Here is a 112,229-nt window from a genome sequence, read left to right on the forward strand (position 1 = left end):
GTCCAGCTCTCGCTTGATCGTCGAAGCCGGCCGACCCAGCTGCCGGCCTATCTCACGCAGCGACGCGCCCTGCCGGCGCAGGTCTGCGATCCGCTCGCGCTCAACGAGAGTCAAGAACCGCGGATGCAGGGTCGCCTCCAACGCTGTCACCGGTGGCGGCTGGTTCCCATCGACGTAACTGATCACACCCGCTTTGTAGTCCACCCGACGCCCGTCCGGGTGCAGGCGCGAGCCGTTGATCTTGCGGATGCCCTTGTCCCAGTCCTCGGCCGTCCGCTCATGGACACCGACTCGCAGAGCAGCGTCCCGCCGACGAACCCCTAACGCGCGCAGCCGGTCATACTCAGCCCGTCCCGGATGAGCGGCCCGTCCCGGCTTGCCGCGACCGCGCACACCCGCCCTCCGCGCCCACCCGAACGCAGTATGCCGATTCACACCGACCACGCGCGCCGCCGCTGTGACACCGCCCTCCTCACGATCCAGCGCCTCGAAGAACCGAACCTTCAACTCCTCAGAAACCACGATCCCCGCAACCCCCTGAAACTCAGGGTGTTGCGGGGATCGCTAGAACCCGCCCTTTGGGTTCCGGCCCATCGCCGTCTTGCGCGGTACTCCGCGTCGGCGGCATCCACTACGGTCACGGTATGGCCGTGATCGACCCCGGAGGTCAGCCGCTGCGTGCGGCGCGGTGCGCGGGGCGCGCGCGCGCCGCCGGGGCACGGGCGTCCGACCACACACGGGCGCGCGCGGCGCTGCTCAACCAGCTGCTGCTGGCATCGGTCGTGTTCCTGCTGGCGGTCATGGTCGCACTCGGGCCCTTCCTCGGCGACGTGACGGTCTTCTTCTTCGGCGCGGTGGCGATTCTCGTCCTGACCGCAGCGACGTTCGTGATCCCGTGGAATCGCCTCGCCCCTGGGTGGGTCGCCGCCGTCCCCGCGCTGGACTTCTCCGCGATCGGCTTCATCCAGCTCTCGGCGCCGCAGTCGCTGCTGGGGCTCCTGTGGATCTTCCCGGTGACGTGGCTGGCGTCCGGGTTCGGCCTCCTCGGCCTGTACGGGGCGATCGTCGCGATCACGGCGACGCTGGGCGTGCTGCTCCCGTTCGCAGATTCCGAACTGAGCTATCCGACGATCCTCCTGCCGCTCGTGCTGCTGGCCATAGCGGCGACGAGCTATCTGACGGCGCGGCGGTCGGAGGCGCAGCGCATCCTCCTGGCCAAGCAGGCCCAGCTGCTCACGGGGGTCCTCGAGCGCACCCGGCGCCAGGAGGAGGAGCTCACCGAGGTGCTGGACGCCGTGGACTTCGGGGTGATCCGCATCGGCCCGGACGGCGAGGTCGCCGTGACGAACGAGGCGCATGGGCGACTGCAGCGCGCCCTCGGCGTCGACGACCGTGCGGGTGCCGACGGCGACGAGGTGGCGGCGTTCCTCGACGACGGCGTGACGCGCCTGCGTCCGGAGGAGCTGCCGCTGGAACGCGCGCTGCGCGGCGAGGCGTTCGACGGGCAGGTGGTGTGGTTCGGCGAGCCCGTCGGTGCGCGCCGAGCGCTGAACATCACCGCGCGCCGGCTCAGCGACCCGATCGGCGCCGATGCCGGCGCCGTCGTGGTCTCGCGCGACGTGACCACCGAGCTGACCGCGCTGCAGGCGCGCGACGATCTGGTGGCCTCCGTCTCGCACGAGCTGCGCACGCCGCTCACCTCCATCCTCGGCTACCTCGACCTCGCCCTGGACGACGAGGGCGTTCCCGAGCCGGTGCGTGCGCGCCTAGAGATCGCCGAACGCAACGCCGAGCGGCTGCTGGGCATCGTGGGCGACCTGCTCGCCGCGTCGAGCTCGTCGCCCTCGTCGGTCGAGCTGGCCATCGCGCCGCGGCTGATCGAGGTCGACGAGATCGCGCGGTCCGCGGCCGAGGCGATGCTCCCGCGCGCTGCCACCAGGGCCATCACGCTCGACGTGAACGGGCTCGAGCCGGCATCGGCGTGGGCGGACCCGCTGCGCCTGCGACAGGTCGTCGACAATCTCCTCTCCAACGCGATCACCTACAACCGGGACGGCGGCTCCATCTTCCTCGGCACCACGACCGACGGGTCGGCGACGTGGATCCTGGTCCGCGACACGGGCACAGGGATCGACGAGGCGGAGCGGGCGCGGCTGTTCCAGCGCTACTACCGTGCCGGTGCGCGTCGGGGCACGGGGAGCGGCCTGGGCCTGGCGATCAGCCGCGACATCGTCAGAGCGCACGGCGGCGACATAGGCCTGCACAGTTCCCCCGGCGTGGGCACGACCTTCGTCGTGAAGCTCCCCGCGCTCGAGCCCGATCCCCCCGCAGCCGAGGAGGCCCCATGACCCTCGACCTCTACAGCGTGACGGTCGTCGCCGCGCTCGTCGTCAACACGAGCGGGGTGCTGTTCATCGTCGAGACGATCATCCGCCGCGACGAGGGCGCGGGGCGGATCTGGTCGATCGCGTTCCTCGCGGCGATGCTCACCACGATCGCGTACGTGCTGTGGTCGCAGATGCCCGGGGTCCAGTGGCCGATCGCGGTCGGCAACGCCGCGTTCGTGGCCGGCACGGGCGGCGTGTGGCTGGGGATTCGGGTGTTCAACGGCAGGCGCATGGCCGCGGCATCCGTCATCGTCGGCCTCGCCGTCGTCGCAGCGGCGGTGGCCGTCTTCGTCGACCCGCGCACCGATGACTGGGCGGGTGCGATGTGGATGTTCGTCGCGCTCATCGCGTTCGCGGGGCTGGGCGCGGCCGAGTGCCTGCGCGGCGCGCTGCTTCAGAGCCGCACCGCGTGGGTGCTCGCGCTCGTCCTCGGGTTCCAGGCGCTGTACTACCTCGCCCGCACGGGCGCGTTTCTGATCTCGGGCCCCGAGAGTGCGATCTTCACCGACTACTTCGGAACGGTGAACACCGCGTTCCTGACCGTCGTCCTCACGATCGTCGCCGTGGTGGTGGCCTCCGTGCTGCGGGCCTCGCGGGCGCCGGTGCGTGGGTTCGCCCGCGCTGCGGATGCCGCGGACGATGATCTGGGCATTCTCTCGCTCGACGCCTTCGAGCACGCGACGGCCGCTGTGTGCGGGCGTGCCGCACCCCGCGGAGAGCTCGTCGGCCTGATCGCGGTGCGGATCGAGGACCTCGAGCAGATCTCCACCGCATTCGGCAGCGACGTGGCGCTGTCGGTCACCGAGGTGTGGCGCGAGGGCGTGCGCGCGCATGTCCCGTCGGACGCGATCGTCGGCGAGGACGGACCGACGGGGCTGCTCGTCTCGCTCGTCACCGAGTCACCGGCGACCGCGCGCCGCTCGGCGGCTGCGATCTATCGAGGACTCTTCGACGATCTGGGTCGGGTCGGCGGCGGCGTGCTTCCGGTGCTGGGCGTCGGTATGGCGCTCACCGACACCGTGGGCTACCGCGTGGGCGATCTGACGACCACGGCGAGGGCTGCGGCCCGTCGCGCCGCGGCGAGCGTCGAGACGTCGGTGCTGGTCAGCGACGGGCTCTGATCGCAGCACGGATGCCTCGACCCTCCTGCCTCACGCGGTGAGGCGATAGCCGACGCCGCGCACGGTCTCGATCCATTGCGGGTTCGCGGGCGATTCGCCGAGCTTGCGGCGCAGATTCGCGACGTGCACCTCGATCGCACGGGCGTCGCTGTCGCTGACGTACTCGATGCCGGTGCTCCGCTCGCCGCGGAGCATGAGCGCGAGATCGCCCTTCCCGCGCACCCGGCGCCCGGCTTCGAGCAGGTCTGCGAGGATGTCGAACTCGCTGCGGGTCAGGTCGAGATCCACGCCGTCGACCGACACGATGCGCGTGTCGCGGCTGAGGCGGAGTCCCTTGTGCTCGAGCCAGATGCCGTTCGCGCCGTTCGCCGCGGCAGACAGCACCGGGGCAGCCTCGGGCTGCCGATCGCTGGGGTCCTGCAGCGCGCCGTCGATGCGATGGCGGGGACGGCGCAGCATCGCGTCGACGCGCGCGCGCAGCTCACGGGGGCGGAAGGGTTTGGCGATGTAGTCGTCCGCACCGGCCTCGAGGCCCTGCAGTGCGTCGATCTCCTCGGTGCGCGCGCTCAGGATGACGATGTACGTCGAACTGATGGTTCTGATGCGTTTGGCCGTCTCGAAGCCGTCCATGCCGGGCATGTTGATGTCGAGCGTGGTCACGAGCGGCTGATGCAGACGCACGAGCTCGAGTCCGTCGACGCCGGTCGCCGCTCCGTACACCTCGAAGCCGGCCTGACCGAGGACAGCGCCGAGCAGAGACCGGATGTCGGTCTCATCCTCGATCACGACGGCGACGCGTGGCTGATCCATCGAAGCTCCCAGCGGGGCGGAAGCCTGCGACTGCGACTCCCGGGCCTCGGTCAGGATATCCCAGAACGCAACTTCGAACGGGCGTGAGCCGCTGGCCATGTCACAGCCGAATCGGGGTCGGCGCGAGCTGGACGACGCCGTGCCCGCCGACACGAACGGCCGCGCGGGCCGGGGACCGGCTGCGTCCGGCGATGGAGCGACACGAGCGGAGAGCCGCGTGAGTCGGCGACGCAATCTCGGTGCGCCACACGGTCATCTCACGACCTCCCCAGACTCCGCTCGTGTCGAGGTCCATCTCCCTCTCAGGCGACACCCACGGTATCGGCTCGTCCTCAGGCACGCCTCAGGCGCGGCTCAGGAGTGTCCAAATGTTGCGGCCGGGCGGTGGGCAGCCGGATGCTGCCGGCCGTGGCATCCTCTTAGGCATGCCCCTCGTCGCACTCACCGGAGGCATCGCCTCGGGAAAGTCCACCATCGCCGCGCGACTCGTCGAACACGGCGCGATCGTCGTGGACGCCGACGCGATCGTGCGCGATGTGCAGCAGCCCGGATCGGCTGTGCTCGCGGCGATCGCCGACGCGTTCGGCGGCGACGTCATCCGCGCCGACGGCTCTCTCGATCGGGCGGCGCTCGCCGGGCGCGTGTTCGGCGATGCCGACGCGGTCGCGCGGCTGAACGCGATCGTGCACCCCGCCGTGCGCGTGGAGTCGCAGCGCCGTATGGACGCGGCGTTCGCGGCCGACCCCGCGGCGGTCGTCGTCTACGACGTGCCGCTGCTGGTCGAGGCCCGCGCGGACGACCCGTGGGAGCTTGTCGTGGTCGCCCACGCCCCCGCCGAGGTGCGCGCGCGGCGCCTGGTCGAGCTGCGCGGGATGAGCGAGACCGATGCCGCCGCCCGCCTGGCCTCGCAGGTGTCGGACGACGCGCGCCTGCGCATCGCGGACGTCGTCATCGACACCTCGGGCACCCTCGCTCAGACCGAGCGACAGGTCGACCTGCTGTGGGAACGGCTGAAGCGCGGGGACGCCGGGCGCCGCACCGGGTGAGCGCAGAGCGAACGCCCGCCCCGGTGTCGGAGGCCCGGCATAGTCTGAAGTGATGCAGACCACGCGATCCGTGCGGCCGTTCGAGGTCGTCAGCGAATACCAGCCCAGCGGCGATCAGCCGCAGGCGATCGCCGAGCTCGCGGCGCGCATCAACGCCGGCGAGACCGATGTCGTGCTGCTCGGCGCGACGGGCACCGGCAAGTCGGCGACGACGGCTTGGCTCGTCGAGGCGGTGCAGCGGCCCACGCTGGTGCTCGCGCACAACAAGACTCTCGCGGCGCAGCTTGCGAACGAGTTCCGTGAGCTCATGCCCAACAACGCCGTGGAGTATTTCGTCTCGTACTACGACTACTACCAGCCCGAGGCGTACGTCCCGCAGACCGACACTTTCATCGAGAAGGACTCGTCGATCAACGCCGAGGTCGAGCGCCTGCGGCACTCGACGACGAACTCGCTGCTGAGCCGGCGCGACGTCGTGGTGGTCAGCACGGTGTCGTGCATCTACGGACTGGGCTCGCCCGAGGAGTACCTGCGCGCGATGGTGGCGTTGCAGGTCGGCGAGCTGTACGACCGCAACGCGCTCATCCGCAAGTTCATCGCGATGCAGTACAACCGCAACGACGTCGACTTCTCGCGCGGCAACTTCCGCGTGCGCGGCGACACGATCGAGATCATCCCGGTGTACGAGGAGTTCGCGATCCGCATCGAGATGTTCGGCGACGAGATCGAGGCGCTGTACATGCTCCACCCGCTGACGGGCGATGTCGTGCAGCGCCTCGAGGCGGTGCCGATCTTTCCTGCCACTCACTACGCGGCCGGCACCGAGACCGTCCAGCGAGCTATCGGCACGATCGAAGACGAGCTGGCCGAACGCCTGAAAGAGCTCGAGTCGCAGAACAAGCTGCTCGAGGCTCAGCGACTGCGCATGCGCACGACGTTCGATCTCGAGATGCTGCAGCAGCTGGGGTTCTGCTCGGGCATCGAGAACTACTCGCGGCACCTCGACGGCCGCTCGCCGGGCGAGCCGCCGCACACCCTGCTGGACTTCTTTCCCGACGACTTCCTCATGGTCATCGACGAGTCGCATGCCACCGTCCCGCAGATCGGGGCGATGTACGAGGGGGATGCCTCGCGCAAGCGCACGCTCGTCGAGCACGGCTTCCGCCTGCCGAGCGCACTCGACAACCGCCCGCTGCGATGGGACGAGTTCAAGGACCGCGTCGGCCAGACGGTGTACCTCTCGGCAACTCCGGGCCGCTATGAGATGGGGATCGCCGACGGCGTCGTCGAGCAGATCATCCGTCCGACCGGGCTCATCGACCCGCAGATCGTCGTGAAGCCCTCGAAGGGGCAGATCGACGACCTGCTCGAGCAGATCCGCGTGCGCGCGGGGCGCGATGAGCGCGTGCTGGTCACCACGCTGACGAAGAAGATGGCCGAGGAGCTCACCGACTTCCTGGGCGAGCACGGTGTGCGGGTGCGGTACCTGCACTCCGATGTCGACACGCTGCGCCGCGTGGAGCTTCTGACGGAGCTGCGCGCCGGCGTCTACGACGTGCTGGTGGGCATCAACCTGCTGCGAGAAGGTCTCGACCTGCCCGAGGTGTCGCTGGTGGCGATCCTCGACGCCGACAAAGAGGGGTTCCTGCGGTCGGGCACCTCGCTCATCCAGACGATCGGCCGCGCCGCGCGCAACGTGTCGGGTGAGGTGCATATGTACGCCGACACCGTCACCGACTCGATGCGCAACGCGATCGAAGAGACCAACCGCCGTCGCGAGAAGCAGGTCGCCTACAACCTCGAGCACGGGATCGACCCGCAGCCGCTTCGCAAGAAGATCGCCGACATCACCGAGGTGCTCGCGCGCGAGGCATCCGACACCGACCGGATGCTGCGGGGCAAGGCCGCTGCGAAGACGAAGTCCGGCAAGGGCAGGTCCTCGACGCCTCAGCTGCGGCGTGAGGGCATCGCGGCCGAGGGCGCCGAGCAGCTCGAGGCGACGATCGCCGATCTCAGCGACCAGATGCTGGCTGCCGCCGGCGAGCTCAAGTTCGAGCTGGCCGCCCGCCTGCGCGACGAGGTCCAGGACCTCAAGCGCGAGCTTCGGGCGATGGAGCGCGCTGGCCACGCGTGACGCCGCGGCACTCGGGGAGTTGTCGGCCCTCTGCCCGCAGGGTCGGGCAGGAGCACGAGGCCGTCTTCGTCAGATTCTCGCGCCACCCGCGGCTCGACCGCGTCGATGGAGCGGTTGCGCCCGTGGCCGACGGGACCGCGAGTGAGCTCCCGCGGACGCTCCTGGTTTCAGGAGCCGCCCTGCCTTCGTGCGGATGCCGGTGCCGGGCGCGGGCCGCGCTCGAGCGGTCACGGGCAGTGCATGAGCGGCTTCGGGCCTGACCGGTCGAACGTGTGGTTCGCAATCGGCGCGCCGCACAGCGGACAGCCGCGCTCGGCCCGCTCGGCCGGGGTCGGTGGGGGAGTCGTCTCGTAGGGGCCGACCGCTGCGGGGCCGGCCAGGCGGATGAGCTTGGAGTTGAACCACGCGTACCACCCGCCGGCTTCGCGCGCCCGCTGGCGCAGGGGGATCTTGTCGTGGGGGGTGGCATCCGATGCTGGCATAGCAATTAGTGTACTAATCATTTGGGCACGATACGATGGTGACCGTGTCAGAACCCACACCCGACGACCTGCTGAAGCTCGACAACCAGGTCTGCTTCGCGCTCGTGACCGCGGCGCGCAACGTCGTGGCGATCTACCGTCCGGTGCTCGAGCCGCTGGGCCTCACGCACCCGCAGTATCTCGTGATGCTCGCGCTGTGGGAGCAGTCGCCGCGTTCGCTCGGCGAACTCGCCGACGAACTCGCGATGGAGCCGGCGACGCTCTCGCCGCTCGTCAAGCGCCTCGAGGCGCAGGGCCGCGTCTCGCGCTCGCGCCGACCCGACGACGAGCGCGTTCTCGAGATCGCGCTGACGCGCGAGGGCCGGGCGTTGCGTCGGCAGGCGCTCGATGTTCCCCAGCGCATCATGGAGCGGGTGGGGATGGATGCCGCGCAGCTGGCTGCGCTCCGCGACTCTCTGGCGCCCTTCGCCGGGCGCCGACCCCGCTGATCCGAGCAATCGGCCGACGGCGCTTCACTCTGCTTTCGCGGTCTCGACCGCGATTTCCGATCGCGTCGCGGCGTCGCGGAGGGCCGCCAGCCGACGGAACGGAATCGAGGCGGCGATCATGAGCAGTGCCAGGAGCGATGCCACCAGCAGCATCACCCACCAGCCGCGCGCGGTCGTCACGGCGAGCCTTCTCCCGCCGATGAGCGGGACCGTCGCCGCTGTGCTCGCGATCACGAGGATCGCGAGCACAGCGCAGACCATCCGGCGCCACGTCGGACGCCCGCCCAGCGCATAGCCGCCCGCGAGCCCGCCCAGCGCGACACCGATCGCGCCGCCGCCAAGTCCCGAGGTGAGAAGCGCCCACAGCTGGCCCGGCAGCAGCATCGGGAACACCGCGAACGCGAGGACGGCCACCGCGCACCAGCGCAGACCGATGCGGCCCCGCCGTTCTCGCCCGTCCAGCGTCGTCGCCGCGCCGAGGGCCGCCCCCGCGATCACCCCGGGCAGGAGGATTCCCACGAACGTCCCGGCCCAGTCCACGTTCGTGGCCGTCCAGTTGATCTCGGCCATGTAGGCGCGCAGGCTCGCCGCCCACGCGAGGCCGCCGATCGCTCCGACCGCGACGCGCGCACCGATGCGTGCCGCGATGTCGGCGCTCATGACGCCGACCTTCCAACAGCGGCGTCCGCCGTGGCACGCCGGGGCGCGGCATCCGCACCCGCCCACCGCAGCATCGCCCAGCCGAGTGCGGCGAACAGCAAGAGCCAGAGGCCGATCACGATGCGCCCGAGGAGGAAGCTCGCGAACAACGCCGGCAGCATGGGCACGAAGACCCAGACCCCCATGGCGAGAGCGATCCAGCGCGACGGGCCCGTCAGCACACGAGCACGCGCGGCAGCCACCCCGAGCAGCACGAGGGTGATCCCGCTCAGAAGGCTCAGCGTCCCATAGCCCGCGTCGATCCAGGCGAGCTGTTCCGAGGGAATGGGATGCCCGTTGCCGACGATGACGACGAGCTCCCACACGCCGAGCAGAGCCATCACGACGACCGCCGACCAGCCCGAGAGGTCGGCGAAGCGCCCACGGCCGGCCAAGCCTGCCCGCCAGAACGCCCAGAGCGCGAACGCCGTCAGCAGATGGTGGGCGGCGAACACCGCTTGGACGACGACGAAGGCCGCAGGCGACAGAGGATAGTTGAACACATCGGGTGGGACAGCCGGCGGGACGGCGAGGAGGAATGCGGCCCCCAGCGCCCCGGTGATCCCCGCGACGGCGGCGGCCCAGCCGCCGATCCGAGCCACGCGTCGAGCTTGCATGACATCTCCCTTCCTGCTGAGGCCGACGATAGGATGATCGCCATCCCGCGGGCATCCGTGGTTCCACGCAATTCCGGGGAGAAGCGATGCCTGGGACGCCGCACGATCGGTCCGGGGATGCGGCCTGGCATTCTCGGTCCGCTGCAGCACAGGCCCGTCGGCTGCTGGATCGGGCGCGCAGCGAAGCACGGAGCGGTTCGCTCACCGACGCGTGGCGGGCATGCCTCGCGGCCGCCGATCTGGCGCGGCAGCTGGGCGACGCCGAGCTGCTGGCCGAGGCCGCCACCGCCGTGTCGGATCCCTCCATCATGTGGAAAGCGGCAGGTGACCGCCAAGGGCTGTGCCTCGAGGCTCTCGGCATGCTCGGACCGCCCCCGGACGACGGCGACGAGCCGGCGAGCCGACGGGAGTGGCGCGCGCTCGTGCGCACCCACTTGGAGGGACTGTCGACCGGGTGGGCCGATGGAGTCGTGCCGTCGGCGCATCGGATCGATCGGGTCGAGGCCGAGCGGCGATTCGCAGGACTGCAGACGGCGTACCTTCACGCGCTCGGGGTGGAAGGGCTTCCGCAGCGGCTGGCGCTCGCGCACGACGCCATCGGCCTCGGGCGCGCGGCATCGGACGACCACATCCTCGCGTGGGGCTGGCACTGGCGCGCAGACGCCCTCGAGCAACTGGGGCTGCGTGTGGACTTCAATCACGCGATCGGCGAACTCGCAGCCGTGGTCGAGCGCACCGACTCGCGCATCTGGTCGTGGCGGATGGCGGCGATCCGGGCGAGCATCGCGCTTTTGGAGGACCGCCTCGTCGACGTCGCGCCCCTCGCCGAGGCTGCCCGAGAGTCGGGACGCAGCGCGGGCGTCGAGGACGCAGAACTGTTCGACCTCATCCTGCGCGGCGCCCTCGCCCGCCGCACGCGCGAGGGACTCGAAGGGATCGAGGAGGAAGTGCGGATCCTGATCGCCGACGCTCCGTTCTTCGCGCAGGGGTGGCGTGCCGAGATCCTGCTGGCACTGGGGCGACTGGACGAGGCGTTCTCGATCTTCCGTGCGCTGATGCGCCATCTCGACGAGATCCCGGCCACGGTCCATGAGTGGCTCGTCGGGCACGTCGCTCTCGCCGACCTCGCGGTGGCGGCCGCCGATCGCGAGAGCTCGGCGCGGCTGCGTGCCGTGCTGCTGCCGGCGTCCCACCTGCACGCGACCGGCCCCGCCACGACGCCGTACGGCGGCCCGGTGGCGCTGGCGCTTGCCAAACTCAGTGCGCTCGTCGGCGATGACGTCGCGGCGCAGCGCTTCGCCGCCGACGCTGTGGCCCGGGCCGAAGCGATGGGTGCGCCGTGGTACGCGGCATCCGCCCGCCAATTCGCCCTGCCACGTCCGGCGAGCCCGCTCGCGCCGCTGTCGGCGCGTGAAGCAGAGGTCGCGCGTCTCGTCGCGGACGGCCGGACGAACCGCGAGATCGCTACGACGCTGTTTCTGTCGGAGCGCACGGTGGAGCAGCACGTGCGCAGCATCCTGCACAAGCTGGCCCTGCCGAACCGGGCGGCCGTCGCCGCGTGGGTGGCGCGATCGTCCGTCTCGCCCTGAGGAGGGCGGTCGCGGCGTGCGCTCCCAGCGAAGACCCGAGCTCGTGTCGGAACCCCCGCCTAGACTTGACGGGTGCCCATCTCTCCCGTCGTCATGCCCGCGAATCCCGGTGGGACCAGCCTCTCTCCGTCCGGTGGAAAGCTCAGCGTGCGCGGTGCGCGCGTGCACAATCTCAAGAACGTCGACCTCGACATCCCGCGCGACTCCCTCGTCGTCTTCACCGGTCTTTCGGGCTCGGGCAAGTCGAGCCTCGCGTTCGACACGATCTTCGCCGAGGGGCAGCGCCGCTACGTCGAGTCGCTGAGCGCTTATGCCCGCCAGTTCCTCGGCCAGGTCGATCGGCCCGACGTCGACTTCATCGAGGGCTTGAGCCCGGCGGTCAGCATCGACCAGAAGTCGACCAACCGCAACCCCCGCTCGACGGTCGGCACCATCACCGAGATCCACGACTACATGCGCCTGCTGTGGGCGCGCATCGGCGTGCCGCACTGCCCGGTGTGCGGCGAGAAGATCCAGCGCCAGACCGTGCAGCAGATCGCCGACCAACTCGCCGAACTGCCTGATCGCACCCGCTACCAGATCGTCGCCCCCGTGGTCACGCAGAAGAAGGGCGAGTTCGTCGACCTGTTCCGCGAGCTGGGCGCGAAGGGCTACGCGCGCGCCATCGTCGACGGCGAGCTCATCCAGCTGGCCGAGCCGCCCACGCTGAAGAAGAGCTACAAGCACGACATCGCGGTCGTCGTCGACCGGCTGGTGGCCGGTGACGGCATCCTGGATCGCGTCACCGACTCGGTCGAGACTGCCTTGGGCCTGGCCGGCGGCATCGTCCAGGTCAACTTCATCGACGAAGAAGGCGACGCGGCCTGGCAGTCGTTCTCAGAGAAGCTCGCGTGCCCCAACGGGCACCCGCTGCAGCTGACCGAGATCGAGCCGCGCACCTTCTCGTTCAACGCTCCGTTCGGCGCGTGCCCCGCGTGCTCCGGGCTCGGCACCCGCATGTCGGTGGACGTCGACCTCATGCTCGCCGATGACGCGCTGTCCATCCGCGAGGGCGTCGTCCTGCCGTGGACGACGCAGGGCAAAGGCCTCTTCCAGTACTACGAGCGCCTGCTCGAAGGCCTCGCCGCCGACCTGGGCTTCTCGCTCGACACGCCGTGGCGCATGCTGCCGGCCGACGTGCGCGAGGCGGTGCTCCACGGCGAGAACTACAAGGTCACCGTGCGGTGGAAGAACCGGTACGGCCGTGAGATGCGCTACTCATCGGGCTTCGAGGGCGTCGTGCCCTACATCGAGCGGCAGTACGTGCAGGCCGAGACCGACACGCAGCGCCAGCGCTGGGCCGACTACCTGCGCGAGGTGCCCTGCCCGGTGTGCGACGGCGCGCGCCTCAAGCCCGAGGTGCTGGCCGTGCTCGTGCACGGCTATTCGATCGCGGATGCCTCGCGCCTGAGCCTCTCCGACGCCCGCGACTTCTTCGCCGACCTCGTGCTCACCGAGCGCGAGGCGACGATCGGCGCGCAGGTGCTGCGCGAGATCCGTGTGCGGCTGGACTTCCTCATCCAAGTGGGCCTCAACTACCTGAACCTGAGCCGGTCGGCAGGCTCGCTCTCGGGCGGCGAGGCGCAGCGCATCCGACTCGCGACCCAGATCGGGTCCGGGCTGACGGGCGTGCTGTACGTGCTCGACGAGCCGTCGATCGGGCTCCACCAGCGCGACAACCGGCGCCTGATCGAGACGCTCGTGACCCTTCGCGACCTCGGCAACACGCTCATCGTGGTCGAGCACGACGAAGAGACCATCCACGCGGCGGACTGGATCGTCGACATCGGCCCGCGCGCGGGCGTCGACGGGGGAGAGGTCGTGCACTCCGGGCCGCTGGCGTCCCTGCTCGAGGACGAGCACTCGATCACGGGCGACTACCTGGCCGGCCGGCGCGAGATCCCGACGCCTGAGACGCGCCGGCGCATCGACAAGAGCCGACGGCTCTCGGTCGTGGGCGCACGCGAGAACAACCTGAAAGACGTCACGGTCGACTTCCCGCTCGGCGTGCTGACCGCCGTGACCGGCGTCAGCGGCTCGGGCAAGTCGTCTCTGGTCAACGACATCCTGTACGAGGTGCTCGCGTCTCGCCTCAACGGCGCCCGCACGGTGCCCGGCAAGCACACGCGCGTCACGGGCCTCGACAACCTCGACAAGGTCGTCCACGTCGACCAGGCGCCCATCGGGCGCACGCCGCGCTCGAACCCGGCGACCTACACGGGCGTGTTCGACCGCATCCGCACGCTCTTCAGCGAGACGCCCGAGGCGAAGGTGCGCGGCTACCAGCCGGGCCGCTTCAGCTTCAACGTCAAGGGCGGTCGGTGCGAGGCGTGCGCGGGCGACGGCACGATCAAGATCGAGATGAACTTCCTGCCCGACGTGTACGTCGACTGCGAGGTGTGCCACGGCAAGCGGTACAACCGCGACACCCTGGCCGTGCACTACAAGGGCAAGAACATCGCCGAGGTGCTCGAGATGCCGATCGCCGAGGCGGCGGAGTTCTTCGAGCCGATCCAGGCGATCCACCGCTACCTCAAGACCCTCGTCGACGTCGGGCTCGGGTACGTGCGGCTCGGCCAGTCCGCCACGACGCTCTCGGGTGGCGAGGCGCAGCGCGTCAAGCTCGCCACAGAGTTGCAGCGCCGGTCGAACGGCCGCTCGATCTACGTGCTCGACGAGCCGACGACCGGCCTGCACTTCGAGGACGTCCGGCGGCTCCTCGAGGTGCTGAACGGCCTGGTCGACAAGGGAAACACGGTGATCGTGATCGAGCACAACCTCGACGTGATCAAGTCCGCGGACTGGATCATCGACCTCGGTCCCGAAGGGGGCTCGGGCGGCGGCGAGGTCATCGCGACGGGCACGCCCGAGCAGGTCGCGCGAGCCTCGGCGAGCCATACCGGCGCGTTCCTGGCCGAGGTGCTCGGCACGGCGGACCAGCGTCGCAAGGCGGGCTGAACCCGGGCATGGCGGACCAGCTTCCGTACAAGCCCAAGCAGGGCGAGATCCCCACGAACCCCGGCGTCTACCGCTTCCGCGACCGCGACGGGCGGGTGCTGTACGTGGGCAAGGCGAAGAACCTGCGGGCGCGTCTGTCGAACTACTTCGCGCCGCTGCACACGCTGCACGAGCGCACGCGGCGGATGGTCACCACCGCGGCATCCGTCGAGTGGACCGTCGTCGCGACCGACGTCGACTCGCTCCAGCTCGAGTACATGTGGATCAAGGAGTTCGATCCGCCGTTCAACGTCCGCTACAAGGACGACAAGTCCTATCCCTTCATGGCGATCACCCTCGCCGACGAGGCCCCGCGGGTCATCGTCACGCGCAACCGCCGCATCAAGGGGGCGAAGTACTTCGGGCCGTACCCGAAGGTCTGGGCGGTTCACGACACGATCGACCTGATGATCAAGGTTTTCCCGATCCGCACGTGCAGCGACGCGTCGTACAAGAAGGCCATGGCGACGGGGCGGCCGTGCTTCCCCGGGCAGATCGGCCGGTGCGGCGGGCCGTGCTCCATGAAGGTGACGATCGAGGAGCACCGGGCGATCGTCGACGACTTCGTGGCGTTCATGTCCGGCAGCGACCAGCGCTTCAGCCGCGCTCTCACCCAGCGCATGCGCGAGGCCTCGGCGGCGATGGACTACGAGTCCGCGGCCGTGTACCGCGACCGTCTGCAGGCGATCGACGCGGTGCTCAGCAAGAGCGCGCTGGTGCTCGCCCCCGACACCGATGCCGACCTGTTCGGCATCGCCGAGGACGAGCTCGCCGCGGCGGTGCAGCACTTCGTCATCCGCGGCGGCCGCGTGCGCGGCGTGCGGGCCACGACCATCGACAAAGAGCTCGACATCTCGGGCGCCGAACTCGTCGACCAGATCCTGCAGCGCACCTATGGTGAGGCATCCGCCGCCGACGTCCCGCGGCAGATCCTGGTGCCTGTCCTGCCCGACGACACGGCCGACCTCGAGGCGTGGCTGCGCGAGCGGCGAGGGCGCGGCGTGACGCTGCAGGTCGCCCAGCGCGGTCGCAAGGCCGAGCTGATGAAGACGGCGAGCCTCAACGCGCAGCAGGCGCTCATGCTGCACAAGACCCGCCGCTCCGGCGACTACGTCGCACGCACGCAGGCGCTCACCGACCTGCAGCAGTCGCTGGGGCTGGCCGAGGCGCCGCTGCGCATCGAGTGCTTCGACGTCTCGCACCTGAGCGGAACGAACGTGGTCGCCTCGATGGTCGTGTTCGAGGACGGCCTGCCCCGCAAGGACCAGTACCGCTCGTTCTCGGTGGCCGAGACGACCGACGACACCGACTCGCTCTATCAGGTGCTCACGCGTCGGCTGGCATACGTCGACCGCGCCGATGACAGCGCGGTTCCGGATGCCGCGACCCCTGTGGACGCGACCGCCGACGCCACCGTGGTCACCGAGCGCCGGCGCCCGCGCTTCGCGTATCGCCCGCAGCTGCTCGTCGTCGACGGAGGCGGGCCCCAGGTCGCCGCCGCGGCCCGGGCGCTCGAGGACGCCGGGCAGACCGAGATCGCCCTGTGCGGCATCGCGAAGCGGCTCGAGGAGGTCTGGCTGCCAGGTGAGGACTACCCGGTCATCCTGCCGCGCACGAGCGAGGCGCTGTACCTGCTGCAGCGGCTGCGCGACGAGGCGCACCGCTTCGCGATCACCCACCAGCGAAAACGCCGGCGGCGCGACATCCAGACGGTGCTCGCCGAGGTCCCGGGACTCGGAGACGCGCGCATCAAGGCGCTGCTGCGGCACTTCGGATCCGTGGCGGCGCTGCGCCAGGCGTCGGTCGAGCAGATCGAGGAGCTGCCCGGGATCGGGCCGAAGCTGGCGGCATCCGTGCACGCGCATCTGTCCACTCGCTAGGGTGAGACCGGGGTGGTGCTCATGGCAGATGAGGGGAACCGCGATCCGGCGGAGATGCTGATCGTGACGGGAATGTCTGGCGCCGGGCGCTCGACGGCCGCCAATGCGCTGGAGGATCTCGACTGGTACGTCGTCGACAACCTCCCGCCGCAGATGCTCAAGCCGCTCATCGACCTCACCGAACTCGGCGGCGCCGGGCTCCCGCGGGTGGCGGTCGTCATCGACGTGCGGGGTCGCGACCTGTTCGCCCAGCTGCCCGAGGCCATCAAGGCGCTTCGCGAACGGCGGCCGCTGCGCGTGCTGTTCCTCGACGCGAGCGACGACGTGCTCGTGCGCAGGTTCGAGGCCGTCCGCAGGCCGCATCCGCTGCAGGACGAGGGCACGCTGGTCGACGGGATCCGGCTCGAGCGTCGACGTCTCGCAGCGATCCGCGAGGTCGCCGATGTGATCATCGACACCTCGAAGCTGAACATCCACCAGCTCGCGACACGGGTGACCGAGACGTTCGCGGATGTCGGGGCCGCGCGTCACTCGCTGACGATCATGAGTTTCGGGTTCAAGTACGGGCTGCCGCCCGACGCCGATCTGGTGGCCGACATGCGCTTCCTGCCCAACCCCTTCTGGGTCGACGCCCTGCGACCCTTCACGGGCGAAGACGAGGTCGTCAAGGAGTTCGTGCTGGCTCAGGCCGGTGCGCAGGAGTTCCTGGACGCCTACGCCGCCGCGCTCACCCCCGTGATCGACGGGTACCAGCGCGAGAACAAGCGGCATTCCGTGGTGGCGATCGGGTGCACGGGAGGCCGGCACCGATCGGTCGTGGCCGCGCAGGAACTGGCCGCGCGGCTGTCGGGCATCCCGGGCGTGGCGGTCCGAGTGAAGCACCGCGACCTCGGTCACGAGTAGGCTGGACGCTCGTTCCCGAAAGCTCGAGCGAGGAGAGATGTGTCGCTGACTGCTGACGTGAAGGCCGAGTTGATCGCCTTCCGAGACCCGCGACCCTCCGCCCGAGTGGCGGAGCTGACGTCGCTGCTGCGCTTCTCGGGAGGGTTGCACTCGATAGCCAATCGTGTCGCGGTCGAGGCCGAGCTCGATTCGGACGTGCTCGCCCGCCGCGTCGCGCGCGACCTCATGGAGCTGTACGGCGTGCGGCCTGAGCTCGTGCACGTGCAGGGGTCGGGAGCCCGCAACGGCAGCCACTACGCCGTCCGTGTGATCGAGGGCGGCGAGACGCTCGCTCGCCAGACGGGGCTGCTCGATCAGCGCCGCAGGCCCGTCCGCGGCCTTCCGAACAAGCTCACGACCGGTTCGCGCGGTGATCTGGCGGCGATCTGGCGTGGGGCGTTCCTCGCCGCCGGCGGGCTCACCGAGCCGGGGCGCTCGGCCTCGCTCGATATCGCGTGCCCGGCTCCCGAGGCGGCGATGGCACTGGTCGGCGCCGCCCACCGGCTCGGCATCCACGCGAAGGCGCGGGAAGTGCGCGGCGTGCCCCGAGTGGTCGTGCGCGAGGGCGAGGCGATCCGACTCGCGCTGGCCGACATGGGCGCGCGCCGTGCCGCCGACGAGTGGGACCAGCTGCGGCAGCGGCGCGAGGTGCGTGCGGGCGTGAACCGGCTGGTCAACTTCGACGACGCGAACCTCAGACGCTCGGCGCAGGCCGCCGTGGCCGCGTGCGCGCGCGTGGAGCGGGCCCTCGAGATCCTCGCCGACGATGTGCCCGATCACCTGCGCCAGGCGGGGGAGCTGCGCCTCGCGCACCGCGATGCGAGCCTCGACGAGCTGGGTCATCACGCCGACCCTCCGCTCACGAAGGACGCGGTGGCGGGCCGCATCCGCCGCCTGCTGGCGATGGCCGACAAGAAGGCCGAGACCGACGGCATCCCGAGCACCGAAGCGGCTGTGCCCGCGGGCATCGACGACTGACGCGGGTCGACGGATGCCTCGTCCGAGGCGCCCGCGTCGCGCCCGCGCGCATCGTCTCGTCGTGCGACGAAACCCCCGCCCATGGACGCGCGGGCGTCACTAGGATGAGTGCCGTCCCCTCGTCACGCCGAGGTTCCGGCGCGACGCCGAATGGAAGAAGACAAGATGGCGAACTACACGCTTCCCGACCTGCCGTACGACTACGCCGCCCTCGAGCCGCACATCAGTGCGACGATCATGCAGCTGCACCATGACAAGCACCACCAGGCGTACGTCACCGGTGCGAACACTGCCCTCGAGCAGCTCGCCGAGGCGCGCGACAGCGGCAACCTCGCGAACGTCAACAAGCTCGAGAAGGACCTCGCCTTCAACCTGGGCGGGCACACCAACCACTCGATCTTCTGGACGAACCTCTCGCCGGACGGCGGCGACAAGCCCACGGGCGACCTCGAGGCCGCCATCGGCGACCACTTCGGCTCGTTCGACAAGTTCCAGGCGCACTTCACCGCCGCCGCCCTGGGCGTGCAGGGCTCGGGCTGGGCGGGGCTGTTCTGGGACTCGATCGGCGAGAACCTGATCATCCAGCAGTTCTTCGACCAGCAGTCGCAGTTCGCCGCCGGCAGCGTGCCGCTGCTGCTGCTGGACGTGTGGGAGCACGCGTACTACCTGGACTACAAGAACGTCCGCGCCGATTACGTCAAGGCGTTCTGGAACATCGCGAACTGGGACAACGTTCAGACGCGTTTCGCGACGGCCCGTGAGAAGACCTCGGGCCTGCTGGTACTGTCATAGCGACGTGGGCGACCCGGTCGGGAATCGCCTGACCGGGTCGCCGTTGGCCCGCCTGAAACCGCACCAAAACAGCGCATTCGCGCACGACACAATCAGGAGAGAATCCGTGGCTGTCAAGATCGGAATCAATGGCTTCGGCCGAATCGGACGCAACTTCCTGCGCGCGGCGCTGGAGCAGGGCGCGGACCTCGACATCGTGGCGGTGAACGACCTCACCGACAACAAGACGCTCGCCCACCTGCTCAAGTACGACTCCGTCGGCGGACGACTGCGTGAAGAGGTCTCATACACCGGCGACTCGATCACCGTCGGCGATCACACGATCAAGGTCTTCGAGGAGCGCGACCCCGCGGCCCTCCCGTGGGGAGACCTCGGTGTGGACATCGTCATCGAATCGACCGGCCGGTTCACCAACGCGGCCGACGCCGGCAAGCACATCCAGGGCGGCGCCAAGAAGGTCCTCATCTCGGCGCCCGGCACCGACGTCGACGGCACGTTCGTGATGGGCGTGAACGACGGCGACTACGACCCGGCCACCCAGCACATCATCTCCAACGCCTCGTGCACCACGAACTGCCTGGCGCCTCTCGCGAAGGTCTTCAACGACGCGTTCGGCATCGAGCGCGGCTTCATGATGACCGCGCACGCGTACACCGCCGACCAGAACCTGCAGGACGGCCCCCACAAGGACCTCCACCGCGCTCGTGCGGCCGCGCTCAACATCGTTCCGGCCTCCACCGGTGCGGCGAAGGCCATCGGCCTCGTGCTGCCCGAGCTCAACGGCAAGCTGAGCGGCTCGTCGTACCGTGTGCCGATCCCCACCGGCTCGATCGTCGACCTCACGATCATCACGCCGACCGAGGGACTCACCAAAGACACGATCAACGCGGCGTACGAGGCGGCTGCCGCCAGCGGCGCGCTGGCGGGCTACCTGAAGTACAACACCGACCCGATCGTGTCCTCCGACATCGTCCTGGACCCGCACTCGTCGATCTTCGACGCCGGGCAGACCAACGTGAGCGGCAACCTCGTGAAGGTCTCGGCCTGGTACGACAACGAGTGGGGCTACTCGAACCGCCTCGTCGACCTCACCGAGCTGGTCGCCGGCAAGCTCTGACGATCATGGCTCTGCGCACCCTCGATTCGCTGGGTTCGCTCGCAGGCAAGCGCGTCATCGTCCGTGTCGACTTCAACGTCCCCCTGAAGGACGGCGTCATCACGGACGATGGCCGCGTGCGCGCGGCACTGCCCACGCTGAACCATCTGATCAACGAGGGCGCACGACTCGTCGTGTGCTCGCACCTCGGTCGTCCGGACGGCGAGCCCAACCCGAAGTACAGCCTCGAACCGGTCGCCCAGCGGCTGTCCGAGCTGCTCGGCAAGCCCGTCGCTTTCGCGCTCGACACGGTGGGTCCGTCTGCCAACGACGCGGCGGCGGCCCTCGCCGACGGCGACGTGGTCGTCATCGAGAACCTCCGCTTCAACCCGGGTGAGACGGCGAAAGACGATGCGACCCGCCGCGCCTTCGCCGACCAGCTCGCCGCACTCGGCGACGTGCTCGTCTCTGACGGCTTCGGGGTCGTGCACCGCAAGCAGGCGAGCGTATACGAGCTCGCCGAGCTGCTGCCTTCCGCGGCGGGCTTCCTGGTCGAGAAGGAGGTCGACGTGCTCGACCGCCTGACCGAGAACCCCGAGCGCCCGTATGCCGTGGTGCTGGGCGGCTCGAAGGTCAGCGACAAGCTGGGGGTCATCGAGCACCTGCTCCCGCGCGTCGACAAGCTGCTCGTCGGCGGCGGCATGATGTTCACCTTCCTCGCCGCCGAGGGGCACAAGGTCGGATCGAGCCTGCTCGAACAGGATCAGCTCGACACGGTTCGCGGCTACATCGCCACCGCCAAGGAGCGCGGCGTCGAGCTCGTGCTCCCTGTCGACACGGTCGTGGCCGCGTCGTTCTCGGCCGACGCCGAGCACGTCGTCGCGCCGGCATCGGGTATCGAGGACACGCCGTTCGGGGCATCCGGTCTCGGTCTGGACATCGGACCCGAGACGGCGACGATCTTCGCCGATGTCGTGCGCTCCAGCCGCACCGTCTTCTGGAATGGGCCGATGGGTGTGTTCGAGCTGGCACCGTTCGCGGCGGGTACGAAGGCGGTCGCCCAGGCGCTGACCGAGGTCTCGGGCCTGTCCGTCGTCGGCGGTGGCGACTCCGCCGCTGCCGTGCGGCAGCTCGGGTTCGCCGACAGCGCCTTCGGCCACATCTCAACGGGCGGCGGGGCGAGCCTCGAGTTCCTCGAGGGCAAGCGTCTACCCGGCCTGGAGATCCTCGGATGGGGGCAGCGATGAGCCGTACCCCGTTCATCGCGGGCAACTGGAAGATGAACCTCGACCACCTTCAGGCGGTCGCGTTCGTTCAGAAGCTCTACTGGACGCTCAAAGACGCCAAGCACGAGGACGGCTCCGTCGAGGTCGGCGTGTTCCCGCCGTTCACCGACATCCGCACCGTGCAGACGCTGATCGACGCCGACAAGATCCCCTTCTCGCTCGGCGCACAGGACCTCTCGCAGCACGACTCGGGTGCGTACACAGGCGAGATCTCCGGGGCGTTCTTGTCGAAGCTGCAGTGCGGCTACGTGATCATCGGGCACTCGGAGCGACGTCAGTACCACGCCGAGGGCGACGAGATCGTCGCGTCGAAGGTGCAGGCTGCGCTGCGGCACGGCCTCGTGCCGGTGATCTGCGTCGGCGAGACGGCGGACGACCTCGCGCGGTTCGGCGCGAGCGCTGTGCCGGTCGGTCAGCTGAAGATCGCCCTCGACGGGCTCAAGCCGGACGCCGACGTCGTCGTGGCGTACGAGCCGGTGTGGGCGATCGGGTCCGGCCAGGCCGCGACCCCCGAGCAGGCGCAGGACGTCTGTGCCAAGCTGCGCGAGGTCGTCGCCGACAAGCTCGGGACCGAGGCCGCCGCGCGCACGCGCATCCTCTACGGCGGCTCCGTGAAGTCGGGCAACATCGCGAGCTTCATGCGCGAGCCCGACGTCGACGGCGCCCTGGTCGGCGGCGCGAGCCTGGTGGTCGACGAGTTCGCCGCGATCATCCGCTATCAGAAGCACGTCGGGGTCTGACCGACCCGCCTTCGCCTGGATGCCCCGCAGCCGCCCCTGCGCGCTTGCGGGGCATCCAGGCGATAGGGAGTGCAACACGTATACTTGACCCCTGTGCGATCGGCACTCGATCGACGCGAAAGGCTTGGACGACTGTGCCCATTCTCGAGTTCATTCTGCAGGTGATCCTCGGCATCACGAGCATCCTGCTGACCCTCCTGATCCTGCTCCACAAGGGTCGAGGCGGCGGTCTCTCCGACATGTTCGGCGGCGGCATGACGTCGGCGCTCGGCTCGTCCGGTCTCGCCGAGCGGAACCTGAACCGCTTCACGATCGTGCTGTCGCTGGTGTGGTTCGCCGCGATCGTGGCGCTCGGCCTGATCACGAAGTTCCAGGCGATCTGATGGCCAGCGGAGGAAACGCGATTCGCGGCACGCGCGTCGGCGCAGGGCCGATGGGGGAGCAGGACCACGGCTTCCACGCCGAACGCATCGCGATCTCATACTGGGACGCCCTCGGCAACGAGACCGTGCGCTACTTCGCCGCCGGGATTCCCGAAGAAGAGATCCCCGAGACCATCGACTCGCCGCACTCGGGGCTGCCCGCGGGGCGCGACAAAGACAACCCGCCCGCTCTCGCGAAGACCGAGCCGTACAAGACGCACCTGGCCTATGTGAAGGAGCGCCGCACCGAAGAAGAGGCCGACGCGCTGCTCGACGACGCGCTGAAGCAGCTGCGCGAGCGCCGCGGGCTCGACTGACCGAGTGACAGACTCATACGAAGAGCGGATGCCTCGGCATCCGCTCTTCGTCATTCCCTGCTTGTCTCGCCCTCAGTACTCCGCGTCGATCAACTCGGGCGGAACGTCGGCGGCGGCGGATTCGTCGACGAAGAAAACGGTGCGCTTGCGGCCTTTCGCCCCGGCGGCGGGGACGCTGCTGTAACTCGCGCCGGCGAGGGCGAGGCCCAGTGCCGACGCCTTATCGGGGCCGACCAGCACCATCCACAGGCGCTTGGACGCGTTGAGGACGGGACGGGTCAGGGTTACCCGCTCGGGCGGAGGCTTCGGCGAGTCGCGCACGGCCAGCGCGGTGCGGTCCGTGACGAGAATCTCGGCGCGATCGGGAAAGAGCGAGGCGATGTGCCCGTCCGGTCCGACGCCGAGGAACGAGATGTCGAACGACGGGAAGGGCCCGTCGTCGCTCGGGAAGAGCGCCAGTTCGCGCGCGTACTGCTCGGCCGCGGCATCCAGATCGATGCCGTCGTCGCTCGCGGCGATCGCGTGGATGTTGCCCGCGGGGATGTCGAGCTGGTCCAGCAGCGCCTCGCGCGCCTGAAGCTCGTTGCGCTCAGGATCGTCGCGGGGGACGAAGCGCTCGTCGCTCCACCAGAAGTGGACGTTCGACCAGTTCACGCGATCCCGCTTGGGGTGGGCGGCGATCGCCTTGAGCACCGCGGAACCCATCGACCCACCCGTGAGGGACACATGGATCGGCCGGGAGGGATCGCTGCGGCGGATGCAGCGATGCAGAAACCGCGTCGCGACGGATTCGGCGAGGCTCGCGGGATCGGAGCCGATCACGACGCGCTTCTCGCTGGAGTATTCAGCCATGCATCTCCTGGGCCGACGGAGGTCCGAGAAGTTCCAGGCCCTCGCTGATGACACGACCATACAGGAGGTCGGGGTCGAGGCGGCGGAGCTCCTCGGCGAGACACTCGCGCAGGCTCCGGCGCGGGAATGCGAGCTCGTGGCTCGGCTGCCCCGGCTGGGTGAGGATCGCGACTCCCGGCGAAGGTCGCTCGAGGAGGACGTCCCCGGACGCGCGCACCAGCAGGACCGACTTGATCCCGTGCGACCACTCGGACGGCTCGAGGTAGCCCCATTCGACCGGGACGTCCAGCGCGAGCCGCAGCCACGCGGCCAGCAGAGAGGTCGACGGCGAGTCGCCCGCGCCCAGTACGCGTGCACGGAGCACCGCTTCGTACGGGGGCTGATCGAGAATCGCGGCCAGCTGCTCGCGCCAGCGCGTGAGACGGGTCCACGCCAGGTCGGTGTCGCCGGGTGCGTAGGACTGGCCGAGTCCCGCGACCCATGCGGACGGGTTCGGCTTGGTCGCGGCATCCGTGATCCGCCGCTGGGCGATGCGGCCGATAGCGGTGTCGGACGGAACCGGGGGAGTCTGGTTGGGCCACCACACGACGACGGGGGCGTCGGGAAGGAGGAGCCCCGTCACGAGGCTCTCGAGATTCGACGCCGCCGCGCCCACCGCGTGCAGCGTCACGACCTCGCTCGCCCCCGCGTCGCCGCCGACACGGATCTGCGCATCGAGCCGTGGCTCGGACCCGTCGGTGTCGTCGACGACGAGCACGATCACCCGCATGGGATGCTCGCGCGACGCGTCGTTCGCAGCCTCGATGACCTCTTCCATGTCACCCTCGCGGGTCACGATGAGCAGCGTCAGCACCCGGCCGAGAGCGACGGCGCCGCCCTCTTCACGCACGCTGACCAGCGCCCGCGAGATCTTGCTGACGGTCGTGTCGGGCAAATCGACGATCACGGGCGCCTCCAGGTTCTGCCATCGCGGGCGAGCATCGCGGCCGCAGACGCGGGGCCCCACGAGCCGGGGGAGTACTGTTCGAGCGGGCCGCCTTGGGACTGCCAGAACTCCTCGATCGGATCGAGGATCTTCCACGAAAGCTCCACTTCTTCGTGGCGGGGGAACAGCGGCGGATCGCCGAGCAGCACGTCGAGGATGAGCCGCTCGTAGGCCTCGGGGCTGGCCTCGGTGAAGGCGTGGCCGTAGCCGAAGTCCATCGTCACGTCACGCACCTGGGCGCTGGCTCCCGGCACCTTCGACCCGAACCGAATGGTGACGCCCTCGTCTGGCTGAACGCGAATGACGAGCGCGTTCTGCCCGAGCCCCGAGGTCTGGTTGCGTGAGAACAGCAGCTCGGGCGCGGTCTTGAAGACGACCGCGATCTCGGTGACGCGGCGGCCGAGGCGCTTGCCCGTGCGGAGGTAGAACGGCACTCCCGACCAGCGGCGGGTGTTCACCTCGAGGGTGATCGCCGCATACGTCTCGGTGGTGGACTGCGGGCTCATGCCGTCCTCTTCGAGGAAGCCGAGCACCTTCTCGCCGCCCTGCCATCCGCCCGCGTACTGGCCGCGCGATGTCGATCGGGCGAGGTCCTTGGGAACGGTCACCGCCGCGAGGACCTTCTCCTTCTCGGCGCGCAGCTGCGTGGCGTCGAAGCTGATGGGCTCCTCCATCGCGGTGAGCGCCATGAGCTGCAGCAGGTGGTTCTGGATGACGTCGCGTGCGGCGCCGACGCCGTCGTAGTACCCCGCCCGGCCGCCCACGCCGATATCCTCGGCCATGGTGATCTGCACGTGGTCGACGTAGTTGCGGTTCCAGATCGGCTCGTAGAGCTCGTTCGCGAAGCGCAGCGCCAGGATGTTCTGAACCGTCTCTTTGCCGAGGTAGTGGTCGATGCGGAAGATCGAGTCCGTCGGGAACGCCGATCGCAGCACGTCGTTGAGGGCGCGGGCCGACGCGAGGTCATGGCCGAACGGCTTCTCGATGACCACGCGACGCCAGCGGTCGGGCTGGTCAGCGGTGTCGTCGACGAGCCCCGAAGACTTCAGCTGCTCCGCGACGATCGGGAAGTCCTTCGGCGGTATCGACAGGTAATACGCGTGGTTGCCCATCGTCCCGCGCTCGACGTCGAGTCGCTCGACGGTCTCGCGCAGGCGCCGGAACGCCGCCGCGTCGCCGAACTCGCCCGACACGAACCGGATGCCCTGCAGCAGCTGCTGCCACGTCTCGTCGCGGAACTCGGTGCGGGCGTACTGCCGGACGGCGTCGTGCACGACCTGAGCGAAATCCTCGTCGTCCCAGTCCCGGCGCGCGAACCCGACCAGCGCGAAACCCGGGGGCAGCAGCCCCCGATTGGCCAGGTCGTACACCGCCGGCATGAGCTTCTTGCGCGAGAGATCGCCCGTCACACCGAAGATCACAAGGGCGCTGGGCCCTGCGATCCGGTTGAGGCGGCGATCCAGCGGGTCGCGCAGCGGGTTGTGCGCGCGCGAGATCTCTACGGACATTCGCCCCGGTCCCTATTGGGCGGCTTCGAAGAGCGAAAGGACCTCGACCTGAGGGTCCGTCAGGGTGAGGGTGACGACGGGTCGCCCGTGCTGCGCGATCACACTCGCGTCGCCCGCGGCCTGCGCCTCGATGAGCTGCCCGAACGTGAACGGACGGTCGGGGATCTCGAGGTCGACATCGGTGCGCTCGGTGATCTGCAGGAACACACCCTGCGCCGGGCCGCCCTTGTGATACTGGCCGGTGGAGTGCAGGAACCGGGGTCCCCACCCGAAGGTGGTCGGCCTGCCCGAGTCCGCCGCGATCAGCTCGCGGAGCCCGTGCAGCTGCGGCAGCTCGAGACGGTTGACATACGCCTGGATGGCGACGTAGCCGTCCTCGGGCAGCCGCGCCCACAAAGCTTCGAGCACGCCGGCGATGGTTCCGGATGCCGCCAGCTCAGGGTCGGTGACCCGCACCTCGACGCCGTCGAGCACGAAAGCCGGCGCCGGCGGCTCGGGTCGCGCGTCGAGCAGCCCGCGCGTGGCGCTCTTGGCCGACTCGACGTCGGGCTGGTCGAACGGGTTGATGCCGAGCATGCGGCCCGCGATCGCGGTGGCGTACTCCCACACGATGAACTGCGCTGCGAGCGAGCCGCTGATCAGCACCTCGCCGGCGTGGCGCTCGAAGAGCCGGAAGTGATCCGCGTCGTCCACGATGCGCACCAGCTGAAGGTCGGCCGGAGTCGTCTCCACCTCGGGCGAGACGGGAAGCAGCACGACCGGGAGGATGCCGGTGCCCTCCTTGCCCGTCGACTCGGCCACGAGCTGCTCGATCCAGTCCGGGAGCCCGACGATGTGGGTGCCGTCGGTGATGAGGCCGATCTTGTCCTTGCGGGGATCTCCGCCCGCGATGGCCGCGGCGAGGACGAGCGCCGGGTTCTCGGGGCTGTCGATCGCGACCTCGAGGAGCGTGGCATCCGCTTCGTCGAGGAGTTCCCCGATGTCGACGCCGGCAAGTCCGGACGGGACGAGCCCGAAGGCGGTGAGGGCCGAGTAGCGACCGCCGACCGTGGGGTCGGCGTTGAAGACGGTGTAGCCGTCGGCACGCGCCGCCTCATCCAGCGGTGAGCCCGGGTCGGTGACGACGACGATGCGCTCGAGGGGGTCGATGCCGAGGTCGCGGAACGCGGCTTCGAACGCGCGCTTCGCCGAGTCGGTTTCGACCGTAGAGCCCGACTTCGACGACACGACCAGCACCGTCTGAGCCAGTCCGCCCGACTCGGGGTCACCGTCGATCGCGGCGAGCACCTGCCCGGGGGCGGTGGAGTCGAGGATCACGAGCGGCACGCCCGCGGTCTGCGAGATGACCTCGGGCGCGAGCGAGGAGCCGCCCATGCCCGCGAGCACCACCCGCGTGACGCCCTTCGCGTTCAGCTCGGCCCGCAGCGCCTCGATCTCGGCCACCAGCGGACGCGACACGCTCACGGCCTGCACCCAGCCGAGGCGCTGGGATGCCTCATCTTCGGCCGCAGGACCCCACAGCGTCGCGTCGCCCGCGGTGATCCCCGAGGCGACGAGGTCGGCGACGAGGCCCGGGACGGTCGCGTCGACGACGGACTTCACGTGCCCGCTGACGTGGATCTCGAAGCTCATCGCGCTTCCTCCAGTGCAGCCTGGAGCGCGGTGCGCACGGTCTCCTGCAGCTCGTGCCATGAGGTGATGAACTTCTCGACGCCCTCGTCCTCGAGCACCTGCGTGACGTCGGCGAAGTCGACGCCCACCGCGGCGAGCTCGTCGAACACCGCGTGCGCATCGGCGTAGTTGCCCGTGATCGTGTCCCCCGTGACGACCGCGTGGTCGAACGTCGCCTCGAGGGTCTTCTCGGGCATCGTATTCACGGTGCCCTGTGCGACGAGCTCGGTGACGTAGAGCGTGTCGGGCAGCGCCGGGTCCTTGACGCCGGTGGAGGCCCACAGCGGCCGCTGCACGTTGGCGCCGGCATCCGTCAGCCCCCTCGCACGGTCGGTGGCGAACTCTCGCTCGAAGAGTTCGTACGCCAGGCGCGCGTTGGCCACACCGGCACGGGATTTCAGCGCGGTCGCCGCGTCGGTGCCGACGACGCCGAGGCGCTTGTCGACCTCGGTATCGACGCGCGAGACGAAGAACGAGGCGACCGAGTGGATCTTCGACACGTCGTGGCCGTTGTGCGTGGCCTTCTCGATGCCGGCGAGGTAGGCGTCGATGACCTCGGCGTAGCGCTCGAGGCTGAAGATGAGCGTCACGTTCACCGAGATGCCTTCGGCCAGGACCGCCGTGATCGCGGGCAGGCCCGCCTTGGTCGCCGGGATCTTGATGTGCACGTTCGGCCGGGCCACCTCGGCCCACAGCTGCTTGGCCTGCTCGATGGTCGCCTCGGTGTCGTGCGCGAGGTCGGGCGACACCTCGATCGAAACGCGGCCGTCGACGCCGTTCGTCGCGTCGTAGACGGGTCGCAGGATGTCGGCCGCATCGCGGACGTCGTCGGTGGTGAGCGAGAAGATCGCGTCATCGGCCGATGCGCCCTTGCGGGCGAGGTCTGCGAGGGGCTCGTCGTAGCCGTGGCCGCCGCCGATCGCGGCGGCGAAGATGGTCGGGTTGGTGGTGACGCCCGAGACCGTGCGATCCGTGATCAGCGCGGCAAGGCTGCCGGAAGAGATACGGCTGCGTGAGAGGTCGTCCAGCCAGATGCTGACGCCCTGAGCGGCGAGCTGCTCGGTGGGGGTGCTCATGCGTTCTCCTTGAGGGTCTCACGTGCCGCTTCGACGACGGCGTCGGCGGTGATGCCGAACTTCTGGAAGAGGGTCTTGTAGTCGGCGGAGGCGCCGAAGTGGTCGATGGCGACCGAGCGACCGGAGTCGCCCACGATCCCGCGCCAGGTCAGGGCGGAGCCGGCCTCGACCGACACTCGCGCTTTCACTGCGGCGGGAAGGACGAACTCGCGGTATTCGTCGGACTGCTCCGCGAACCACTCCAGCGACGGCGCCGACACGACGCGGGCGTTGACGCCCTCGGCCGCCAGCGTCTCGCGGGCGGCGACGGCCAGCTGCACCTCGGAGCCCGTGGCGATGAGGATCACGTCCGGCGTGCCGTTCGGGGCCTCGGCGAGGACGTACGCGCCCTTGGCGGCCTCGTTCGCAGAGGCGAAGGTGTCGCCGGATGCCGCGCCCTCGCCGCGTGCGAAGACGGGGATGTTCTGACGGGTCAGGGCGATGCCCGCCGGACCGCCGTTGCGGCGGAGCAGCTCGAGCCACGCCACGGCGGTCTCGTTCGCGTCGGCCGGGCGGACCACGGCGAAGTTCGGGATCGCGCGGAGCGTCGCGAGCTGCTCGATCGGCTGGTGCGTGGGCCCGTCCTCGCCGAGCGCGACCGAGTCGTGCGTCCACACGAAGATCGACGGGATGTCCATCAGCGCCGCCAGGCGCACCGCGGGGCGCATGTAGTCGCTGAAGATGAGGAACGTGCCGCCGAACGGACGCGTCGGTCCGTGCAGCTTGATGCCGTTGACGATCGCGCCCATCGCGTGCTCGCGGATGCCGAAGTGCAGCACACGGCCGTAGGGGTCACCCGACCACTCGTGCGTCGACCACTGCGCGGGGATGAACGACTTGGCGTCCTTGATCGTGGTGAGGTTCGACTCCGCCAGGTCGGCCGATCCGCCCCACAGCTCGGGCAGCACCGCGGCCAGGGCGTTGATCACGAGGCCGGAGGCGGCGCGGGTCGAGACATCCTTGCCGGCTTCGAAGGCGGGGAGCACGGAGGCCGCGTCCGCGGGAAGCTCGTGCGCCTCGAGGCGGTCCAGCAGCGCCTTGCGCTCGGGGTTGGCCACGGCCCACGCGTCGAACGACTGCTGCCAGGCCGCCCGCGCCTCGGCGGCGCGGTCCTTCAGCGCGCGCGTGTGCGCGATCACGTCGTCGGCGACCGCGAACGACTGCTGCGGGTCGAACCCGAGCACCTTCTTGGTCGCCGCGAGCTCGTCGGCGCCGAGCGCCGAGCCGTGGATCTTGCCGGTGTTCTGCTTGCCGGGCGAAGGCCAGCCGATGATCGTGCGCAGAATGATGAGCGACGGCTTGTCGGTCTCGCCCTTCGCTGCCTCGATCGCCGCGTACAGCTCGGCGACGTCCTCGACGTATTGGCCGGACTTCTTCCAGTCGACGACCTGCACCTGCCAGCCGTACGCCTCGTAGCGCTTGGCGACGTCTTCGGTGAACGCGACGTTGGTGTCGTCCTCGATGGAGATCTGGTTCGAGTCGTAGATCGCGATCAGGTTGCCCAGGCCCTGGTGGCTGGCGAGCGAGGATGCCTCGCTCGTGACGCCCTCCTGCAGGTCGCCGTCACCCGCGATCACGTAGATGAAGTGGTCGAACGGCGACGTGCCTGCGGCGGCCTCGGGATCGAACAGGCCGCGCTCGTAGCGGGCCGCGTACGCGAACCCGACCGCGGAGGCGAGCCCCTGGCCCAGCGGACCCGTCGTGATCTCGACGCCCTTGGTGTGCCCGTACTCGGGGTGACCCGGGGTGAGCGAGCCCCACGTGCGGAGGGCCTTGAGGTCGTCCAGCTCCAGCCCGAACCCGCCCAGATACAGCTGCACGTACTGCGTCAGCGACGAATGCCCCGCCGACAGGATGAACCGATCGCGGCCCAGCCAGTCGGTGTCGGCCGGGTCGTGGCGCAGCACTCGCTGGTACAGCAGGTACGCGGCCGGCGCGAGGCTCATCGCAGTGCCGGGGTGGCCGTTGCCGACCTTCTCCACCGCATCCGCCGCCAGCACGCGAGCGGTATCCACCGCGCGCCGATCGATCTCATCCCAACGCAGTTCCGACACCCGGTCGCCTTTCTTGTGGATTCGCGCCCATGATCGGCCGCCTCTTGAAAACCTTTTCATCGCGATGAAGAAGGGAAATCCGGCCGGGGCGCACGTATGGACTCAGCATACCGAAGCCGCATGCCGAGGCGCAGATGCGAGCCGTTCGTGTGACGCAGTCTTGCGCGCGCCCTCACGCCGGACGTGTCACCCGCGCGGCGGACGCGTCACGAACCGCTCACCGCGCCGACCGCCCGTCCGTGAGCACGCGAGCGGCCGTGGACGACCGGGGTGTCGTAGACTGTGTCGGGCTCTCATACGGCGATTGCGGGGACGATGGACAACACGACGACGGTCGGGGTCACGGCTTCCGGCGCAACCCGCACGACCCGCCAGCGCCTCGGCCGCACGATCCGCGCCTATGTCGCGCTCACCAAGCCGCGCGTGCTCGAACTGCTGCTGGTGACGACCGTCCCCGTGATGATCCTCGCCCAAGGGGGCCTCCCGAACCTGTGGCTCGTGCTGGCCACCGTCATCGGCGGGTCCCTCAGCGCCGGATCGGCCGCCGCGTTCAACATGTACATCGACCGCGACATCGACGCGCACATGCAGCGCACCGAGAACCGACCGCTCGTGACCGGCGAGGTGTCGCCGCGCGGCGCGCTGGTCTTCGCGTGGACGCTCGCCGTCGTGTCGACGGCGTGGCTGCTCGTCACGACGAACTGGCTCGCAGCGACGCTCTCCGCCGCCGCGATCTTCTTCTACGTGGTCGTCTACACGATCATCCTCAAGCGCCGCACCGAGCAGAACATCGTGTGGGGCGGCATCGCCGGCTGCTTCCCGGTCATCATCGGGTGGACCGCCGTCACCGGCTCGCTCGCGTGGCCGCCCATCATCCTCTTCGTGCTCGTCTTCCTCTGGACGCCGCCGCACTACTGGCCGCTGTCGATGAAGTACAAGAAGGACTACGACGACGCCGACGTGCCCATGCTCGGCGCGACCCGCAACGGGTCGCAGGTCGGTCTGCAGGTCATCCTGTACGCGTGGGCCACCGTCGCGTGCTCGCTGCTTCTCATCCCCGTCGCGGGCACGGGCCTCGTCTACACCGTGTCGGCCGTCGTCTTCGGTGGATGGTTCATCTACGAGTCGCACCGCCTCTACAACCGCGCGGTGCGCGGCACCGAGGCACGGCCGATGCGCGTCTTCCACGCGTCGATCACGTACCTGACGCTGCTGTTCGTGGCGATCGCGGTCGACCCGCTCCTTCCGTTCTGACCCGGGTTCCGCCGCCTGAGCGGTGGTTGTGCGCACTGCGCTGTGGATAAGTGGCGGGGGTGCGCGGGAGCGTCGCTTAACGTTGACGGGTGATTCTTCGAGCGTTGGCGGCTGCTGTCGGGGTGGTTGCGACGATGGTCGTGATGAGCGGATGCTCCGCCCCGACGCCATCGCCGACGGCGGTGTTCGCCAGTGAGGACGAGGCGTTCGCGGCTGCGGAGGAGACGTATCGGGCGTACAACGACGCAGTCAACGCTCGATGGGCGAATCCCGGTTCTGCTCCGGATTCCGCGTCATTCCTCGTTGACGAGGCGCTCGAGGACGACCTCACCAGCAATCGGGAGTTCGAGTCCGCCGGACTGAGCATCGTGGGTGAGAACTGGATTCTCTCCATCGAACCCGTGTCGTCCGATCTCCAGGATGGAACCGTCGTCATCGACACCTGTCTCGACGTGACCCCCTCGCGGATCGTAAACGCCGCCGGAACCGACGTCACGCCAGCTGATCGCCCTGAGCATGTCGTTCTCCGGGTTGACCTCGTGCAGATTGGCGACCGTTTGCTGATCCGTCGAAGTGCAGTCGCACCGGAAATCGCTACATGCTGACTGCGCTGCTTCTGGCAGGCGGGCTGTTTCTTCCCGCGCTCGCCGACCGTGATAGCCAGGACTGCACGCGAATCGAGGCGACGAGCGGTCTATGCTCGCAGGCGACCAACAGTGGAGACGGGGTCGACGCGGAGGCTTGGTGGCGTCAGCTGGCCGAAGGAGGCGCTCCCAACGCCACAGGAGTCAATCCTCCCGACCGCACTCCCGAGATCATCTACAGGCCGGAGACTGGCCGCCCGTGCGACACCGACAGCGGCATCTGCCTCTCGAAAGGTCTCCCGGCCGCGCCCGGTGACCCCGGGTTCCCGGCGGTGACACTCGCCGACATCGCGTCGTTTCGACCGATCGCGCCGCAGCTTGCGGGGGAGCCGGCTGGGTTCGGGGTGGTGGGGCTGCCGACGAACTTCGTGGGTGCGGCATCCGATCATGAGGTTTCGGGCACTCTGCTCGGTTACCCCGTCACGGTGCGGTTCGTGCCGGTGGCGTACGTGTTCGGGTACGGCGACGGCACGACGCAGCGCGCGGCATCGGGGGGCACGAGTTGGACGCAGTCCGGCGCGGCGCAGTTCACTCCCACGGCGACCAGCCACACCTACCGGGCGCGCGGCACGTTCACCAGCACCGTCGCGGTGGAGTTCGAGCCGTATGTTGACTTCGGGGCGGGTTGGTGGCGGGTCGACGGCGTGGTCACCGCGGTCTCGGCGGGATACCCGGTTCAGGTGCTCGAGGCGCGCACCGCGCTCGTCGAGCACACCTGCACCGAAGACCCCCACGCCGCAGGCTGCTGACCCGAAACGACGACGAGGCACCGCGCAGGCGCGCGATGCCTCGTCGGTCCAGTCGATGGGAGGTGGACCCGCTCTTTCCGTTCTGACCCGGGTACCGCAGCGCCGGCGCGAGGGCGAGGTGGTGCGGTGCTGTGGATAAGTGACGGGCGCGTTCGGGTCGTCGCTTAACGTTGACGGGTGATTATTCGAGCGCTGACGGCAGTTGTCGGGGTGGTTGCGACGATGGTCGTGATGAGCGGATGCTCCGCCCCCGCGCCATCGCCGACCCCCACGCCGACGGCGGTGTTCGCCAGCGAGGACGAGGCATTCGCGGCCGCAGAGGAGACGTACCGAGCGTATATCGATGCGGTGAATGCGCGCCGCACGGACCCCAACTCTTCCCCGGCCCCGTCATCGTTTCTGATCGGCGATGCACTCGCAGATTCTCTCGCCGTGGATCGTGATCTCGAGGCCTCGGGAATACGCGCGGTCGGCGACACCGGCATTGAACGAATTGATCGAAATGACGCTGCTCCTACGCACGGCCGTGTGGTGATCGGCGTCTGCTTGAACTCTCAAGCGGTGCGAGCAGTAAATGAACCCGGTCAGGACGTTACCCCCGACGAACGGCCGGACTTTGCGCTACTTCGTGCATCGCTCATTCAAGTCGATGACCGGCTGCTGATCGAACAAAGTGTGACATCGCGAGCTGATGGATGTTGAAGGCCCTCATTGTTGCGATGCTCCTTGTCGGGCCTGGCACAGGAAACGTCGTGCCCGCGGACCCCCTGTGCACCCCAGCGCTGGCCGCCACAGTTGGATGCCCGGATGCTTCGACGGATGGCAACGCGGTATACACAGCGAGCGAGATTGCCGAACTCGGAGCTGATGAGTCGGCTCCCAGTGGCGAGTCGATCCAGGCTCCAGGACCGGCAATCATCTACCACCCCGACACGGGAATGCCCTGCGATGCTCCGACCGGGGTCTGTGTAAGGCCGGGTCTCCCGGCCGCGCCCGGTGACCCCGGGTTTCCAGCGGTAACACTCGCGGACCTCGCGTCGTTCCGGCCGGCCGCGCCGCAGCTTGCGGGGGAGCCGGCTGGGTTCGGGGTGGTGGGGTTGCCGACGAATTTCGTGGGTGCGGCATCCGATCATGAGGTTTCGGGCACTCTGCTTGGTTACCCCGTCACGGTGCGCTTCGTGCCGGTGGCGTACGTGTTCGGGTACGGCGACGGCACGACGCAGCGCGCGGCGACCGGCGGCACGACCTGGACGCACACCGGGGCGGCGCAGTTCACTCCCACGGCGACCAGCCACACCTACCGGGCGCGTGGCACATTCACCAGCACCGTCGCGGTCGAGTTCGAGCCGTATGTCGATTTCGGGGCGGGTTGGTGGCGGGTCGACGGCGTGGTCACCGCGGTCTCGGCGGGATACCCGGTTCAGGTGCTCGAGGCGCGCACCGCGCTCGTCGAGCACACCTGCACCGAAGACCCCCACGCCGCAGGCTGCTGACCCGAAACGACGACGAGGCACCGCGCAGGCGCGCGATGCCTCGTCGGGGAAAGGGCAGGTCAGCGACCGGCGACGGGCGCGGGGGCGTCGTCCTCGGTCGATGCGGCAACGGGCTCCGACGCGACCGCGTCGGTCGGGACGGTCTCGACGAGCGGCTCGGCCCCGACGGGCTCGGCCGTCTCGGCTGTCCAGTCGATGGGCTCGACGACCTCGACCGGCGCCTTCGGGCGCAGGGTCGAGAGGGCCGCGACAGCGAGAGCGAGCAGGATGCCGCCGATGCCGGCGGCGACGAGCACCGAGCCGAACAGGGCGACCGACTGGCCGACGTAGACGTCGACGCCCGTGGCGCTGCCGTCAGTCAGGGTCGTGGTCATCGTGCCCAGAGTGCCGTTGACGAGGAAAGCGCCGACGCCGGCCACAGCGAGCGAGATGACGACCAGACCCCAGAACGGGATGCTGCTGACAAGACGGGGACGGGTTGGCATAAGTGGTTCTCTCCTCGAGACACGGCCCGGGCGGCCGTGGCAACCCAGCATCTCAGGAAAGTCCGTGTGCGCGCACAGCGGAACCTATGCGTCCGCTGTGCGCGCACACGTTACGCGAGGACCGGAGCCTGCTCGACCGGCACCGGCGCCGGAGCCCGCAGTCGCATGACGGCCACCGTCATCGTCGCCGCCGTCAGCGCCGCGAGCACCATATGCACGCCCACCGCAAGCTCAGGAAGGCCGTTGCGCGCCTGGTACAGGCCGACCGCGATCTGCACGAGCTCGATCGCGAGAAGGGTTGTCATCCAGCCGCGGGGCGGAAGCCGCAGCACCCACGCCGCGATGGCGAGCACAAGGGTGAGTCCGAACAGAATGTAGCCCGGCCACGCGTGGACGTGCTCGAGCAGCTCCGCGTCGAAGCCGTTGCGACCGACCGCGGCATCGCCCGAGTGCGGGCCGGCGCCCGTCGTGAGCACGCCGAATGCGATCGAGACCGCCAGCACGAGCGTCGTCACGTGCGTCGTGATCGAGTACCAGAGCGGCACGGCGCGCTCACGCGGACCCGACTGCGCGCCGAGGCGCACCAAGAGGGCGGCCGTGACGCACACAAGCAGGAGCGAGACGACGTAGTGGAAGCCCACGATGAACGGGTTCAGACCCGTGCGCACCGTGATGCCGCCGACGACGGCCTGCGCGACGATGCCGCCCATCACGATCCACGCGAGCACGAACAGGTCTCGGCGCGCCTTGCGCAGTCGCCACACGATGACGAGGAGGACGAGCGCGAGGATGCCCAGCAGCGGGCTCATCATGCGGTTGCCGAACTCGATGAGCGAGTGATAGCCGAGTTCCTGCGTCGGCACGAGCGACTCGGGCGTGCAGGTCGGCCAGGTGGGGCATCCGAGACCGGAGCCGGTCAGTCGCACTGCGCCGCCGGTCCCGATGATGAGCACGTTGCCGATGAAGTTCAGCCACGCGAAGACGCGAAGCGCCGTGCCGATGCGGGGCGCCGGTGCGCCTGAGCTGTGCGCGAGCATGCTCGTGCCTCCTAGGTGCGGCTCTGCGGCGACCGGTTCGCGCAGAGGCGCGCGCCCGCGTCGGAGGGGAGCCTGTAGAATCGAGGGGTCGGATGCGTGCGCGTGAGCGCGACGCACCACAGACAGTTTAGGCGCGACGGACAGCGCCACTTGAGAGGGCCCACCAGCGGTGCTCACACCTCCGGTCGATCGATCGGAGGCGGACGGGTGCCGGGGCGGATGACACCGTTGAGGCCCAGAAATGAGTGTGACGATGTCGGATGTGCTGATCGACCGCCCCGAGCTCGAGGGGCTGGGTGTCTACGAGTTCGGCTGGCACGACGCTGACGCCGCCGGTGCGAGTGCGCGGCGCGGTCTCAGCGACCTGGTCGTGCGCGACATCTCGGCGCTGAAGGCCGAGCCCGAGTGGATGCTCAAGACCCGCCTCAAGGGCCTGCAGCTGTTCGAGCGCAAGCCGATGCCGACGTGGGGTGCCGACCTCAGCGACATCGACTTCGACAACATCAAGTACTTCGTGCGCTCCACCGAGAAGCAGGCGCAGTCGTGGGAGGACCTCCCCGAAGACATTCGCAACACGTACGAGAAGCTGGGCATCCCCGAGGCGGAGCGTCAGCGCCTGGTCGCCGGTGTCGCCGCGCAGTACGAGTCCGAGGTGGTCTACCACCAGATCAACGAGCAGCTCGAGGCGCGGGGTGTCATCTTCATGGACACCGACACCGCGCTCAAGGAGCACCCCGAGTTCTTCGAGGAGTACTTCGGGACCGTCATCCCCGCCGGGGACAACAAGTTCGCCGCCCTCAACACGGCCGTCTGGTCGGGCGGGTCGTTCGTCTACGTGCCTCCGGGAGTGCACGTCGAGATCCCGCTGCAGGCGTACTTCCGCATCAACACCGAGAACATGGGCCAGTTCGAGCGGACCCTCATCATCGCCGACGAAGACTCGTACGTGCACTACATCGAGGGCTGCACCGCCCCGATCTACAAGTCCGACTCGCTGCACTCGGCCGTGGTCGAGATCATCGTCAAGAAGAACGCCCGCGTGCGCTATACGACGATCCAGAACTGGTCGAACAACGTCTACAACCTCGTCACCAAGCGCGCTACGGCCGCCGAGGGCGCGACGATGGAGTGGATCGACGGCAACATCGGCTCCAAGGTCACGATGAAGTACCCGTCGATCTTCCTGATGGGCGAGCACGCGAAGGGCGAGACCCTCTCCGTCGCCTTCGCCGGTCCCGGCCAGCACCAGGATGCCGGCGCGAAGATGATCCACATGGCGCCGTACACACAGTCCTCGATCGTGTCGAAGTCGATCGCCCGTGGCGGCGGTCGCGCCGGCTACCGCGGCGAGGTGCGGGTGGACGCCAACGCGCACCACTCCGCGAACACCGTGCGCTGCGACGCGCTGCTTGTCGACACCATCTCGCGCTCCGACACGTACCCGGCGATCGACATCCGCGTCGACGACGTGCAGCTCGGGCACGAGGCGACCGTGTCGAAGGTCAGCGAGGAGCAGCTGTTCTACCTGATGAGCCGCGGCCTTCCCGAAGACGAGGCCATGGCCATGATCGTGCGCGGCTTCATCGAGCCGATCGCGCGGGAGCTGCCGATGGAGTACGCGCTCGAACTCAACAAGCTCATTGAGATGGGCATGGAAGGATCCGTGGGCTAAGTGAGCAGCGTTACCGAGGCTCCCGTGACCGTTCCCGGCGCGAAGGGCCACACCGACGGTGCGGGCGCCTTCGTGCCGGTGCAGACCCGTTCCGAGCGTCCGCGCTCGTACGCGCCCGGCGACTTCGAGCGCCCCACGGGCCGCGAGGTGAACTGGAAGCACACCCCCGTCGACCGACTGTCGCGCCTGTTCGATGACGTCGAGGGCGATGAGGGCGGCGTCTCGATCGCCGTCTCCGGCCCGGTGGCCGGTGCGGCGCTCGGCATCGGCACCGCGCCGCGCGGGGAAGTCTTCACCCCCGAAGACCTTCCGAGCGCGATCGCGTGGAGCCGTGCCGCCGAGGCGCTCTACGTCTCGATCCCGGCCGCCGCCGAGCTCGACGAGCCCGTCGTGATCGAGTCGGTCGGGGGCGGGGTCGACCTCCTCGCGCATGCCCACCTCGTGATCGAGGCGCAGCCGCAGAGCAAGGCGACCGTCGTGCTGCGGCACATCGGGGTGGCCCAGTTCGCGCAGAACGTCGAGATCGTGGTGCGCGAGGGCGCTCAGCTCGAGGTCGTCACGGTGCAGCAGTGGGACGACGACGCGGTCCATGCCGCATCGCACCAGGCCCGCATCGGTCGCGACGCGACGCTCCGCCACGTCGTCGTGAGCTTCGGCGGCTCCGTCGTGCGGGTGAACCCCGACGTCGAGCTCGCCGGAACGGGCTCGCGCGCCGAGCTCTACGGTCTCAGCTACTCCGACGCCGGGCAGCACCTCGAGAGCCAGGTGTACCTCCACCACAAGGGCGCCGAGACGACCGGCGACGTGCTCTACAAGGGCGCGCTGCAGGGTGCCCTCGCCCGCAGCGTGTGGATCGGCGACGTGCTGATCGGGCCGGATGCCGTGGGCACAGACTCGTACGAGGCGAACCGCAACCTCGTCCTCACCGAAGGGGCGCGCGCCGACTCGATCCCGAACCTCGAGATCGAAACCGGCGACATCCGCGGGGCCGGCCACGCGAGCGCGACCGGCCGCTTCGACGACGAACAGCTGTTCTATCTGCAGGCGCGCGGCATCCCCGAAGACGACGCTCGCCGCATGGTCGTGCTCGGGTTCCTGTCCGAGATCGTCCAGAAGGTGCGCGTACCCGCTCTCGAGGCCGAGCTGTTCGCGGCGATCGAGGCCGAGCTCGCGCTCGAGGTCGGCCGATGAGCGCGCAGCGCGTATGCGCACTGAGTGAGCTCGAGCAGGACACCGCACATCGTGTCGAGGTCGACGGCATCGCGATTGCCGTCGTGCTCGACTCCAACGGCGAGGTGCACGCGATCGGCGACGTGTGCACACACGGCGACATCTCGCTGTCCGAAGGCTTCGTCGACGGCGAGACGCTCGAATGCTGGGCCCACGGCTCCGCGTTCTCGCTGCGCACGGGCAAGCCCCTCAACCTCCCCGCCTACGAGCCCGTCCCTGTGTTCGAGGTCACGATCGACGGCGATGACGTGCTCATCGACCCTGCCGTCACGCTCGAAGTGAACTGAAGAAGGTACTCAAAACATGTCTGTCCTCGAGATCCGCGACCTGCACGTGACGGTCGAGACGGATGCCGGCACCACGCCCATCCTGAACGGCCTGTCCCTCACCCTCCGCAGCGGTGAGACCCACGCGATCATGGGCCCCAACGGGTCCGGCAAGTCCACGCTGGCGTACACGATCGCCGGTCATCCCAAGTACACCGTCACCGGCGGGTCGATCACGCTCGACGGCGAAGATGTCCTCGCCATGAGCGTCGACGAGCGCGCTCGCGCGGGGCTGTTCCTCGCGATGCAGTACCCCGTCGAGATCCCCGGCGTGACCGTCACCAACTTCCTGCGCACCGCCAAGACCGCTGTCGACGGCGAGGCACCCTCGATCCGCACCTGGACCAAAGAGGTCAAGGAGTCGATGAAGAACCTGCGCATGGACCCCAAGTTCGCGCAGCGCAACGTCAACGAGGGCTTCTCGGGCGGTGAGAAGAAGCGTCACGAGATCCTGCAGCTCGAGCTGCTGAAGCCGCAGATCGCGGTGCTCGACGAGACCGACTCGGGCCTGGACGTCGACGCGCTGAAGATCGTGTCGGAGGGCGTCAACCGCGCCAAGGAGGCCACCGGCCTGGGCGTGCTGCTCATCACGCACTACACCCGAATCCTCCGCTACATCCGTCCCGACTTCGTTCACGTGATGGTCGCCGGCCGCATCGTCGAAGAAGGCGGCGCCGAGCTCGCCGACCGCCTCGAGGACGAGGGCTACGACCGCTTCGTGCCCGACGGCGCCGAAGAGCCCGCCGTCGCCGCCGAGGCGTAGGGTTGCCTGCATGACCGCCACCCTCAGTCCGGAGAAGTACGACGAGGTCACCGAGGCGCTCAAGGACGTCATGGACCCAGAGCTCGGGGTGAACATCGTCGACCTCGGCCTCATCTACGACCTCGCGTGGGATGACGAGAACGACGCCCTCGTCATCCACATGACGCTGACCTCCGCAGGCTGCCCGCTCACCGACGTGCTCGAGGAGCAGACCGCCGAGGCCCTCGATGATGTCGTCGAGCGGTTCCGCATCAACTGGGTGTGGATGCCGCCGTGGGGCCCGGAGCGGATCACCGACGACGGCCGCGACATGATGCGCGCTCTCGGCTTCGCGATCTGACGCACGTCTTCATCGGGTGCCTCGGCGCGCCGCAGCGCGGGCGCGGGCTGTCGGATGCACCCGCGCGGGGTGAGAATGGGCCGATGATGCCTTCGCTGGAGCGGGCGCAGGATCGGGCCCGCGCCTCCGCCCGCTCCAGCGCGCTCGCGCGGGTTGCTGCACTGGTGGGACTGATCGCCACGGCGATCAGCGCCGCGGGATCGTGGATCCCTTCGCTGTGGGGCGACGAGGCGGCCAGCGTGCTGTCGGCGCAGCGACCGCTCGGGTCGCTGATGAACATGCTCATCCACGTCGATGCAGTGCACGGGCTGTACTACCTCGGCCTGCACTCCTGGGTGGACGTGTTCGGTGCGAGCCCGTTCGCGGTGCGGTTCCCATCGGCGATCGCGGCGGGAGTGACGGCGGCCGCCGTCGCGTGGCTGTGCGGAAGGTTCGGCTCGACGGCCTTCGGGCTGCTCGGAGGGCTGATCACGGCGGTGCTTCCGCGCATGACGTATGCGGGGGAGGAGGCCCGCGGGTACGCGTTCGCGGCGGCGATCGCGACGGCCCTGTGCGTGATCGTCGTTGAGATCATGCGCCGGGAGGAGGCCTCGCGCCGGTGGTGGATCGCCTATGCCGCGGTGCTTGCCCTGGGCCTGTACATCTTCCTCTTCCTGGGGCTCATGGTGATCGTGATCGGCCTGGTTCTGCGTGCCGACCGGCAGGGCCGAAGGCTGCTGCGCACCTGGGCGGTGTGGACGGGGTGGGCGTTCGTCGCGGCGCTTCCGGTGCTCACCCTCGCCGTGATCGAGCGGAACCAGATCGCGTTCCTCGCGAAGACGGATCGTGCCACCGCATCCGGGATCCTCGTGAGGATGTGGTTCGAGACGGTGCCGTTCGCGATCCTCGCGTGGGCGCTCATCCTGGTCGCGATCGCGGGGGCCGTGCGGCGGTGGCGGGCGGCCCGGCGACTCGTGGAGCCCGAAACGCTGGCGCTCGCCTGGATGGTCGTGCCGATGGGGGCGGTGCTCGCGGTGAACCCGTTCGTCGGCACCTTCACGCCGCGCTACGGCACGCTCGCCGCGCCCGCGGCCGCGATCCTGATGGCCTGCGGCGTGCGCGAGATCGCACGCTGCCGCTTGGCGGGCGCCAGCATCCTCGCCGCCGTCGTCGTGCTCGCCGTACCGGTCTGGGCCGGGCAGCGCACGCCGTGGGCGAAGAACGACTCCGATTGGAACGACCTCGCCGCCGCCATCCACGCGGGCGCACGGCAAGGCGACGCGATCGTGTTCGACGAGTCGGTCCGGCCGTCGCTGCGCCCCCGATTGGCTCTGGACACCAACCCGGCGCCGTTCGCCGCCGTCTCGGACGTCACGCTGGCCATCCCGTACACCGATAACGACCTCTGGGACTCCACGGCGTACAGCGTCCCGGAGGCGGCGGCGCTGGGACGCTTCGACGGGGTCGATCGCGTCTGGGTCGTGGCGAACGCGCGGCGCGGCTCGTCGAAGCCGTACGGCATTGCCGACCTCGAAGCGCTCGGATTCCGGCAGGCCTCCGAGGAGCACCTGCACAGCAGCGTCGTCTCATTGTTCACGCGCTGAGACCAGTGGGTCGCACAACGGCCGGGCCGGCGGTCGTCGGTGTCGACTGCGAGACCGGCCTGCGCGGGCGCATCGGAGCAGACGCGGCATGAGGGGCGATCCTTTTGCCTGGCCCCTACTCGCCCCCCGACCGATCGAACCGGTGAGGCTGGATCGCGCGATAGGTCGCACGCAGCAGCGCGCTCGTCTCGTCGTAGCTGCCCTGCAGCAGCCGGACGACGAGGAAGTCGACGAGCGCCATCTGCGCGATGCGGCTCGACATCGCGCCCGAGCGAAACCTCGTCTCACGTGCCGCGGTGGTGAGCACGAGGTCGGCGAGCTCGCCGATCGGCGACCGCGGATAGTTGGTGATCGCGAGCGTTGTCGCCCCCTGCGCAGCCGCGAGCTCGAGCATCTGGTGCGTCTCGACGGTCTGCCCGGTGTGCGAGATGCCGATCGCGAGGCAGTCGGGCCCGCTCAGCGCGAACGAGGCGAGTGCGAGGTGGGGATCGCTGAAGCAGAAGCACATCAGGCCGATGCGGTGCAGCTTCTGGTGCAGGTCCTGCGCGATGAGTCCGCTGGAGCCAGCTCCGAACACATCGATGCGCTTCGCGTCACGGACGGCCGCGACGGCTTGGTCGAGCACGTCGAGGTCGAGCGTGCGCGCTGTCTCCTCGATCGTCCGCGCCTCCTGATACGCCACCTTCGCGACGACCTCGAGCGCGCTGTCGGCGGGGTCGATATCGGCGTCGGCGACGCGGAAGCTCTCGCGCGCGGCCTCTTCGCGGCTGTTGGCCGCGGCGATCGCGACGCGGAAGTCGCGGAATCCCGCGAACCCGACCGCATGGCAGAAGCGCGCGACACTGCCGACCGAGGTGCCGTAGCGTTCGGCCAGCTCGGTGATCGTCGAGTCGACGACGACCGATGGGTCGGCCAGCACCGCCTTCGCGATGCGCTGCTCGGACTTGCTCAGCTGCGGAACCGCCTGGCGCAGCGCGATGAACACATCGCCGTTCATGAGGCCTCTCCCCACAGCTTGTCCGCCATGCGCGAGACCGCTGTGCGCATGGCTGTCATGTCGGCGCCGTCGCGTGACGGATGCACGCGATTCGAGAGGAATACTATCGACTGTTCCCCGCCGGGTTCGGTCATGAGACTCGTGCCGGTGAACCCGGTGTGGCCGATGCGCTGGATGCGGGAGCCCGCCGCCATCCAGGGCTCGTCGACACGCGGGCCCAGCGCCTGTCCGTAGGCGGGTCCGGCAACGAGCGGTGTCGTCATGCCCTCGATCACGTGTTCGGACAGCACTCGCTTTGCCGCCGTGTACACCGCCGAGGCGTAGCATCTCGGCGAACCGCAGCAGGTCGCCGGCCGTCGAGAACATCCCCGCGTTCCCGGCGACACCGCCGAGGGCTGCCGCCGCCTCGTCGTGCACCTCGCCATGTACGACGCCTCGTCCGGGTTGCGCCTCGGTCGCCGCGATCGCGGTGCGGGGTGCAGCGGGCCGGAAGCTCGTCGACCGCATCCCGAGCGGGGCGGTCACCTGCCGTGCGATGACCGTGTCGAGCGTCTGTCCGGTCAGCGCCTCGATGAGAAGCCCCGCCCACAGGTATCCGATGCAGGAGTAGCGGTGGGTTTGTCCCGGTGGATCGACCGGCCGTGTGCTCCGGAACCGCGACAACGCCTCGTCGGTCGAGGAGCCGGCATCCGCTCGCCAGTTCGGGGCGAAGCCTGCCGTATGGGTCAGCAGATGCCGCACGCTCACGCGGCGCGCATCGCCGTCCTGGAACTCGGGGAGAGCGTCCGCGACGAGCAGCGAATCATCCAGCCCTCGTTCGTCGAGTTCGGCAAGCAGGGCGGCGGCAGTGAAGAGCTTCGTGATCGAGGCGATGTCGAAGAGCGTGTCGGGCGTGACCGGCGCGGGCACCGGCCAGCCGTCCGCGCCGCCGACGTGAGCTGAGGCGCCCACTGCTGCCGTTTGGACCACGTCACCGCCGGAGGCGACGACGACGACCGCGCCCGAGCCGCTCAGCCGCCCCGACGCCAGCGCCTGCGTGAGCAGATCGTGCATCGCATCCACACCGCCATCGTCGCATGGAAACCGGGCAATGTGGAAAAAATCTCCGTAACACTTGCCAGTAGCGATAATTGCGTCCATAATTGTCCGCAGGCGACGACGCCGTCGCGGCCCGACTCGCACGATCCATCGAGAGAGCTCTGCCCCATGACGACACCCAGTTCGCACACCGACCCGGCACTCGACCCGGTCCTGATGGGTGACGAGTTCGTCCCCCCGACCGAGCGCCGCTTGCCCGATTCGCTCGAGCTCGACGCGATGGGAAGCCTGGGTGTGCTCGAACTGCTCAACGCGCAGGACCGCAACGCCACCGAGGCCGTCGCCGCAGTGCTCCCCGACCTCGCGCACCTGGTCGAGATCGCCGCCGAACGTGTGCGCCGCGGAGGATCCGTCCACTACTTCGGCGCCGGCACGTCCGGCCGGCTCGCGTTCCTCGACGCGGCCGAGCTTCTGCCGACGTTCAATCTCGAACCCGACGTCATCGTCGCTCACCTCGCCGGAGACGACCGTGCGCTCGTGCAGGCCGTCGAGGACGCCGAGGACTCGGTCGACAACGGCCGGGCTGCCGCATCCGCTCTCACCGCCGACGATGTTGCGATCGGTCTGACCGCCTCGGGCAGTACACCGTATGTCGGCGGCGCGCTCGCCGAGGCGCGCGCGCGGGGTGCCTATGCCGCGCTCGTTGCGAACAACCCCCAGCCGGGGCTGGCCCATCTCGCCGACCTGACGATCGTCGTCGACACCGGAGCCGAAGTGATCACCGGCTCCACGCGCCTCAAAGCCGGAACGACGCAGAAGCTCGTGCTCAACGGCTTCTCGACGGCGCTGATGGTCGCTCTGGGCCGCACCTGGTCGAACCTCATGGTCTCGGTCGTCGCGACGAACGAGAAGCTGCGCCGACGCGTCGTGCGCATCCTCATGCAGGCGACCGGGCTCGACGAGGAGGCGAGTCGAACACTGCTCGACGCCTGCGAAGGCGAACTCAAGACAGCGATCGTCGCGTCGCTGGCCGATGTCGAGCCTGCGCGCGCACGAATCCTCCTGGCCGCCGCGAACGGCTCCGTCCTGGACGCACTCGCGGTCCGCTGACGAAAACCGAAGACCCGAACACCCATCCCTCATCATCACCAAAGGAGAGAACATGAGGCGACGTATCCTCACCCTCGCCGCCGCGGCGGCGGGATCGGCGCTGCTGCTCGCAGCGTGCGCCCCCAGCGATTCGAGCGGGCAGGCGGCCCAGAGCGATGAAGAAGTGACGCTGAAGGTGTGGTCCTGGCGCACCGAGGACATCGAGAAGTACAACCGCATCTTCGATGTCTACGAGAAGGTCCACCCCGGCGTGACCGTCGAGTTCGAGGCGTTCCAGAACACCGAGTACAACCAGATCCTCACCACCGGCCTCGCCGGCAGCGACGGGCCGGATGTGCCGATGGTGCGCGCGTACGGCCAGTTGCAGCCGAACATCGAGGCCGGCCAGCTCGAGCCCATCGACGGCATCGTGGAGGGACTCGACGACATCGCGCCGAGCGTGCTGGCGGGCGCTCAGGGCCGCGAGGACGGCAAGCTCTATGCCGTGCCGCTTGCAACCCAGACGCTCCAGGTCTTCTACAACAAGGCGATCTTCGAAGAGAACGACCTGGACGTGCCCACCACGTGGGACGAGTTCATCGACGTGAACGAGACGCTGCTCGCGGCGGGCGTGACGCCGATGGCGCTCGGCGCCAAGGACGCCTGGATGCTGCCGATCTTCTCCGACATCGTCGGCTCGGCGCGCTACGGAGGGTCGGACTTCGAGTCCGACATCCTCGACGGATCGAAGACGTTCGAGGACGCGGACTACGTCGCGTCGCTGCAGATCGTCGACGATATGCAGAAGTACCTCACTCCGAACGCCGTCGGCGTCAGCTACACCGAAAGCCAGATCCAGTTCACGTCCGGTCAGGCCGCGCAGTTCCCCGGCGGTTCGTTCGAGATCGCGACCTTCCGCTCTCAGGCGCCCGACCTCGACTTCGGCTCGTACCAGGTGCCGCTGCCCGATGGGTCCGTGTCGGAGAATCCGGTCAGCCCCGCCTACGCGGACGGCAACTTCGCCGTCAACTCGAAGTCGCCGAACAAGGAGGCCGCCTTCGAGCTGCTCAACTGGTTCGCGACGCCCGAGTTCGGACAACTCGTCGCCGACGAACTGAACCAGTTCTCGCCGATCCCCGGCGTGACCTACAGCGACGAGGTCATGGAGGAGGCGTGGGACAACTTCCAGAAGGGGCAGGCCCCGTACCTGCTGCTGGTGAACTTCCGCTACGGCGAGCCGCAGGGCACCGCGGTGCTCGGCGAGCAGGTTCAGAAGATGTTCCTCGGAGAGAGCGACCCCGCGGGTGTCGCGAAGGCGCTGCAGGACGGCGTCTCGCAGTGGTTCACCCCGGGCTCCTGAGCATCGGCTGATCCTGAGGAAGGTGCGAAGACCATGTCCACGACAACTCCCACGCGGCGGCGATTCCGCGCGACGAGCATCACGCTTCCACGGCGCGTGGGCATGGTCTTCGTCCTCCCGGCACTGCTGCTGTTCTCGATCTTCATCCTCTACCCGCTGCTGACAGCGCTGAGCTATTCGTTCTTCTCGTGGTCGGGCATCGTGCGCGACGGGTTCTCGGGACTGAACAACTACGTCACGCTGTTCACGCAGCTGCCGTACAGCACGCAGATCCCGAACGCCTTCGTCCACAACCTGCTGCTCTTCGTCGGTGCGATGGTGTTCCAGAACACGATCGGCCTCGGCCTCGCGGTGCTCCTGCACCGCATCGCACGCCTCAAGCGCTTCTTCCAGACCGTATACACGCTCCCGTACCTGGTCTCACCGCTCGTCGTCGGCTACCTGTGGTCGCTCATGCTGTCGCCGCTGTTCGGCCCGGTGAACCAGGTGCTTCGCTCGATCGGCCTGGAGGCTCTCGCCCAGCCCTGGCTCGGCAACCCGAGCACGGCGATCTGGGTGGTCGTGCTGGTCACCGCGTGGCAGTGGATAGGGTTTCCGGTGCTGCTCTACGGCGCCGCGCTCGGCGGCATCCCCGAAGAGCTCGAGGAGGCGGCATCCCTCGACGGCGCGGGAACGTGGCAGCGTTTCCGCTCGATCACCCTCCCGCTGCTGCTGCCGGCGATCGGGACAGTCACTGTGCTCACCTTCATCGGCGCGATGGAGGCCTTCCCGATCCCCTACGCCCTCGGCGGCTCGCAAGGCAACCCGGCCGGCGCCACCGACGTGCTGAGCCTGCTCTTCTACCGCACCGCATTCGAGTCCGGATCATCGAACGCGATCGGCACGTCGTCGGCGATCGCGACCCTCCTGTTCCTGTTCATCTTCGGCGTCGCGATCCTCATGACGTGGCTCATGCGCCGTGCCGAACGGAGGCTCTACTGATGGCAATCGCACAGACCGCGCTCTCGGACTCCGAGTCGCGCACCGAACAGCCGGCACCCGAGCGCTTCGCGCAACCCGCCAAACTACGCAGAGTGACGTTCGGAGGCATCGCGACAGGCTCGTTCCTCTGGCTCTACGCCCTGGTGTCGATCGCGCCGCTGCTGGTCATGGTGAGCAACTCCCTGCGCACGACGCAGGACATGGCGCTCAACCCGCTCGGGCTGCCTCTTCCGCCGAACTTCACGAGCTACCAGAAGGCGTGGGTGACGGCATCCTTCGAGACCTACTTCTTCAACTCGGTCTTCGTGACGGTCGCATCGGTCGTGCTCTCGACCGCGGTGTCGCTGCTGGCGGCCTACGCGTTCGCCCGCACCAAGTCGCGGATCTTCATGACACTCGAGGCGCTGTTCCTCTCGGGGCTCATGCTTCCGGTGTACCTCGCGATCCTGCCGCTGTTCTTCCTGCTCGACAGCCTCGGCATGGTCAGCAACCGGTGGAGCCTGATCCTCGTGTACTCGGCGCTCGGCATTCCCTTCTCCACCTTCGTGCTCGCCAGCTTCTTCCGTCAGTTGCCGATCGAGCTCGACGAGGCGGCCCGCCTGGACGGCGCAGGGCCGTTCACAACGTTCCTGCGCGTTCATCTGCCGCTCGTTCGGCCCGCTATCGCCACGGTCGTCGTGTTCCGCTTCGTGCCGGTGTGGAACGACTTCTTCTATCCGCTCATCCTCATCCGCGACCAGGACGCGTACACGCTTCCGGTCGGCATCACGCGGTTCTTCGGCGAGTACCAGACCGACTGGGCGACGCTGTTCGCGGGCCTGACGCTCGCGACCATCCCGCTGGTCGTGCTGTTCCTGTTCGCGACGAAGCAGATCGTGTCGGGCCTCACCGCGGGGATGAGCAAGTAGGCGTGGCCAGGGTTCTCGGCATCGACCTGGGCGGCACGGGCAGCCGCGTGGTCCTGGCGCCGGCCGAACCTTCGGACGGGGGGTCGCGGATGCTGCACGGGGAGCGCGCCGCGGTGACCGGCTCGGGAAGCACCGTGCCCGATGTCGCCGGTGCGGCCGTCCGGGCTGCTCTGGATGAGTGGCCCGACGCCCGCGACGACCTCGCCGCGATCGCAGTCGGCGCCACCGGACTTGCGACCCTCGTGCCCGAGCCCGATGCGATGCGCACTGCGATCGCGGCGACGGCGGGGATCGCGGAGGCCGCCGTGACCGTGGCCGGAGACCTCGTGACGACCCACCTCGGGGCGCTCGGCGGACAAGCCGGCGCGGTGGTGGCGGTGGGAACCGGTTCGATCGCGCTCGGCACCGACTTCGCGAGCACCTGGCAGCGTGTCGACGGCTGGGGTCACCTCGTCGGCGATCGTGGTGCCGGCGTGTGGATCGGCATCCAGGCACTCCAGGTCGCCGCCGCCGCGCACGATGGGCGCTCGTCGCACGGTGCGGCTCTGCTCGGCGCCGCCCGCAAGCGGTTCGGCGCGACCGAGACGTGGCCGTCGCAGCTGTACACCCAGCAGGATCGCGCGGGTGTGCTCGCGTCGTTCGCGCCCGAAGTGGCCGCTCTCGCCGCTGATGGCGACGCGGCAGCCGTCGAAATCATGTCGACGGCCGGCGCACACGTCGCCACCACCCTCGCGGCGGCCCTCGTGTCCGGCGTGCCTGCGGTCGCATCGTACGCCGGCGGCGTCTTCGAGGCCGGCGGGGTGTTCACAGAGTCGTTCGAACGGTCCTTCCGAGAGCTCCGCCCCGATGCCGAGTTGCGCGCGCCGCAGGGCGCACCCGTCGACGGCGTCGTGACACTGGCGCGCATGACGGCCCGAGCCCAGCTGCACCGCCGGCCCGGGTTCGTCTGGTGCGCCCAGAGCGCCACATGACTGCCGCGCTCCGTTCCCGGGCCGCCGTCGCCGCGGGCGACCGTTCGTCAGGTCAACGCGCGCCTGCTGCGGCACGAGCCGGGTTGATGGTTCTTCGGACATTCGGTGGGGGTCATGTGGTGAGGCCGACGGCGGCGAGTGTCGCGCGTCAGAGGAGGCGAGGCATCCGTCTGCCTCGCTAGGCTGGGAAGGGTGAGCGTCACCCCCCTTGAAGCACTGCCCATCGAACTCCTCCGCCAGCGGAGCAGCACGAAATGGCGCAGCTACGAGGAAGACGTGATCCCGATGTTCGTCGCCGAGATGGACTACCCCCTCGCTCCGGCGATCACCCGTTCGCTCGCGCGCGCGGTCGAGCTCGGCGACACCGGCTACACGCCCCCCGATCCCGGAATCCGCGAGGCGTTCGCCGGGTTCGCCAGCCGTCGCCTCGGCTGGGACGTCGATCCCGCCGCGGTCTTCTGGACCGGCGACGTCATGATGGGCGTCGTCGAGATCCTGCGTCGCGTCATCAGGCCGGGCGACAGCGTCGTGGTGATGCCGCCCGTGTACCCGCCGTTCTTCGACACCGTGGAGGAGGCGGGGGGCGTCGCGCTGCGCGTCCCGCTCGACAAGACGGATGCCGGGTGGGCGATCGATCTCGTCGGCGTCGAGGCGGCCCTGGCCGGTGGCGCCCGCGCCGTGCTGCTGTGCAACCCCCACAACCCCACCGGCACCGCCCACCACGCTGAGACCCTGGCACAGCTCGCCGACGTCGCCGCTCGATTCGGCGCCGCCGTCATCAGCGATGAGATCCACGGGCCGCTCGCTCACGCCGGCCACCCGTTCACCCCGTTCCTCTCGGTGTCAGACACGGCGCGCGCGATCGGCTACGCGGTCACCAGCGCCAGCAAGACCTACAACCTCGCGGGCCTCAAGTGCGCCGTGATGGTGGGCGGCAGTGCGCCCCAGATCGAGCTGCTCGGCGGCCTCCCGTCCGAGGTGGAGTGGCGCACCGGCCTGTTCGGCGCCCTCGCGAACGTGGCCGCGTTCTCGCCCGAGAGCGACGCCTGGCTCGAGGCGCTCCTCAGAGCCCTCGACCACAACCGCAGGCTGCTGGCGGAGCTGCTCGCCGAGCACCTGCCCGAAGCGGTCTACCTCGTGCCTGATGCAGGATTCCTGGCGTGGGTGGACGTCTCGGCGTACGGGTGGGGCGACAACCCCTCGCCGCGCATCCGACGCGATGCGAAGGTCGCGCTCCACCACGGGCCGCTGTTCGGCGAGGAGGGAATCGGGCACGTGCGGATCAACTTCGCGTGCGCTCCCGAAACCCTGCGCGAGGCCGTCACCCGGATCGGCGCGCTGGCCGCGTCGTGACCACCCCGTCGTCCGCGGCCACCGGCGTGTGGAGTCCGCGGTACGTGTGGGTGACCGCGGGCGCGGTCGCCATGGTGTTCCTCGCCGCGATGCAGGCGCTCGCGGTCACCACCGTGATGCCGGTGGTCAGCGCCGAGCTCGACGGCGCGGCCCTGTATGCGATCTCGTTCTCGGGGACCCTCGCGACGAGCGTGATCGGCATGGTCGCGGTCGGCGCGTGGAGCGACCGCTCCGGGCCGGTGTGGCCGCTGACCGCCTCGGTGGTGCTGTTCGTCGGCGGGCTCGTGCTCGCCGGCTTCGCCTCCGACATGGGCGTGCTCGTCGTCGGACGCCTCGTCCAGGGGCTCGGCACCGGTGGCCAGGTGGTCGCGCTCTACGTGGTCGTCGCGCGGGTGTACCCGTCGACGCTCCACGGTCGCGTGTTCGCCGCCTTCTCGGCCGCGTGGGTGGTGCCGTCGCTGGTCGGCCCGTTCCTCGCCGGAGCGGTGGCGGAATACCTGCACTGGCGCTGGGTATTCCTCGGCGTCGCGGTGCTCACCATCGTGGCGTTCGTGATGGTCGCGACCCGCCTGTGGGGCACGCCGCTCGAGACGGAGCATCCGTCCACGGCCCGCATCGCACCGCGATTGGTGTGCGCGGTGATCGTCGCGCTCGGCGCGCTCGCGCTGAGCCTCGCCGGAGAGCTCGATGCCTTCGCGCTGCCGGTGGCCGCGGCATCGGTCATCGTCATCGCGTTCGCCGTCAGGCCCCTGCTGCCTCGGCGCACCCTGCACGCCGGACGGGGGCTTCCGAGCGTGATCCTCATGCGCGGCGTCATCGCCGGGGCCCTGTTCGGCGCCGAGATCTACGTGCCGTACCTGCTCATCGACGACTACGGGTTCTCGCCCGTGTGGGCGGGCCTGGGCCTGACCGCCGCCGCCGTCATGTGGGCCGCCGCGGCAGACGTGCAGGGACGCGTCGGCGACCGCCTCGGCAACACGCGCATCACGCTGATCGGCGCCTCTCAGCTGCTGGCAGCGATGGTCATCGTCGGGCTGTCGGCGCTCCTGGGGTTTCCGGCGTGGGTCATCATCGTCGGCTGGGCCTTCGCCGGCAGCGGCATGGGCCTCATGTATCCGCGGCTGACCGTGCTCACCCTCGCGTACTCGACGGCGCAGAACCAGGGCTTCAACTCATCCGCCCTGTCGATCTCGGACTCCGTCGGCGCCGCCACCACGATCGCCGCGATGGGGCTCGCCTTCACCGCCCTCACGGGGACGGATGCCGGATTCCCCGCCGTGTTCGCGATCGGGGCGCTGCTGGCAGTGCTCGCCCTGGTGCCGGGGCTGCGCATGGGGCACGCGCACGAGGCGTCGCCGGTGCGATGACCCGAGCGGATCAGACCTCGGCCTTGCCGAGGCGCCAGTAGCCCATGAACGCGACTGCGCGCCGGTCGACGCCCCTGTCTGTCACGAGGTGACGGCGCAGTGCCTTGATGGCGCTGGCCTCTCCCGCCAGCCACGCGTAGAGCCGCGCGCTCTTGAGCGCGGCGCCGCCCTTCGCTGTGCGCGGCACCTCCCACAGGATGTCGGTGTCGATGTCGATCTCTTCGACGTCGGCGCCGCGACCGGCCGGTGCCAGGCGGGCCGCGGCATCCGTCACCGACGCGACCAGGTGCGCGTGACGCTCGGCGCCCCGCGCGTGCAGGCGATAGTCGAAGCCGGGATGCCGCGGCAGATACGCCGTGTCGGCTTCGTGCGGCACCTCGAGCACGACGGTGCCGCGCGCATCGCGCGGAAGCTGCTCGAGAATCGCCGCGATCGCGGGCGCCGCGGTTTCGTCGCCGGCCAGCAGGATGTCGTCGACCTGCGCCGGCGGGACGAAGTCGATGCCGTAGCTGACCCCGGTGTGCGCGGTGGTCGGAGCGAAGATCAGCACCTCGTCGCCGAGCTCGGCGCGGGCGATCCACTCGGAGGCGGGGCCGGACACCTCGTGCGCCACCATGTCGACGTCCACCTCGCGGGCGTCGTTTCGCACATACCGGGTCGTGTAGGTGCGAAACGGCGGACGCGCCGACTCGGGAAGCTCGCGCCACGCGGTGTACCAGTCCTCGCCCGTGGGCATGGCGTCCAGGCCCGCATCGGCCGTGGGGAAGACGATCTTGATGCGCTGGTCCAGGCCCGGGTCGCCGTACTCCGCGAGGTCGTCGGCGCCGAACGTGAACCGGCGGAAGCTCGGGGTGAGATCGGTGATCGCGGTCACGCGGACCCGGAAGAAGCGGTGGGTGTCAGCGGTCGGTGCCATCGGCGACTCCTGTCGGGTGAGAGGCGGACTGCGCGGCGTCGGGGGCCACGACGTGGTGGCGTCCGCGGGGAAGGACGATCGGGGAGCCCGACACCGGGTCGGGCACGACGAGCGCGTCGAGGTCGAACACCTCGCGGATGAGGTCGGCGGTCAGGACCTCCTGCGGGGCGCCGCTGGCCACGACCCGTCCATCGCGCAGCGCGAACAGGTGGTCGGCGTAGCGGGCTGCCATGTTCATGTCGTGCAGCACCATCACGATCGTCGTGCCGCGGTCGCGGTTGAGGTCGGTCAACAGGTCCAGCACCTCGACCTGGTGCGCGACGTCGAGGAAGGTGGTGGGCTCGTCGAGCAGCAGGATGTCGGTCTCTTGCGCGAGGGCCATCGCGATCCACACGCGCTGGCGCTGGCCACCCGACAGCTCGTCCACGGACCGGTCGGCGAGGTCTGCGGTCCCGGTCGCTTCGAGCGACTGGGCGACGATCTCGTAGTCGCGCGGGCTCCACCGCGCGAGCATCTTCTGATGCGGATGCCGCCCCCGGCCGACCAGGTCTGCCACCGCGATCCCCTCCGGCGCGATCGGGCTCTGCGGCAGGAGGCCGAGCGTGCGGGCGACCTCCTTCGTGTGGCGCGCGTGGAGGTCCTTGCCGTCGAGCACGACGCGCCCGGCGCGGGCCGGGATGAGGCGCGCGAGCGCGCGCAGGAGCGTCGACTTGCCGCATCCGTTCGCCCCGACGATCGCGGTGATGCGGCCGGGAGGGATCTGCAGGTCGAGGCCCTCGATGATCGTGCGGTCGCCGTAGGCGAGCGTCAGCGCCTCGGCCGACAGGGAGTGGGTCGCGGTCATAGCGAGCCTCCGGAGCGGTTCGTCCTGATGAGCAGGTAGATGAGGTAGGGGGCGCCGAGGACGCCGGTGATGACACCGACCGGATAGCGCGCGTCGAACGCGAACTGGCCGACGAGGTCTGCGACCAGGACCAGGAGCGCCCCGACGAATCCGGACGGCACCAGGAGCGAGCCGCCAGGCCCCACGATGCGTGCGGCGATCGGGCCGGCCATGAAGGCCACGAACGCGATCGGTCCGGTCGCTGCCGTGGCGAAGGCGAGCAGGGCGACGGCGGCGAGGATCGCAGCCACGCGCGTGCCGGTGACTCGCACCCCCAGGCCTGCGGCCGAGTCGTCGCCCAGGCGCAGCACGCCGAGCCCGCGCGACTGCGAGAGCAACACCGGCACGAGCAGCGCGCACGCGACGGCCAGCGGGAGCACCGTCTGCCAGCTTGCGGCGTTGAGGCTTCCGGTGAGCCAGCGCATGGCCGCCTGCAGATCCCACGCGGCGGCGTTGGACAGCAGGTACGTGACCCCGGCGTCGAGCATCGCGGCCACCCCGATGCCGATCAGAATGAGCCGCGTTCCCGCGAAGCCGCCCTTGTTCGAGAGCAGGTAGATCGCGATGGCCGTCAGCACCGCGCCGGCGAGGGCGAGAAGCGACACCGTCGCCTGACTCGCCGACAGCACGACGATGCCGAACACGGCCGCGGCGCCCGCGCCCGAGGTGATGCCGATGATGTCGGGGGAGGCGAGCGGGTTGCGCAGCATCGTCTGGAACGTCACGCCCGCGATGCCGAAGGAGAACCCGGCGAGCACGCCCAGCACCGCGCGCGGCAGCCGCAGCTCGCCGATCGTGAACGACGCGCCGGGCACCGTGTCGCCGAGCAGCACCGCGATCACATCCGCCGGAGCGTAGAAGGTGCGTCCGACCATGAGCGACAGCGCGAAGACGACGAGGATCGCCGCGCCCAGCGAGGCTGTGACCATCACGCGGCGTCGCGCGCGCCGACGGCGCCCGGCCGCGACGGCCCGCACCGCGGGGGACGCCGCGGAGGCGGCCTTCGGTCTCGAGTGGATCATCATGCTCACAGCTCGCGCACCTTCTGGCGACGCACGATCCAGATGAACACCGGCGCGCCCACGAGCGCTGTGATGACGCCGACCTCGACTTCGTCGGGGCGCGCGATCACGCGGCCGACGACGTCCGAAGCCACCAGCAGGCACGCGCCGACCACGGCCGTGAACGGCAGCAGCCAGCGGTGATCGGTGCCCACGAGCAGACGGCACAGGTGCGGGACGACGAGCCCGACGAACGCGATCGGGCCGGCGACGGCGGTCGCCGCGCCGCACAGGATGACCGCGCCGATGAACGAGATGAGCCGCGTGCGTGCGACGTTCTCGCCGAGGCCCGCCGCGAGGTCGTCGCCGAGGGCGAGGGAGTTCATGCCCCGTGCGCACGCGAGGCACACCACCACGCCGAGCACGATGAAGGGGAGCGCGACGCCGATGCGGTCCCACGTGGTGCCCCCGACGCCGCCGATCTGCCAGAAGCGGAACGACTCCATGATGTCGACGCGCGGCAGCAGGATCGCGCTCACGAGGGAGGCGAACGCGGCGGAGCTGGCGGCGCCGGCGAGGGCGAGCTTGAGCGGCGTCGCCCCGCCGCGGCCGAGCGAGCCGACCGTGTAGACGAACGCCGCGGCGCCCGCCGAGCCGATCGTGGCGACCACGATCACCGCGTACGGCTGCGACAATCCGAAGAACGCGATTCCGATGACGACCGCGAGTGCAGCACCCCCCGAGACTCCGAGGATCGCGGGGTCGGCGAGCGGGTTGCGTGTGACGGCCTGGATCGAGGCGCCCGACAGGGCGAGGGCGACGCCGACCAGGATCGCGAGCACGGTGCGCGGCAGACGCGCGACGACTGCGGACTGGGCGACGCCGCTCGTGTCGCCTGCCAGTCCCGCGAGGATGTCGCCGAACGACACTTCGCGCACGCCGAAGGCGACCGATGCCGCACACAGCGCCGCAAGCAGCACGAGCCCCGCGCCCAGCCACGCCAGACGCACCGCTGCCGGGCGTCGCAGGGTTGCGGCATCCGGCAGCGGCGTGCGGGTCTGGGCAGTGCTCAACCGAGGGGGTCCCGGGTCAGCCGAGCGCGCCGGCGAGCAGAGCGAAGTAGTCGTGGATGCCCCACCCGATCGACAGCGGGGACGGGTTGGCCGATGCCGCGAGCGGGGTCGATTCCTCGAGGATCGCGATGTGGCCCGCGGCGATCGCGGGGATCTTCGACAGCAGCGGGTCGGCCTGCAGCTGCGGGATGATCGAGCCGGCCGCGTCGCCGTACGTCACGAACAGGTCGACGTCCTCGAAGCGGTCGGCCTGCTCGGCGCTGACCGACGTGTAGAACTGGTCGGTGCCCTCGGACTCCTCGGTGACGATCGCCGGCATCGGGATGCCGAGGCTCTTGAGGAACCCGGGGCGGGTGTCGAGCGTCGTGTAGAAGCCGATCTGGCTGAAGTCCGAGGGGTCGATGTAGGAGAACAGCACCGACGAGTCCTTCAGCTCGGGAAAGTCCGCCAGCGCCGTGTCGATCTGACCGTGCAGCTCGTCGATAAGGGCGTCTCCCTCCGCGGCGAGGCCGATGGCCTTCGAATTGAGGCGGATCATGTCCTCGAGCGAGGTGCCCCATGCGACTTCGGGGTAGGCCACGACCGGCGCGATCTTCGAGAGGGTGTCGTACTCCTCCTGCGTGAGGCCCGAGTACGCGGCGAGGATCACGTCGGGCTGTGTGTCGGCGACGGCCTCGAAGTCGATGCCGTCGGTCTCGTCGAACAGCACCGGGGTCTCGGCGCCGAGCTCTTCGAGCTTGTCCTCGACCCACGGCAGCACGCCGTCGCCGTCGTCGTCGCCCCAGTCGACGCCCGCCATGCCCACCGGCACCACGCCCAGCGCGAGCGGGACCTCCTGGTTCGACCACGCCACGGTGGCGACGCGCTCGGGCTTGGACTCGATGACGGTCTGGCCGAAGGCGTGCTCGATCGTGACGGGAAAGCCGTCGCTCACGGCAGCATCGGCACCGGCGGAGCCGGCATCCGTCGAAGTCGAGCAGGCCGCGAGGGCCAGGGTTGCGATCGCCGCCAGGACAGTGGCGGCGACAGCGGATCGGAGTCGGGGCACGACAGAACCTCCAAGTAGAAGTAAGGACAGGCTTACTTTACCTACGCGGAGGAGGCGCCGCGAATCCGATTGCCGCCCCCGACGCCAGAGGCCCCGGCGCGAGCCGGGGCCTCTGGACAGCGAATCGGGAGCGGATCGACCCTTTCGTCAGGACTTCTTCGTCGCATCCGCCCGGCGCACGAGCGCCCACGCGCCGGGGATCGCGAGCGCCGCGATGGCGGCCTTCACCAGGCCGCCCACGATGAACGGAAGCAGGCCGAACTCGAGGACCTGCCCGAACGAGAGCCCCGCGCCGCCGAAGACATTCAGGATGAGCGCCATGTAGGGGATGCCGAAGAGGAACGGCACCACGCTCGCCGCGGCGAACCCGAGGAACGCGAGCCAGGGCTTGCGGTCCCACGCGCGCTCGGCGAACCAGCCGGCGACGAACGCCGACACGATGAAGCCGATCACGAAGCCGAAGCTGGGCTTGGCGACGGCGGCGATCGACCCGGTGAAGCCGGCGAAGACCGGCAGGCCGGCGAGCCCGACGAGCAGGTACGTTGTCAGGGCGGCAGCGCCGCGCCACGCGCCGAGGGCGGCGCCGACGACGATCACACCGAGGGTCTGGCCGGTGATCGGCACGGGCCACAGCGGGATCTCGATCTGGGCGAGCAGCGCGACCAGCGCGGCGCCGGCGGCGACGAGACCGGCGTCCACGGCGAAGGCGCGCGCACGCGACGACGGACGGGCGATGACGTCGGCGAGCACGCGGCGGGTGCTCGGGGAGGCGGTGGCGACAGCAGACATGTGACCCCTTCGGCAGTGGTGTCCGCGTCCGGTGCGACGCGGCATTCCTTCCAGCCTAGAGGCCGACAGGGAGGCGATCATGGGCGGTTTCGACAAAAGACGGGCCCTCCGATCGTGCGGACGGCAAGCGTCCAGCGGCCCCACGGTAGGCTGAGGGAGGCCGATCGGCCGCCTTCCACCCCCGCTAGAACGGACGTCCGCTGTGCTCGCCGTGCATGACCTCGAGATCCGCGTGGGCGCCCGCGTGCTCATGTCCGACGTGTCGTTCCGCGTCTCCGACGGCGACAAGATCGGGCTGGTCGGCCGCAACGGCGCCGGCAAGACGACACTCACGAAGGTGCTCGCGGGAGATCTCATCCCCGCGGACGGCAAGGTCGACCGCTCCGGCGAACTCGGCTACCTGCCCCAGGACCCGCGCTCCGGCGACCCCGAGATGCTCGCGCGCACACGCATCCTCGACGCGCGCGGCCTCGGAACCCTCGCGATCGGCATGCATGAGGCATCCCTCGCGATGGCCTCCGACGACGCCGATGCCGCAGCCCGCGCCATGCGCAAGTATGCCAACCTCACCGAGCGCTTCGAAGCCCTCGGCGGCTACGCGGCCGAGGCCGAGGCCGCCTCGATCGCGCACAACCTGTCGCTGCCCGATCGCATCCTCGACCAGCCCCTTAAGACGCTCTCGGGCGGCCAGCGCCGCCGCATCGAGCTGGCGCGCATCCTCTTCTCGGACGCGCAGACGATGATCCTCGACGAGCCCACGAACCACCTCGACGCCGACAGCGTGGTGTGGCTGCGCGAGTTCTTGAAGAACTACAAGGGCGGGCTGATCGTGATCAGCCACGACGTCGAGCTCGTCGGCGAGACGGTCAACCGCGTCTTCTACCTCGACGCGAACCGCCAGGTCATCGACGTCTACAACATGAACTGGAAGAATTACCTGCGCCAGCGGGTGGCCGACGAGGAGCGCCGCAAGAAGGAGCGCGCCAACGTCGAGAAGAAGGCGAGCGTCCTGCAGCAGCAGGCGGCGCGGTTCGGCGCGAAGGCCTCGAAGGCCGCCGCGGCCCACCAGATGGTCGCTCGCGCCGAGAAGATGCTCGCCGGACTCGACGAGGTGCGGCAGGAGGAGCGCGTCGCGAAACTGCGGTTCCCCAAGCCCGCGCCGTGCGGGAAGACCCCGCTCATGGCCTCGGGGCTGTCGAAGTCGTACGGCTCGCTCGAGATCTTCACCGACGTCGACCTCGCGATCGACCGCGGGTCGAAGGTCGTCGTGCTCGGCCTCAACGGCGCCGGCAAGACGACGCTGCTGCGCATGCTCGCCGGCGTCGACAAGCCCGACACCGGCGTGATCGAGCCCGGCCACGGCCTCAAGATCGGCTACTACGCGCAGGAGCACGAGAACCTCGACGTGTCGCGCTCGGTGCTCGAGAACATGATGTCGGCCGCCCCTGACATCAACGCCACCGAGGCCCGCAAGGTGCTCGGATCGTTCCTGTTCACCGGCGACGACGTGCTCAAGCCCGCGGGCGTGCTTTCGGGCGGTGAGAAGACGCGCCTGTCGCTTGCCACCCTCGTCGTCTCGAGCGCGAACATGCTGCTCCTGGACGAGCCGACGAACAACCTCGACCCCGCCTCGCGCGAAGAGATCCTCGGCGCCCTCGCCCACTACGAGGGCGCGGTGGTGCTCGTCTCGCACGACGAGGGCGCCGTGCGGGCGCTCAACCCCGAACGCGTGCTCATCCTCCCCGACGGCGTCGAAGACATCTGGGGTCGCGACTACATCGACCTGATCACGCTGGCGTGATCAGCAAGTCCGGTGGTCGAGCAGCCGCGGCGTGAGCGGTCGCGCGCGGGGCGTCAGCGCCCTGCGGTGTCGAGCAGCGCGTCCTCGTCCTCGGCGTCGCGGTCGCGGTGGCGCCGGCGCGGCAAGGGCGCGGGGGCGGGTTTCTCGTCCTCGGCGGGCGCGACGGCTGCGGCATCCGTCGACTCGTCCTCGGTGCGCGCGGCGGCCTCGGCCTCTTCGGCGTCTTCGCGGCGGCGCGCGCGCTCGGTGCGGATGATGTAGCCGATGAAGACGAAGCCCATCACGGCGAAGAGGATCCACTGGATCGCGTACGACAGGTGGGGACCGGGGTCGTCGGAGGGCGACTCGAGCGTCTGCGGACGGGTCGCAGGCGCCGGATCCTCGGAGACCATGAGCCCGTAGGCGCTCTGCTCGAGGGCGTCGCTCACGGCGGGGGAGAGCTGCTCGGCCACGAGCGGCAGGTTGATAGTCGGCACCTGGCCCTCGTCGGCGCCGCGACCGGACGACGGGACGGGCTCTCCGGGTCGCAGGCGCACGATCACCCTCGCCTCGCCCTCGGGGGCCGCAGGGATCTCGTCGGGGAGGGGCTGGGCGCTGCCGGGTGCGAGCCAGCCGCGGTCGATCAGCAGCACGCGGCCGTTCTCGGTGCGAAACGGCACCAGCACCTCGTACGCCGCAGTGCCGCCGTGCGCGCGGTTGCGCGCCAGCAGCTGGTCTGCGGGCAGGTACTGGCCGACCAGCTCGACGGGCTGCCACTCGTCGGCGGGGTCTAGCGCCGAGCCGGACGGGATCGCCTCGTCGAGCGAGACGGGCGGGGCGTGGTAGTTCGCCGCGACGAGTGCGAGCTGCGCGGCGCGCTGCGTGTTGCGTGAGAACTGCCAGTTCGAGAGGAATCCGCACGCGACGGCGAACACGATCGCGACGAGCACGTAGACGCTCCAGCGCACCGCGGGGCGCGCGGTCTTGAGGCTCATCGCGTGCGCTCCACGGCTTCGCGGGCGGATGCCTCCAGCCGCGACACCTCGACGGGAAAGCTCCGCGCCGCGAGGAAGTCGCGCAGGTAGTCGCGGTGCTCGTCGCACGCGACCCACGTCTTGCGGCGGTCTTCGGCGTGGATGCGTGGATTGCGCCACTGCACGCGCCACAGCGCGGGTTCGCGGCATCCGGCGCGTGAGCACTCGACGGCCGGGGCGCTCACGCCGCCGTCCCGTCCTGCGGCGGCGCGTCGTCGGACGACACGGGCAGCGACCGCGTCTCTTCGATGCGGATGACCGTGTCGGCGGCCGAGCGCGCAGGTGTCCGGGTCGTGGGCGCCTGCGGCAGCGCGCGCTCCGGACTCTCGATCGGCGCGACGGGCTCGTTCTTGCCGACGTTGGCGATCACGACCGCGATGTACGGCAGGAAGATCGCCCCCGCGGCGAAGATCCACGTGTACCAGCCGTAGGGCGTCACCAGCACCATGAGCAGGAAGCACACGACACGGACGCTCATCATGACGATGTACTTCTTCGAGCGCGCGCTCGCGTCGTCGCGCGGGGCGCGCGGCAACGATGTGGCCGATGTGGCCTTGGTCGAGTTCTTCACGGTGCGTCCAGCCTACGCCGCGCGAGCAGGCGCGGATCATCCACGGCTCGGCGCGCACGTGGCGCCGCCCGGGCGGTCTGATCGCGCGATCAGACGCTGCGGGGAAGCTCCGTGATCAACGTGACGAACGCGGGCACCAGCGCAAGCAGCAGCACCACCGACAGCAGGGTCAGGCCGATGCCGACGTAGCCGACGATGAGGCCCGCGATCGCGAGGCCGCGGCCCTGCTCCTGCGTGCGCTTGATCTGCGACAGCGCCATGTGGCCCGTGATGACTCCGACGACCGAGCCGATGAACGGGATGACCGTGAACCCCACGATCGACGCGATGAGCGAGACGATCGCCAGCGTGTTCGTGCCGGGCTGCTGCGCGTATCCGCCGCCGTAGGCGGGCGCAGAAGGGTACGCCGACTGCGCGCCGTAAGGGGGAGCGGACCGGTACGCGCCGCTGGCGGGGTACTGCGGAGCCGGCGGGTACGCGGCCGGCGCGGGCGGGTAGGCGGCCGGCGGCGCATAGGCGCTCGGCTCGGCGACAGGCTGCGGCTGTGCGGGGGGATTCGGCTGGTGCGCCGCGGCGTCGGGCGTCGGTTCGCTCATGATGGGGAGCCTCTCTGGGTCGCGTTCCAGCGTTCCAGTGGCCGTCGGGCCTGTCAACGCCATCCCGCTAGGCTGGGGCCCGATCCACCCCACCTCTCGGGAGCTGCACATGCCCAACGATCGCGTCGTCCTCGTCACCGGCGGAAACCGCGGCATCGGCCGCGCCATCGCCGAGCGCTTCGTCGCCGAAGGCTACAGAGTGGCCGTGACCGCCCGCTCCGGCGAGGGCCCCGAGGGCACCCTCACCGTGCGTGCCGATGTGACCGATGCCGCGGCCGTCGACGCCGCGTTCACCGAGGTCGAGGCATCCCTCGGCCCGGTCGAGATCGTCGTCGCCAACGCCGGTGTCACGAAGGACATGCTGCTGCTGCGCATGACCGAGGACGACTTCGACAGCGTCGTGTCGACCAATCTCGGCGGCGCGTTCCGCGTCGTCAAGCGCGCCTCGAAGGGCATGCTGCGCGCCAAGTGGGGTCGGGTGATCCTCATCTCGAGCGTCGTCGGGCTCTACGGCTCGGCCGGGCAGATCAACTACTCCTCGTCCAAGAGCGGGCTCGTCGGCTTCGCGCGTTCGCTCACGCGCGAGCTGGGCGGTCGCGGCATCACGGCAAACGTCGTGGCCCCCGGGTTCATCGAGACCGACATGACCGCGGCGCTTCCCGACCAGACCCAGGCGGAGTACAAGCGCAGCATCCCCGCGGGTCGCTTCGCGACGCCCGACGAGGTCGCCGGCGTCGTTGCGTGGCTCGCCTCGGACGACGCCGCGTACATCTCTGGCGCCGTCATCCCGGTCGACGGCGGCCTCGGCATGGGGCACTGACCCGGGCCAGCAGCCTGCCGGGCCTCACGGCAGGAGCGGGATGACCTCGCGCAGGTCGACCGGGCCGATCACGACGTCGGCCTGGGCGCGCACCGCCGGCTTCGCGTTGAACGCGATGCCGAGGCCGGCGACCGCCATCATCCGCAGATCGTTGGCCCCGTCGCCGATCGCGATCGTGCGGTGAAGCGCAACGCCGTGCTGGGCGGCCCACTCCCGAAGCGCGGCGGCTTTGCCCTCGGCATCCACGATCTCTCCGTCGACGACGCCGGAGAGGGCGTCACCGTCGGGCCCCGAGGTGACCGTGAGGCGGTTCGCGCGCCACATATCGACGCCCAGGTCGGGGGCGACCGTGTCGAGGATCTCGTGGAAGCCGCCGGACACCACGCCCACGCGACCGCCGCGCGCGTGCACCGCCGCGATGAGCTCGCGCACCCCGGGTGTCGGCTCGATGCGCGACAGCACGCGCGCGAACGCTGACACCGGGACACCGGCCAGCTCGCCGACACGCGAGCGCAGGCTCGTCGCGAAGTCCACCTCGCCGCGCATCGCGGCCTCCGTGGCCGCGGCGACGGAGGCTGCGCGTCCGGCCTCGTCGGCGATCAGCTCGATCACCTCGTTGCGGATCAGGGTGGAGTCGGCGTCGAGCACGACCAGGAAGCGCGCGGAGGCATCGGGCATACGTCAACGGTAATGCCGCGTGCGGCGTGGCTCACACGCCCGCGGTGCCGCTATCGGTCGACGCGCATGCCCTTGCCGACGACCGTGATGCCCGAATCGGTCACGGTGAAGCCGCGGTCGAGGTCGCGTTCCCGATCGACGCCGACCGTCGCGCCGGGGGCCAGCAGCACGTTCTTGTCGAGGATCGCACGATGGATGCGGGCGCCCTGCCCGACCTGCACGCGGTCGAAGAGCACCGAGTCGGTGATCGTCGAGCCGCCGCCCGCCAGGGTCCAGGGGCCGACGACGCTGCGCTCGAGGTGCGTGCCGGACAGCACCGAGCCGAGCGAGACGATCGAGTCGATCGAGTTGCCGATGCGGCCCACCGAGTCGCGCACGAACTTCGCCGGCGGGGAGTTGACCAGCTGCGAGTGGATCGGCCAGGCCGTGTTGTACAGGTTGAACACGGGCAGGGTCGAGATGAGGTCCATGTGGGCGTCGAAGAACGAGTCGATCGTGCCGACATCGCGCCAGTAGTAGCGGTCCCGGTCGTTCGATCCCGGCACGTCGTTGTGCGTCATGTCGTAGACGCTGGCCTCACCGCGGCTGACGAAGTAGGGCACGATGTCGCCGCCCATATCGTGGTTCGAGGTCGGCAGCTCGCCGTCGAGGTCGACCGCCTCGATGAGCGCGTCGGCGTCGAAGATGTAGTTGCCCATCGAGGCGAGCACCTCGCCGGGCGAGTCCGGCAGTCCCGTGGGGTTCTGCGGCTTCTCGAGGAACTCGCGGATGTGCTCGGGGTGGGCCGGATCGACGTCGATGACACCGAACTGGTTCGCCAGCCCGATGGGCTGGCGAATGCCGGCGACCGTCGCGCGCGCGCCGGTGGCGATGTGCGAGGCCAGCATCTGGCGGAAGTCCATGCGGTACACGTGGTCGGCGCCGACCACCACGACGATGTCGGGCTGCTCGTCGTTGATGAGGTTGAGGCTCTGCAGGATCGCGTCGGCGGAGCCCGAGAACCAGCGCTTGCCCAGTCGCTGCTGCGCCGGCACCGACGCCACATAGCTGTCGAGCATGGGCGACATGCGCCAGTTCTGCGAGATGTGCCGGTCGAGGCTGTGGGACTTGTACTGCGTCAGCACGACGATCTGACGCAGCCCGGAGTTGATGAGGTTCGAGATCGCGAAGTCGATCAGTCGGTACTGCCCGCCGAACGGCACGGCGGGCTTCGCACGGTCGGCCGTGAGAGGCATGAGTCGCTTGCCCTCGCCTCCGGCGAGGATGATTCCGAAGACCTTTGGCGCACCGGGCATGCGTCCACCCTAGGACCCCCGTGCCCCGTGTACTAGCGTTCGTGACATGCGAGTCGACCTCATCACGAAGGAGTATCCGCCCGAGATCTACGGGGGGGCGGGAGTGCACGCGACCGAGCTCGTGAAGGCGCTGCGGGCGCTTCCCGAACTCGACGTTCGGGTGCGCGCGTTCGGCGCGCCGCGCGACGAGGCCGCCACCGCCTCGTACGCCGTTCCCGCCGAACTGGCGGGCGCGAACGGCGCGATCCAGACGATGGGCACCGACCTCGAGATCGTGGTCGACACCGCCGGGGCCGACGTCGTGCACAGCCACACCTGGTACGCGAACTTTGCCGGTCACGTCGCCTCGCTGCTCAACGGCATGCCGCACATCGTGACGGCGCACAGTCTCGAGCCGCTGCGCCCTTGGAAGGCCGAACAGCTCAGCGGCGGCTATGCCGTCTCGAGCTGGATCGAGAAGACCGCGTACGAGAGCGCCGCGGCGGTCGTCGCCGTCAGCGAGGGCATGCGCCGCGACATCCTGCGCTGCTACCCGGCGCTGGACCCCGCCGATGTGCGGGTGATCTACAACGGCATCGACGTCGAGGCGTGGCATCCGACCTCCGACCCCGCCCTCCTCGAGAGGCTCGGCATCGATCCCGACAAGCCCTCCGTCGTCTTCGTCGGGCGCATCACGCGCCAGAAGGGCCTGCCGTACTTCCTGCGCGCCGCCGAGCGCCTGCCCGCCGGCGTGCAGGTGATCCTGTGCGCCGGCGCGCCCGACACCCCGCAGATCCTGGACGAGGTGCGCGGCCTCGTCGAAGGCCTGCAGGCGACGCGCGAGGGTGTCGTCTGGATCGATCGGATGCTGGAGCGCCGCGAGCTGTGCGCGATCCACACCGCGGCCACGACGTTCGTCTGTCCGTCGGTGTACGAGCCGCTCGGGATCGTCAACCTCGAGGCGATGGCGTGCGGCGCCGCGGTCGTGGGAACCGCGACGGGCGGCATCCCCGAGGTCGTCGTCGACGGGGTCACCGGGCGCATCGTGCCGATCGAGCAGGTGCAGGACGGCACCGGAACCCCCGTCGACCCCGAGAGGTTCGTAGCCGATCTCGCCGCGGTGCTCACCGAGGTCGTGAGCGATCCCGAGCGCGCCGCGGCCTACGGGCGCGCGGGACGCGAGCGGGCGAGAAACGACTTCAGCTGGACGCGCATCGCCGAGCAGACTGCGGCGCTGTACGCGGAGGTGACCGCGCGCGGCAGATAGGCTGAGAGCATGCCGCAGGTTCTCCAGTTCTCCGACGTCGTCGTCCGCCGGAACGCCCGAGACATCATCGATCACATCGACTGGCAGGTCACCGACGACCAGCGCTGGGTGGTGCTGGGTCCCAACGGCGCGGGAAAGACGACCATCCTGCAGCTGGCGGCCACGCTCGAGCATCCGACCTCGGGAACGGTCGACCTCCTCGGCGAGCGACTGGGACGCACCGACGTGTTCGAACTGCGCACACGCGTCGGCTTCGCCTCCACCGCGATGGCCCGGCGCATCCCGGCCGACGAGACCGTGCTCGACGTCGTGCTCACGGCGGCCTTCGCCGTGCTCGGCCGCTGGCGTGAGGCGTACGAAGACATCGACGAGCGCCGCGCGCTGCGGGTTCTGGCCGAGTGGAAGCTCGAAGGTCTCGCCGACCGCACCTTCGGCACCCTGTCGGACGGCGAGCAGAAGCGCGTGCAGATCGCCCGCTCGGTGATGACCGACCCCGAACTGCTGCTGCTCGACGAGCCCACTGCCAGCCTCGACCTCGGAGCACGCGAAGAGCTGCTGATCCTCCTCGGCGGCTACGCGCAGGCGCCGACGACCCCGGGCATGATCATGGTCACGCACCACGTCGAAGACATCCCGGTCGGCTTCACGCACGTTCTGCTTCTCAAAGAGGGGCGTGTCGTGGCGGCGGGACCGATCACCGAGACCCTCACCTCCGAGAACCTCACCGACACCTTCGGGGTGCCGATCGCGCTCAGCGAGAGCGGCGGCCGCTACGCCGCGCGCGCCGCGAGCTGAGCCGATTCCGCGCCTGCGGCCCGGGGCTGATAGAATCGCTCTTTGGTGCACTCGCACCTCAGACTTTGTCCGTCCTGGCAAAATCCAGGGCACCACACTCAAAGGACCCCCATGAAGACTGACATCCACCCCGACTACCAGGCGGTCGTGTTCCGCGACCTCGGCTCGGGCGAGACCTTCCTGACCCGTTCGACGGTGACAAGCGACAAGACGATCGAGCTCGACGGTGTCGAGTACCCCGTCATCGACGTCGAGATCTCGTCGGCCTCGCACCCGTTCTACACGGGCAAGCAGCGCATCATGGACTCGGCCGGTCGCGTCGAGAAGTTCAACCAGCGCTTCAAGAACTTTGGCGCACGCTAAGGCCTGAACGCAAGCCGAGCGACGCCGAAGGGCCTCCGGGGGAAACCCTGGGGGCCTTTCCTCGTGCGTCGGGCGGATCACGCGTAAGACGGCTTGCGCGAGGCGTTTTGCCTGGTCAGACGGCGTTTACACCGAGTGTATGTTCGTCCTTGGGCGTCGCCGCTGAGGGACGACGCCGGAGAGGAAAGTCATGCAGGGTAGCGCGGCAATCATGGAGCGGGTCGAGGCGTTCGGGGCGGAGGTCGTGGAGGCGTCGGCGTGGGCGTTCGCGGCGGGGCTGCGTCGGGCGGGGCTGGCCGCCGGGTCGGTCGAGGCGGTCGGGGTCGCGGACGTCGTCGAGGTGGCGCTCGCGGCCGACGGCGTCGACGGGGTCGTCGACCTCGTGCTCGCGGGGCCCGCGATGGGCGGCCTCGGCGAGCGGGACGTCGAGCGGCTCGTGGCGGTGGTCGACGAGCGGGCGGCGCGGGAGGCCGTAGCGGCGTGAGGCAGGCTCTGAACGTGACCTAGACGCTCAGAGCCTGCACGGTCAGCCTAGAGGCCCCTGGGGAGACCCGGGGGCCTCTTGCTATGCCGAGGGTGGGTGCTCGCCCCACGAGGCGGCGGGGCCGACGAAGCCTTCGACGGCGTCGCCGAGGGGGTGCCAGGTGGGTCGGGGGTTGGGCATGGGGTCGCGCTCCTGTCTCCGGCCGCGTTGCGAGGGTAGCGCCGGCCGGGGACATCGGCGCGCGCGACGCTCGCGAAAGTGCGGCGCGTTGGATAGCGGATGACTCGGGCTTGCGGCAATGTGCTACCGGAGATACAGATATCGAATCGTTATCTTTGTGTTCGCGGGTCGCCGTCGGATTCCGCGCGGGCAGGGCCATCGCGGGGCGGTGCTCGGGCGGCGACGCGAGGAGCGCCGGGAGTTGGTACGGCGTGTAAACGACGAAAGGCCCCGGCGCTCGCCCTCGCGTGGAGGAGGAGGCCGGGGCCAGGGAGGGTCTAGAACAGTGCCGCGTCGTCGGCGGCGGGTGCGGGAGCTGCGGCTCGCTGCTCGGCGTCCCATCGGTGCATGCCGTGGACGGGGACGTAGGTGATGGCTTGGCAGAGGTCGTCGGGGAAGGCGGGCGACGTGCTCGGGCCTCGCGCTGCGGAGTGCCACTCGACGGCGGCGGCGTAGACGGGGTGCGGGGCGTAGGCGTGTTTGAACGCTCGCCAGATGGTCGGCGCGTCGTGGGACGCCGGCCGGATCACGGGGAGCGGCTCGGCCTCAAGGGCCTTGAGCGCGGCGACGACGTCGGCGGGGGTGCGCCATCCGTAGGGGTTGGTGTCGGGGCGCGTCGTGTCGCCGACTCGGGTGCTGCGGGGGATCATCGGCCGTACCTCGCGCCGACGAGCGCCGAGGCGGCGCGGCTTGCGGCGGTCGCGTCCTTCGGTATCGCGAGTGCGAGGCCACGGAGCGCGGCGAGGGCGTCGCGACGGAGCGCGCGTACCTCGGCGATGGCGGGGTTGACGACGAGCTGCCCACGGCTGCCGCCGATCATGAGGCCGTTGGTCGGGATCGTGGCGGCGAGGTCGTCGGCGAGGGAGAGGAGGCCGCAACACTCGAAGAGCGTGGCGCGTTGCGCCGAGGTCATGCGGGGGTTGTCGTCGTCGATCTGCGCGTAGGTCTCGCGGGCGGACTCGCTCCACTCCGACGGGAGGCCGGCGAGGTTGTCTTCGGGGGCGTCGGGCATGGGTACTCCTTAGGGGAAGGCGCGGGGTGATCGGGGGAACTCTGAGCGGCGTTTGTGGAACCACAGCCGGCTCTTCGTAGCTCGGGAAAGCGTCTATGCCCCACCGGGCGCGAAGAGTGACCGCCCAGGTTTAAACGCAAATTGAGGGGCGGCCCCGCTCGCCGGAGTCCGAGGAGACGGGAAAGAGCCGGGGGCGGGGCCGCGTGCGCGTCGCGCCTGGCACCCCTGCCAGGCCACGCGCTCACCTCGCCGGTTCCTTAGGCCGCAGGTGCTCACGCCACGCGAGGGAAAGTGGCTCGCTGCGTGCTCTCGCCGAGGCGAGGCGTTAGGGGGACGGGTCAGCGCGCGAGGGCGTCGGCGAGGGTGGTCTCGACGATGCGGACGGCGGCCGGGGCGATGGCGAGCGGTCCCTCTGCTCGGGCCACGCCGAGGAGGCGGCGGGTCGCGCGATTGTGTACGGCGTGCGCGGTCGCGTCGTCGAGGGCGAGGAGCCTGTCGAGGAGGTCGGCGGGAAGAGCTGTGAACGCCTGCTCGATGCGGGCCTCGGGGGTCATCGGTGCGCCTCCTCGGAGACGATGCGGAGCGCCGCAAGAGGGGGCGGGAGGGTCATGAGCATGGCGAGGCTCCTAGCGGATGCCGGCGACGATGGCGTCGGCGTTGTGGGGCGTGTCGTCCTCGCCCCCGTGGCCGGGGATCACCGCGGCTTGCGGGCGGCGCGAGTTGCTTGCGCCCTCGGTGAGGGCGTTGCGGAGGGTCTCGACTTGGGCGGCGATGCCGTCCTCGTCGTTCGCCGTGACGAAGGGGTGCAGTGTGTCGGGGAGGCTCGCGCGGGCGATGAGGGCCTCGCGGCGTGCGGCGAGGGTGGCGGCCTCGGCTGCGGTCGCGCGGCTTGTCGCGGTGGCGAGGTCGCGCTCGGCCACGCCGAGGCGGGCCTTGAGCTCTTTCTCGCCCTCGCGGAGCTTGCTGATGGTCTGCCATGCGCGCGCGGGGTCGAAGTCGTCGCCCCACGGCGGCGCGGTGGTGCTCGCGTCGGTGGGCGCCTCGTCGGTGTCGGTCGCCGGGTCAGCCGTCTCGGCGTCGGTGAGCGTCTCGATGGGCGCGGTGTTGTCGGTGGTCATACTGTGCCTCCTTGGGCGTTGTGGCGGGCGTCTTGCCCTGCCGGTGTGGTGCGCGGGTTGCGCGGGGTGAGGCCCCGCCCGGTGCGGTGGTCGAGCGGGGCCTCGGGGGATTACTCGCCGGCGATGCGGACGACTCCGCCGTGCTCGACGAGGTCGACGGTGCCGTTCTCACGGTCGACAGGGAGCGGCATGGCCGCGACCTTGACGAAGCACGAGATGAGGGAGCGATCCGCGGCGACGGTGCTGTCGTAGTCACCGACTACCCGGCACGCGAACTGCGCGCCGCGCTCCTTGTCGACGATCGGGGTCTTGATCGACGCGCCGTAGGCGGCGCCCTGCGGCACGCGCGGCGCGCGGGCGACGAGGGTAAACGCCTCGGGGATGAAGACGACGATGTCGTCCGCGGCGAGGCGCGTCGACTCGATTACCTCGATGTCGCGAACCTTGCCGTTCTCGATGGCGACGGCGTCGAGAAGGTCGCCGTAAACGTTTGCACCGACGGCGGCCTTGATCGTCGCCGAGTCGGGCACTCCGTTGAGGCGGAGCACGCGACGGGCGGCGGTGAAGGCGCGCGCCGGGTTGCTCGCGTCGTAGGTGATCGTCTCATCGGCCGGCGTCGCCGACATAGCGGCGGCGGTAAGTGCCTCGATGCGGGCCGCGACGGCGCGCGTCTGGGGGCCGAGCACCTGGCTCGCGTAGCTCTTGATGTCGAGCGAGAGGTCGCCCTCGGAGAGGACCACGACGTTGTACAGGTGGTCGGTCAGAGTCACGTCGATGTACTTCTCGGCGAGTTCGTCGACGACGAGCGCGGTCGTCTTGTCGCCGATCGCCCTGGTGCGCGTCGGCACGGCGCCAGGGACCGGGATACGGACGGTCGCCCCGCCTCCCTCGGCGAAGTCGGCCGCGGCGTCGGTCGAGATGAGGCCGGCGAGGTTGAAGTCCTTGCCGGTCAGCTTCGCGGCGAGTTCGGCGATGAGCTGCGGCTCGTGAATGAAGGTGTTGGCCATTGATGGCTCCTTGGGGAGGGGTGCGCGGATGCGCGCGGATGGGTATGGGCCGCAACTCGCGGGGGTGACGGTGGGCCGCATGGGCCGACATCGGAGGGGTGCTGTCGGTGTCCCGTCCTCGGCGCGCTCTGGCGGTCACGAGCGCCGCGCTGGACGCTCGTGTGAGGCTCGGTAAGTCGATGGCAGGGGTGCGGCTCTTGGGCCGCGAGAGAGGCGCTCAGCGCCGGGGGTGTCCCACGCGGGACAGTGGGACAGGTGCGCCGCTGTCCCGTGTCCCTCGTCAGGGACGCGGCGGGCGGCGCGGTACACCTCGCCGAGACGGGCGAGGGGACTAGATGGCCTCGGCGGGCGGCTGCGTGCGGAGCCACGCGAGGGTTGCGTGAGGGTCGACGCGGGACACCTCGGCGAGGAGGTCGGCGCGTACCTGCTTGGGCATCGCGAGGAGGCCGCGGGCCGTTGCACGGCTGATGTGCAGAGCTGCGGCGGCGCGGCCGGGGCGACGGTCGGGGGTGGCGTGGGCCGTGGTCATGCGGAGTCCTTGAGGATCGCGGCGAGAGCGTCGGAGACGGCGGCGGCGCCATGGTCGGCGACGAGAGCGGCGAGGGCGGCTTCGAGGCTCCCCGGGGCTGGCGTCGACAGCTGCGCGGCGGTGCGGGTGTCGAAGCCTCGGATGCCTCGGCGGGCGGTCTGTCGGTAGTGGGTTGCGGTCTGCGCGTAGAGAGCTGTGCGGGTGAGGTTGCCCGGGGCGCCTGCTGCGAGGTAGGCCACGGTGAGGTCGCTGCGGGCGATGAATCCACGGTCGCGGCAGTCGTCGAAGAAGGCGGCGAGGTCGCCCAGGGGTGTTTCGGGGAGGAGCGGGCGGAGAGCGTCGAGGAGGTTGCCGCTGGCGGCGCGGCTGGTCTCGACGTCGTCGGCGGTCAGGCGGAGCCCGCGCGCTTCGTCGGTGAGGTTGTAGTCGTCTTCGAGGGTGTCGGCGGAGGCGCGCATGACGTCGACGCAGATGCTGATGACGGCGCGTTGCAGGACCGGGACGCCGTCGATGGCGAGGCCCTTGCCGTAGCGGTAGGTCACGCCACGGTCGGCGACGAGGTCGACGATGCACGGGGCGATGAGCGCGGCCGGCCATCCCATCGGGGAGGCCATTTCGCCGGAGCCACGAACGCGGCGGCGGTGACGGTCGGGCAGGGGGAGGGGGCCGACGGGGTCGGCGAGCCATGCGGCGAAGGTGGGCATGAGGTCGGCTTTCACGAGCGGGAGTCTCGAAGCGGTGGCGAGGCATCGAGGGGATGCACGGCGGCCCCCGTGCTCGCCTCTGATGAAGCGGGCCGGGGGCCGTCGTGGGGGTGTTCTCTGCCTCGCCAAAGTAGGAGAACTCCGGCGCGGGGCCGGGAGATTGCGCGGGAGGGCGGCGCGTTGGCGCGCGCGTGCTAGGCCCTCACTAGTACCGATTCGGCTACAGGGCGGCCGGGAAGTCGGCGAGTTCGTCGGGATGGTGGGCGGCGAGCCATCGCGCGGCCGGGTCTCGGCGGCGCGAGGTGGCGTGGGCGTTGTCCCAGCGGGTGCCGCTGGCTGTCAGCTCCACGACGACGAGAGCGGGCGCCGGGTCGTCGGGGTCGGCGAACGACGGTTCGTAGTCGTCGAGGCGACCTGTTCTGCTGCTGACCATGTCGTCGGTAGCGAGGGCGCCGCGTGCGTTGCGTCGCGGCGTAGATGGCTCGGGGTCGTCGTAGCGGCTGCGGCGCTCGGCGGCCATGTTGTCGAGCATGGCGAGGTAACGCGCCTTGGTCGGCTTGGTGCTCGGGAGGGGCGCGGCTCGGCGGGCGCGGGCATCATCGGCGCGAGCGGCGCCCCGACACTGGGGCGAGCACACGGTCGGCCAGCGGCCCCTGCCCGTGTAAACGATGGGGCCGAAGCAGACGCGGCAGGCTCGCGAGAGGGTGAAGGCGAGCGCGGTCACGCGGAGGCCCCCTCGGCGTGCGTCGTCGGCGGCTCTTCGACGAGCAGGGGGCCGTTATCCGTGTAAAGGATCATGCGGAAGGGCCGCGGGACGAATCGGCCGCGCGCGTCGCGGGGGTAGCGTTCGTCGCTCTGCCAGACGAGGCGGCCGAGGCGGCCGATTTTCGGCTCATGTGAGCTACAGCTAGGGGAGGTGGTGGACATCGTTGGTCTCCTTGGTGTTGGCGAGGTTGTCGACGTTGTCGACACAGAGGAGACCGCCCAGAGGGCGGATGCTGCCCAAAGGACTTCCGAGGAGTCGGGCGAGGCGTTTACACGGGGTGCCGGGATGGTGCAGAAGCTGCCGCTGAGTGGTGCAGAAGTGGTGCAATTTCAGCGGCGCTACAGGCGGAACTGCACCACGAAATCCGCGTGTTTCCGGGCCTGGTGCATCCTGTGGTGCAGAGTTGCTACTTCCAGAGAGAGAGCGCCTCCGGCGTAATAGAGAATGTAGGTTTCTTGCACCACTTCGTCACGCTGGCGGGGTCACCCGCGGCGCGGCTCCTCGCCGGTGGGCCTGCCCCACGCGCGTCGAGTAGCGAGCTGCGGCCTCCTCGGCGGCGCGGATGAGGTCGGCGGTGGTCATGCGGTCATCCTTCCACCTCGGGGGCGTCCTGCCAGTGGAAGACGACGCGCTCGGCGGCGGTCGCCGGGAGCACGCTGACGTGGTCGAGGGCGTCGAGGAGGAGCGAGCGCTTGGCGTTGTCGCCTCCGTCCTCCCACGCTTGTCCATAGGTGCGCCCAGTGGGAACTACCTCGGCGACGCGCGTGGGCGTGGCGTTGCGGAGGCTTCTGCGGCGCGCCTTGAGCGGGGCCATGAGAGCGCGAATGTCGTCTTCGTCGTCTTCGTCTTCGGCCTCAAGCGCGCGCGCGTTCAACTCCTTGAGCCTTGCCTCTAGGTCTACGAGTTCGGCGGCGGAGTCCTCGAACCGCTCGACAGTGCGCACCTCTGGGACATTGCCCATGACGCCGAGGTAGCGGGCTTCGACCTCACGCTCAAGCTTGCGCGCGGACATGGACACGGGGCGCGGGCAGGAGAGCCCACGGCCGGATGCCGAACAGGAGTACGAGACGTACCGGCGGCCAGGCTTGCCGCCGGTCTCTTTCGGGTAGAGCCGCGCGTCGCATCCGGAGCAGTACGCTACGCCGGAGAGGAGGGCAGACGCGCGCCGGAGCGGTTGCGCGCCGCGCTTGGTGGCCTCGAAGCGCTGGCGGATTGCCATTGCGGCGCTGAGCGTGAGAATCGGCTCGAACGGCGCGAGCGGTGCGCCGTCGGGACCATAAACCGGCTCGCCGTTGTGTGAGACACGGCCGAGGAGGTGGTCGCTTGTCCAAGTCGAGCGGATACGGCCGAGCGTCCAGCGGCCACGGTCGCGACTCGCCGCATCGACGTCGAGTAGCTCGGCCTCGCTCTCGCTCGGGGTCTCTCCTCGGTCGCGTCGGTCGGCGGCGAGAGCGGCGCGCCGCGCCGCGCTCTTCGCCGTCGGGATTCCGCGCTTGGTTAGGTCCTTCGCGATGCGTACGAGCGACTCGTTCGCGATGATGCGCTCGGCGACCTCGCGGATGATCGCGCGCTCCTCCTCGACGACGTGGAAGCCTCGGCCGACGGGCAAGGACGGATGCGGGCCCGTGCGGTAGCCGAACGGTGGCGTACCGTGGCCGGCGTTGCGTCCCTGGTTGCGCATGCGAGCGCGGGCGGCGGTCTGTCGCGCCGAGACGAGGTCGCGCTCGCGCTTCGCCATGTCGGCCGCGAAGGCCGCGCGGAGTTGCCAGTCCTGCTGCGTCGACTCGATGCCTTCGCGGACGGCGATGAAAACGGCAGGGCGAGCGTCGCGGGCGCGGGCGTCGACTACGTCGATGAGGGCCGCGAGGGTCTTGATGCCCATACGGCTCCAGCGGTCGTAGGCGTAGACCACGAGGTAGTCGGCGTCCCCCCGTGCCCAGAGGTCGAAGGCCGCCTGAGCGTTTGCGCGCTCCTTGCCGCCGCTCTTGCCGTTGTCGGTGTAGATGGCGACTACGTCCCATCCGCTGCGCTCGGCGAGGAGGGTGAGGTCGTCACTCTGACCGGCGATCGAGGTAGAGGTGGCGCTCTCCTTAGAGAGGCGAACATAGAGGACGACGCGGGGGGCGATGGGGCAGGTCATGCCGCCTCGCCTTCGAGGATCGCCCGAGCGGCTGCGAGCGCGGCGAGGGTGTCGTCGATTGCGGCGACGGCGGCGCGCGGGTCGTAGCCGATGCTGTCAGGGCCGCTGCCGTGGTAGCGCGCCAGGTCTAGCGCGTCGCTCGCGTCGAGGAGGAGTCGGTACGGCGTGCCTGCGAAAGGGTCATGGGTGGCATGAGCGGTCATGGAACAGGAGACCGCCGGAGCTTCTGAACCTGCCCGAGGAGTTAGGCGGATAGATGTCATCTAAGAACTTCGGCGGCGCCAAGTAAGGCTCCCACACCGAGAAGGCCCCGCTTCCGCGGGGCCTTCGTCGTTTCCGCGAGGGGATGCCTCGCCTCAGCGCACCGGCCAGCTGCCGTCGAGCCGCTCGTCGGGCTCGATCCGCCCGATCCGGACGAAGTACTCGGTGAGGCTCTGGGCCTGGTCCCTCGCCCAGGCGATCTGCTGCGTGTGCAGTTCGGCTGCCGTCGGTGGCAACATCCGCGCGTATTTGTGGGCGAGCGCCTGGGCGACCCGGCCGGCGGCGACGGCGTCGGCGGATGCCTCGTGCGCGCTGTCGAGCCGCACGGCGTAGTGCTCGGCGACAACCGAGAGGGTGCGCTTGCCCCGGCGGTAGCGGTCCAGGCGCTTGTCGACGACCAGCGGGTCGATGACGGGAGCCGGGTCGACGAGCGGCCGGATGCCGTGGCGCAAGGCCTCGTGCTTGAGCAGCGAGAAGTCGTATGACGCGTTGTAGGCCGCGACGGGGATGCCTGCGTCGAGCAGGCCGCGCAGCGCCTCGACCACCTCGTCGACCACCTCGTGCGCGGGGCGCCCGATCCGGCGCGCGCGCTCGGTGGTGATGCCGTGGATCGCCGCGGCGCCTTCGGGGATCTCGACACCGGGGTCGGCGATCCAATCGCGCGCGTGCATGACCATGCCTCCCGCGTCGAGCACCCCGACGTGCGCGGTGACGATGCGGTCGTGCTCGACGTCGACGCCGGTGGTCTCGAGGTCGAAGACGCCGAGGACCTTCGACCACGCAGGCGGCTCGGCCTCGGCGACCTCGGCCAGGTCGAAGAGGGCGGGTGCCCCAGGCGGCTCGGGTTGCCAGAGATCCATGCCTTCGACGGTATGCGTCGGTTCCGACATCGGCGGGTGCCGCGCCGACGAACCCTCAGGCACCCCCTCGTAGACTTCTCGGGTGACCGTCGCGAACCCCTACGCCGCACTGCTCGACCCGATCCCGGTCGAGCGCCGCGAGGCGAGCGTGCTGGGGGGCACGACGGCGTACTGGGTGTACGGGCCTGCGAACGCCGACACCACCGTGATCGCCGTGCACGGGTTCCGCGGCGAGCACCACGGGCTCGAGCCCGTGGTGGCGCATCTGCCCGAGTATCGGGTGATCTCGCCCGATCTTCCCGGGTTCGGTGAGACGCCGCCCATCCCCGGGCGCACCCACGACCTTTCGCTGTTCGTCGACTGGCTGCGCGCCTTCGCCGCCGAGGTCGCGCCGGGCGCGGTCATCCTCGGGCACTCGTTCGGCTCCATCGTGGTGTCGGCTGCGGTGGCGGGGGGCTTGGAAGCCCCCCGCGTCGTGCTCGTGAACCCGATCGGCGCGCCCGCGCTGCAGGGTCCGCGCGGCATCCTCACCCGCCTCGCCGTGTTCTACTACTGGGTCGGCGCGCGCCTGCCTCACCGCGCGGGCGACGCTGTGCTGCGCAATCGCGCGATCGTGCGGGTGATGAGCGTCTCGATGGCCAAGACGAAGGACCCTGGGCTGCGGCGGTTCATCCACGACCAGCACGACACGTACTTCTCGCGCTTCGCGTCGCGTGACGCGTTGCACGACGCGTTCCTCGCCTCGGTGTCGCACGACGTGCGCGAGTTCGCGCGGGCGATCACCCAGCCGACTCTGCTCGTGGCGGCGCAGCGCGACGACATCACCCCGATCGAGGCGGAGCGCACCCTCGCGACGCTCTTCCCCGACGCGCGGCTCGTCGAGATCCCCGAGGTGGGGCACCTCATCCACTACGAGACGCCGTCCGTCGCAGCCGCCGCGATCAGGGCGTTCCTCGACTCCTGAGCCGTCGCCGCGCCGCTCACCAGGCCAGGCCGTCGCGGCCGTCGGCCGTGAGGCGCGGCAGCGGTCTCAGCCGGCCCCCTGCGCCTTTCGCTGCCGGTAGGCGTGCACGTTCATGCGGTTGCCGCAGTTGCCGGTGTCGCAGTAGCGCTTGGAGCCGTTGCGCGAGTAGTCGACGTAGACCGAGTCGCAGTCGTCGGCCGCGCACACCCGGATGCGGTCGTACTCGTCGGAGCGGATGACGTCGACGAAGGCCATCGCGGCCTCGACGAGGATGCGGGTGGCCAGCGGTGCGTCGTCGGAGGTCGCGTGGATGTGCCAGTCGTACCCGTCGTGGATCACGAGCCGGGGGAGCGCCCGGCCGTCGCTGAGCATCGCGTTCACGAGTGGGACGGCCGCGATGCGGTCGACGTCCCACAGTTCGCGAAGGCGCGGGCGGATGCCTCGGACCGCGGCGAGTTCGGCCTCGTCGCGCCGCACGGCCCCGGTGTAGGGGTTGGCGGCGAGGAATCCGTCGAACTCGTCGAGGGTCGTGAGGGTGTCGGCGTCGTCGTAGCCGGGCAGCGTGTTCACGAGGTCGACGACCGCCGAGAGTGTGCGCGCGGTGTCATGGATGAAGACCATCTTGACTCCTGACATCCGAATGATTACTGTCACCAGCGTAAACACATTTCACCCCTGACAGTCTGGGCCTGGCATGACCGTCTCCACCGCGTCCCTTCCTGTCATCGCACCGACGCTCTCGGCGCACGGGCGCACGACCGGCCTCGTCATGGCGGTCGTCTCCGCGCTCGCCTTCTCGTCGAGCGGGCCGTTCATGAAGCCGCTGCTGGAGGCGGGCTGGTCACTCGGCGCGGCGCTCGTCGTGCGCATGGCCGTCTCGGGGCTGATCCTCGCCCCCGCCCTGGTGACGGCACTGCGCCGCGAGCGGGGGTTCCTGCGCCGGCACGGCCCGCTGATCCTCGGGTTCGGCCTCACCGCCGTCGCGGGCTGTCAGCTGTTCTTCTTCTCGGCGATGCAGCGCATGCCCGTGGCTGTGGCGCTGCTGATCCAGTACCTCGCGCCGGTGCTCCTGGTCGCGCTCGCGTGGGTGCGCACCCGCAAGGCGCCGTCGCGGCTCGTGCTCATCGGCTCCGCCGTCGCCGTCGTCGGCCTCGTGCTGGTCGTCGACATCTCGGGGGCCTCTTTCGACCTGCTCGGAACCCTCCTCGCCCTGGCGGCGGCGCTGTGCGTGGGCGCGTACTTCCTCATCGCCGAGCGCACGGGCGACTCGCTGCCGGCGCTGGCACTGGCCTCGGGCGGGCTCCTCACCGGCGTGGCGTTCGTGGGGCTGCTGTGCCTCATCGGCGTGCTGCCGTTCGCGGCCCCGCAGGTCACGGTCGTGCTGGCTGGCACCGAGGTGCCGGGCTGGATGCCGCTGCTGTGGGTGAGCGCCGTCGGAACCACCCTGGGCTACGCGCTGGGCGTCATGGCGGTGCCGCGAGTCGGATCCCGCGTCGCGTCGTTCGTGGGGCTCTCCGAGGTGCTGTTCGCGCTGGGCTTTGCGTGGCTGTTCCTCAGCGAGACCCCCGCGCCGATCCAGTTCGTCGGCGGGGCGCTGATCCTCGCGGGCGTGGTGCTGGTCCGCCTCGACGGCGAGTCCGCGCCTACGGGTGAGACTGCTTCGATTCCCGTCGTGCCAGCTCCATGAGCGGCTTCACGCGGTAGCCGATCACCTCGCCCATCGCCAGCGAGGTCTCGGTGCGCTCGACGCCGTCGACCGCGAGGATGCGGGCATCGGTCTCGAAAAGGTGCTGGGTGTCGCGGCACGCGACCCGCACGAGCAGATCGACCGGGCCGCTGAGCCCGTGCACCTGCACGATCTCGGGGATCAGCGCGAGCTCGGCGATGATGGGCGGCAGATCCGCCTGGCGCACCATCACCTGCACGAACGCCTCGATCGGAAAGCCCAACGCGGATGCCGAGAGGCTGCGCTCGAACGAGAGGAAGACGCCCGTGCGCTCCAGGCGCGCCATGCGCGCCTGGACGGTGTTGCGCGAAAGGCCCAGCCTGTCGGCGAGGGCGACGACGGTTGCGCGCGGATCGTCTGAGAGCGCGCTCAGAAGTTCGAGATCGACGTGGTCGAGAGTCCCCATAGTGCGAAAGATTAGCACGCTCGTGCATCTCGGAATGCGCAACATGCTCAAGCGCATCGCGAATACTTGAGCTAGGTGCCATTGCGACGTACTCTCAGCTCGTCGGCGACGATGCCGGCGATTCGAGGGGATCCGCCTTACGAGGGCGGATGCACCGAGGAGGGATGACGATGACGCACACCCAGACCGCTTCAGAGCCTGCCACCGACGTCGACGACGTCGCACGCGTGGTGACCTCCGACGGGGACCGCGTGAGCGATCCGCGGCTCAGTCCCTGGATCGCCGACGTCGACCTCGAGACGCTGCGCGGTCTCTACCGCGACATGGTTGTCGCGCGCCGCCTCGACGCCGAGGGCGTCGCCCTGCAGCGGCAGGGGCAGCTGGGCCTGTGGGCGCCGTGCCAGGGCCAGGAGGCCGTGCAGATCGGCACGGCCCGTGCGCTGCGCGCCGACGACTTCGCCTTCACGAGCTATCGCGAGCTGGGCGTGTTCGTCACCCGCGGCGCCGCGCCCGTCGACCTCGTCGTGTCGTGGCGTGGCGAAGAGCACTCTGGCTTCGACCCTTACGACCTCGGCGTCGCGACGCCGCAGATCATCATCGGCGCGCAGTCCCTGCACGCGGTGGGCTACGCGATGGGCGTGCAGCGCGACGGCACCGACCAGGTCACTGCGGCCTACTTCGGCGACGGCGCGACGAGCGAGGGCGACGTCAGCGAGGCGCTGGTGTTCGCCTCTTCGTTCCAGGCCCCTGTCGTGTTCGTGTGCACCAACAATCAGTACGCGATCTCGGAGCCCGTCTCGGTGCAGGCGAAGTTCCCGATCGCCGGACGCGCGCCCGGCTTCGGCATCCCGAGTCTGCGGATCGACGGGAACGATGTGCTCGCCTCGCTCGCCGCGATGCGGTGGGCTCTCGACCACGCGCGCAGCGGCCGGGGCCCCGCCTTCATCGAGGCCGTCACCTACCGCATGGGCCCGCATACGACCTCCGACGATCCCACGCGCTACCGCGACCAGGACGAGGTCGAGCGGTGGCGCCAGCGCGACCCGATCGCGCGGCTCGAGGCGCTGCTGCGCGCGGAGGGCGGCTTCGACGACGAGTTCGCGCAGGCAGTGGCCTCGGCTGCCGACGAATGGGCGGCCCGCCTTCGCCACGCGTGCCTGAACGCGCCCTCCCGCGAGCCGCTCGGTGTCTTCGACCACGTCTACGCCGAGCCGCACACCGGACTCGACGAGCAGCGCCGCCAGTACGCCGCGTACCTCGCCGGGTTCGAGGCGGCCGAGGAGCCGGCGCGATGACCGAGCTGACAATGGCCAAGGCGATCGGGGCAGGCCTGCGCCAGGCGATGCGCGACGATCCGAAGGTGCTCGTGATGGGCGAGGACATCGGGCGCCTGGGCGGGGTGTTCCGCGTGACCGACGGGCTGCTCGACGAGTTCGGCGCGATGCGCGTGATCGACACGCCCCTCGCCGAATCCGGCATCGTCGGGACCGCGGTCGGGCTCGCGTATCGCGGCTACCGCCCGGTGGTCGAGATCCAGTTCGACGGATTCGTCTACCCGGCGTTCGACCAGATCGTCAGTCAGGTCGCGAAGCTGCACTACCGCACGCGCGGCAACGTCACGATGCCCATCACGATCCGCATCCCGTGGGCGGGCGGAGTGGGCGCAGCCGAGCACCACTCCGAGTCGCCCGAGGCGTACTTCGTGCACACCTCCGGCCTGCGCGTGGTGGCCGTGTCGAACCCGCAGGACGCCTTCACGATGCTGCGGCAGGCGATCGCGTGCGACGACCCGGTCGTCTACTTCGAGCCCAAGCGGCTGTACCACGTGCGGGGCGAGGTCGACCTCGACGGGCACCTCGCCGACGCGGCGCCGATGGGGCTGGCCCGCGTGGCGCGCGAGGGCCGGGACGTCACGGTGATCACCTACGGCGGGCAGGTGCAGACGGCGATGGATGCCGCGACCGCCGTCGAGGACGAAGGGGTGTCCCTCGAGGTGATCGACCTGCGATCGCTCTCGCCCGTGGACTACCGGGCGGTCGCGGCATCCGTCCGCAAGACCGGGCGCGTGATCGTCGTGCACGAGGCGGCGAAGGAGGCGGGACTGGGCGCCGAGATCGTCGCGAGCGTCACCGAGCGCTGTTTCCACCACCTCGAGGCGCCGCCCGAGCGCGTGACCGGCCACGACATCCCGTACCCGCCCGCGAAGCTCGAAAAGCATCACCTGCCCGACCTCGATCGCGTGCTCGATGCAGTCGACCGCGTGCTCGGCAAGCCGAACAGCAGGTCGGGTGCCGATGCCGCATGGGCGGTCGACGCCGACCGCGCGACGGTGCTGGAGGGGGAGGCGCTGTGATCGAGGAGTTCCTGCTTCCCGACCTCGGCGAGGGACTGCCCGAGGCCGAGCTCGTGCAATGGCTCGTCGGGGTGGGCGACACGGTCACGCTCAACCAGACGATCGCCGAGGTCGAGACGGCAAAGGCCGTCGTCGAGCTGCCGTCGCCGTATGCGGGCACGATCCACGCGCTGCACGCCGCAGCCGGCGACGTGGTCGCCGTCGGCTCGCCCCTCGTGTCGTTCGAGGTGGGGGCGCCGACTGCGCTCGCGCCCGCCCCCGGTGACCAGGCCGCCGGCCTCGCGCGCGAGAGCGAGGCCCGACCCGAGCCGAACCTGGTCGGGTATGGCGCGGCTCCCCGCACGGAGACCCGCCCGCAGCGCCGTGCGCGCCGGGTCTCGGCCGCCTCGCCGGGAGGGATCGGCACGGCGGTGCTCGAGTCCGCCGTGCGGCAGGCCGCACCGCACGATGCGATCCGCGCCGCCGAGCCCGAGGCGCCCCTCGAGCGCCCGCGGTCGACGCCGCCCGTGCGGCGCCTCGCGAAGCACCTCGGGGTCGATCTGGCGCTGGTGGCGGCATCCGGATCCGACGGCCTGATCACGCGCGCCGACGTCGAGGCGTTCGCCGCGAGGGTGAAGCACGCACCGGCGGCGACGGATGCCCCGGCCGACGCGCCCGACCCGACCGAGGCGCAGCGCATCACGCGCACGCCGATCCGCGGGGTGCGCCGCGTCACGGCCGAGGCGATGGTGCGCAGCGCCTCCACCGCTCCACAGGCGACGACCTTTCTGACCGTGGACGTCACCGCGACGACCGAGCTCATCGCCTCTCTGCGCGCGGACCGCGCCCTCGCCGGCCATCGCATCGGCGTGCTCGCGGTGGCCGCGAAAGCAGTGTGCCTCGCGCTGACGCGGCATCCGATGCTCAACGCGGCATGGGACGAGGAGGCCGGACAGATCGTCCTGCACCACTTCGTGAACCTCGGCATCGCCGCGGCGACCGAACGGGGCCTGGTCGTGCCGAACATCCGCGACGCGCACGACCTCTCGCTGACGAGCCTCGCCGTTGCGATCGCCGAACTCGCCGACACCGCCCGCGCCGGACGCACAGCGCCGGCCGACATGAGAGGCGGGACGTTCACGATCACCAACGTGGGCGTGTTCGGCGTCGACACCGGAACGCCGATCCTCTACCCGGGTGAGGCCGGGATCCTGGCGCTCGGCGCCGTGCGGCGGCAGCCGTGGGAGCACCTCGGCGAGATCGCGCTGCGCGACGTCATGACGCTCGCGCTCGCGTTCGACCATCGCCTGGTGGACGGGGAGCAGGGCGCGCGCTTTCTCGTCGAGGTCGCCGGTGTGCTGCGCGAGCCCGGGAGGGCGATGCTGCTGCGCTGACCGACGTGGGCAGCGGCGGCGGGCGTGAGGGGCGCCCGTCGCCGTGCGCGCAGGGCGCGGCGTGCGGCTTGGGCGCGGCGAACAGGATCAGACGCTGAGCGCCGCGAGCGCCATCGAGCGCAAGAGGGGCGGGATCTCGTCGTCGGCCGGGGCGTCCCGCAGCGCCTGCACGCTGTGCGGGGTCGAGTTGATCAGGCCGAAGCACGCGTGGGCGCGCACGCGCAGGTCGTTCGCGGCGCGCTCGGGATGGATCGCCTCGAGCACTCCGATCCACAGCTCGACGTACTCGCGCTGCAGCCGGCGCACGGCGTGGCGGTCGTCGTCGACGAGACTCGCAAGATCGCGGTCCTGCACGCGGATGACGTCGGCGTCGGACAGCGCGAAGTCGACGTGGAACGCGATGAGGGCCGTGAGCTGTTCCTGCGGGGTCTCGCCGGATGCCACCACAGCGCGACCGCCGGCGAGCAGCCGCTCGCTGACGCCGATCAGGATGGCGCCCAGCAGCGCCTGCTTGTTGGCGAAGTGCCGGTAGACGGCCGGCCCGCTGACACCCACGGCGGCGCCGAGTTCTTCGAGGCTGACGCCGCTGAAGCCCCTCGCCGCGAACAGGCGAGCGGCCTCGTCGAGGAGCGCCTGGTACCGATCGGCCTTGGCGCGTTCGCGTTGAGTGAGAGTGCTTGCCATCTCAGTTAATCCTCGCTAACCTGAAAGCTCAGTTAGTGAACACTAACCAATGCCGTCGCGCGGCTACAACCCGGCGTGACCGGATTGTGACGTCGACGGAGATGACATGGGCGTGCTGACCACCCGAGCCGCACCCGGCGCCGCGTTCACGCGCAACCGCGACGAGCAGAGCGCGCTGGCGGGCGAACTTCGAGCGCGGCTCGCGAAGGCGGCTCTGGGCGGGCCGGAGCATTCGCGCGAGCGTCATCTGTCGCGCGGCAAGCTGCTTCCGCGCGATCGCGTGGCCCGCCTGCTCGACGAGGGAAGCCCCTTCCTCGAGCTCGCGCCCCTCGCCGCCGAGGGACTGTACGACGGCGAAGCGCCCGCCGCGGGAGTCATCGCCGGCATCGGCCTGGTCCACGGGCGCCACGTGATGGTCGTGTGCAACGACGCCACCGTCAAGGGGGGCACGTACTATCCGATGACCGTCAAGAAGCACCTGCGCGCCCAGGAGGTCGCCCTTGAGAACCGCCTGCCGTGCGTGTACCTCGTCGACTCGGGCGGCGCGTTCCTGCCGATGCAGGATGAGGTGTTTCCCGATCGGGACCACTTCGGCCGCATCTTCTTCAACCAGTCACGCCTCTCCGCCCAGGCGATCCCGCAGATCGCCGCGGTGCTCGGCTCGTGCACCGCGGGCGGAGCGTACGTGCCGGCCATGAGCGACGAGACCGTCATCGTGCGGGGCCAGGGCACGATCTTCCTCGGCGGGCCACCGCTCGTGAAGGCCGCGATCGGTGAGGTCGTGACAGCCGAGGAGCTCGGCGGGGGAGAGCTGCACGCGCGGCGCTCGGGGGTCGTGGACCACCTCGCCGAGGACGACGAGCACGCCCTGGAGATCGTGCGCGACATCATCGCGACGCTGCCCGCGCCCGCCGCGCCCGCATGGGAGGTCTCCGAGACTCTCGCCCCGGCCGTCGACCCCGCCGAGCTGTACGGCGTCGTGCCGGTCGACGTGAACCAGCCCTACGACGTGCGCGAGGTCATCGCCCGGATCGTCGACGGCAGCGAGCTGCACGAGTTCAAGCGCGAGTACGGCGACACGCTCGTCACCGGCTTCGCGCGCATCCACGGTCACCCGGTCGGCATCCTCGCGAACAACGGCGTGCTGTTCAGCCAATCCGCCCAGAAGGGCGCGCACTTCATCGAGCTGTGCGACCAGCGCGGCATCCCGCTTCTGTTCCTGCAGAACATCTCGGGCTTCATGGTGGGGCGCGATGCCGAGGCCGGCGGCATCGCGAAGGACGGCGCGAAGATGGTCACCGCGGTCGCCTCGACGCGCGTGCCGAAGCTGACGGTCATCATCGGCGGCTCGTTCGGCGCCGGCAACTACGCCATGTGCGGACGGGCGTACTCGCCGCGATTCCTGTGGACGTGGCCCGCTTCGCGGATCTCTGTGATGGGCGGGCCGCAGGCGGCATCGGTGCTGTCGACCGTCAAGGCCGACCAGCTCGCCGCGCGCGGCCAGGACTGGCCCCCCGGCGAGCGCGCCGCGTTCGAAGAGCCCATCCGCGCCCGCTACGACGAGCAGGGCAGCCCGTACTACGCCACCGCCCGGCTGTGGGACGACGGGGTCATCGACCCGCTCGACACGCGCGACGTGCTGGGCCTCGCCCTCGACGTCGTCTCGCGCACGCCCCTGCCCGAACCGCGCTTCGGCGTCTTCCGGATGTGAGCCCGATGCCCCCGTTCGACACCGTCCTGGTCGCCAATCGCGGCGAGATCGCCCGCCGCGTGATCCGCACCCTGCGCGCACTCGGCATCCGCTCGGTCGCGGTGTACAGCGACGCCGACGCCGGCGCGCCGCACGTGCGCGAGGCCGACGTCGCCGTGCGGATCGGGCCGGCCGCGGCCGCCGAGTCGTACCTGTCGATCACCGCGGTCATCGCCGCCGCCCGCGAGAGCGGGGCTCAGGCGATCCACCCCGGGTACGGGTTCCTCTCCGAGAACGCGGCGTTCGCGCGCGCGTGCGCCGACGCGGGGATCGTCTTCATCGGTCCGGGCGAGCGCGCCCTCGCGATCATGGGCGACAAGATCCGCGCGAAGGAGCACGTCGCCGCCCACGGCGTTCCGGTCGTGCCCGGCTTCAGTGCGATCGGGCTCCGCGATCACCAGATCGCGGATGCCGCGGCATCGGTCGGCTACCCGCTGCTGGTGAAACCGTCAGGCGGGGGCGGCGGCAAGGGCATGCAGATCGTGCGCACCCCTGCCGAACTCCCCGATGCCCTCTCGACCGCCCGCCGCGTCGCCGCCGCGGCGTTCGGCGACGACACCCTGCTGCTCGAACGGCTCATCGAGCGGCCGCGCCACATCGAGGTGCAGGTGCTCGCAGACCAGCACGGCAGCGTCATCCACCTCGGCGAGCGCGAGTGCACACTGCAGCGCCGTCATCAGAAGGTCGTCGAAGAAGCGCCTTCGCCTGTCGTGGCCGCAGCCACCCGCGAACGCCTCGGGCAGGCGGCGCGCGCGGCGGCGGCATCCGTCGACTATCGCGGCGCGGGCACGGTCGAGTTCCTCCTCGCGGCAGATCGCCCCGACGAGTTCTTCTTCATCGAGATGAACACGCGCCTTCAGGTCGAGCACCCGGTGACCGAACTCGTCACCGGAGTCGACCTCGTCGAGCAGCAGCTGCACATCGCCGCGGGCGAGCGCCTCGCGATCGCGCAGCACGACGTGCGGCTCGAGGGGCACGCGATCGAGGCGCGTGTGTACGCCGAGTCGCCCGAGCGCGGGTTCCTGCCCGCGACCGGCAAGGTGCTCGCGTGGCGCGCGCCGACGCCGATCACCGCGCACACGACCGTGCGGACGGATGCCGCGGTCCAGACCGGCTCGACGGTCACCGCCGACTACGACCCGATGATCGCGAAGGTCATCGCGCACGGCCCCGATCGCGCCGCGGCGCTCGCGGCCCTCGACACCGCTCTCGCCGACACGGTGCTGCTCGGCGTCGACACCAACATCGGCTTCCTGCGGGCCCTTCTCGCCGACGACGCCGTGCGGGCGGGTGAGCTCGACACGGGGCTCATCGATCGCCTGCCGCCGTTCGTGGCGCCGGCGCCCGCCGAGCGCGCCCTTCGCGAGGCCGCCCGCGCGATGCGCGAGCGACCCGCCGTCGAGACCGCGGATCCTCGCCGAGACAGCGCGTCGTTCGCGGCGACGCCGGGGTCGTTCGGCGAGACACCGCGTTCTCGACGCAGCGGGGCGGCGTGGCAGAGCCTTCGAGGCTGGCGGGCGGGCGCCGAACCGGTGCCCGTCGTGCAGCGCTTTCTCACCGACGCCGACGAGGTGGTCGGGGCGACCGATGCCCCGGACCCGGTCGCCCCGGCCGAGGGCGCAGACTCCACCCGCGGATCGGCACACGCTCTCGGGCGCGCGCCGGCGTCGGCAGGCGTCGACGCCGAGGGCGCCGTGTGGGTCCACGCCGACGGAGCGACGCACCGACTGCGACCGCTCACCCGGCGCCAGGCGATGGAGCGCCGACTGGCGGGGCGGGCGCTCGGGGTCGCGGCATCCGATCCCGAGCTGCGCGCGCCGATGCCGGGATCCGTCGTCGCGGTGTACGCGGCCGACGGAGCAATCGTCTCCTCCGGCGAGCGCATCGTCACGATCGAGGCGATGAAGATGGAGCACTCCGTCATCGCCCCGCACGACGGGGTCGTGCGCGTGCGCGTCGCCGCCGGCGACCAGGTCTCGCGTGACCAGGTGCTGGCGATCGTGGACCCGCAGGCCCCGCCCCATGAAGACGCGGCCGACGAGGCATCCGCGGCCCGGCCCGCTCCCGAACCCACCTCCTGAAACCGCAAGGAGAAAAGATGGACCATCACAACCTCACCGACGACGAGCGTGAGCTGGCCGCACTGGTGCGCCAGTTCGCCGACGAGGTCGTCGCGCCCCAGGCGTACGAGGCCGACCGCACCCACACCCTTCCGCTCGACGTCGTCGCGCAGATGGGCGAGCTGGGTCTGTTCGGCCTGCCGTTCCCCGAGGAGTACGGCGGGCAGGGCGGCGACTACTTCGCGCTGTGCCTCGCGATCGAGGCGCTCGGACGCGTCGACCAGTCCCTCGCGATCACCCTCGAGGCGGGGGTGAGCCTCGGGGCGATGCCCGTGTTCCGGTTCGGCACCGAGACCCAGAAGCAGGAACTCCTGCCCGACCTCCTCGCCGGGCGGGCTCTGGCGGGCTTCGGCCTGACCGAGCCCGAGGCGGGATCCGACGCCGGCGCCACCCGCACGACCGCGCGCCTCGAGGGGGGCGAATGGGTCATCGACGGCTCCAAGCAGTTCATCACCAACTCCGGCACCGCCATCACGCGCTTCGTCACGGTCACCGCCGTGACCGGCGAGCGCGACGGCCGCAAAGAGATCTCGACCATCGTCGTGCCCAACGGCACGCCCGGCTTCACGGTCGAGCCCGCGTACGACAAGGTCGGGTGGCACGCCTCCGACACGCACCCCCTCACCTTCCAGGGGGTGCGCGTTCCCGAGGGCAACCTGCTCGGCGAGCGCGGACGCGGGTTCGCGAACTTCCTGCACATCCTCGACGAGGGCCGCATCGCGATCGCGGCGCTGTCGACGGGAGCGGCAGAGGGATGCCTCGAAGCGGCGGTCGACTACGCCAAGAAGCGCATCGTGTTCGGCGAGGCGCTCTCCACGCGCCAGGGCATCCAGTTCACGATCGCCCGCATGCAGGCGCGCGTGCACACCGCGCGCCTGGCGTGGCATCACGCCGCACGCCTGCGCGACGCCGGCAAGGCGTTCAAGACCGAGGCGGCGATCGCCAAGCTCACCGCGAGCGACGCCGCGATGGACAACGCGCGCGACGCGACGCAGATCTTCGGCGGCAACGGCTTCATGAACGAGTACCCGGTCGCACGGCACTACCGGGATTCGAAGATCCTCGAGATCGGCGAGGGCACCAGCGAGGTGCAGCTGCTGGTGATCTCGCGCGCGCTGGGGCTGGCATGACGACGCACGGCTCCCGCGCGGACGAGCGCCCCGGTAGCGTGGCCGATGTGACGCCTGGACCCATCGAGCAGCGAGGTCTGTACTACGACGAGCTCGAGGTGGGCGCGCGCTACCTCCACCGTCCCGGCCGCACGGCCACCGAGGCCGACAACGTGCTCTTCTCGTCGCTGACCTCGAACGCGCAGGCGCTGCACCTCGACGCCGCGTATTCGGCGACGCAGCCGTTCGGGCAGCGGCTGATGAACTCGATGTGGACGCTGTCGACGATGGTGGGGGCATCCGTCACGCAGATCACCCAGGGCACGCTGGTGGCTCAGCTCGGTATGACGGATGTCTCGTTCCCGGCGCCGGTCTTCCACGGCGACACGCTCTACACCGAGACCGAGATCCTCGCCAAGCGCTTGTCCGCGTCGCGTTCCGGGCAGGGTCTCGTCACGATGCGCCACACCGGTCGCAACCAGCGCGGCGAGGTGGTCGCGCTCGCGACGCGCGTCGCGCTCATGTGGCTCTCGGATGCCGCGCCCCAGCCCGTAGGATCGACCTCGTGACCCCCTTCGACCTCGGGCCTGCGCTGCTGTTCTGCCCCGCCGATCGCCCCGACCGCTTCGCCAAGGCGATGGAGCGGGCCGATGCCGTCATCCTCGACCTCGAAGACGCCGTCGCCGCCGACGCGAAGCCCGCCGCGCGCGGTGCGCTCATCGAGTCCGAGCTCGACCCCGACCGCGTCATCGTGCGTGTCAACCCGCTCGAGTCGGACGCGTTCATCGCCGACCTGTCGACGCTGTCGCAGACCGACTACCGCACGGTCATGGTCGCCAAGGCCGAGTCGGTGAACCAGATCCGCCGGTTCGACCCGCGGTTTCGGATCATCGCTCTGTGCGAGTCCGCGCGGGGCATCGAGTCCGTGGAGCGCATCGCCGCGCTCGAGAACGTCGTCGCGCTGATGTGGGGCGCCGAAGACCTCGTCGCCTCGCTCGGCGGCACGTCGAGCCGCACCCGGCGCGGGCGCTATCGCGACGCGGCCCGCTACGCCCGGGCCCGCACGCTCATCGCGGCCGGCGCGCACGGCAAAGCCGCCATCGACGCGGTGCACCTCGACATCGGCGACATGAAAGGGCTGGCGCGCGAGGCCCGCGATGCCGCCGCCTCGGGCTTCGCCGCCACCGCCTGCATCCACCCCAGCCACGTGCCGGTGATCCGCGACGCCTACCGCCCCGACGAGGAGGCCGTGACCTGGGCGCGCGCGGTGCTCGCGGCTGCGGCGGTGCAGGGCGGCGTCTTCCGCTTCGAGGGGCGGATGGTGGACGAGCCGGTGCTGCGGCACGCGCGATCCGTCGCCCGGCGCGCACAGGAGTGACTGTCGCCCGGCGCGCGCAGGAGTGAGCGTCGCGCGGTGTCAGGACGCGGGGGCGCCCGCGTACGAGCGCAGACTCAGCCGCTCGCGCTCGTAGAGCATGCCGTACGCGCCGCCGTTCGGCAGGCGCTCGCCGTCCAACGGCGCGACGCCGCCGGTGACGTGCCGGAGCACCTCGCGGATGAGCGCCCCGTGAGCCACGATGACGAGCGAGGCGGACGCCGGGGCCGTCGCGCGGCGCACATCGCGCACGGCGGTGCGGATGCCCCGCAGCGCGCGGGTGCGCAGATCGCTCCACGTCTCGGCGCCGGGCACCTCGGCGCTGTGCCACGGGCCGTAGCGCGCGCGGAACTCGTCGACTGCGAGGCCCTCGGCCTCACCGTACGCGCGTTCGCGCAGCGCCGGGTAGGTGCGCTCGGCCACGACTCCGAGCTCGGCGGCGATGATCTGGGCCGTCTCACGTGCGCGCGACAGGTCGCTGGAGACCACGACGACGGGCGCCGAATCGCTGAGCGACAGGCGCAGCGCGGCTGCGGCATCCCGGGCCTGCTGACGGCCCGTGTCGTTGAGGGGAATGTCGGTCGTGCCCTGGATGCGCCCAGCGCGGTTCCAGTCGGTCTCGCCGTGGCGGATCAGGGTCAGGCTCGTCACCGTTCGAGACTAACCGAGCGGGCCTGGACGCGCGCTCAGCGCGCCTCGAGGGCATCGGCCAGGGTCGACAGCACCTCGCTCGCGCCCGCGTCGATCTTGACGGTGGCCCGCGCGTCGGCACGGGTCGCGCCTCGGTTCACGATGACGACCGGGAGCCTGCGTCGCCGCGCCCGCTCGACCAGGCGGATGCCGGAATTCACGACGAGCGACGAGCCGGCGACGATGAGGGCTTCGCTCGTGCGCACGAGCTGCTCGGCCTCGCGGAACTTCTCGGCGGGGATGAACTCGCCGAAGAACACCACGTCGGGTTTGAGCACGCCGCCGCACACGCTGCAGTCCGGAATGCGGAAGCCCTCGGAGCTCTCGGGCAGCACGTCGCCGTCGGGCCCGAGCTTGACGTTGTCGGGGATGGTGATCCACGGGTTGTCGGCCTCGACGCGCACCGCGAGGTCGCGTCGGTCGAACACCTGCCCGCAGCGCGTGCAGAACACGCGCCGCATCGTGCCGTGCAGTTCGACGACGCGGCGGTTCCCGGCGCGCACGTGCAGGCCGTCGACGTTCTGCGTGACGACCCCGGTCGCCCGCCCCGACTGCTCCAGGCGTGCCAGTGCCCGGTGGCCGGGGTTCGGCTCGGCGGCCGCGAACGCGCGCCAGCCCAGGTGGCTGCCCACCCAGTAGCGGCGGCGCGCCGCCTCGCTCGAGAGGAACTGGTCGGCCGTCATCGGCGTGCGCACGCGCGCGCCCGCCCCGCGATAGTCGGGGATCCCGGAGTCGGTCGACACTCCCGCTCCCGTCAGCACGGCGACGCGACGCCCCGCCAGGGCCTGGGCTGCGGCCTGGATCGCACGCGCGGTCGACACGTCGAGTTCTGTTCCGACGCCCATGCGACCACCCCCTCGCCTGCGAGTGTAGGCCGCGCGGTTTTCGGGTGTGTTACAGAGGTCGGATGCATCGCCCGCCGCCGCGCGGGACGGGGCATCCGGCGACGTGGTGAACTGGTCTGGACGAAGGAGGCAGCGTGACCGTCGTGCGCATCGAGGACCCCGCCGATCCGCGGCTGTCCGACTACCGGGATCTCACGGATGTCGCGCTGCGGCGCGTGCTCGAGCCCGAAGGCGGGCTGTACATCGCCGAGTCGGCCAAGGTCATCGCCCGCGCGCTCGCGGCGGGGCACGTGCCCCGGTCGATCCTCGTGCAGCAGAAGTGGCTGCCGGACGTCGAGGACTTCGCCGCCGCGCATCCGGGCACCCCCGTGTATGTCGTGACCCCCGAGATCGCCGAGCGGCTCACCGGTTACGCGGTGCACCGCGGCGCGCTCGCCGCGATGCACCGGCCCGTTCTCGCACCCGTGGCCGAGGTCGTCGCCGGGGCGCGACTGGTGGTCGTGCTCGATGAGATCGTCGACCACACGAACGTCGGGGCCATCTTCCGCGCGGCGGCCGGTCTCGGCGCCGATGCGGTGCTCATCAGCCCGCGCTGCGCCGACCCGCTGTACCGCCGCAGCGTGCGGGTGAGCATGGGCACGGTGTTCCAGGTGCCGTGGACGCGCATCCCGCAGTGGCCGGCCGCGCGCGAACAGCTCCACGAGGCGGGATTCCGCCTCGCCGCGCTCGCGCTCGCCGACGACGCCGTGACGCTGGATGCGTTCTCGGCCACCGCCCCGGACCGCATCGCGCTGATGCTCGGGGCCGAAGGCGACGGCCTCAGCCGCGCGGCTCTGGCCGCCGCCGACACCATCGTGACGATCCCGATGACCGGGGGAGTGGACTCGCTCAACGTCGCGGCGGCCTCGGCCGTGGCCCTGTGGGAGCTGCGCCGGCGCTGACCGGCGGGGCCGTCAGACCTGCTCGCCGCGCGCAGCGGAAGAATCCTGCCCCGGAGCCAGCGTCACGACCGGCAGCGGGTCCGGGCGCTTGGCGGTGATGTTGTCGCCCGAGGACTGGTGCCGCAGGCGCCGCAACACCCACGGAACGAGGTACTCGCGCGCCCACACCAGGTCGACGGCGCGCGCTTCGCGCCACGTGCGCGCGGGGAGGGGGTCGGGCTGCATGGGCTGCAGGTCGTTCGGCACGTTGAGCGCGCGCAGCACCATGCGGGCCACCTCGTGGTGGCCGAGCGCGTTGTAGTGCAGGCGGTCGTCGTCGAAGAAGCGCATGTCCTGCACCTCTTTGAGCGACCACTGGTCGGCGACGATGCAGTCGTAGCGGTCGGCGATGGCGCGGATGTTCTCGTTGTAGATCGCGACCTTGCCGCGGATGCCGCGGAACACCGGCGTGAAGTTCGTGTCGATCCCTGTGAAGACGACGACCGTGGCACCGGTCGAAGACAGGCGCACCACGGCGTCTTCGAACAACTGGGCGACCGAGTCGGGGTCGGAGCCGGGGCGGATCACGTCGTTGCCGCCGGCCGAGAAGGTGATGAGGTCGGGGCTCAGCGCGAGAGCCGGCGCGATCTGGTCATCGACGATCTGCTGGATGAGCTTGCCTCGCACCGCGAGGTTCGCGTACGCGAAGTCGTCGACCTGCGCGGCGAGCACCTCGGCGACCCGGTCAGCCCAGCCCCGGTGCTCGCCCTCGGCGCCGGCGATCGGGTCGCCGATGCCCTCGGTGAACGAGTCGCCGATCGCGACGTAGCGACGCCAGGGGTGCGGCCCGGCGTTCGGGACGTAAGGGGTGCGGCGATCGTCTCTGCTCTGCATGTGGCTTCCTCGTGTGGTGGCCTTATGACATTACGCCCGCCCGGCGACCTGCACAGCGACGTCGCCGGCCTCGTCTATCGTGGTGACTCGTTGTCTCGAGGCGAGGGGAGTGCGGCCGGATGCAAGACGAGGCTTCGCTGCTCGACGAGGCGCAGGGGCCCGGCTGGGCGCCCGCCGGGCCGGGCGGGGACGAGGGCGCCGGGCGCGAGCGGCATCTGGGCTCCTTCGCCGCCGAGCACCTCTCTCCCACCTACCCGCAGCGCGCGCCGTGGGGCACCGCGCAGCGCCTGCGCGCGTGGCAGGCCGAGGCGCTCGACGTGTACTTCTCGCTCGACGGTCCCGACGGGGTGGGCGGCGGTCCGCGCGACTTCCTCGCCGCGGCCACCCCCGGCGCCGGAAAGACGACCTTCGCGCTGCGTCTCGCGAGCGAGCTGCTGCGGCGTCGCATCATCGAACGCATCGTCGTGGTCGCTCCCACCGAGCACCTGAAGACCCAGTGGGCCGATGCCGCGGCCCGCGCGTCGATTCGCCTCGACCCCGCCTTCTCGAATCGCCACTTCGCCCCCGCGAGGCATTACCACGGCGTCGCGGTGACGTACGCGCAGGTGGCGGTGAAGGCATCCGTCCACCAGCGGCTCGTGCTCGACAAGCGCACCCTCGTGATCCTCGACGAGGTGCACCACGGCGGCGACGCCCTCAGCTGGGGCGACGCGCTGCGCGAGGCCTACGCGCGCGCCACGCGCCGGCTGCTGCTGTCGGGCACGCCGTTTCGCAGCGACACGGCTCCGATCCCGTTCGTCGAGTACCACCCCGATGACAAGGGCGTCCGCGTCTCGCGCACGGACTACAGCTACGGGTACCGCCGGGCGCTCGAAGACGGCGTCGTGCGCCCGGTGATGTTCCTCGTGTACGCGGGCTCGATGCGGTGGCGCACGAAGACCGGCGACGAGATGCAGGCCCAGCTCGGGCAGGACAACACCAAGGACGTCACGTCGCAGGCGTGGCGCACGGCCCTCGACCCCGCGGGGGATTGGATACCCGCGGTGCTGCGGTCGGCGGACCGCCGGCTCACCGAGGTGCGCGAGCAGGTTCCGGATGCCGGCGGTCTCGTGATCGCCACCGACCAGACCGCCGCACGCGCCTACGCCGACATCCTGCGCGAGGTCACCGGCGAGCCGCCCACCGTGGTGCTGTCCGACGAGGCGGAGGCCTCATCGCGCATCGAGGAGTTCGCGCAGTCGACCTCGCGCTGGATGGTCGCGGTGCGCATGGTGTCCGAGGGGGTGGACGTGCCGCGCCTCGCCGTCGGGGTGTATGCCACCAGCGCCTCGACGCCGCTGTTCTTCGCGCAGGCGATCGGCCGCTTCGTGCGCGCGCGCCGGCGCGGCGAGACGGCGAGCGTGTTCCTGCCGAACGTGCCGCAGCTGCTCGCCCTTGCCAACGAGCTCGAACGCCAGCGCGACCATGCGCTCGACCGAGAGTCCGACGGCGACGAGTGGGACGCCGAAGAAGACCTCATGAACGCGGCCGAGCGCGAGGACAAGGCATCCGACGCCCTCACCGCGGAGTTCGCGTACCAGGCCCTCGGCTCGGCCGCGCACTTCGACCGCGTGCTGTTCGACGGCAAGGAGTTCGGTCAGCTCGCCGTTCCCGGCACGCCCGAGGAGGAGGAGTTCCTGGGGCTTCCCGGGCTCCTCGAGCCCGAGCACGTGCACGAGCTGCTCATGCAGCGGCAGGCGCGCCAGGGCAGGCTCCGCTCGGCCCGCGAGGCGCGCGAGGCCCATGGCGAGTCGCTCGGCGAGCAGGCGCCGCCGCAGGCGCTGCACCGCACCCTGAAGGAGCAGCGGCAGCTGCTCAACAGCCTGGTCGGGCTCTACGCGCGGCAGTCCGGCGAGGCGCACGGCTCGGTGCACGCCGAGCTGCGGCGCATCTGCGGCGGTCCCGCCGTCGCGCAGGCGACCGTCGCGCAGCTGCAGTCCCGCATCGACGTGCTGCGCTCCCGCGTTCGCGCGTGAGACCCGAGGCGCCGCTCGTAGACTCCCGGCATGGGCGCCGCCTACTCGTTCGTCTCGCGCTGGCACGTCGATGCCGGCCTTCAGCGCACATGGGCCGCGCTCGAGCGGATGCTCCGCCCCGAGGCATCCGGACGCGGGGGTCTCACGTGGTGGCCCGCCGTCAGCGTGACCGGCCCGCCCGCGCGCGTGGCCCCGGGGGAGTGGGTCACGCTGTCGGTGCGCAGCCCCCTCGGCTACCGCCTGCGCGTGCGGCTGCGGATCACCGAGCTCGACCCGCCGCGCGAGATCGCCGCCGCCAGCACGGGCGACCTGCGGGGGCGCGGCCGCATCCGGCTCGTGGCCGTGCCCGGCGGCACGATCGTCACGATCGGCTGGGAGGTCTCGACCGAGCGGCGCTGGATGAACGCGACCGCCTTCGCACTGCGCCCGGTGTTCGAACGCGCGCACGCGTCGGTCATGAGGCAGGGCGAGCAGGGTCTGCGCGCCGCGCTCGCGGTGACGGACGAGGAACCCGCGCCGAGCGGCGGTTCGGAGCCCCGAAATGCTGTCAATCCGCGGGATTCCGCGGATTTCGAGCCGCCCCGCGACTACGGTTGTGGCATCCCCAGCACCCCTTCATCAGGAGGTCTCGTGACCGCGCTCGCCGCGTCCGTCCCCGCCGCCGCCCCCACGCCCACCGCTCGCGACCGACGCCGCTGGGCGCGCTTGCTCGTGGACGAGCGCGCCGAGGCGCGCCTGTACCGCGAGCTCGCCAAGCGCCGCGAGGGCGAGGAGCGCGAGATCCTCACCGCGCTCGCCGAGGCCGAAGACCGCCACGCCGCGCACTGGCTCGCGCTCCTCGGCGGCGAGCCCGTGCGGCTGCCACGCCCGGGCGTGGGCACGACGACCCTCGGGTGGATGGCGAAGCACTTCGGCTGGCTCTTCGTGCTCGCGCTCGCCCAGCAGGCCGAGACCCGCTCGCCCTACGACGACGAGCCGTACGCGACGCCCGCGATGGCCGCCGATGAGAAGATCCATTCCGAGGTCGTCCGCGGGCTTGCCGCTCGCGGACGCCGGCGCCTGTCGGGCAGCTTCCGCGCGGCCGTGTTCGGCGCCAACGACGGGCTCGTGTCCAACCTCGCACTCGTGCTGGGTATCGGGGCGACCGGCGTCGCCCCGCACTTCGTGCTGTTCAGCGGCCTCGCGGGCCTGCTCGCGGGTGCGCTGTCGATGGGTGCGGGCGAGTTCGTGTCGGTGCGCTCGCAGCGTGAACTGCTCGCCGCCACCGACCCGAACGACCACGGCGGCGACGCGCTCTTGCACCTCGATCTGGATGCGAACGAGCTCGCCCTGGTCTACCGCACGCGTGGGATGAGCGGGACGGATGCCGCAGCCCGCGCCCGCCGCATGATCGAGGCCGCGCACGGGCTCGACGACCTCCCCGCCCTCACCGGTCCCATCCGCACGACCGAGGACCACGAGGTGGTGGGCCAGGCGTGGGGTGCGGCGGTGTCGAGCTTTCTGTTCTTCGCCTCCGGCGCGATCATCCCGGTGCTGCCGTGGATGGTCGGCCTGTCTGGGCTGGCGGCCGTTGTGGCGGCGCTCGTTCTCGTCGGGATCTCGCTCCTGCTCACCGGCGCGACTGTGGGTCTGCTGTCCGGCGCCCCGCCGCTGCGCCGGGCGCTGCGGCAGCTGGCGATCGGCTACGGCGCCGCCGCGATCACGTACGTGCTGGGCCTGGTGTTCGGCGTCACGATGGGCTGAGCGGGAACCGCCCGGGATGCACCGTCGATTCGGTTCGAGTTCAGGATCGTGATAGTGTCATTCCTCGGTTGCGAAACCGAAAAGCTCCACCTGCGCGGGTGGCGGAATAGGTAGACGCGCTAGCTTGAGGTGCTAGTGCCCGTATAGGGCGTGGGGGTTCAAGTCCCCCCTCGCGCACAGTGCGCGCCGCAAGGCGTGACACGAAGAAGGCCCCGGTGACGGGGCCTTCTTCGTCCCCGGGCTCCTTCGCGGAGTCCGCGAACGAGAGGTGGACCCGCATCGCATGACCGCTGACGCATCGCTGCCCGAGGTCGCCGCCGTCGCGCGCGATCTGATCCGCTTCGACACCACCAACTACGGAGGCGGCCGCTCGAAGGGCGAGCGCGAGGCCGCCGAGTACGTCGGCGCGTATCTCGAGTCGCTCGGGCTGAGCCCGCAGTACTACGAGCCGATCGAGCGCCGCACCAACGTGTCGGCCCGAGTCCCCGGCCGCGACCGGACCAAGCCCGCCCTGGTGGTGCACGGCCACCTCGACGTCGTTCCCGCGATCGCCGAGGACTGGAGCGTCGACCCGTTCGAAGGCGTCGTCCGCGACGGCATGCTGTGGGGCCGTGGCGCGGTCGACATGAAGGACATGGACGCCATGATCCTCACGGCGGTCGGCGGCATCCTGCGTGCGGGACAGCAGCCCGAGCGCGACCTCATCCTGACGTTCTTCGCCGACGAGGAGAACGGCGGCGTCGAGGGCTCGACCCTCGTGGTGAAGGACCGCCCGGAGTGGTTCGAGGGGGCGACCGAGGCGATCAGCGAGGTCGGCGGCTATTCGATCAGCGTCGGCGGGCGCCGCGCGTACCTGCTGCAGACCGGCGAGAAGGCTCTCATCTGGATCAAGCTCATCGCGCGCGGCCGCGCCGCCCACGGCAGCTCGTACCACCGTCAGAACGCCGTCACGCGCCTCGCTGAGGCCGTGGCGGCCCTCGGGCGCACCGAGTGGCCGATCCGGCTCACCGACACGACAAGACAGCTTCTGGCGGGCCTGTCGGCTCTGACCGGCGTCGCCGCCGACGACCCCGACGCGGTCGCAGCCGCCACGGGCGCGGCATCCGGATTCATCCGCTCGACCCTGCGGACCACCACCAACCCGACCGGCCTCAGCGCCGGCTACAAGCACAACGTCATCCCCGATCGCGCCGAGGCGCTCATCGACGTGCGGGTGCTGCCCGGCACCGAGGAGGCCGCGATGGCCGACATCCGGCGCATCGTCGGCGACGACATCGAGATCGAGGTCGTCGTCAAGGACGTCGGGCTCGAGGTGCCGTTCGAGGGCGCCCTGGTCGAGTCGATGGTCGCCGCGCTCGGCCGGCACGACCCCGGCGTCCCGGTCATCCCGTACCTCATGGGCGGCGGCACCGACAACAAGGCGCTCTCGCAGCTGGGCATCGCCGGCTTCGGCTTCGCGCCCCTGCGGCTTCCCGAGGGACTCGATTTCACGGGCATGTTCCACGGCGTCGACGAGCGAGTGCCGATCGACGCGCTCGTGTTCGGCCAGACTGTGCTGACCGACCTTCTGCGCGCGTACTGACCTGGGCGCGAAAGACAACACGACGGATGCCGCTCCCGCGGCATCCCGCACCGAGAGGCGTGCATGCTGCATCTGTTCGAGGCGATCATCCTCGGGATCGTCCAGGGTCTGACCGAGTTCCTGCCGGTGTCTTCGAGCGCCCACCTGCGCATCCTGGGCGAGTTCCTGCCCGGCGCACAGGATCCGGGCGCCGCGTTCACCGCGATCACGCAGATCGGCACCGAGGCTGCCGTGGTGCTGTTCTTCTGGCGCGACATCGTCCGCATCATCGGCCACTGGTTCAAGGCGCTCTTCGGCCGCATCCCGCGCAACGACCCCGACGCGCGCATGGGCTGGCTGATCATCGTCGGCAGCATCCCGATCGTCGTGCTGGGGCTGCTGTTCCAGGACCAGATCGAGACGACGTTCCGCTCGCTGTACCTGGTCGCCGGCATGCTGATCTTCTTCGGCGTGCTGCTCGGAATCGCCGACCACATCGGGGCCAAGCGCCGCAAGCTCGAAGACCTGACCCTCGGTCACGGCGTCGTCTACGGCCTCGCGCAGTCCCTCGCGCTGATCCCGGGAGTCTCGCGCTCTGGCGGCACGATCACCGCGGGTCTGCTGATGGGCTATGAGCGCTCAGCCGCGGCGCGGTACGCGTTCCTCCTCGCGATCCCGGCGGTGCTGGGCAGCGGCTTCTACCAGCTGTTCAAGAACTGGGACGAGCCGGGGGTGTTCACCCTCGCCGAGACCGCGGTCGCCACCGGCGTCGCGTTCGTCGTGGCGCTCGGCGTGATCGCGTTCTTCATGAGCTGGATCTCCAAGCACAGCTTCCTGCCGTTCGTCGTCTACCGTGTGGCGCTCGGCACGGCCCTGCTCGTGCTGCTGAGCATGGGCGTTCTCGAGTCCTACTGACGCGGCATCCGCCCCCGTCTTCGGCCCCGCGCTGTCTCGAGATCCCGTGGTCTCACCGGGGTGGGCCGGCGGCACGCGCGTTCGCACGCGCTCGTGAGGTCACCCTGATCCGGTGACGGATGCCCGCCCGCCGAGGCGTGCGGTCAGCGGCGCGGCGGGTCGTCGCGGCCGGGCTTGGTCGGGCCGTCGCCGCCGTGACGCAGGTAGCGCTCGAACTCCTGTGCGATCGCGTCGCCGGAGGCCTCGGGGGAGTCCCACGTGTCGCGGGTGTGCTCCAACTGGCGGATGTACTCGGTCATCTCGTCGTCGTCGGCCGCGGCCGCGTCGATGGAGGCCTCCCACGCGATCGCCTCGGTCGCGAGGTCTCCGCGATTGACGGACGCGCCGGTGAGCTCCTCGAGCCGGTCCAGCAGCGCGAGCGATGCCTTGGGCGAGGGGGTGTGGCCGGCGACGTAGTGCGGCACGCTCGCCCACAGGCTCGCCGAGGCGATGCCGACCCGATCGGCCGCATCGCCCAGCACGCTCAGGATGCCGACCGGACCCTCGTAGGTGCTGCGCTCGAGGCTCAGCGCCTGGCGCACCGCCTCGTTCTCGCTGCCGGCGAAGACCGAGATCGGTCTCGTGTGGGGGACATCCGACATCATCGACCCGAGACTCACGAAGCCGGTGACGTCTTCGCGCAGCGCGATGTCGATGAGCTCGCTCGCGAACGACTGCCACGCGCGTGCCGGCTCGACTCCGGTGAGCAGCCACAGCTCGGTGCCACGGCCCGCCTTCCTCGGACGGAGGATCGTGGTCTCGGGCCAGCGCAGCCAGCGCCGCCCCTCGCCGTCGGCCTCGATCTGCGGCCGGGTGTACTGGTAGTCGAAGTACAGCTCGGGGTCGACCGAGTACACCGGCTCGTACGAACCGGATGTACGCAGCTGCGCGACCGCGGACGATGCTGCCTCGCCGGCGTCGTTCCAGCCGTCGAACGCGGCGACGAGCACTCGGCGTCCCAGTCCGTCCACGCGACCTCCTCCACCGCGGCGCGTCGCCGCCGGTTGTTCCAGGATAGGCTCCGCCAACGGCATCCGCGCCCGCGACGCCCGACCGGCTCGCACACGGCGCTCGGTACGATTGATCGATGAGCCCCCGTCTTCCCGCCGCCGTCCTGTGGGACATGGACGGCACCCTCGTCGACACCGAGCCCTTCTGGATGGCCGCCGAGACGCCCCTGATCGAAAGCTTCGGCGGCTCGTGGTCGCACGAGCAGGCCCTGCGACTGGTCGGCCTCGGCCTCGAGGACACGGCGCGCATCTTCCAGGACGAAGGCGTGCGTCTTGCCATCGACGAGATCGTCGACCGGCTCACCAACGACGTCATGGAGCAGCTCGCCGCGAAGGGCGTCCCGTTCCGGCCGGGTGCGCAGGAGCTGCTCGCGAGTCTGCGCGCGGCGGGCGTGAAGACGGCGCTGGTGACGATGTCGATGCGGCGGATGGCGCGGTCGGTCGTCGACCTCATCGAGTTCGACGCGTTCGACCTGATCATCGCGGGCGACGACGCGACGCGACCGAAGCCGTTCCCGGATCCGTATCTGCAGGCCTGCGAGGCGCTGGGCGTTCAGCCCGCCGACACCGTCGCGATCGAGGACTCGCCCAACGGCGCCCGCTCGGCGGTCGCGGCCGGCTCGACTGTGCTCGGCATCCCGAACTTCATCAGCCTCGAAGGCACCGGCGCGCACGCGCTGTGGCCGACGCTCGCCGGCCGCACCGCGGACGACATCGCCGTGCTGCACGGCGCGCACTTCAAGGGAGCAACCGCATGACCGACCAGCCCGTGACCGACGCCGGCATCGAGACGGATGCCGCCCCCGCCGCCGCTTCGGCGGGTGACGCGCTGCGTCCGAGCGGCCCGTTCCGCATCGGCGATCGTGTGCAGCTCACCGGCCCCAAGGGGCGCCTGCACACCGTCACGCTGCGCACCGGCGGCGAGCTGCACACCCATCACGGCGTGCTGCGTCACGAGCAGCTGATCGGCCTTCCGGACGGCTCGGTCGTGCCCAACAGCGGCGGTCATGAGTATCTGGCGCTGCGCCCGCTGCTGCGCGACTTCGTGATGTCGATGCCTCGCGGCGCGGCCATCGTCTACCCGAAGGACGCCGCGCAGATCCTCGCCGAGGCGGACGTCTTCCCGGGCGCCACCGTCGTCGAGGCGGGTGTCGGCTCGGGTGCGCTGTCGCTGTGGCTGCTGCGCGCGACCGGGTCGTCGGGGCGGCTCATCTCGTTCGAGCGTCGCAGCGACTTCGCCGACGTCGCGCAGGCCAATGTCGAGACCTTCCTCGGGGGGCGGCCCGGCAACTGGGACGTCGTCGTGGGCGATCTCGTCGAGGCGCTTCCCGACACCGTGGCCGCGTCATCCGTCGACCGCGTCATTCTCGACATGCTCGCGCCGTGGGAGTGCATCGACGTGGTCGCCGACGCGCTCACGCCGGGCGGCGTCGTGCTGTGCTACATCGCCACCGCCACGCAGCTCAGCCGGGTCGCCGAGTACATCCGCGGCACCGGCCTGTTCACCGACCCCGAGGCGAGCGAGACGATGGTGCGCGGGTGGCACGTCGAAGGGCTGGCGGTTCGCCCCGACCACCGCATGGTCGCGCACACGGGCTTCCTGCTGTGGGCTCGCCGGCTCGCCCCGGGTGCGGTGGCGCCCGAGGTCAAGCGCCGCGCGTCCAAGTCGAGCTACGGCGACGAGGACGTCGAACTGTGGACGCCGGGTGCGGTCGGAGACCGGCAGATCACCGACAAGAACCTGCGCAAGCGCGTGCGCGAGGCGCAGCGCGCCGCGGAGGGGGCGCGCCAGGCGGCCGCGGGATCGACCGGTCAGGAGCCTGCTCGGCCGTAGCCGCGCGAAGAGCGCGCCGCGAAGGTGCCTAGACTGTTCCGGTGCGCAAGATCCCCGTCGTCGTCCTCTCGGTCATCGCCCTCGCCGCCGCCTCGCTGACCGGCTGCTCCGCCTCCGGCTCGGCCGCCTGCCCGCGTCCCGCGGCCGATCCGGCCGTGATGGATCTCATCACGGTGACCGGCGACACCGATGCGACGCCGAAGGTGAAGGTCTACACGCCGTTCCACACCGACGACCTGCAGGTCGAGGAGGTCGTGGCCGGCGACGGCAACGTGATCACCACGAGCGCGCAGGTCGCCGTGCTCGACGTCTCGCTCGTCAGCGCGACGACCGGTGAGCGGATCGTGTCGACCCCCTACGACGGCGACCTGTCGCGCGCGGTGCAGATCTCACGGTGGGAGCAGACGTTCCCGCAGATCGGTGACATCGTGCAGTGCGCCGCCGAGGGCTCGCGCATCGTCGCGGCCCTCCCGCCGGGGGGCATCGCGCCCGAGGCGGCGCCCAGCCTCGGCGTCGCCGGGAACGACTCGGCGATCGTCGTCGTCGACGTGCGCAAGGTGCACCTCGCCAGGGCCGACGGCGCCGACCAGTTCAACAGCGACCGTGGCGTGCCGACCGTGGTGCGCGCTCCCGACGGACGCCCCGGCGTGATCATCCCCGACGGCGCGCCGCCGTCGGATCTCGTCGTGCAGACCATCAAGAAGGGTGACGGCGAGCCCCTCACGGCCGACTCGCTGGTGCGCATGCACTACACGGGCATCACCTGGGCCGACCGCGAGGTCTTCCATACGACGTGGGACAGCGAGCCGGCGTCGACCACGTTCGACGCGCTCGTTCCCGGCCTCGCGCAGGCGCTGCAGGGCAAGACGGTCGGGTCGCAGATCCTCGTCGTCGTGCCGCCCGACCTCGGCTACGGCGATCGGGGCGCGAGCGGCGTCGAGCCCGGATCGACGCTCGTGTTCGTCGTAGACATCCTCGGAATCGACGTTCGGCCTGCCTCCTGAGCGGCGCGTGCGCGCCGTCGCCCGCCGCCCCCGGGTCGGCTCCTAAGATGAGGGGGTGTCTGCCAGAGCTGCGGTGAAGAGCCCGCCCGACGAGCGGATGCTGAACCTCGTCGTCGCCTTGATGGCGACCGACGTCGGCCTCACGAAGGACACCATCCTGACCTCGGTCGCCGGCTATCGCGAGCAGTCCGAGGCGGGTGCGTCCAAGGACGCGCTCGAGAAGATGTTCGAGCGCGACAAAGAGAGCCTGCGCGGTCTCGGGGTCCCCATCGAGACGATCGGCGACTTCGCCGATCCCGACGATCTGCGCGACGCGCGCTACCGCGTGCCCTCGACGGAGTACCAGCTGCCGGCCGACATCGAGTTCTCGCCGGCCGAGCTGGCGCTGCTGAACCTCGCCGGCGGCGTGTGGGGCGAGAGCTCCCTGTCGGCCGACGCGCGCAGCGGCCTGCGCAAGATCCGCGCCCTCGGCATCGCCGTCGACGAGCCGATCATCGGCTACACCCCGCGCATCAGCGTGCGTGAGAGCTCGTTCGCCCCCCTGCAGCAGGCGATCGAGCTCTCACGCGTGGCGACCTTCCGGTACCTCAAGCCGGGGGAGGATGCCCCGCGCCTGCGTCGGGTGCAGCCGCTCGCGCTCGTGGACTTCGAGTCACGCTGGCACGTGTTCTGCAACGATCTCGATGCCGGCGCCGAGCGCACGTTCCTGCTTTCGCGCATCGTCGGCGACGTCGCCCTGACTCGGGAGCGCTTCGATCGCGAGCTGCGCGCCGGAGCGGGTGAGCGCGCGCTGGCAGGACTGAACGAGGTCGCCGCACGCAACCGGGCGCTGCTCGAGGTCAACCCCGGGACCGAGGCGGCGCTGCGCCTCAGCCGCCGCGCGAGCCGGGCCGAGCAGGGAATCCACGTCAACTACGTCGACGAGCACATCTTCGCCGACGAGCTCGCGTCGTACGGCCCCGAGGTGCGCGTGGTGGAGCCCGAGAGCCTGCGCGCGGCGGTGATCGCCCGCCTTGGGGCGGCCGTCGCGGCGCACGCGGCATCCGACGGGGCAACCGCATGACCCGCCGCGCGCAGCCGCTCGTCGCGACCGATCGCACCGCCCTCATGCTGCAGCTGGTGCCCTACCTCGTCTCGAAGGGCGAGGTCTCGATCGCCGACGCGGCACGAGAGTTCGACGTGACCCCGCGGCAGATGCGCGACATGGTCGAGAAGCTGCCGATGATCGGCCTTCCCGGCGACGGCGGCTACTGGTCGATGCCGAACGACCTGTTCGACATCGACTGGGATCTGCTCGACGAGCGCGAGCTCATCGTGATCACGCACACGGTCGGCCTTGAGCGCGCCCCTCGGCTCACCGCGCGTGAGGCTGCGGCCCTGCTCACCGGCCTGCAGCTCGCGCGGTCGATCCCGGGCGTCGGCGACACCGAGCTGTTCACGGGGCTGCTGCGCAAGCTCGCGCGCGGGGTCACCGAGACGCCCGCCGAGGTGATTCTCGCGCCGGCGCCGGTCGACGCCGTCCGCGACGCGGTCGCGAAGGCGGTGCGGCAGGGCGTGGCGGTCTCGTTCACGTACAAGGCTCCGGATGCCGCGGCAACGACGCGCACCGTCGACCCGGTGAAGGTGCACATCGCCGGCGGCGAGTGGTACCTGCAGGGCTGGTGCCACCTGCGCGAGGCCATGCGCACCTTCCACCTCGATCGCGTCAGCGACCTCGAGCTCACCGACCTGCCGATCACCCACGGCGAGGAGCGCGTGCCCGACTGGTTCGAGGAGGGCAAGGGCGACATCATCGCGCGGGTGCGGTTTCCGGCACCGGTCGCCCCTCTTCTCGGCGACTATCTCGACCGGGCCCGCGTGCAGACCGACGGCGACGAGTCGGTGGCGACCATGCGCATCGCCGACGAGCAGAGCCTGAAGCGCCTCGCCACGCGCCGGGCGGGCCTCGTCGAGGTGCTGGCGCCCGAGGGCGCACGGCGCGCCGTGCGCTCGTGGGCGCAGGCCGCCCTCGACCAGTACCACTGAGCCGCTCGCCGCCGAGCCCGTTCGCGGTGGCGCATACCGCTCGGTCGGGGTGTGCGCGCGTTACACTGTCAGCGGACCCCCGAAAGGACACACACATGCCCCAAGGCCTCACCGGGTGGCACTTGCTCGTCATCCTCGCCGTGATCCTTCTCCTCTTCGGTGCGGCCAAGCTCCCGGCGCTCGCCAAGAGCATGGGTCAGTCCGCTCGCGTCTTCAAGGGCGAGATGAAGGCGATGAAGGACGAGAACGCAGCTCCCGAGACGACAACCGCACCGAACGGCAGCACGTCGGCATCCGTTCAGGCTCCGACCGACGACGTGCGCACCACCGACTCGGGCGGAAGCGCCGAGTCCAAGCCCTGACACCGCGGTGGTGACCGCGGGACCCGCGCGCGTGGATGAGACGGACGCCCCACGGCGCGAAAAGCGCATGTCGCTCGGCCAGCACCTGGTCGAACTGCGCAAGCGCCTCGTGATCGCCGCGCTCGCGCTGGTCGTGGGCATGGTGGCGGCGTTCTTCGTCACCGATCCGATCCTGCACGTGATCACCGAGCCGATCCGGCTTGTGGCGGAGAGCCGGGGAGATGCGGGCCGGATCGAGTTCATGTACGCGACGGTCACCGGTCCCTTCGACATGCGCCTGCGCATCTCGTTCGCGATCGGCATCCTGATCTCGGCGCCCGTCTGGATCTGGCAGATCTGGGCATTCGTCATGCCGGGGCTCACCCGCAAAGAGATCCGGTACACGATCGGGTTCGTCGCCGCGGCGATTCCGCTGTTCTTCGCCGGATGCTATGCGGGGCTGCTCATCATGCCGCACATCGTCGAGCTGATGGCGCAGTTCCTTCCCAAGGGCGCCGCGCAGTTCTACGACGCGCTCTTCTACTACGACTTCGTCTTCAAGCTGCTCGTGATCGTCGGGGTCTCGTTCGTGCTGCCGGTGTTCCTCGTGGCGCTGAACCTCGCGGGCATCATCTCGGGCAGGGGCATCCTCAAGGGCTGGCGAGTGGCGATCCTGATCGCGACGGTCTTCGCCGCGCTGGCCACACCCGCCGCCGACATCGTCAGCATGCTGCTGCTGGCCGGCATCCTCGTCGTGCTGTTCTTCGCCGCCGCCGGCCTGTCGATGATCTTCGACCGACGCAAGGCCAAGCGAGAGGCACAGTTCCTGCCGCCCGAGGGAGCCGTGTGACCGACCCCGATCCGGCTGAGCGCTACGCGCAGGCGCGCGCGTCGGCCGAGTCGGACAGACGCCACCCGATCACGGCCGGGTTCGCGGCGTTGCAGCGGTTCACCCTGGACCCGTTCCAGATCGAGGCGTGCCGAGCGCTCGAAGAGGGCCGGAGCGTGCTCGTGGCGGCGCCCACGGGCGCCGGCAAGACCATCGTGGGCGAGTTCGCCGTCCACCTCGCCATGCGCGAAGAAGCGGATAAGGCGTTCTACACGACCCCCATCAAGGCCCTCTCGAACCAGAAGTTCCGCGAACTGCAGGACGCCTACGGCCCCGACCAGGTGGGGCTGCTCACCGGCGACACCAACATCAACGGCAACGCGCGCATCGTGGTGATGACCACCGAGGTGCTGCGCAACATGCTGTACGCGGACTCGCCCGCCCTTCGGGGCCTGCGCCACGTCGTGATGGACGAGGTGCACTACCTCGCCGACCGTTTCCGTGGGGCGGTGTGGGAGGAGATCATCATCCACCTTCCGCGCTCGGTGCGGCTCGTGTCGCTGTCGGCGACCGTGTCCAACGCCGAGGAGTTCGGCGACTGGCTCGACACGGTGCGCGGCGACACCGAGGTGATCGTGTCCGAGACGCGGCCCGTGCCGCTGGAGCAGCACGTGCTCGTGCGGGGCGACCTCCTGCCGCTCTTCGACGATCGCGCCGGGGTCGCGACCGCGCAGGTCAACCAGGAGCTCATGCGCATCCGCTCGGTGAAGGGCGCCAACTACGAGGGGAACCGCCGGGCCCAGGCATCCGCCAGCGCACGCAACGCAGGGTACGACGCCGCCCGCCGCCGCCCGCACAAGGGCAGCACACGACCCGTGCGCTCGGCGAACGTGCGGCGCATCGAGCGCCTGGACCGCCCCGAGGTCGTCGATCTGCTGGGGCGGGCGAACCTGCTCCCGGCGATCTTCTTCATCTTCAGCCGTGCCGGCTGCGATTCGGCGGTCACCCAGGTGCGCCGATCGGGACTGCGACTCACCACGGTCGACGAACGGCGCGAGATCCGCGCGATCGTCGAGGAGCGCACGCGGACCCTCCTCGACGAGGACCTCGCCGTGCTCGGGTACTACCAGTGGCTCGACAACCTCGAGCGCGGAGTCGCCTCGCACCACGCCGGACTCCTGCCGGCGTTCAAAGAGGTGGTCGAGGAGCTCTTCCAGCGCAAGCTCGTGAAGGTCGTGTTCGCCACCGAGACGCTCGCCCTCGGCATCAACATGCCCGCGCGCACCGTCGTGCTCGAGAAACTCGAGAAGTTCAACGGCGAGGCGCGTGTGGCGATCACGTCGGGGGAGTACACGCAGCTCACCGGCCGCGCGGGGCGGCGCGGCATCGACGTCGAAGGCCACGCGGTCGTGCAGTGGACCGAAGGACTCGACCCGCAGGCGGTGGCCGCCCTCGCGTCGCGGCGCACCTACCCGCTCAATTCGAGCTTCCGGCCGACGTACAACATGGCCGTCAACCTCATCGACCAGTTCGGGCGGGGACGCGCCCGCGAGATCCTGGAGTCATCGTTCGCACAGTTCCAGGCCGACCGGGCCGTCGTGGGCCTTGCCCGCCAGGTGCGCGAGTACGAAGAGACGCTCGCCGGCTACGCGAAGGCGATGACGTGCGACCGGGGCGATTTCGCCGAGTACTCGGGCATCCGTCGCGACCTGAGCGACCTCGAGAAGCTCAACCGCAAGGATGCGACGGCCTCGCGAGCCACGCGCGAGAAGCGCCAGCGCGAGCTCTCGTCGCTGCGCAGGCGCATGCAGCGGCATCCGTGCCACCAGTGCCCCGATCGCGAGCACCACGCGCGCTGGGGCGAGCGCTACTGGAAGCTGCAGCGCCAGATCGATCGCCTGCGCCAGCAGATCGCGACCCGCACGGGCACCGTCGCGCGCATCTTCGACCGGATCGTCGAGGTGCTCGCAGCGCTCGACTACGTGCGCGTCGACGACGCCGGCACCACGACCCTGACCCCCGCCGGGCGCACGATGCGCCGCATCTACGGTGAACGCGACCTGCTCGTGGCCGAGTCGCTGCGGCTGGGCACCTGGAACGAGCTGGATGCCCCGTCCCTCGCCGCGCTGGCGTGCTGCCTGGTCTACGAGCCGCGCCGCGACGAGTCGGGGCCGGGGGAGCACGGACTGCCCCGAGGTCCCTTCCGCCAGGCGCTGAGCCGCACGCAGGACCTCTGGCAGCGCCTCGACGACCTCGAACAGGACCACCGCCTGCCCGCGTCGGAGCCCGTCGCCGCAGGTCTCGCGCTCGCGATGCACTCCTGGGCGCGGGGCATGCCGCTTGACCGCGTGCTCGATGAGGCCGACCTGGCGGCGGGCGACTTCGTGCGGTGGGCCAAGCAGACGATCGACCTCCTCGACCAGCTGTCGATCGTGGCCGACCAGCCCCTCGCCGGCACCGCACGCAAGGCGCTCGACGCGGTGCGTCGCGGGATCGTCGCCTACTCGTCGGTGTGAGCGGGGCGTTCACGAACGGATGCCCCGTCCGGGCGAACTAGGCTCGTTTGCGTGCCCCCCGCCGATTCGTCCCGCCCCGTCCTCCCGTTGTGGGCGGCCATCCTCGCCGGGATCGCGGGCGGGCTGCTGCTGGACGTCGCGTTCCCTGCGGTGGGGTGGGCTCCGGCCGCGTTCGTCGCCGTCGCGCTCGCGCTCGTCTCGCTGATCGGCCGCCGTGCGGGAGGCGCCCTTCTCGTCGGCTTCGTGTTCGGGCTCGCGTTCTACCTGATGAACGTGGACTTCACGGCCGCGTGGGTCGGTCCGCTGCCGTGGGCGGCGCTGGCTGTGCTGGAGTCGCTGTTCGTGGCCGGTGGTGCGCTGCTCATCGCGCTCGCCTACCGCTGGGTGCCGCGCGCGCTTCCGGCCCGCTGGGCGCGGCTCACCGTGCTGCCGGCCGTGGTTGCGGCGCTGTGGGTCGCGCGCGAGGCGGTGATCGGCGGATTCCCCTACGGCGGGTTCCCGTGGGGGAGGGTGGGCACGACCCAGGTCGGCTCGGCGCTGGCCGAGGTCGCCTCGTGGACCGGCACGTCCGGCCTGTCGTTCATCATCGTGGGGCTCACCGGCGCGGGCATCGAGATCGTCCGCACGACGCCGTGGCGTGCGCGCACCGGGGCCATGCGGGCGGGGGTCGTCCCGCTGGGCTTGGTCGTGGCGATCCTCGCCGCCCTCGTCGCGCTGCCGGCCTTCCCGACCACACCGGATGGCACGATCCGCGTGGCGAGCGTGCAGGGCAACGGCCCGGCGGGCTACTTCGACCAGCGCCGCGCCGGAGAGGTGCTGGTGTCGCAGTTCGACGCGACCGAACCCCTCTTCGGCTCGGACGACGTCGACGTCGTGGTGTGGCCCGAAGGTGGCCTCGACGTCGACCCTGAGGAGTCGGCGGTCGCGGCATCCGCTCTCGACCGCGTCACGCGCGAGCTGGATGCGCCGCTTCTGGCGAACCGGATCCGCGCGGACGGCGACCGGTTCTTCAACACGTCGTTCGTGTGGGTGAACGGCGAGGGCGTGACCCAGACATACGACAAGCGCAACCCCGTGCCGTTCGGGGAGTACGTGCCCGACCGCGACTTCTTTCACGCGATCGCCCCCGACCTCATCGACATGATCGGGCGCGACTACACCCCGGGCACGAACTCGCCCGTCTTCTCGTTCGACGGGTTCCGCGCGGGCCTGGCGATCTGCTTCGACGTGATCTACGACGCGCTGGTCTGGGAGGGCGCGCAGGACGGCGCCCAGGTGTATTTCTTCCAGACCAACAACGCCGACTTCCGCGGCACCGACGAGAACCTGCAGCAGCTCGCGATCGCGCGCCTGCGGGCGATCGAGACGGGGCGCTCGGTCGTGAACATCTCGACGGTCGGCACGAGCCAGGTGATCGCCCCCGACGGCTCGACCGTCGACGCGCTGCCGGCCGACGAGCCCGGGGCGATGCTCACCGACGTCGAACTGCGCACCGGGCTCACGCCCGCGGTGCTCGCCGGTGCGTGGATCAACGGGATCCTCGCGTGGGCAGGCATCGCCGTGCTGGCCGGATGCGGGTGGGCAGCCCGGCGGCGCAGCCGTCGCCCGAACGCCGAGACGCCGGCCCGCTCATAGGGGACCGGCGTCTGGGGAGAAGTCCGGGTGCGCGTCAGGCTGTCAGGCGCTGATGCGGTCTGAGTCCTTGGTGACATCGTCGCCGGCGCCACGGCGGGCGCGCACGTACGCGAGGCGCTCCTCGAGAAGCTCCTCGAGCTCAGAGAGGCTGCGGCGCTCGAGCAGCATGTCCCAGTGGGTGCGCGGGATCTTGTCCTCGCTGTGATCCACCGTCGCCGTCTCGCCGTCGCCGATGCGGCGCAGCGCCTCGGCACCGCACGTGCGGCATTCCCACCCCGCGGGGACCTCTGCATCCGCCGCGAAGGTCAGGGTGGTGTCACGTCCGCACGATGTGCACGTATAGGTGTGCTGTGCGCGTTCATGGAACACGACGCCCTCTTCACTCTGTAGGCTCTGGGCGCCGATCCGGATGCCGCGCAGGCTGCGGTCTGCCATTGTGTGGTCCTCTCGTCGCTGTACAGGTATAACGAAGCCACCTGTGCGGATACTCCGAACGGGCCCGTTCGCGAGCGGTTTCACAGTGGATGCTCAGCCGCCCTGCGCGACCCTCGCGGGCTCTGCGGGTGCGTCAGGCAAGAGCGGCCAGAGCCACGTCGGCGCGGTCGGTGACGATGCCGTCCACTCCGAGCCCCACGAGCCGTCGCATGTCGTCGGGCTCGTTCACGGTCCACACGTGCACCTCCACCCCGTGCCGGTGGGCGGCGTCGATCAGGCGCGGCGTGACGATGCGCAGCCCGCGCTGCCGTTCGGGGACCTGGAGCGCGTCGATGCCCTCGAGGGCGCGCGCGACGCGCCGCTGTGAGCGCAGGGCGAGGCCTCCGAGCAGCCGCGCGATCGTGCCGGTGCCGGCCGAGGTCGCAGGCAGGATGCCTCGATCC

Annotated in this window: 111 protein-coding genes, 1 tRNA gene and 1 pseudogene (1 of these 113 running past the window's edge); 65 read left to right on the forward strand and 48 right to left on the reverse strand. The window is 70.3% G+C overall.

Annotated elements, in window-relative coordinates; all coding sequences use genetic code 11:
• The coding region (locus AB1K54_RS05870; RefSeq protein ID WP_371201800.1) for a helix-turn-helix domain-containing protein at positions 1–522 on the reverse strand (522 nt) is incomplete at its 3' end.
• Between the two features lie 122 nt (positions 523–644).
• Between AB1K54_RS05870 and AB1K54_RS05875 the strand changes: the two genes are divergently transcribed.
• Positions 645–2,348, forward strand: coding sequence for a sensor histidine kinase (locus AB1K54_RS05875; RefSeq protein WP_371201801.1), 1,704 nt, complete (start codon positions 645–647; stop codon positions 2,346–2,348).
• Positions 2,345–3,508, forward strand: a complete 1,164-nt coding sequence (locus tag AB1K54_RS05880; RefSeq protein ID WP_371201802.1) for a hypothetical protein — start codon at positions 2,345–2,347, stop codon at positions 3,506–3,508. The genes AB1K54_RS05875 and AB1K54_RS05880 overlap by 4 nt, the downstream gene beginning before the upstream one ends.
• A gap of 30 nt (positions 3,509–3,538) precedes the next feature.
• On the opposite strand, the gene AB1K54_RS05885 is transcribed toward AB1K54_RS05880, so the two are convergent.
• Positions 3,539–4,318 carry a response regulator transcription factor gene (locus tag AB1K54_RS05885; protein ID WP_371201803.1) on the reverse strand — a complete coding sequence of 260 codons (780 nt, stop codon included), beginning with the start codon at positions 4,316–4,318 and terminating at the stop codon, positions 3,539–3,541.
• Positions 4,319–4,743: 425 nt separating this feature from the next.
• On the opposite strand from AB1K54_RS05885, the gene coaE reads away from it, so the two are divergent.
• Entirely contained in the window at positions 4,744–5,364 is a 621-nt protein-coding gene (coaE, locus tag AB1K54_RS05890; protein WP_371201804.1) for a dephospho-CoA kinase, read from the forward strand.
• Positions 5,365–5,416: 52 nt separating this feature from the next.
• A complete protein-coding gene (gene uvrB, locus AB1K54_RS05895; protein WP_371201805.1) occupies positions 5,417–7,498 on the forward strand; it encodes an excinuclease ABC subunit UvrB in 2,082 nt (693 codons plus the stop codon).
• A gap of 227 nt (positions 7,499–7,725) precedes the next feature.
• Here uvrB and AB1K54_RS05900 read toward each other — a convergent pair whose 3' ends face one another.
• Positions 7,726–7,980, reverse strand: coding sequence for a hypothetical protein (locus tag AB1K54_RS05900; protein WP_371201806.1), 255 nt, complete (start codon positions 7,978–7,980; stop codon positions 7,726–7,728).
• Positions 7,981–8,015: 35 nt separating this feature from the next.
• Here AB1K54_RS05900 and AB1K54_RS05905 point away from each other — a divergent pair, with 35 nt between their 5' ends.
• The gene (locus tag AB1K54_RS05905) at positions 8,016–8,468 is read left to right on the forward strand and encodes a MarR family winged helix-turn-helix transcriptional regulator (protein WP_371201807.1); all 453 of its coding nucleotides are present in this window, start codon (positions 8,016–8,018) and stop codon (positions 8,466–8,468) included.
• A 24-nt stretch (positions 8,469–8,492) separates the two neighbouring features.
• Here the strand turns inward: AB1K54_RS05905 and AB1K54_RS05910 are convergent, their stop codons facing one another.
• Together AB1K54_RS05910 and AB1K54_RS05915 are read right to left on the reverse strand one after the other, a co-directional pair.
• A complete protein-coding gene (locus AB1K54_RS05910; RefSeq protein WP_371201808.1) occupies positions 8,493–9,128 on the reverse strand; it encodes a hypothetical protein in 636 nt (211 codons plus the stop codon).
• Complete coding sequence (locus tag AB1K54_RS05915) at positions 9,125–9,769, reverse strand: hypothetical protein (protein WP_371201809.1); 645 nt, start codon at positions 9,767–9,769, stop codon at positions 9,125–9,127. Before AB1K54_RS05915 ends, AB1K54_RS05910 begins: the two co-directional genes overlap by 4 nt.
• A gap of 101 nt (positions 9,770–9,870) precedes the next feature.
• Between AB1K54_RS05915 and AB1K54_RS05920 the strand changes: the two genes are divergently transcribed.
• The 11 genes from AB1K54_RS05920 to AB1K54_RS05970 all read left to right on the forward strand — a co-directional run bounded on the left by AB1K54_RS05920 (position 9,871) and on the right by AB1K54_RS05970 (position 22,862).
• Positions 9,871–11,373, forward strand: coding sequence for a LuxR C-terminal-related transcriptional regulator (locus AB1K54_RS05920; protein ID WP_371201810.1), 1,503 nt, complete (start codon positions 9,871–9,873; stop codon positions 11,371–11,373).
• Between the two features lie 93 nt (positions 11,374–11,466).
• The gene (uvrA, locus tag AB1K54_RS05925; RefSeq protein WP_371202009.1) at positions 11,467–14,370 is read left to right on the forward strand and encodes an excinuclease ABC subunit UvrA; all 2,904 of its coding nucleotides are present in this window, start codon (positions 11,467–11,469) and stop codon (positions 14,368–14,370) included.
• Between the two features lie 8 nt (positions 14,371–14,378).
• Positions 14,379–16,289: an excinuclease ABC subunit UvrC gene (gene uvrC, locus AB1K54_RS05930; protein ID WP_371201811.1), complete on the forward strand. Its 1,911-nt coding sequence runs from the start codon at positions 14,379–14,381 to the stop codon at positions 16,287–16,289.
• Positions 16,290–16,310: 21 nt separating this feature from the next.
• The gene (gene rapZ / locus AB1K54_RS05935; protein ID WP_371201812.1) at positions 16,311–17,192 is read left to right on the forward strand and encodes an RNase adapter RapZ; all 882 of its coding nucleotides are present in this window, start codon (positions 16,311–16,313) and stop codon (positions 17,190–17,192) included.
• Between the two features lie 39 nt (positions 17,193–17,231).
• A complete protein-coding gene (gene whiA, locus AB1K54_RS05940) occupies positions 17,232–18,209 on the forward strand; it encodes a DNA-binding protein WhiA (RefSeq protein WP_371201813.1) in 978 nt (325 codons plus the stop codon).
• Positions 18,210–18,374: 165 nt separating this feature from the next.
• Positions 18,375–19,001, forward strand: coding sequence for a superoxide dismutase (locus AB1K54_RS05945; protein WP_371201814.1), 627 nt, complete (start codon positions 18,375–18,377; stop codon positions 18,999–19,001).
• 106 nt (positions 19,002–19,107) lie between these two features.
• A complete protein-coding gene (gene gap, locus AB1K54_RS05950; protein WP_371201815.1) occupies positions 19,108–20,118 on the forward strand; it encodes a type I glyceraldehyde-3-phosphate dehydrogenase in 1,011 nt (336 codons plus the stop codon).
• A gap of 5 nt (positions 20,119–20,123) precedes the next feature.
• The gene (gene pgk, locus AB1K54_RS05955; protein ID WP_371201816.1) at positions 20,124–21,344 is read left to right on the forward strand and encodes a phosphoglycerate kinase; all 1,221 of its coding nucleotides are present in this window, start codon (positions 20,124–20,126) and stop codon (positions 21,342–21,344) included.
• Entirely contained in the window at positions 21,341–22,123 is a 783-nt protein-coding gene (gene tpiA / locus AB1K54_RS05960) for a triose-phosphate isomerase (protein ID WP_371201817.1), read from the forward strand. The genes pgk and tpiA overlap by 4 nt, the downstream gene beginning before the upstream one ends.
• A gap of 134 nt (positions 22,124–22,257) precedes the next feature.
• Positions 22,258–22,506, forward strand: coding sequence for a preprotein translocase subunit SecG (gene secG, locus AB1K54_RS05965; RefSeq protein ID WP_371201818.1), 249 nt, complete (start codon positions 22,258–22,260; stop codon positions 22,504–22,506).
• Positions 22,506–22,862 carry an RNA polymerase-binding protein RbpA gene (locus tag AB1K54_RS05970; RefSeq protein ID WP_371201819.1) on the forward strand — a complete coding sequence of 119 codons (357 nt, stop codon included), beginning with the start codon at positions 22,506–22,508 and terminating at the stop codon, positions 22,860–22,862. The genes secG and AB1K54_RS05970 overlap by 1 nt, the downstream gene beginning before the upstream one ends.
• A gap of 72 nt (positions 22,863–22,934) precedes the next feature.
• Here AB1K54_RS05970 and pgl read toward each other — a convergent pair whose 3' ends face one another.
• From pgl to tkt, 6 genes are read right to left on the reverse strand one after another with little or no spacing between them, the layout of a single operon-like run.
• Entirely contained in the window at positions 22,935–23,714 is a 780-nt protein-coding gene (gene pgl / locus AB1K54_RS05975; RefSeq protein WP_371201820.1) for a 6-phosphogluconolactonase, read from the reverse strand.
• Positions 23,707–24,660 (reverse strand): glucose-6-phosphate dehydrogenase assembly protein OpcA, encoded by a 954-nt coding sequence (locus AB1K54_RS05980; RefSeq protein ID WP_371201821.1) that lies wholly within the window; start codon positions 24,658–24,660, stop codon positions 23,707–23,709. Before AB1K54_RS05980 ends, pgl begins: the two co-directional genes overlap by 8 nt.
• On the reverse strand, positions 24,657–26,207 hold the full coding sequence (zwf, locus tag AB1K54_RS05985; RefSeq protein ID WP_371201822.1) for a glucose-6-phosphate dehydrogenase: 1,551 nt from the start codon (positions 26,205–26,207) through the stop codon (positions 24,657–24,659). Before zwf ends, AB1K54_RS05980 begins: the two co-directional genes overlap by 4 nt.
• A 12-nt stretch (positions 26,208–26,219) precedes the next feature.
• The gene (locus AB1K54_RS05990; protein WP_371201823.1) at positions 26,220–27,839 is read right to left on the reverse strand and encodes a glucose-6-phosphate isomerase; all 1,620 of its coding nucleotides are present in this window, start codon (positions 27,837–27,839) and stop codon (positions 26,220–26,222) included.
• Entirely contained in the window at positions 27,836–28,954 is a 1,119-nt protein-coding gene (gene tal / locus AB1K54_RS05995; protein WP_371201824.1) for a transaldolase, read from the reverse strand. Before tal ends, AB1K54_RS05990 begins: the two co-directional genes overlap by 4 nt.
• Positions 28,951–31,047 (reverse strand): transketolase, encoded by a 2,097-nt coding sequence (gene tkt, locus AB1K54_RS06000; protein ID WP_371201825.1) that lies wholly within the window; start codon positions 31,045–31,047, stop codon positions 28,951–28,953. Before tkt ends, tal begins: the two co-directional genes overlap by 4 nt.
• Positions 31,048–31,362: 315 nt before the next feature.
• Here tkt and AB1K54_RS06005 point away from each other — a divergent pair, with 315 nt between their 5' ends.
• The 5 genes from AB1K54_RS06005 (at position 31,363) to AB1K54_RS06025 (ending at position 35,187) form a co-directional block, all read left to right on the forward strand.
• The gene (locus tag AB1K54_RS06005; protein WP_371201826.1) at positions 31,363–32,301 is read left to right on the forward strand and encodes a heme o synthase; all 939 of its coding nucleotides are present in this window, start codon (positions 31,363–31,365) and stop codon (positions 32,299–32,301) included.
• A gap of 89 nt (positions 32,302–32,390) precedes the next feature.
• Positions 32,391–32,906 (forward strand): hypothetical protein, encoded by a 516-nt coding sequence (locus AB1K54_RS06010; RefSeq protein ID WP_371201827.1) that lies wholly within the window; start codon positions 32,391–32,393, stop codon positions 32,904–32,906.
• Entirely contained in the window at positions 32,900–33,694 is a 795-nt protein-coding gene (locus AB1K54_RS06015; RefSeq protein ID WP_371201828.1) for a hypothetical protein, read from the forward strand. The genes AB1K54_RS06010 and AB1K54_RS06015 overlap by 7 nt, the downstream gene beginning before the upstream one ends.
• A gap of 177 nt (positions 33,695–33,871) precedes the next feature.
• Positions 33,872–34,396 (forward strand): hypothetical protein, encoded by a 525-nt coding sequence (locus AB1K54_RS06020; RefSeq protein WP_371201829.1) that lies wholly within the window; start codon positions 33,872–33,874, stop codon positions 34,394–34,396.
• Positions 34,397–34,785: 389 nt separating this feature from the next.
• The gene (locus AB1K54_RS06025; RefSeq protein WP_371201830.1) at positions 34,786–35,187 is read left to right on the forward strand and encodes a hypothetical protein; all 402 of its coding nucleotides are present in this window, start codon (positions 34,786–34,788) and stop codon (positions 35,185–35,187) included.
• A gap of 59 nt (positions 35,188–35,246) precedes the next feature.
• On the opposite strand, the gene AB1K54_RS06030 is transcribed toward AB1K54_RS06025, so the two are convergent.
• Both AB1K54_RS06030 and AB1K54_RS06035 read right to left on the reverse strand, forming a co-directional pair.
• Positions 35,247–35,672, reverse strand: coding sequence for a dinucleotide-utilizing enzyme (locus tag AB1K54_RS06030; protein WP_371201831.1), 426 nt, complete (start codon positions 35,670–35,672; stop codon positions 35,247–35,249).
• Positions 35,673–35,782: 110 nt separating this feature from the next.
• Entirely contained in the window at positions 35,783–36,709 is a 927-nt protein-coding gene (locus tag AB1K54_RS06035) for a heme A synthase (RefSeq protein ID WP_371201832.1), read from the reverse strand.
• A gap of 253 nt (positions 36,710–36,962) precedes the next feature.
• On the opposite strand from AB1K54_RS06035, the gene sufB reads away from it, so the two are divergent.
• The 6 genes from sufB (at position 36,963) to AB1K54_RS06065 (ending at position 42,623) form a co-directional block, all read left to right on the forward strand.
• Positions 36,963–38,381 carry a Fe-S cluster assembly protein SufB gene (sufB, locus tag AB1K54_RS06040; protein WP_371201833.1) on the forward strand — a complete coding sequence of 473 codons (1,419 nt, stop codon included), beginning with the start codon at positions 36,963–36,965 and terminating at the stop codon, positions 38,379–38,381.
• Positions 38,382–39,572, forward strand: a complete 1,191-nt coding sequence (sufD, locus tag AB1K54_RS06045) for a Fe-S cluster assembly protein SufD (RefSeq protein WP_371201834.1) — start codon at positions 38,382–38,384, stop codon at positions 39,570–39,572.
• Positions 39,569–39,898, forward strand: coding sequence for a non-heme iron oxygenase ferredoxin subunit (locus AB1K54_RS06050; protein ID WP_371201835.1), 330 nt, complete (start codon positions 39,569–39,571; stop codon positions 39,896–39,898). The genes sufD and AB1K54_RS06050 overlap by 4 nt, the downstream gene beginning before the upstream one ends.
• Before the next feature lie 16 nt (positions 39,899–39,914).
• On the forward strand, positions 39,915–40,700 hold the full coding sequence (gene sufC, locus AB1K54_RS06055; RefSeq protein WP_371201836.1) for a Fe-S cluster assembly ATPase SufC: 786 nt from the start codon (positions 39,915–39,917) through the stop codon (positions 40,698–40,700).
• A gap of 10 nt (positions 40,701–40,710) precedes the next feature.
• Entirely contained in the window at positions 40,711–41,040 is a 330-nt protein-coding gene (locus tag AB1K54_RS06060; protein WP_371201837.1) for a metal-sulfur cluster assembly factor, read from the forward strand.
• Between the two features lie 83 nt (positions 41,041–41,123).
• Positions 41,124–42,623, forward strand: a complete 1,500-nt coding sequence (locus AB1K54_RS06065) for a glycosyltransferase family 39 protein (protein ID WP_371201838.1) — start codon at positions 41,124–41,126, stop codon at positions 42,621–42,623.
• Between the two features lie 115 nt (positions 42,624–42,738).
• Here AB1K54_RS06065 and AB1K54_RS06070 read toward each other — a convergent pair whose 3' ends face one another.
• Both AB1K54_RS06070 and AB1K54_RS06075 read right to left on the reverse strand, forming a co-directional pair.
• Positions 42,739–43,620, reverse strand: coding sequence for a MurR/RpiR family transcriptional regulator (locus AB1K54_RS06070; RefSeq protein ID WP_371201839.1), 882 nt, complete (start codon positions 43,618–43,620; stop codon positions 42,739–42,741).
• Positions 43,617–44,760, reverse strand: a pseudogene (locus tag AB1K54_RS06075) (serine hydrolase domain-containing protein). The gene AB1K54_RS06070 and the pseudogene AB1K54_RS06075 overlap by 4 nt, the downstream one beginning before the upstream one ends.
• Before the next feature lie 66 nt (positions 44,761–44,826).
• On the opposite strand from AB1K54_RS06075, the gene AB1K54_RS06080 reads away from it, so the two are divergent.
• The 7 genes from AB1K54_RS06080 (at position 44,827) to AB1K54_RS06110 (ending at position 52,687) form a co-directional block, all read left to right on the forward strand.
• A complete protein-coding gene (locus AB1K54_RS06080) occupies positions 44,827–45,768 on the forward strand; it encodes an N-acetylmuramic acid 6-phosphate etherase (protein WP_371201840.1) in 942 nt (313 codons plus the stop codon).
• Positions 45,769–45,820: 52 nt separating this feature from the next.
• Positions 45,821–47,107, forward strand: a complete 1,287-nt coding sequence (locus tag AB1K54_RS06085; protein ID WP_371201841.1) for an extracellular solute-binding protein — start codon at positions 45,821–45,823, stop codon at positions 47,105–47,107.
• Between the two features lie 33 nt (positions 47,108–47,140).
• Positions 47,141–48,088 (forward strand): carbohydrate ABC transporter permease, encoded by a 948-nt coding sequence (locus tag AB1K54_RS06090; protein WP_371201842.1) that lies wholly within the window; start codon positions 47,141–47,143, stop codon positions 48,086–48,088.
• Complete coding sequence (locus tag AB1K54_RS06095) at positions 48,088–48,996, forward strand: carbohydrate ABC transporter permease (protein WP_371201843.1); 909 nt, start codon at positions 48,088–48,090, stop codon at positions 48,994–48,996. The genes AB1K54_RS06090 and AB1K54_RS06095 overlap by 1 nt, the downstream gene beginning before the upstream one ends.
• Before the next feature lie 2 nt (positions 48,997–48,998).
• Positions 48,999–49,967: an N-acetylglucosamine kinase gene (locus AB1K54_RS06100; RefSeq protein ID WP_371201844.1), complete on the forward strand. Its 969-nt coding sequence runs from the start codon at positions 48,999–49,001 to the stop codon at positions 49,965–49,967.
• A gap of 192 nt (positions 49,968–50,159) precedes the next feature.
• The gene (locus AB1K54_RS06105) at positions 50,160–51,320 is read left to right on the forward strand and encodes a MalY/PatB family protein (RefSeq protein ID WP_371201845.1); all 1,161 of its coding nucleotides are present in this window, start codon (positions 50,160–50,162) and stop codon (positions 51,318–51,320) included.
• Positions 51,317–52,687, forward strand: coding sequence for an MFS transporter (locus AB1K54_RS06110; RefSeq protein WP_371201846.1), 1,371 nt, complete (start codon positions 51,317–51,319; stop codon positions 52,685–52,687). The genes AB1K54_RS06105 and AB1K54_RS06110 overlap by 4 nt, the downstream gene beginning before the upstream one ends.
• A gap of 10 nt (positions 52,688–52,697) precedes the next feature.
• On the opposite strand, the gene AB1K54_RS06115 is transcribed toward AB1K54_RS06110, so the two are convergent.
• From AB1K54_RS06115 to AB1K54_RS06140, 6 genes are all read right to left on the reverse strand, one after another.
• Entirely contained in the window at positions 52,698–53,603 is a 906-nt protein-coding gene (locus AB1K54_RS06115; RefSeq protein WP_371201847.1) for a siderophore-interacting protein, read from the reverse strand.
• Positions 53,587–54,447, reverse strand: a complete 861-nt coding sequence (locus tag AB1K54_RS06120; protein ID WP_371201848.1) for an ABC transporter ATP-binding protein — start codon at positions 54,445–54,447, stop codon at positions 53,587–53,589. Before AB1K54_RS06120 ends, AB1K54_RS06115 begins: the two co-directional genes overlap by 17 nt.
• A complete protein-coding gene (locus tag AB1K54_RS06125) occupies positions 54,444–55,508 on the reverse strand; it encodes a FecCD family ABC transporter permease (protein ID WP_371201849.1) in 1,065 nt (354 codons plus the stop codon). The genes AB1K54_RS06120 and AB1K54_RS06125 overlap by 4 nt, the downstream gene beginning before the upstream one ends.
• 5 nt (positions 55,509–55,513) lie before the next feature.
• Positions 55,514–56,560: a FecCD family ABC transporter permease gene (locus AB1K54_RS06130; RefSeq protein ID WP_371201850.1), complete on the reverse strand. Its 1,047-nt coding sequence runs from the start codon at positions 56,558–56,560 to the stop codon at positions 55,514–55,516.
• A 16-nt stretch (positions 56,561–56,576) separates the two neighbouring features.
• A complete protein-coding gene (locus tag AB1K54_RS06135; RefSeq protein WP_371201851.1) occupies positions 56,577–57,608 on the reverse strand; it encodes an iron-siderophore ABC transporter substrate-binding protein in 1,032 nt (343 codons plus the stop codon).
• A 147-nt stretch (positions 57,609–57,755) separates the two neighbouring features.
• Positions 57,756–58,397 carry a biotin transporter BioY gene (locus AB1K54_RS06140; protein ID WP_371201852.1) on the reverse strand — a complete coding sequence of 214 codons (642 nt, stop codon included), beginning with the start codon at positions 58,395–58,397 and terminating at the stop codon, positions 57,756–57,758.
• A gap of 202 nt (positions 58,398–58,599) precedes the next feature.
• Between AB1K54_RS06140 and AB1K54_RS06145 the strand changes: the two genes are divergently transcribed.
• Positions 58,600–60,198 carry an ABC-F family ATP-binding cassette domain-containing protein gene (locus AB1K54_RS06145; protein ID WP_371201853.1) on the forward strand — a complete coding sequence of 533 codons (1,599 nt, stop codon included), beginning with the start codon at positions 58,600–58,602 and terminating at the stop codon, positions 60,196–60,198.
• A gap of 53 nt (positions 60,199–60,251) precedes the next feature.
• On the opposite strand, the gene AB1K54_RS06150 is transcribed toward AB1K54_RS06145, so the two are convergent.
• The 4 genes from AB1K54_RS06150 to AB1K54_RS06165 all read right to left on the reverse strand — a co-directional run bounded on the left by AB1K54_RS06150 (position 60,252) and on the right by AB1K54_RS06165 (position 62,378).
• Positions 60,252–61,172 carry an SURF1 family protein gene (locus AB1K54_RS06150; RefSeq protein WP_371201854.1) on the reverse strand — a complete coding sequence of 307 codons (921 nt, stop codon included), beginning with the start codon at positions 61,170–61,172 and terminating at the stop codon, positions 60,252–60,254.
• Positions 61,169–61,396 carry a hypothetical protein gene (locus AB1K54_RS06155; RefSeq protein WP_371201855.1) on the reverse strand — a complete coding sequence of 76 codons (228 nt, stop codon included), beginning with the start codon at positions 61,394–61,396 and terminating at the stop codon, positions 61,169–61,171. Before AB1K54_RS06155 ends, AB1K54_RS06150 begins: the two co-directional genes overlap by 4 nt.
• Positions 61,393–61,782 (reverse strand): DUF3099 domain-containing protein, encoded by a 390-nt coding sequence (locus AB1K54_RS06160; RefSeq protein ID WP_371201856.1) that lies wholly within the window; start codon positions 61,780–61,782, stop codon positions 61,393–61,395. The genes AB1K54_RS06155 and AB1K54_RS06160 overlap by 4 nt, the downstream gene beginning before the upstream one ends.
• 89 nt (positions 61,783–61,871) lie before the next feature.
• Entirely contained in the window at positions 61,872–62,378 is a 507-nt protein-coding gene (locus AB1K54_RS06165) for a DUF4190 domain-containing protein (protein ID WP_371201857.1), read from the reverse strand.
• A gap of 109 nt (positions 62,379–62,487) precedes the next feature.
• On the opposite strand from AB1K54_RS06165, the gene fabG reads away from it, so the two are divergent.
• Positions 62,488–63,198: a 3-oxoacyl-ACP reductase FabG gene (gene fabG / locus AB1K54_RS06170; RefSeq protein ID WP_371201858.1), complete on the forward strand. Its 711-nt coding sequence runs from the start codon at positions 62,488–62,490 to the stop codon at positions 63,196–63,198.
• A 24-nt stretch (positions 63,199–63,222) separates the two neighbouring features.
• On the opposite strand, the gene serB is transcribed toward fabG, so the two are convergent.
• Both serB and AB1K54_RS06180 read right to left on the reverse strand, forming a co-directional pair.
• Positions 63,223–63,876 carry a phosphoserine phosphatase SerB gene (serB, locus tag AB1K54_RS06175; protein ID WP_371201859.1) on the reverse strand — a complete coding sequence of 218 codons (654 nt, stop codon included), beginning with the start codon at positions 63,874–63,876 and terminating at the stop codon, positions 63,223–63,225.
• A gap of 50 nt (positions 63,877–63,926) precedes the next feature.
• Entirely contained in the window at positions 63,927–65,171 is a 1,245-nt protein-coding gene (locus AB1K54_RS06180) for a glucose-1-phosphate adenylyltransferase (protein ID WP_371201860.1), read from the reverse strand.
• Between the two features lie 46 nt (positions 65,172–65,217).
• Here AB1K54_RS06180 and glgA point away from each other — a divergent pair, with 46 nt between their 5' ends.
• The 4 genes from glgA to AB1K54_RS06200 all read left to right on the forward strand — a co-directional run bounded on the left by glgA (position 65,218) and on the right by AB1K54_RS06200 (position 68,059).
• Positions 65,218–66,417, forward strand: coding sequence for a glycogen synthase (gene glgA, locus AB1K54_RS06185; RefSeq protein WP_371201861.1), 1,200 nt, complete (start codon positions 65,218–65,220; stop codon positions 66,415–66,417).
• Between the two features lie 9 nt (positions 66,418–66,426).
• Positions 66,427–67,212, forward strand: a complete 786-nt coding sequence (locus AB1K54_RS06190) for an ABC transporter ATP-binding protein (protein ID WP_371201862.1) — start codon at positions 66,427–66,429, stop codon at positions 67,210–67,212.
• Between the two features lie 111 nt (positions 67,213–67,323).
• Complete coding sequence (locus tag AB1K54_RS06195) at positions 67,324–67,575, forward strand: type B 50S ribosomal protein L31 (RefSeq protein ID WP_371201863.1); 252 nt, start codon at positions 67,324–67,326, stop codon at positions 67,573–67,575.
• 190 nt (positions 67,576–67,765) lie between these two features.
• Positions 67,766–68,059, forward strand: a complete 294-nt coding sequence (locus AB1K54_RS06200; protein WP_371201865.1) for a hypothetical protein — start codon at positions 67,766–67,768, stop codon at positions 68,057–68,059.
• A gap of 497 nt (positions 68,060–68,556) precedes the next feature.
• Here AB1K54_RS06200 and AB1K54_RS06205 read toward each other — a convergent pair whose 3' ends face one another.
• The 12 genes from AB1K54_RS06205 to AB1K54_RS06260 all read right to left on the reverse strand — a co-directional run bounded on the left by AB1K54_RS06205 (position 68,557) and on the right by AB1K54_RS06260 (position 76,675).
• Positions 68,557–68,928 (reverse strand): hypothetical protein, encoded by a 372-nt coding sequence (locus AB1K54_RS06205; protein WP_371201866.1) that lies wholly within the window; start codon positions 68,926–68,928, stop codon positions 68,557–68,559.
• Positions 68,925–69,290: a hypothetical protein gene (locus tag AB1K54_RS06210; protein ID WP_371201867.1), complete on the reverse strand. Its 366-nt coding sequence runs from the start codon at positions 69,288–69,290 to the stop codon at positions 68,925–68,927. Before AB1K54_RS06210 ends, AB1K54_RS06205 begins: the two co-directional genes overlap by 4 nt.
• 338 nt (positions 69,291–69,628) lie before the next feature.
• Entirely contained in the window at positions 69,629–69,844 is a 216-nt protein-coding gene (locus tag AB1K54_RS06215) for a hypothetical protein (protein ID WP_371201868.1), read from the reverse strand.
• A 72-nt stretch (positions 69,845–69,916) separates the two neighbouring features.
• Positions 69,917–70,408, reverse strand: coding sequence for a hypothetical protein (locus AB1K54_RS06220; protein WP_371201869.1), 492 nt, complete (start codon positions 70,406–70,408; stop codon positions 69,917–69,919).
• Positions 70,409–70,518: 110 nt separating this feature from the next.
• Positions 70,519–71,415, reverse strand: coding sequence for a hypothetical protein (locus tag AB1K54_RS06225; RefSeq protein ID WP_371201870.1), 897 nt, complete (start codon positions 71,413–71,415; stop codon positions 70,519–70,521).
• A 331-nt stretch (positions 71,416–71,746) separates the two neighbouring features.
• Entirely contained in the window at positions 71,747–71,944 is a 198-nt protein-coding gene (locus AB1K54_RS06230; protein WP_371201871.1) for a hypothetical protein, read from the reverse strand.
• Positions 71,941–72,663 (reverse strand): hypothetical protein, encoded by a 723-nt coding sequence (locus AB1K54_RS06235; RefSeq protein ID WP_371201872.1) that lies wholly within the window; start codon positions 72,661–72,663, stop codon positions 71,941–71,943. Before AB1K54_RS06235 ends, AB1K54_RS06230 begins: the two co-directional genes overlap by 4 nt.
• Positions 72,664–72,868: 205 nt before the next feature.
• Positions 72,869–73,180 carry a hypothetical protein gene (locus AB1K54_RS06240; RefSeq protein ID WP_371201873.1) on the reverse strand — a complete coding sequence of 104 codons (312 nt, stop codon included), beginning with the start codon at positions 73,178–73,180 and terminating at the stop codon, positions 72,869–72,871.
• A gap of 188 nt (positions 73,181–73,368) precedes the next feature.
• Entirely contained in the window at positions 73,369–73,575 is a 207-nt protein-coding gene (locus AB1K54_RS06245) for a hypothetical protein (protein WP_371201874.1), read from the reverse strand.
• Between the two features lie 425 nt (positions 73,576–74,000).
• Positions 74,001–75,554 carry a recombinase family protein gene (locus AB1K54_RS06250; protein WP_371201875.1) on the reverse strand — a complete coding sequence of 518 codons (1,554 nt, stop codon included), beginning with the start codon at positions 75,552–75,554 and terminating at the stop codon, positions 74,001–74,003.
• A complete protein-coding gene (locus tag AB1K54_RS06255; protein WP_371201876.1) occupies positions 75,551–75,757 on the reverse strand; it encodes a hypothetical protein in 207 nt (68 codons plus the stop codon). Before AB1K54_RS06255 ends, AB1K54_RS06250 begins: the two co-directional genes overlap by 4 nt.
• Positions 75,758–75,910: 153 nt before the next feature.
• Positions 75,911–76,675 carry a 3'-5' exonuclease gene (locus tag AB1K54_RS06260; protein ID WP_371201877.1) on the reverse strand — a complete coding sequence of 255 codons (765 nt, stop codon included), beginning with the start codon at positions 76,673–76,675 and terminating at the stop codon, positions 75,911–75,913.
• An 82-nt stretch (positions 76,676–76,757) separates the two neighbouring features.
• Here AB1K54_RS06260 and AB1K54_RS06265 point away from each other — a divergent pair, with 82 nt between their 5' ends.
• Complete coding sequence (locus AB1K54_RS06265) at positions 76,758–77,639, forward strand: alpha/beta fold hydrolase (protein WP_371201878.1); 882 nt, start codon at positions 76,758–76,760, stop codon at positions 77,637–77,639.
• Between the two features lie 66 nt (positions 77,640–77,705).
• On the opposite strand, the gene AB1K54_RS06270 is transcribed toward AB1K54_RS06265, so the two are convergent.
• Positions 77,706–78,260: a CGNR zinc finger domain-containing protein gene (locus AB1K54_RS06270; protein WP_371201879.1), complete on the reverse strand. Its 555-nt coding sequence runs from the start codon at positions 78,258–78,260 to the stop codon at positions 77,706–77,708.
• Between the two features lie 73 nt (positions 78,261–78,333).
• On the opposite strand from AB1K54_RS06270, the gene AB1K54_RS06275 reads away from it, so the two are divergent.
• Complete coding sequence (locus tag AB1K54_RS06275) at positions 78,334–79,326, forward strand: DMT family transporter (RefSeq protein ID WP_371201880.1); 993 nt, start codon at positions 78,334–78,336, stop codon at positions 79,324–79,326.
• Here the strand turns inward: AB1K54_RS06275 and AB1K54_RS06280 are convergent.
• Positions 79,283–79,771, reverse strand: coding sequence for an Lrp/AsnC family transcriptional regulator (locus tag AB1K54_RS06280; RefSeq protein WP_371201881.1), 489 nt, complete (start codon positions 79,769–79,771; stop codon positions 79,283–79,285). The genes AB1K54_RS06275 and AB1K54_RS06280 overlap by 44 nt on opposite strands.
• 170 nt (positions 79,772–79,941) lie before the next feature.
• Here AB1K54_RS06280 and pdhA point away from each other — a divergent pair, with 170 nt between their 5' ends.
• From pdhA to AB1K54_RS06295, 3 genes are read left to right on the forward strand one after another with little or no spacing between them, the layout of a single operon-like run.
• The gene (pdhA, locus tag AB1K54_RS06285) at positions 79,942–81,066 is read left to right on the forward strand and encodes a pyruvate dehydrogenase (acetyl-transferring) E1 component subunit alpha (protein ID WP_371201882.1); all 1,125 of its coding nucleotides are present in this window, start codon (positions 79,942–79,944) and stop codon (positions 81,064–81,066) included.
• A complete protein-coding gene (locus AB1K54_RS06290; protein WP_371201883.1) occupies positions 81,063–82,124 on the forward strand; it encodes an alpha-ketoacid dehydrogenase subunit beta in 1,062 nt (353 codons plus the stop codon). Before pdhA ends, AB1K54_RS06290 begins: the two co-directional genes overlap by 4 nt.
• Positions 82,121–83,497, forward strand: coding sequence for a dihydrolipoamide acetyltransferase family protein (locus tag AB1K54_RS06295; RefSeq protein ID WP_371201884.1), 1,377 nt, complete (start codon positions 82,121–82,123; stop codon positions 83,495–83,497). The genes AB1K54_RS06290 and AB1K54_RS06295 overlap by 4 nt, the downstream gene beginning before the upstream one ends.
• An 87-nt stretch (positions 83,498–83,584) precedes the next feature.
• Here the strand turns inward: AB1K54_RS06295 and AB1K54_RS06300 are convergent, their stop codons facing one another.
• Complete coding sequence (locus tag AB1K54_RS06300) at positions 83,585–84,181, reverse strand: TetR/AcrR family transcriptional regulator (RefSeq protein WP_371201885.1); 597 nt, start codon at positions 84,179–84,181, stop codon at positions 83,585–83,587.
• A gap of 106 nt (positions 84,182–84,287) precedes the next feature.
• Here AB1K54_RS06300 and AB1K54_RS06305 point away from each other — a divergent pair, with 106 nt between their 5' ends.
• From AB1K54_RS06305 to AB1K54_RS06325, 5 genes are read left to right on the forward strand one after another with little or no spacing between them, the layout of a single operon-like run.
• Complete coding sequence (locus AB1K54_RS06305; RefSeq protein WP_371201886.1) at positions 84,288–85,892, forward strand: carboxyl transferase domain-containing protein; 1,605 nt, start codon at positions 84,288–84,290, stop codon at positions 85,890–85,892.
• A 5-nt stretch (positions 85,893–85,897) separates the two neighbouring features.
• Positions 85,898–88,012 (forward strand): biotin carboxylase N-terminal domain-containing protein, encoded by a 2,115-nt coding sequence (locus tag AB1K54_RS06310; protein ID WP_371201887.1) that lies wholly within the window; start codon positions 85,898–85,900, stop codon positions 88,010–88,012.
• A gap of 17 nt (positions 88,013–88,029) precedes the next feature.
• Positions 88,030–89,181 (forward strand): acyl-CoA dehydrogenase family protein, encoded by a 1,152-nt coding sequence (locus AB1K54_RS06315; protein ID WP_371201888.1) that lies wholly within the window; start codon positions 88,030–88,032, stop codon positions 89,179–89,181.
• Entirely contained in the window at positions 89,178–89,729 is a 552-nt protein-coding gene (locus AB1K54_RS06320; protein ID WP_371201889.1) for a MaoC family dehydratase, read from the forward strand. The genes AB1K54_RS06315 and AB1K54_RS06320 overlap by 4 nt, the downstream gene beginning before the upstream one ends.
• Complete coding sequence (locus AB1K54_RS06325; RefSeq protein ID WP_371201890.1) at positions 89,726–90,538, forward strand: CoA ester lyase; 813 nt, start codon at positions 89,726–89,728, stop codon at positions 90,536–90,538. The genes AB1K54_RS06320 and AB1K54_RS06325 overlap by 4 nt, the downstream gene beginning before the upstream one ends.
• A 39-nt stretch (positions 90,539–90,577) precedes the next feature.
• On the opposite strand, the gene AB1K54_RS06330 is transcribed toward AB1K54_RS06325, so the two are convergent.
• Together AB1K54_RS06330 and AB1K54_RS06335 are read right to left on the reverse strand one after the other, a co-directional pair.
• Positions 90,578–91,186 carry a histidine phosphatase family protein gene (locus tag AB1K54_RS06330; protein ID WP_371201891.1) on the reverse strand — a complete coding sequence of 203 codons (609 nt, stop codon included), beginning with the start codon at positions 91,184–91,186 and terminating at the stop codon, positions 90,578–90,580.
• 35 nt (positions 91,187–91,221) lie between these two features.
• Positions 91,222–92,070 carry a Sir2 family NAD-dependent protein deacetylase gene (locus AB1K54_RS06335; protein ID WP_371201892.1) on the reverse strand — a complete coding sequence of 283 codons (849 nt, stop codon included), beginning with the start codon at positions 92,068–92,070 and terminating at the stop codon, positions 91,222–91,224.
• Positions 92,071–92,204: 134 nt separating this feature from the next.
• Between AB1K54_RS06335 and AB1K54_RS06340 the strand changes: the two genes are divergently transcribed.
• Positions 92,205–93,011: a TrmH family RNA methyltransferase gene (locus AB1K54_RS06340; protein ID WP_371201893.1), complete on the forward strand. Its 807-nt coding sequence runs from the start codon at positions 92,205–92,207 to the stop codon at positions 93,009–93,011.
• Between the two features lie 12 nt (positions 93,012–93,023).
• Here the strand turns inward: AB1K54_RS06340 and AB1K54_RS06345 are convergent, their stop codons facing one another.
• Complete coding sequence (locus AB1K54_RS06345; RefSeq protein ID WP_371201894.1) at positions 93,024–93,884, reverse strand: SGNH/GDSL hydrolase family protein; 861 nt, start codon at positions 93,882–93,884, stop codon at positions 93,024–93,026.
• A gap of 119 nt (positions 93,885–94,003) precedes the next feature.
• Between AB1K54_RS06345 and AB1K54_RS06350 the strand changes: the two genes are divergently transcribed.
• The 5 genes from AB1K54_RS06350 (at position 94,004) to AB1K54_RS06370 (ending at position 100,118) form a co-directional block, all read left to right on the forward strand.
• Positions 94,004–95,899, forward strand: a complete 1,896-nt coding sequence (locus AB1K54_RS06350) for a DEAD/DEAH box helicase (RefSeq protein WP_371201895.1) — start codon at positions 94,004–94,006, stop codon at positions 95,897–95,899.
• 630 nt (positions 95,900–96,529) lie between these two features.
• A complete protein-coding gene (locus AB1K54_RS06355; protein ID WP_371202010.1) occupies positions 96,530–97,642 on the forward strand; it encodes a VIT1/CCC1 family protein in 1,113 nt (370 codons plus the stop codon).
• A 92-nt stretch (positions 97,643–97,734) separates the two neighbouring features.
• Positions 97,735–97,819: transfer RNA gene (locus AB1K54_RS06360), tRNA-Leu, on the forward strand.
• Positions 97,820–97,925: 106 nt separating this feature from the next.
• Positions 97,926–99,224: a M20/M25/M40 family metallo-hydrolase gene (locus AB1K54_RS06365; RefSeq protein WP_371201896.1), complete on the forward strand. Its 1,299-nt coding sequence runs from the start codon at positions 97,926–97,928 to the stop codon at positions 99,222–99,224.
• 66 nt (positions 99,225–99,290) lie between these two features.
• A complete protein-coding gene (locus AB1K54_RS06370; protein WP_371202011.1) occupies positions 99,291–100,118 on the forward strand; it encodes an undecaprenyl-diphosphate phosphatase in 828 nt (275 codons plus the stop codon).
• A 143-nt stretch (positions 100,119–100,261) separates the two neighbouring features.
• Here the strand turns inward: AB1K54_RS06370 and AB1K54_RS06375 are convergent, their stop codons facing one another.
• Positions 100,262–101,128, reverse strand: coding sequence for a PAC2 family protein (locus AB1K54_RS06375; RefSeq protein WP_371201897.1), 867 nt, complete (start codon positions 101,126–101,128; stop codon positions 100,262–100,264).
• Between the two features lie 116 nt (positions 101,129–101,244).
• On the opposite strand from AB1K54_RS06375, the gene AB1K54_RS06380 reads away from it, so the two are divergent.
• The 9 genes from AB1K54_RS06380 to lnt all read left to right on the forward strand — a co-directional run bounded on the left by AB1K54_RS06380 (position 101,245) and on the right by lnt (position 111,351).
• Entirely contained in the window at positions 101,245–101,925 is a 681-nt protein-coding gene (locus AB1K54_RS06380; RefSeq protein ID WP_371201898.1) for an HAD family hydrolase, read from the forward strand.
• Entirely contained in the window at positions 101,922–103,001 is a 1,080-nt protein-coding gene (locus tag AB1K54_RS06385; RefSeq protein ID WP_371201899.1) for a tRNA (adenine-N1)-methyltransferase, read from the forward strand. The genes AB1K54_RS06380 and AB1K54_RS06385 overlap by 4 nt, the downstream gene beginning before the upstream one ends.
• Before the next feature lie 41 nt (positions 103,002–103,042).
• Positions 103,043–104,005: an FKBP-type peptidyl-prolyl cis-trans isomerase gene (locus tag AB1K54_RS06390; protein ID WP_371201900.1), complete on the forward strand. Its 963-nt coding sequence runs from the start codon at positions 103,043–103,045 to the stop codon at positions 104,003–104,005.
• Between the two features lie 97 nt (positions 104,006–104,102).
• The gene (locus AB1K54_RS06395; RefSeq protein ID WP_371202012.1) at positions 104,103–105,068 is read left to right on the forward strand and encodes a helix-turn-helix transcriptional regulator; all 966 of its coding nucleotides are present in this window, start codon (positions 104,103–104,105) and stop codon (positions 105,066–105,068) included.
• On the forward strand, positions 105,065–106,030 hold the full coding sequence (locus tag AB1K54_RS06400; RefSeq protein WP_371201901.1) for a helix-turn-helix transcriptional regulator: 966 nt from the start codon (positions 105,065–105,067) through the stop codon (positions 106,028–106,030). Before AB1K54_RS06395 ends, AB1K54_RS06400 begins: the two co-directional genes overlap by 4 nt.
• A gap of 95 nt (positions 106,031–106,125) precedes the next feature.
• Entirely contained in the window at positions 106,126–106,392 is a 267-nt protein-coding gene (gene tatA / locus AB1K54_RS06405) for a Sec-independent protein translocase subunit TatA (RefSeq protein WP_371201902.1), read from the forward strand.
• A 67-nt stretch (positions 106,393–106,459) separates the two neighbouring features.
• Complete coding sequence (gene tatC, locus AB1K54_RS06410; RefSeq protein WP_371202013.1) at positions 106,460–107,221, forward strand: twin-arginine translocase subunit TatC; 762 nt, start codon at positions 106,460–106,462, stop codon at positions 107,219–107,221.
• The gene (locus tag AB1K54_RS06415; RefSeq protein WP_371201903.1) at positions 107,218–109,716 is read left to right on the forward strand and encodes a DEAD/DEAH box helicase; all 2,499 of its coding nucleotides are present in this window, start codon (positions 107,218–107,220) and stop codon (positions 109,714–109,716) included. The genes tatC and AB1K54_RS06415 overlap by 4 nt, the downstream gene beginning before the upstream one ends.
• 51 nt (positions 109,717–109,767) lie before the next feature.
• The gene (gene lnt / locus AB1K54_RS06420) at positions 109,768–111,351 is read left to right on the forward strand and encodes an apolipoprotein N-acyltransferase (protein ID WP_371201904.1); all 1,584 of its coding nucleotides are present in this window, start codon (positions 109,768–109,770) and stop codon (positions 111,349–111,351) included.
• 42 nt (positions 111,352–111,393) lie between these two features.
• Here the strand turns inward: lnt and AB1K54_RS06425 are convergent, their stop codons facing one another.
• Together AB1K54_RS06425 and AB1K54_RS06430 are read right to left on the reverse strand one after the other, a co-directional pair.
• Complete coding sequence (locus AB1K54_RS06425) at positions 111,394–111,786, reverse strand: RNA polymerase-binding protein RbpA (RefSeq protein ID WP_371201905.1); 393 nt, start codon at positions 111,784–111,786, stop codon at positions 111,394–111,396.
• Positions 111,787–111,919: 133 nt separating this feature from the next.
• Positions 111,920–112,229, reverse strand: partial view of a glycerophosphodiester phosphodiesterase family protein gene (locus tag AB1K54_RS06430; protein ID WP_371201906.1) — the final stretch only. Its footprint extends 467 nt past the window's final position; the window shows 310 of its 777 coding nt (coding positions 468–777); its start codon lies beyond the right edge, outside the window; its stop codon occupies positions 111,920–111,922.

Source organism: Microbacterium sp. BWT-B31 (genome assembly GCF_041379855.1).
In the GTDB taxonomy this organism is placed as follows: Bacteria; Actinomycetota; Actinomycetes; order Actinomycetales; family Microbacteriaceae; genus Microbacterium.

Coding starts and splice junctions, on each gene's coding strand:
- AB1K54_RS05875 (WP_371201801.1), top strand. CDS start 645: ATGGCCGTGATCGACCCCGGAGGTCAGCCGCTGCGTGCGGCGCGGTGC.
- AB1K54_RS05880 (WP_371201802.1), top strand. CDS start 2,345: ATGACCCTCGACCTCTACAGCGTGACGGTCGTCGCCGCGCTCGTCGTC.
- AB1K54_RS05885 (WP_371201803.1), bottom strand. CDS start 4,318: ATGGATCAGCCACGCGTCGCCGTCGTGATCGAGGATGAGACCGACATC.
- coaE (WP_371201804.1), top strand. CDS start 4,744: ATGCCCCTCGTCGCACTCACCGGAGGCATCGCCTCGGGAAAGTCCACC.
- uvrB (WP_371201805.1), top strand. CDS start 5,417: ATGCAGACCACGCGATCCGTGCGGCCGTTCGAGGTCGTCAGCGAATAC.
- AB1K54_RS05900 (WP_371201806.1), bottom strand. CDS start 7,980: ATGCCAGCATCGGATGCCACCCCCCACGACAAGATCCCCCTGCGCCAG.
- AB1K54_RS05905 (WP_371201807.1), top strand. CDS start 8,016: ATGGTGACCGTGTCAGAACCCACACCCGACGACCTGCTGAAGCTCGAC.
- AB1K54_RS05910 (WP_371201808.1), bottom strand. CDS start 9,128: ATGAGCGCCGACATCGCGGCACGCATCGGTGCGCGCGTCGCGGTCGGA.
- AB1K54_RS05920 (WP_371201810.1), top strand. CDS start 9,871: ATGCCTGGGACGCCGCACGATCGGTCCGGGGATGCGGCCTGGCATTCT.
- uvrA (WP_371202009.1), top strand. CDS start 11,467: ATGCCCGCGAATCCCGGTGGGACCAGCCTCTCTCCGTCCGGTGGAAAG.
- uvrC (WP_371201811.1), top strand. CDS start 14,379: ATGGCGGACCAGCTTCCGTACAAGCCCAAGCAGGGCGAGATCCCCACG.
- rapZ (WP_371201812.1), top strand. CDS start 16,311: ATGGCAGATGAGGGGAACCGCGATCCGGCGGAGATGCTGATCGTGACG.
- AB1K54_RS05945 (WP_371201814.1), top strand. CDS start 18,375: ATGGCGAACTACACGCTTCCCGACCTGCCGTACGACTACGCCGCCCTC.
- pgk (WP_371201816.1), top strand. CDS start 20,124: ATGGCTCTGCGCACCCTCGATTCGCTGGGTTCGCTCGCAGGCAAGCGC.
- tpiA (WP_371201817.1), top strand. CDS start 21,341: ATGAGCCGTACCCCGTTCATCGCGGGCAACTGGAAGATGAACCTCGAC.
- AB1K54_RS05970 (WP_371201819.1), top strand. CDS start 22,506: ATGGCCAGCGGAGGAAACGCGATTCGCGGCACGCGCGTCGGCGCAGGG.
- pgl (WP_371201820.1), bottom strand. CDS start 23,714: ATGGCTGAATACTCCAGCGAGAAGCGCGTCGTGATCGGCTCCGATCCC.
- zwf (WP_371201822.1), bottom strand. CDS start 26,207: ATGTCCGTAGAGATCTCGCGCGCGCACAACCCGCTGCGCGACCCGCTG.
- AB1K54_RS05990 (WP_371201823.1), bottom strand. CDS start 27,839: ATGAGCTTCGAGATCCACGTCAGCGGGCACGTGAAGTCCGTCGTCGAC.
- tal (WP_371201824.1), bottom strand. CDS start 28,954: ATGAGCACCCCCACCGAGCAGCTCGCCGCTCAGGGCGTCAGCATCTGG.
- AB1K54_RS06005 (WP_371201826.1), top strand. CDS start 31,363: ATGGACAACACGACGACGGTCGGGGTCACGGCTTCCGGCGCAACCCGC.
- AB1K54_RS06015 (WP_371201828.1), top strand. CDS start 32,900: ATGCTGACTGCGCTGCTTCTGGCAGGCGGGCTGTTTCTTCCCGCGCTC.
- AB1K54_RS06030 (WP_371201831.1), bottom strand. CDS start 35,672: ATGCCAACCCGTCCCCGTCTTGTCAGCAGCATCCCGTTCTGGGGTCTG.
- AB1K54_RS06035 (WP_371201832.1), bottom strand. CDS start 36,709: ATGCTCGCGCACAGCTCAGGCGCACCGGCGCCCCGCATCGGCACGGCG.
- sufB (WP_371201833.1), top strand. CDS start 36,963: ATGTCGGATGTGCTGATCGACCGCCCCGAGCTCGAGGGGCTGGGTGTC.
- AB1K54_RS06050 (WP_371201835.1), top strand. CDS start 39,569: ATGAGCGCGCAGCGCGTATGCGCACTGAGTGAGCTCGAGCAGGACACC.
- sufC (WP_371201836.1), top strand. CDS start 39,915: ATGTCTGTCCTCGAGATCCGCGACCTGCACGTGACGGTCGAGACGGAT.
- AB1K54_RS06060 (WP_371201837.1), top strand. CDS start 40,711: ATGACCGCCACCCTCAGTCCGGAGAAGTACGACGAGGTCACCGAGGCG.
- AB1K54_RS06065 (WP_371201838.1), top strand. CDS start 41,124: ATGATGCCTTCGCTGGAGCGGGCGCAGGATCGGGCCCGCGCCTCCGCC.
- AB1K54_RS06070 (WP_371201839.1), bottom strand. CDS start 43,620: ATGAACGGCGATGTGTTCATCGCGCTGCGCCAGGCGGTTCCGCAGCTG.
- AB1K54_RS06080 (WP_371201840.1), top strand. CDS start 44,827: ATGACGACACCCAGTTCGCACACCGACCCGGCACTCGACCCGGTCCTG.
- AB1K54_RS06085 (WP_371201841.1), top strand. CDS start 45,821: ATGAGGCGACGTATCCTCACCCTCGCCGCCGCGGCGGCGGGATCGGCG.
- AB1K54_RS06090 (WP_371201842.1), top strand. CDS start 47,141: ATGTCCACGACAACTCCCACGCGGCGGCGATTCCGCGCGACGAGCATC.
- AB1K54_RS06095 (WP_371201843.1), top strand. CDS start 48,088: ATGGCAATCGCACAGACCGCGCTCTCGGACTCCGAGTCGCGCACCGAA.
- AB1K54_RS06115 (WP_371201847.1), bottom strand. CDS start 53,603: ATGGCACCGACCGCTGACACCCACCGCTTCTTCCGGGTCCGCGTGACC.
- AB1K54_RS06120 (WP_371201848.1), bottom strand. CDS start 54,447: ATGACCGCGACCCACTCCCTGTCGGCCGAGGCGCTGACGCTCGCCTAC.
- AB1K54_RS06125 (WP_371201849.1), bottom strand. CDS start 55,508: ATGATCCACTCGAGACCGAAGGCCGCCTCCGCGGCGTCCCCCGCGGTG.
- AB1K54_RS06140 (WP_371201852.1), bottom strand. CDS start 58,397: ATGTCTGCTGTCGCCACCGCCTCCCCGAGCACCCGCCGCGTGCTCGCC.
- AB1K54_RS06150 (WP_371201854.1), bottom strand. CDS start 61,172: ATGAGCCTCAAGACCGCGCGCCCCGCGGTGCGCTGGAGCGTCTACGTG.
- AB1K54_RS06165 (WP_371201857.1), bottom strand. CDS start 62,378: ATGAGCGAACCGACGCCCGACGCCGCGGCGCACCAGCCGAATCCCCCC.
- fabG (WP_371201858.1), top strand. CDS start 62,488: ATGCCCAACGATCGCGTCGTCCTCGTCACCGGCGGAAACCGCGGCATC.
- serB (WP_371201859.1), bottom strand. CDS start 63,876: ATGCCCGATGCCTCCGCGCGCTTCCTGGTCGTGCTCGACGCCGACTCC.
- AB1K54_RS06180 (WP_371201860.1), bottom strand. CDS start 65,171: ATGCCCGGTGCGCCAAAGGTCTTCGGAATCATCCTCGCCGGAGGCGAG.
- glgA (WP_371201861.1), top strand. CDS start 65,218: ATGCGAGTCGACCTCATCACGAAGGAGTATCCGCCCGAGATCTACGGG.
- AB1K54_RS06190 (WP_371201862.1), top strand. CDS start 66,427: ATGCCGCAGGTTCTCCAGTTCTCCGACGTCGTCGTCCGCCGGAACGCC.
- AB1K54_RS06195 (WP_371201863.1), top strand. CDS start 67,324: ATGAAGACTGACATCCACCCCGACTACCAGGCGGTCGTGTTCCGCGAC.
- AB1K54_RS06200 (WP_371201865.1), top strand. CDS start 67,766: ATGCAGGGTAGCGCGGCAATCATGGAGCGGGTCGAGGCGTTCGGGGCG.
- AB1K54_RS06205 (WP_371201866.1), bottom strand. CDS start 68,928: ATGATCCCCCGCAGCACCCGAGTCGGCGACACGACGCGCCCCGACACC.
- AB1K54_RS06210 (WP_371201867.1), bottom strand. CDS start 69,290: ATGCCCGACGCCCCCGAAGACAACCTCGCCGGCCTCCCGTCGGAGTGG.
- AB1K54_RS06215 (WP_371201868.1), bottom strand. CDS start 69,844: ATGACCCCCGAGGCCCGCATCGAGCAGGCGTTCACAGCTCTTCCCGCC.
- AB1K54_RS06220 (WP_371201869.1), bottom strand. CDS start 70,408: ATGACCACCGACAACACCGCGCCCATCGAGACGCTCACCGACGCCGAG.
- AB1K54_RS06225 (WP_371201870.1), bottom strand. CDS start 71,415: ATGGCCAACACCTTCATTCACGAGCCGCAGCTCATCGCCGAACTCGCC.
- AB1K54_RS06230 (WP_371201871.1), bottom strand. CDS start 71,944: ATGACCACGGCCCACGCCACCCCCGACCGTCGCCCCGGCCGCGCCGCC.
- AB1K54_RS06240 (WP_371201873.1), bottom strand. CDS start 73,180: ATGCTCGACAACATGGCCGCCGAGCGCCGCAGCCGCTACGACGACCCC.
- AB1K54_RS06245 (WP_371201874.1), bottom strand. CDS start 73,575: ATGTCCACCACCTCCCCTAGCTGTAGCTCACATGAGCCGAAAATCGGC.
- AB1K54_RS06250 (WP_371201875.1), bottom strand. CDS start 75,554: ATGACCTGCCCCATCGCCCCCCGCGTCGTCCTCTATGTTCGCCTCTCT.
- AB1K54_RS06255 (WP_371201876.1), bottom strand. CDS start 75,757: ATGACCGCTCATGCCACCCATGACCCTTTCGCAGGCACGCCGTACCGA.
- AB1K54_RS06260 (WP_371201877.1), bottom strand. CDS start 76,675: ATGGATCTCTGGCAACCCGAGCCGCCTGGGGCACCCGCCCTCTTCGAC.
- AB1K54_RS06270 (WP_371201879.1), bottom strand. CDS start 78,260: ATGGTCTTCATCCATGACACCGCGCGCACACTCTCGGCGGTCGTCGAC.
- AB1K54_RS06275 (WP_371201880.1), top strand. CDS start 78,334: ATGACCGTCTCCACCGCGTCCCTTCCTGTCATCGCACCGACGCTCTCG.
- AB1K54_RS06280 (WP_371201881.1), bottom strand. CDS start 79,771: ATGGGGACTCTCGACCACGTCGATCTCGAACTTCTGAGCGCGCTCTCA.
- pdhA (WP_371201882.1), top strand. CDS start 79,942: ATGACGCACACCCAGACCGCTTCAGAGCCTGCCACCGACGTCGACGAC.
- AB1K54_RS06290 (WP_371201883.1), top strand. CDS start 81,063: ATGACCGAGCTGACAATGGCCAAGGCGATCGGGGCAGGCCTGCGCCAG.
- AB1K54_RS06300 (WP_371201885.1), bottom strand. CDS start 84,181: ATGGCAAGCACTCTCACTCAACGCGAACGCGCCAAGGCCGATCGGTAC.
- AB1K54_RS06305 (WP_371201886.1), top strand. CDS start 84,288: ATGGGCGTGCTGACCACCCGAGCCGCACCCGGCGCCGCGTTCACGCGC.
- AB1K54_RS06310 (WP_371201887.1), top strand. CDS start 85,898: ATGCCCCCGTTCGACACCGTCCTGGTCGCCAATCGCGGCGAGATCGCC.
- AB1K54_RS06315 (WP_371201888.1), top strand. CDS start 88,030: ATGGACCATCACAACCTCACCGACGACGAGCGTGAGCTGGCCGCACTG.
- AB1K54_RS06320 (WP_371201889.1), top strand. CDS start 89,178: ATGACGACGCACGGCTCCCGCGCGGACGAGCGCCCCGGTAGCGTGGCC.
- AB1K54_RS06335 (WP_371201892.1), bottom strand. CDS start 92,070: ATGGGCGTCGGAACAGAACTCGACGTGTCGACCGCGCGTGCGATCCAG.
- AB1K54_RS06345 (WP_371201894.1), bottom strand. CDS start 93,884: ATGCAGAGCAGAGACGATCGCCGCACCCCTTACGTCCCGAACGCCGGG.
- AB1K54_RS06350 (WP_371201895.1), top strand. CDS start 94,004: ATGCAAGACGAGGCTTCGCTGCTCGACGAGGCGCAGGGGCCCGGCTGG.
- AB1K54_RS06365 (WP_371201896.1), top strand. CDS start 97,926: ATGACCGCTGACGCATCGCTGCCCGAGGTCGCCGCCGTCGCGCGCGAT.
- AB1K54_RS06380 (WP_371201898.1), top strand. CDS start 101,245: ATGAGCCCCCGTCTTCCCGCCGCCGTCCTGTGGGACATGGACGGCACC.
- AB1K54_RS06385 (WP_371201899.1), top strand. CDS start 101,922: ATGACCGACCAGCCCGTGACCGACGCCGGCATCGAGACGGATGCCGCC.
- AB1K54_RS06395 (WP_371202012.1), top strand. CDS start 104,103: ATGCTGAACCTCGTCGTCGCCTTGATGGCGACCGACGTCGGCCTCACG.
- AB1K54_RS06400 (WP_371201901.1), top strand. CDS start 105,065: ATGACCCGCCGCGCGCAGCCGCTCGTCGCGACCGATCGCACCGCCCTC.
- tatA (WP_371201902.1), top strand. CDS start 106,126: ATGCCCCAAGGCCTCACCGGGTGGCACTTGCTCGTCATCCTCGCCGTG.
- tatC (WP_371202013.1), top strand. CDS start 106,460: ATGTCGCTCGGCCAGCACCTGGTCGAACTGCGCAAGCGCCTCGTGATC.
- AB1K54_RS06425 (WP_371201905.1), bottom strand. CDS start 111,786: ATGGCAGACCGCAGCCTGCGCGGCATCCGGATCGGCGCCCAGAGCCTA.